The sequence below is a fragment of the Lysinibacillus sp. RC79 genome, from assembly GCF_041262405.1.
Lineage (GTDB): Bacteria > Bacillota > Bacilli > Bacillales_A > Planococcaceae > Lysinibacillus.
Map to the genome: position 1 here is coordinate 1 of NZ_JBGCCD010000013.1, position 115,343 is coordinate 115,343.

Here is a 115,343-nt window from a genome sequence, read left to right on the forward strand (position 1 = left end):
TCCTGTAAGCCTGTTAGCATTCATACGCCTATAACGTATCATGGATTTTCATATTAGCTAGTCTTACTCACCCACATCTAACCTCACAATTTGGTAACATACACATTTCTATGTATCGCAGTTATAGACCCGTACATTCAGAAGTTTGTCAGCTTAACCTTTTCTTTTAGGTTCATTCGCATTCTCACCATATTCATTCAACTCAAGCATCATGATTTACACCACCCCCGCGGGTAGGCTTTCGTCAGCCGAACTGTTACGGTAAATTCTCACGCCTTTTCGCCAAGCTTATAACACTTTCATTCTTACTAAATCAAGTGCTATTCGATTAAGAGAGAACCCTTCTAGGCGTTACCCTATCATTTGATTCTTCGATATAACCCTTCAATTCCGAAAGGAACTGCCTAGCCTTTACCGGATTAATGTAACCATCATCCATTTGAACTAGGAACATTTCGCACAACAAACCTGCTCCGTTAGCCAGCCATGTAGCGCAAAAACCAGCGATACACCACAGAGAATGAAAGATTATTTCGTTCTTTCATGGGAGTTTAAGAAGAACAGCGACGCTTATTAAACAATCGCGCCCGTTTGTTTAACAGTTAATTTACACTTGACACCTCTTTTTGTTAACTGGTAAACTAATATTGTTAACTAGTTAAAAATAAACAAAAAGTTAGGTGATACATTATGAATCATTTAGACAAAAAGAAGAAAGCGTTGAATGCTTTGCAACAATTTATCAAAGAAAGAGAAGCCGTTCAAAAGAGTAAAAGCTTCAGTAAAAAAAATGAAGAAAACTCCATTGTTATGGATTGGACTCTCACTCAATTACACATTGTTTCAGCCATCAAGGCGCAGGGATCTGCGAATAATACATCCCTTTCGGAAACGTTAAACGTCTCCAAGCCAGCCATTACAAAGGCAATCAAAAAAATGCTAGAGAAGAACGTTATTGTCGAGACCAGACAGGAGACCAATCAAAAAGAAGTTCACTATCTCCTTACTGATTTCGGGAAGCAACTTGCCTCTATCCACGATCAATTGCATGAGAAGGTAAGGAATCGATATTTGCGCCTATTGGATAGTTTCAATACAGACGAGTTAGAAACCATTATAACTTTTTTAGAAATGATTACTGACAAACTAAAAGGTGATGACGTTCCATTTGGAGAATAAATATGCAAAAGAGTGTAGCTCAAAAAAATCTTTTGTCTTATTTGCCCTGAGTATTAGCACGTTTTTTGCTTCTTTAAGCCAGAACATCTATACGCCGATCATTCCCCTTATTCGGGATTCGTTTGAAGTATCCATCAGCTGGGTGAATTTTACGGTCAGTAGCTTTATCTTTATTATTGCGGTGATACAGATTGTTCTGGGAACAGTGGTTGATCATCAAAATAAAAAAAGATTATTGCTCATTAGCCTTCTTTTGATGGGCGTATCAGCAGTCATTTGTACTTACACCAACAGTTTTACGTTGTTTACGCTTTTCAGAATGATTCAGGCAATCGGGGCCGGGATAATCCCTTTAGTTGCAATTAGTATGATTGCACAGTTATTTGAAGGTGAAGCAAGAGGAAGTGCCATGGGAACATATCAAATCCTGCTTACCCTTGCTCCCGCCGTTTCACCTGTGGTTGGAGGTTTTATTGGAGAGTTTTTTGGTTATGAGGGAATTTTCCTTTTTCTTTTGATTATGGCGGTTTCCTTGCTGATGTTCATTGTTTATCTGCTGCCAAGTGAAAAACAGGATGAAACTGACGAAAAACAGTCCAAGGGATTTATCCATGCCTATAAGGCAGTCTTTTCCCATTATATTGGAACAAGTATTATGATCGTCAGTTTTTTAGTGTTTTTCATCTATTTTGCTATTCTCGTCTATCTGCCTGTCTTGCTCCATGATCATTATCATGTATCTTTACAGTTCATTGGATTACTATATTTACCTTTGACAGTCAGCATGATTGTCGGAAGTATGTTATTTAAAAGGTTGCAGAAAAAAATATCCCTAAATACTTTGTTTATCTCACTGTTAATTTTTATGCCATTGCAGGTCATACTATTTGGTGTACTTCACGCTCAATCACTTGTGGGGTTAAGTATTATCTTATTTGGTTATGGAATTATGGTTGGGTTTTCTGCTCCCCTATTCTCGACGCTTATTAGCAATGAGTACAGCGAGCACCGAGGAACAGCTTTAGGAGTTTTTAACTTCGTCCGTTATTCAGGCATGGCGCTTGGTGGAATGTCCTCCGCATTGTATCATGTACTGCCTGGTTCTGCTTTATTTGTGCTGTTTGGTGTTTTACTGCTCTTGGTTTCCATACTACCTTATAAAAGATTTCAAAGCAGGAATGCTTCATAAACAAACAAAAAGACAACGGATTTTAATATCTGTTGTCTTCCTAGTTTTTACTTCACTATCTGGTCCGATTGTTGAACACAAGTTAAACAACACTGTTGAACTAACCTCCCTCTATAAACATTGATGTATCAACTGTTTCCACCACTTCGTGATGAAGAAAAAATATTTTATCACTTGATTTATAAACAGTATTTTTAATTTATAGTTATAATTTACAACCTGAGTGTACGCTTCGCTAAAACTAATGGAAATCATTAGCTTTTTAATCCACTATGTGATGCACAATGGATCTCTGCAATACTTATGACGACGTACCCTCCCATGTCGCTTAGCGTCATTTGCGCTTACATTCCTTCGTTCGGTCTATTCATAAGGCAGAGGCCTGCTATGCTGCACCGGAGACTCATAGTCTGAGTTTAGTTATTTTGCTGGCTTCTCCGTGTCATCCTTCTTTTATAGTTCGATGAAAGAATTAATTACGCTGCCTCTGCGAGACAATAGAGGTCATTCATCATATGTTGTTCGTTAAAAAAGACTTTCTTTTTGCATATGCCATGTAATACCTTCAGTAGTTTACCACGGAGTATCACCATTGATTGCTTTCCCCTTAAGGGATTTTGTTGTCTTGTTGTGTAATATTCATGAAGCTTTTTAAACGCTTCGTTATGACGAATAAGCGGGACTATAACCTTGAATAGAGTGTTTCTAAGCTTCTTTCGTCCTCGTTTAGAGATATATTTTTGTCCCTTATGTTGACCAGACGAACTTTCACGTAATGTTAATCCCGCTAGTTTTATGAGTTGGCGTGGATTTTCATAAAGTGAGAAGCTTCCTACATCTGATAGTAAATCAACGATTGTCACGTCTCCTAAACCAGGAATTGAAGCCAGTATTTCATATTCAATTGTTATTTGTGCCATTGCTGCTAATTGTTCATTTAAAGTTTCAATTTCGGTTTCTAATAACCGATACTGACGTAAGAGCGTGGCGATTTCATGTTGGGCCAGCTGTGTTCCTTCTGTCAGTCCGATAGAGTTTTGCGCGGCTTCTATGAGAAGCTTGGCTTTCGGTAACTGTGGAGCTCTCATTCCCTTTACCTGTCGGTAAAGAAAGACCAGCTCTTCAGCTGTTTTCTCTTTAATATCTTTTGGTAATGGTGTCATTTCTAGTGTTACAAGTGCCATCTTCCCGAAATTAGAAAAAACTTGAGAACTCTGGAAAGTAGCGGTCAAGCCAACGGATGATTCGGTTTTTGATACTAGCCAAATCCTCCGTCAATTTTGAACGAAGAGTAGAACCAATGCGAAGCTCAGCTTCAATGTCTTTCAGTATACGTGGATAACTGAAACGTCCATCCTTTAATAAGCGAGCGATGACTAGTGGGATTCCGTATTGATCTAAGAAATAGGCTAAGTTCATCCAGTAGTGGCCTGTAGGCTCAATCCCTATTATTACTTCAGTTTTCTTAGCTTCCTTCATCGTTTGAAGAATCTTTTCATACAAGTTTTCGAAGCCCTTCTTTCGATTGATGTACGGCAAAAGCTTTTTCTATTACTCGCCCGCGTTCATCGACAAAGCATGCGTAATGAATATGCTTGGCAATATCCATACCAATAACGAGTGTATTTTCAGTTACTTGATTAATTTTATTATTCCATTTAGAATGCATAAAGGAGTCCTCCTTGTTTGATGATGGGTCAATGGTCGTTGACACTCATGCATCATACTAGAGGGCTCCTTTTCTTTCAAGACATCGAACATCCTTCAAACAGGAATGCTGCACGGTTAGTTCAATAAGAATTAAACAACTTAAAAAGATTCTTTTTTCCCTACATTTGGAGTCTTTTTGAATACATAAAACCAATGCTATATTCATAACTTTTTTCATTGAAAACCTCAAAAAGGCTTAGGAATAACGCCTAAGCCTTTCAATCTTTTATGATTGTGTAACGATTAATTTAAAATCATCAAAAGATGATAAAGTAGTTATCAATTCTTATTCCAATCTATCGATGTAGCTTTAGAATAAGGAACAATAGAACCATCCCTATATTATTATATTAGAGAGACTGAAGAAAGAATTAACTACGTTTCTTTAGTATGATATTTCTCTCTTTTTGCTCTCCAAGTGATATACCCGATACATGAAAGAGCCACAATAATTGGAATCGCGATAAAAGAGCCGATAAAAGGATAAGCCGCTAGACATAGTATACAAGATATCGCAGCTAACACCTTACCCAAAACATTTGTAATCAACTTAACTCCTGCTGCTGTACCAACAACATAGGTGGCGATCGCTAAAGAGTTAGGAATAAACACTAGCTGGTCTAATTCAATGTGAAAAATAAAACTTAACAATAAACCTATTACTGCAATCGATCCCACTAATAAAACTGCACGACTAGGGGTTGAATATTTTTTATTGATGTTATCCAACCATGAGGGTGCCAGGCGTTCATGAGATAAGGAATAACCTAACCGACTCATACTCGCAACAAAAGGAAGAAATCATTTTACTCAAAAGTAGAATGCATGCCATTTTACAGCTGAGTTTTCCAGAATTAGAAAAAAGCTGATTACACCGAGTTCAGCACTATTTTTAAATATTGTACAACTATATCCTCACCCTGCACTTTTACAGGCCCATTCAAAAACGATTATTAAAAATCGTTTAAAGGTCAATACGCGAAAAAACCTATCGCTAATGCGTGCGGAGGCTAAAGCTATTACATTATTAGAAGCAGCTGAAAATAGTTACCCGGCGATTAAACCCACAGATTTTCGTTGTGATCAAGCACGAGATTACGCAGCTCGCATTGCGGATTTACTAGAGAAGAAAGATGCGCTTGTGAAACAGATGGTGGAATTGTCGAAAGGACGAAAAGAATATCTAGTATTTCGTTCGATTCCTGGGGTTGGCGATTCAACGGCGTGCCGATTAATTGGAGAAGTTGGTGACATCCGCCGTTTTCAAAATGCGAAACAACTGAACGCTTACGCAGGCATTGATATTATGCGGTACCAGTCTGGGAATACGCAATATCGAGACAGGATTAATAAACGAGGAAACAAACATCTACGTAAGATTTTATATTTTATGGTGTGCGCCATGCTTATGGCTAAAGGAAAACCGAATCATTTTGTGGACTATTACTACAAATTAAAAAAGCAACCTCAGAGGAAGCCTCATAAGGTTGCGATCATCGCCTGCATCAATAAGTTTCTGAAAGTGACATTTCAGTTACTGACGCGTGGCATTCTTTACGATTATGAGTCCGCACTACCAGCTCAGAAATCGTAATCACCTACATAGAACTATATCATAATGACCTTTCGAAAAAAATAAAATTCGTCAGGTCTCTTTGGCGTATCTAAAAATGAGTGTGAAGTTGTGAGGGATATCCCTCACAACTTCACACTCATAAAAATATAAATTATTCTTTAAATAAGGTTGACTAATCGTAAGAAATGAGGCTGGGACAAATGTGTTTCAGCCAACAAAAATACCGAACTATCCAATGAAACTCTCATGAAGTGTTTCGGAAAAGTTCGGTTTTTCTATTTAGCGTGTTTTGTTAATTTAGAGATTATTCGGCTTTATGAAGGAACCATTTAGTTATGTCCCAGCCCCATTCGTGATGCGTACCGAAAAGGTGTGCCTATTTTTTTATAATTCGGGCTTACGGATAAATCGTGACCATTTTTAACATTGAAAAAATTTTGGGTGAAAAACATACCACACGTATCTAGGCTAAGCTCTGTAAGTATTATGGGGGGCAGAAAAAATGCGGATTTACAACGCTAAGGTATTAAACTACGCTTCGGGAACTAAATCAACCTCATTCAAATTAAATACTTGTAGCATATTTTTCAATCTGTTTTTCTTTCTGTTTTTCTTTTTGACCTGATAATCCTGTTTTAGAAAACTTATCGAATTGTTCTTTATCCAAAACTTTTGTTAGTTGATTCATAAGCATGTCGGTGATCATATCCTTTATATCGCTAGAACCCTGTTCATTTTCTTGAGATTTTGGTATCTTTGTTTCTTTAATCATGACTTTTTCGCCATTTGCTTTTGTTACATAATGACGTATATAGCCGTTCTCTTTTCTGATTTCATATGTTGCTTTGGACTTTTTATCTTTATCTAAAAACAAATCATCTGATAAACGATTAGAGCCATCTTTTTTTTGGGTGCTAAGGTAATTAGTACTTCCCAATTGAATATTCATTATGCCCTCCTGAATTTGTAATATATTCACTTTTAATATCGGACATAGTTTACTTTCTTGAACAATAACGATTGGTTTTAATAAATCTAATTAGTGTCCAGTCATAAAAATGCAGAGGCACAACAACAAGTATCTGATAAAAAATCAATGAATGGACTTAGTATTGTATGAAGCTCAATTATATTTCTTAAAAAAACGAATTTTATTTCTTTTTTCACCCATAATATCCATGTTTAAAATGTTCAAATAAGAAAGGAAGTGCAAGTATGGGAATACTTAGTGTAAACCCTAAAGACGAACCATTACACTACGGTGAAGTATTTAGTATCTGGACACATCTTACAGTGAATTATGGCTCCATAGCTGGGTATCAAACATTTTACAACCATTCTGGTGATGAAGATTTAAGAAAAGTTATCGAAGATATCATCGACACTTGTAGAGAAGAAGCAAAACAGTTAGAAAAAATATTAAAAACTAACGGCGTTGCTCTGCCTCCTGCACCACCAGAGAGACCTGTTGCACGAATTGAGGATATTCCTCCTGGTGCAAAATTTAATGTCCAGAGATTAGTGCTGCTCTAACAGGTGACCTTGCAGCTGGATTAGTTACATGTAGCCAAGTCATGGGTATGTCAACTAGAGAAGATATTGGATTAATATATGGTCAATTCCATACAGCAAAAGCTCAACTTGGCGCTAAACTATTACGTCGTAAGCCCGAAATATAAAAAAGCGCACCTTTTCGGTACACACGATGAATTGCCATCTATCCTAATTTTTTTCGGATAGATGGCTATTTTGCACATGTGGCTTGGATTTTTTTCGACCAAGGCATGTAATTATTTAAAATCTCTGGCTGCTGGTGAATCAGTAAATTTGGCAATTCTGTCATTAACGTCACTAGGTATTGATAGAAATCGATGCCGTTTGCTTTTGCCGTTTCAGCCAAACTTAAACAGATGGCATTCGCTTTAGCGCCTGCTTCACTAACAGAAAAGAGCCAGTTCTTACGACCAATCACATTTGGACGAATCGCATTTTCAGCTGGATTATTATCGATTTCAATTCGACCATCGAATAGAAAAGCCTTTAATCCGTGTACACGATTTAATGTGTATTCCGCAGCTTTGGTACAATATCGAACTTAATCCTTACAATTTTGCTTAATTAATATGTGTCTAACTTTTGAGCACACTTCACACTGAGTGGTCTTTTAGCTAATAAATTAACGATTTGGATTTCGGTCAATAAATTCCTCAATATCACTTAGCTTAAAAACTAAGTTCGGCTTTTTTAACATTGAACTATTAAACATGTACTACATAATTTAAAATGATATTATTCATCTCGTTCTTCAAGCCAATTATAAAACTGGGGTGCTTTTCTATTTTCTTCAACAAATAGTATATTTATTTGAGCCAGCATATTCTTTAAATTAGTAATAAGAAAATCAGCCCTGGATGCAGAGACTTCTTCGGATTCTATTTCTTGTTCAATTTCCTTGGCGGATGTTAATAAATTCAATCCTTTATCCCGTTTCTCGGTATCATTCATACCTATTATTTTAAATGTATCTTCCATAATCGCATTAAGGTACTTGTAAATTTCATTCAGTTGATTTGCACTCGCTGCACTAATCACCTCGCCCTTAGACCAATAGATTTCAAAGTGAGTAATACTACGTCCACTCTTAATTTCTTTATAATCGACTTCTAATTCCGTATAGTTATTGATTTCATTAATAGCCACATCTGCCTTTCTGTCGTTCTGCTCGAGCTTTCCGTCGCCTTCTTTCCCATCCGTTGGTCTGCTCGGGCTTTCCGTCGCTTCGCCTTTTCTTTCCGTCGTTCTACCCTGCCTTTCCGTCGCCTTCTTTCCCATCCGTCGTTCTGCTCGGGCCTTCCGTCGCTTCGCCTTTTCTTTCCATCGTTCTAGACGGACTTTCCGTCGCTTTCTTTCTACCCAATTCGAATTAATCAATCAAAAAAGGAATGCACGCAATTTGTGCATTCCCCCACTATGTTAGAAAAATAAACTTAAAATAAAGTAAATAGCTGCAGCCATGACTGCTGAAATTGGCATGGTGATTACCCATGTTGTCACGATTTTTCGTGCCATGCCCCATTTAACACCTTTAACACGGTGTGCTGTTCCTACTCCCATGATAGATGAAGAAATAACATGTGTTGTAGATACTGGTAAGTGAATTAATGTCGCACCGAAGATGATGGATGCAGAAGCAAGGTCTGCTGCTACCCCGTTTACTGGACGGATTTTCATAATCTTGCCGCCGACTGTTTTGATGATTTTATAACCACCTACAGAAGTACCAAGACCCATCGCACATGCTGCTGCAAAACGTACCCATAGAGGAATATCGTCTGTATGATGCAAGCCTCCTGCAATTAAAGCGAGCGTAATAATCCCCATCGCTTTTTGCGCATCGTTTGTACCGTGTGTAAATGATTGTAAAGCGGCTGTACCAATTTGCATTGTCCGGAAGCCTTTATTCGTTCGATATAAATTTGTATCCTTAAATAAAACTTTCATTAAAGTCATCATTAAGAAACCGCCTGCAAACGCAAGTATTGGTGAGAAAATAAGTGCCTGAAGAATTTTTATAAAGCCGCTATAGTTCAATACATTAAAGCCTGCCGCTGCAATTGCAGCACCTGCAACAGAACCAATCAATGTATGCGATGAACTAGACGGAATTCCAAAGTACCATGTTACTAAATTCCAAGTAATCGCTGATAATAATGCCGCTAAAATAACGACAGAACCTGTAATATCTCCATCAAAAGCATTTAAGCTGAACGGGTCTACAATATCCTTTGTTAATGCTTTTGCTACCCCAACGAATGTAATAGCTCCAACGAAGTTCATAAGGGCAGCCATATATACTGCTGTACGTGGCTTCAATGCTCTGGTTGATACAGAAGTTGCTATTGCGTTGGCTGTATCATGGAAGCCGTTAATAAAATCAAACACAAGTGCGAACATAACGACTAATATTGTTATCAGTAATATCGTATCCATTTCTTACACTCCATCTTACGCGTTACGCATAATTATTGTTTCAATTGTGTTTGCTACAGTTTGGCAGCAGTCTGCAATATCTTCAAATTGTTCATATATACTCTTGAAGACGATGATGCGCATCGGATCTTTTTCTTGAATAAATAATTGCTTCATAGAAGAACGGAAAATTTCATCACATTCACGCTCGTAGTCCTTTATTTGAATAGCATGTTTACGCATTTCAACAAGCTTTTTACTATTTAATAACTCCATTGCTTGAACCATTTCGTCTGTACTTTTCGCGATATATGTTAAGAATTGGCGCATCGGATCTGTAACTTCTGTTAAATTATACATATCAAAATGAGCAATACAGCCTTCCATACCATCAATGACATCATCTAATTTATTGGCAAGTGATAAAATATCTTCACGCTCAATAGGTGTCATAAATGATTTATTTAGCATAACGATAAGCTCGTGAATTAATTTATCTCCACTTGTTTCATATTGCTTCATTGTGTCTGCGATTTCTTTTAGTGCATCTATATCTTGAATACGTGCATTATGTGCATAGTAAATACCTTCTTTGACATTTTTAGAAATGTTTAATAATGCTTTGAAAAATGGATCTTGCTTGTTTGAGTTGAACATCATGTTCCTCCTGTTGAATGAATATTGTCGATTTCTGCAATCATCATAACAAAACTTTCACATAATTCTACAGATTTTTAAACATAAAATAGTTGAATTTACAAAAATGTAATATAAAATTCGCCACAATTATTTTTAGGTACTTTTCCAAGTTGAAAACGTTGGAAACTCAGTAACAAAAATTATCGATTTTTCTTCAAATATTACCGTTTTTTCTTTCATTTTTATAAAAATACTTGAAAAAACTTTTTTTCCTTCTATTTTTTCATCGTTTTCAATGTTAAGGAATTGTAAACGATATTTACATTCCTCCATTGTCATTTATTACAATTCGCAGTACTGTAATAAGAAAAGTGTAACTTACACAATATGCGTAAAGAAGGTTGTGAGTATCATACATATGGAGATCGATTTACTATCACTTGTAATACTTTTAGTACTTGGCTTTATCGCATCCTTTATCAATTATGCCTCGGCATAATTGCGTCCGGAATCGGCTTTGTGCTTGCACAAAGAACTCCTTTCCGATTCTGTGACATCCGCCGGAGGCTTTAACTTCTTTCAGCGGATGTTTGGACACCCGCTGGAAAGTGACTTAAAACCGCATTCATTTGCTGAAAGAAGTTAAATGCGATTGTCGGTGGCGGTGGATTAATTTCATTACCTGCGCTTATGGCAGTTGGTTTACCTCCAAGTACTGCAATTGCCACAAACAAACTCGCCAATACAATTAGCAACGGGACTAGCATGTTAACTTTTTTACGAGCTGGCAAGGTTGATGTTAAAAAGAATAAGAAAATAATGCCTTTTATATTTATTGGTTCATTCATTGGTGCATACACCGTGCATCTCGTTTCACCAGCTATTTTAAAGCCTCTAATGCTTGTTATGCTCGTCCTTGTTACCGCTTATACAATTTTCAAAAAAGATTGGGGACAACAACCTGAAGAACGGACATTAAGCACTGTGAAGAAAATAGCCTTTATTGGCGCTTTTGCTGCTGTTGGCTTTTACGATGGTTTCTTCGGACCTGGCACTGGTTCTTTTTTTATTTTTATTTTATTAATGATGGGAAATGATTTCTTGCAAGCTGCTGGCAATGCAAAAGCCTTTAATTTCACATCGAACTTAGCCGCACTTGCTATGTTTTTACTATTAGGAAAGGTAAATTTTTTATACGGTTTACCTATGGGCTTCGTCATGATTTTCGGTGCAATCATGGGTTCGAAATTTGCGCTGAAACGTGGGACAAAAATGATGCGTATTATTTTTATCATCATGACTTGTACATTAATTGTCAAAAATGCATGGGATTATTTCAGTATCCATTAAAGAAAAATACAACCGATTTCATTAACAAAATTTATCAGTCAATTGACAAAATTTATTAGCGTGCTATAATTCTTTTAGGCTTCACCGCGTTGAAGCGAAGAAGTAACTAGTAGGAGGATTAGCATGTTTCGAATAGAAGCAAAGAGTAACCCTCGATTTATCGAGGCAAGCTTTATTATACTTTTAATTATTGCCACGATGGCATTCAGTATTGGGTATTTAAAAGCAACACCCCATATACCTATTTTTCTTGTGATTTCACTTTTACTTGCCTATGGATTACTAAAAAAAGTTCCTTTTCGTGAGCTTGAAGCTGGGATGGTTGCAGGTGCAAGTGCTGGACTTGGAGCAATTTTTATTTTCTTCTTTATTGGTATTCTAATTTCAAGCTGGATTATGGGCGGCACAATTCCAACGCTCATCTATTACGGTTTTTTAACGGTTTCACCAAGCTTTTTCTTTGCAATCGTATTTTTGATTTGTAGTATCGTTGGTGTTTCTGTTGGTAGTTCTTTAACTACTGTAGCAACTGTGGGCGTTGCCTTTATGGGAATTGCCGGTGCAATGGACATCTCATTAGCAATAACAGCTGGTGCGATTGTTTCAGGAGCTTTCTTTGGTGATAAAATGTCTCCGCTATCGGATACAACAAATCTTGCATCTGGTACGGTTGGCGTAGATCTTTTCGAGCATATTAAAAATATGGGTTGGACAACAATTCCAGCTTTCGTGATCTCATTCGTCCTTTATGCAATATTATCGCCAACAGGAGGAAATACTTCTTTTGAAACAGTTGAGCAATTTAAAGAGGGATTACTGTCAACTGGACTTATTCATTGGTATACATTATTGCCAATAGTTGTTCTCGTTATTATGACTTTTTATAAAGCACCTGCACTTATCACACTCGCAGTCGTCTCAGTTATCGGTGTTGGACTTGCCTATATACAAGAACCGATTGCACTATCAAATGTCTTTAAAATCCTTTTTGAAGGCTATGTATCTACTACGGGTAATGAAGATGTGGATGCATTACTGAGTCGCGGTGGTATGAACAGTATGCTATTTACAATTGCCTTAGTCTTATTAGCCTTAACAATGGGCGGTCTATTATTTACGCTCGGCATTATTCAAAGTATTTTAGCGAAGGTAGAGAGCTTCTTTAAAAGTGCTGGCTCTGTTATTACAGGAGCTGCCATTACGGGGATTGGTGTTAACACATTAATTGGTGAGCAATATTTATCCATCCTACTAACTGGTGAAGCATTTAAAGCACAATTTGAGAAGGTCGGGCTGGCTCCTAAAAATTTATCCCGGGTTATGGAAGACGCAGGTACTGTAGTCAATCCTCTTGTCCCGTGGAGTGTTTGTGGTATTTTCATTGCTAGTGTACTAGATATACCAACAACAACTTACCTACCATTTACCTTCTTCTGTCTACTCGGACCAATTTTGACGGTCATCTTTGGTTGGAGCGGTAAAACATTAACGAAGCTTGAAAAATAAGATGGGTAGCTGATGAATTCGTCAGCTACCTTTTTTCTTTAGTGTCTTTCAGCTTTGTGAACTTTATTAAAATAACAAAAAGAGTATGCTTTGAAAAACTGTTCAAAACATACTCTAATTTTATTGTGTATTGCTTGATGCCCTTGTTTCTTAAGATGAAACGTCGTCTGTCTTAGTATTTTTTTCATTGTCCTTTGATGATAAAAACTCTTCTAATGCCTGTTTGTTCTTATCTAAGTCAATATCCAAGACGTCACCTACATCTACTCGTTTGTCTTCATAAGCATTTGCAACAGGAATTCGTAAAGTGTCAATACCTTTAGACTTTCCATTTACCATCCCTTTTGCAATTGTCAGGATTGTTTTATTATCAACATTTGTATCAATGTAGGAATCTGCAACACCCAGTATTTTTGGTAAATTCATTAAACTTGAAACACCGATTTGTTCTTTGACCTTTGTCAAAACTTCTTGCTGGCGTTCCACTCGCCCAAAATCACTTAAACGATCGTGGCGGAAACGTACATAACCTAATAACTCGTTACCATGTAAAACTTGTTCACCAGGATGTAATGTCATACCAATTCCATGAGACATTTCATAAGGAATATCAACCTCAATCCCATCCGGTGCTAAAAGATCTATAATTTTAGGGAAACCTTTAAAATCCACAAGAGCGTAGTAATTAACATCAATATCAAAATTTTGCTTAATTGTTTTCCTTACAAGTTCAGGACCTCCAAAAGCAAAAGCAGCATTTATTTTATTCATTCCGTGATCTGGGATGTCTACATACGTATCCCTCATAATAGAAATCAGTTTGACATCATTTGTCGTTTGATCATAGTGTGCAATCATTAAACTATCCGATCTACCATCCTCGTCTCTAGCGTCACTTCCCATTAATAGCACATTAATCTGACCAAATTGCACATCCGCACCTTCAAATGGGTCATACGCCTTTTCGTTATCTTTTATATGACTATCGTCTGCCATAGCCAATCCGCTATTGTATTGATAAACCCCATAAATAATCCCTGCTACGACTACTAATGCGAATGCTAAGAACAAATTTCTTAGCCATTTACGATTCTTTTTACTTCTTCTCATAAATCAATCCACCTATCATTTAACTCTAAGTTATTTTTTTTAGTAATGCCTTTGTAGTAAGTTGTACGGCTATTGCATCGTCTAAATAACCAATAGGAAATAAATAATCCGGTATAACATCTACTGGAATAATAAAATATAATAATGTACTTCCAATTAAGGTTAGTTCAAAAAGTGTTCCTTTCCCCGATGTGAATTTCTCATATAGCTCTTTTAATTGGCTTATAAATGGACCTATGCTTCCTACACTCTTAATTTTTTCATCAAAATCCTTAAGAATCGTATTTTTACCTTCTTCTGTTTGCGCATATAATCCATAGCTTTCTAGTTTCTGTTCAACATTTGATACCGTAAATTGATCATCGTAAACATTTGAAGATTTAAGAAGAGCTTGTATTGCGTCAACAGACGTATGAATGTCTGAATCTGAATCTGATTCTTCTTGTTTCTGTTCAATCGGGTATCCTGCTGCTTCAAAAAGATTGATTAAAGGAACTTCAAGGCAGTCAGCAAATTTTTCTAAATGTTGTGGTGTCGCTTTTCTCTTATCATTTATTATCCGTGAGATCGTAGCTGTATCGATTTCAGTGAGTTCACTAAACTTCCGCATAGATAATGAACGTTCTTTCAATAACTCTCTCAGCAATAAACCAAGTGTATTACTGTTTCTCTGTTCAGCCATTTTCGATTCTCCCTTCTTACAGTGACTAACATGACTTAAAGCAGTTGTTTAAAATGAAATTATCATTCTCAAGAAGTGTATAATTACGTTGACATTTTGTCAACACTTAAAGACATTTACGCGGCTTGACATAATTGCGTCCACTGAAAGAAGTTAAAAGAAAGCAGCACAAGCAATTATTAACAACATTACTCCACTAATAATTGTTCCAAATTGCCCTACAGTAAATGTGCCTATCCGAACATCCGCTACTTTACTTCCTAAATTGACACCTAACCAAACCGTAATAAAACTCCCAATTGCAGCAAGTATCGAGATGACAAGCGGCGAAAGACCGAGTAAACCTGCACCTACTCCATTCGTAAGTGCATTCGCCGCTAAGGCAATGCCGAGAAGTACAGCTTCTCCCCATCCAATTTCCCCAGACTTATTGAATTGAGCACCCTCGGGATTTCTTAAAATATCTTGAACATTATTATTGGACTGTATTTCATTGTTACTATCCACTATTGAAGTTTCTTGTTTCCGCGGTTTAGCCAAAAGAATAATCCGAATTCCGATTATAAATAATAATAACGCTCCGATGACCACAGGAAGCATACCTGGAAGAATTTTTGACAGCCATACACCAAATGTAATGCCTGCCATACTCATAAGAAAACAAATGACCGAGATTAAAATATTTTTATCAAATCTAACATTTATCTTTCGAATCCCGTATGAAAGTCCGACACCCAAATTATCGATACTGGATGAAAAAGTAAAAGCCAAAATGATTAACCAATTCACTCAACCACACCCCTTATTTTTTTATATCATATTATTCGTGTTGACAAATGGTGCCTATTTATCCAAAAATGTTGACAAAAAAACAACAATATTTCGGTAACACAATAAAGTGTGCGAATTAATAAAATTAATAAAACAAAAGCAATATTGGCTTATCAACATAACGTGAGGTTGATTTACATTCCGGCAGGGCTTTCAATGAGCCGATTGAGTCAATGGATATTGGTCAGAAGCGGTATCGCATTATTACAGCGTTTATCTCTCTTATATTCCAATTCGGAATCAAAATTGATAATTTTACGCATTTCTGTTCAATAAAACTCTCTGTTATGCTAAAAATAAAGGAGCTGAGGGACAATGACAACAATATGGAATGCCAGTTTATATGATAAAAAGCATGACTTTGTTTCAAAATTTGGAGGGAGCTTAGTGGATTTACTTGCACCACAAAAAAAAGGAAAGTATTTTAGATGTCGGCTGTGGTACAGGTGATTTAGTTCATGAAATTGCTGCTCTTGGTGCCCATGTTCAAGGGATAGATGCATCCCATGACATGATTATCGGTGCACAGCAAAAATACCCAGACATTACGTTTCACACAATGGATGCTACCGTACTTCATATGTCAAATCAATTCGATGCAGTCTTTTCAAATGCTGCATTACATTGGATGAAACAGCAGGATAAAGTCATTCAAAATATTTACAGCGCACTTAAACAAGGTGGTCGATTCGTCGCTGAAATGGGGGGACACGGTAATATTGCTTCTATTGTTTGGGCACTTCAAAAAAGTATGGAGGAATTAAAACTTTCTTATATAAAGGAATATTTCCCATGGTATTTTCCAACTTTAGAAGAATATCAGTCGAAGTTGGAAGGCGCTGGATTTACAGTTGAAATGATTACACTATATGAGCGCCCAACACCGCTTCAAGGCGAGGATGGGCTAAGGAATTGGCTAGTGATGTTCAGTAATAATATACTTCAGCATTTATCAGAAACTGAAAAAGAACAGATTTATGACAAATGTGAAGAATTATTAAAGCCAAAGCTTTATCAGGATCATCAATGGGTTGCTGATTATTGCAGATTACGCTTTGTTGCTGTAAAAAGGTAACAGTCATTTTACACATGAAATCGCAGAAAGTATTGACGAATATTTCAGGACGTAAAAACGCTTGGAAAATATCCAAGCGTTTTTTCTTTATATTTATTTGTTTGAAATTCCTGACTGCATTTCGTAATTTCTAACGAGCATTCCGTTTGTTTAAGAACGTATATTTTCATTTGGTAATATACGTTCTTCCATATCATTTTGAAAATTTAGTGGTTTTACATAGTAATCTTAGCAAACTTCTAGTTTTCAAACTACATTAATGAAAAACTGACCTTTTTTAGCCTTAATTTCAAAAGAATACTTTATATTATTTTTTAGTCCATCCAATTTTATGCTTTTTCCTGGTGATATCTCAATTTCATCAACCACAACATGACCATCTACATCTTTGATTCTTAGGATTACATTACCATTACTATTTGCATCATTAACGACTTCCTTGTCCCAAAAAATACTATCGAACTTTAAATAATCTTCGTCATTAAAATATAATGTATTCCATTCTTCCTTATCATCCGTTAAATTTACAGTAGCAGTACTCATCGGAAAAAAGATTTGATGTACAGCTCCCACTTCTTGAACAACTAGAGAGCCTATAATTGTAATAATAAAAGTAATCATTATGGAAATTAAGACTTGAATACGACGTTTTTTATTTATTCTTTTAAATGGCGCTTTTGCTATCATTACTTCTTCTGGCAGAATATTATTTGTTGGCTGCTCCATCACTTCTAAATACAATCGACACTCTTCACAATGATGTAAATGTTCCTCGACAACTTTAGTAGTATCTTCACTACAAATTCCATCAATATATGAAGGTAATAAATCTTTTATAATATTACAGTTCATCATGATCACCTCGCACCCTTTCTACCAATTTTAATTTAGCTCGATAATATGTTACCCTTGCCCAGTTCTCGCTTTTATCGAATATCTCTCCAATTTCCTTGAAACTAAGATTGACGGAAGTTCTAAGTAAAAATATTTCACGATACGGTTCTTTTAATAGATGAATTTCCCTATGTAATGAAATAAATGTATTACGTTTTGCAAGTTCCACGTCTGGTAATTCCGAATTAGATGGAACATCCAACCCCATTTCCATCATTTGTTCTACACTACTATGGCTATAACGTTTTTCCTTTTTTAAATGGTTATAGTATGTATGCTTTGCAATTTGACATAACCAAACAGACATCTTACATTCACCGTTGTATCGCTCAATTGACTTTACAGCTTGATAAAAAGTTTCTTGCGTTAGTTCCTCAGCTAAATCGACATTAGTTGTTAAACAAATAAGAAACCGTTTTACTTCATCTGCATAAGATTTGTAAATTTCACTTAAATTCTCCACTTTCCTCCCTCCTCTCTCTAGAATCTTTACGGTGACACTTATATATAGATATTTAATAAGATTCGTTACAAAAATTTTATTTTTTCCAATAAAATTTTAAATTTAAAATAAAAAACCCTTCACAACATGATTTTACTCAAATTGGAAAGGTCCATAAAATTTTTATAAGGTAACATTCTACCTATCATGAACGAGGTATTAAAATCACCAAAACACCAATCAAACAAATACCAGCTCCAACCCAATCCAAGACGTCTGGTTTTTCTCCGTCGATTCCCCAGCCCCACAAAATGGAAAGGACAATAAAGACACCCCCATAGGCTGCGTAAACTCTTCCAAAGGTTGGGAAGGACTGAAAAGTAGCGACAACTCCATATAAAGCCAACACAATCCCGCCTATAACTCCCCAATAAAATGGTTTACCTTCCCTTAACCAAAGCCAAATTAAATAGCCGCCCCCTATTTCACCAATTCCTGCGAGGATAAATAATAGTGTTGCACCAATCATTTTTTTCACTCTTTCTGTATATGTTTAAAAGAAAATTTTAGTATTATCTGCTCTATTATACATAAAAGCACGTTACCATGAATGAAATCAAAAAATTTCGCCTTTCTCCTGTACAACCATTTATAAGCGGTTGTTTATTTTAACAGGAGAAAGGCGAAATATTGAAAGTAGATATTGCTATTATGTTTGAATATACTACCCTTACTTTTCTTGCTTCTGCCTCTCTTTAAGACAATCCCCAGTATGTAATCGTATCCGTAACGCCTATAAAAATCAGAATAACACCCGCTACAATTTGAATCACTCGTCCCATTTTCATGCTTGTACGCATAATGAACCTTTTTGCGTCAAATAAATGAATAAGCCCTAGCATCACTAGTAGTGGCACAGAGGTTGCTATACCAAAAATGGCCGGTAAAGCTACCCCATACGAAGAAGTTGCGACTGTTGGCATTAACCACACGAAAAATAGCACAAACATCGTAGGGCAAAAGGCTATGGAAAAACTAGCACCCATCAGAAAGGAGCCCAATTTCCCCTCTTTTAAAACAGACGGAATATACTTAGGTATTCGATTTAGAAATTTCAATTTTAAAATTCCAATTAGCACGAGTCCTGTTATGAGCATGATTGGACCAATCGCTTTACGAAAAATAGGAAAATACTTAGTCATCTCAGTTTCAAAGGACTGACCGAATAACCAGGCGAAAAAACCTATTAAACTAAATACGACGACTTTCCCAAGTTTAAAAAAAACAATTTCTTGCCAATTGTTTTTCATTTGCAATGTTCGATTTCCATAAAAAGTAATAGCACTCATATTCCCCGTTAATTGACAAGGAGCTAAAGCGCCTATTAATCCAAGAAGAATCGCAACAATGAATGGGGAATGTTCATAGGAGTTTAAAAATACTGTAATAGGTCCACTAATGATTTGGCTTATTTTCGACATTAAACTATACATCTATAAACACCTTCTATTTTTTATAGTAAGTCACAGATTTAGTACCAACTACTACGTCTTTGTATATCAGATGGCAAACTGCTAAGAACGCCTCGATATCAGCTGTGCAATATTTCGTTAAAAAAATAGCTATTCATTATAATCATTCACAAGAATATAAAAGAAAAATCCTGTATCAAAAAATTAACACAGGATTTTAATCAAACTTCATTTTAATCACAATTAAGTGTTAATCCACCTTAATTTGACTCATCATTCCATTATCCTCATGCTCTAGAATATGACAATGGAACATGTAAACGCCTTTATGCTTAAATTTTACAGCTATTTTTACTGTCTCATCTGGTTTTACGGAGATACTGTCCTTCCATCCTAGTTCATTTTCAGGTGGCTTTTTCCCATCACGAGAGAGTATTGTAAATTGTGCTCCATGAATATGGAATGGATGAATCATGCCACCCATCATATCTGGTTTATTATAAATTTCCCATACCTCAGTAACCCCTTGTTTTTGGGTAAAATCAATTCTTTCCGGATCAAATTTCTTCCCGTTTATCGTTACCATGTCCATCATTCCAAAGAGTTCCACTTTTTTTGTGACAGGTAGATCCATTTCTTTATCTTCTAATGACAGATCATTCAATTGTTTAGGGACCCTACTCGTCTCTCCACTTTGATCAGTAACTACAAATGGTAAAAGGACAGTTCCATCCTCATTTATTAAAGCTAGGTCATTAACATCCTTCATTTTTGAAAAGTCAACTACGATTTCTGCTCTTTCGGAAGGCGTTAGTGTAATCTCTTTTAAAGAAACGGGTTCATTCAAGAAACCACCATCCGTTGCGATTTGAAAAAAGGAATCCCCTGTATTTAATTTAAAGGTATAATTTCTAGCATTAGATCCATTTAATAAACGAAGACGCACTTTCTCTTTGTTTACAGTCAATTTAGAATTGAGCGTTCCATTAATTAATAATGTATCTCCAATCGTTCCGTCTGTGTTCATTGCAGAGCTATAATTCAATTGCTTCTTATCATCAAATGTTCTATCTTGGAAAATCAAAGGGAAATCGTTCTTTCCATAATCATTTGGCAATCCAAGACTTTTTGATTGATCATCTTCAATATAAACTAAGCCTGCAAGCCCGTTATATACCTGTTCAGCCGTTTTTCCATGTGGATGGGGATGGAACCATAGCGTTGCTGCTTCCTGATTTACTTTAAATTCGAGAATTTTTTCTTCTCCAGGTTTCAGAATGCTTTGTGGCCCACCATCTTTTTCCCCTGACACTTCTAGTCCATGCCAATGAAAAGTTGTATTCTCATCAAGTTCATTGATAGTTCTAATCTTTACAGTTTCACCTTTTTCAAGACGAATCATCGGGCCGAGAAACGATCCGTTATACCCATACGTATTTGTTTGAACACCATCGAAAATTTCTGTTTTTCCTTTTTGAGCCTTAACTGTGTATACATTTTCATCTTTATTATTCCTTTTAAGTTCAGCCGGGATTTTCACTTCATTTTCCCCTGTTGAATTGTTTAAACTTACCACATTGCTATGACTCTCATGGCCCTTCATCTTGTCATGATCCATGTCTTTCATATCTTTTGAAGAGTGATCCATCCCCTCCATCTTCATAGAGGAATGATCCATGTCCTTCATATCGTTACTTTTTCCTTGGCTACAAGCCCCAAGTATACCCAAACTTGCAATAATACCTACTACTAATGCTATTTTCCTCATGTCAACCATTCCTTTCACCTAAAGTATATAGAACAGTTGTGTAGGAATTATGTAGAAAACGGCATTTGTATACAAAATGTTGTTCCTATATTTTTCTCACTTTTGACGGAAATTGTACCGTTATGTGCTTCTACTAGTTTTTTGGTAATTGTCATACCAATACCGTTACCAGTATATCGATTTTCCACTCGGTAATTTCGTTCAAAGATTTTTTTACTTGTTTCTTCATCCATACCAACGCCATTATCATGTACAAGAATTATATAATCGCCACTTTTTTTAAATAATTTGATGAATATAATGCCATCTTTTTGAACATGGTACATTGCATTTTTTATAATATTGTGTAGAATTTGATTCAATCTCAAGGCATCTACTTTTGCATAGATTGTTTTGTCTAAATCCAATTCTACCTGTATTTCTTTTTCAAGTAATTCACTTGCCAACGTAATAACAGACTTTTCGATTACATTAGCAATCGGTTGCTCTTTCATCATGACCTTAAATGTAGGATTATTAATATCATTTAATGTATCTAATTCTCCAACAAGAAGAATTAGCCTATCAATTTCCTCGACACATGCTTTCAAACGATCTGGAGTAGCTGTCCAAATCCCATCTTCAAATGCACTTAAATAGCTTTTTATTGAGGCTAATGGATTACGAATTTCATGTGCAAGATCCTGTGTCATTTCTTTCCGACGGAGTTCATAAGCGTTTAATGTTTCATCTAGTTTCATCAGTGATTTACCTAATTGACCAATTTGATCATTAATCGTATAGCTGATATTTAAATGACGGTCTCCACGCACTAGTCTTAACGCAAAGTGATTCAGTTCTTGGATAGGTTTCGTTAATGTTTTTGCAATTAATAAACTAGAAATTAGTATAAAAATAAGCAAAATGCCTAATGACCACATTGCCGTTTCCCTTAATGCCATATCAAAATGGTGAATTAATTCCTTAGAATCTGGAATTTGGAGCATCATCAAATGTTCATGACCTTTATAAAGTAATATCCCTGTGATGAATAAGAGTATGCTTGTAGAAAAGATAGCTATAATTAAGGCAATTTTTATATGAAATTTCATTGATTTATAACCTTTTCATTTATTTTGTATCCCAAACCAAAGACAGTTTGGATGTACTCTTCCTTCATTTTTTTACGAATATTTTTAATATGTTGATCCACAATACGAGGATTTATGTTCAAATCAAAACTATATATTTTTTGAATAATATCATCCCTGCTAAAAACCTTTTTAGGATTTTCAGCCAGTAATAGTAAAATGCTAAATTCATGTGGCGTGAGCTGAATGCTTTGATGATTTACAAATACTTTTCTCTCATCTTTATGGAATTCCAACTGTCCTAAAATAATAATTTGTTTTTTATGTGAACTGGGTAACAACCTTTCTGCTCTTATTAATATTTCTTTCGGATGAAATGGTTTAACTACATAGTCATCTGCGCCCATTTCAAATCCAATTACCTTATCATCAATAGAGATTTTTGCTGTAAGCATAATCACAGGAATATCGTAATTTGATTTTACATATTGGCAAATGTCTTCTCCAGCCATATCCGGCAACATTAAATCTAAAATAATCATATCAAGAGGTACTTGATCGATCACTTGGATTGCGGATTCTCCTGTATGTGCAATATATGTATGATCTCCGTTATTTTCAAAATAAGATGCCAATACCTCTGTAATCTTTTCTTCATCATCGACGATTAACACTATCATTTTCCAATTACACCAACTTTGCATAAGAAATTCAAGAATATTATAAACAATATAGACAGTAAAAGTGTTTCATTCATACAATTACCCAATCTAATAGGCCTTTAACGACCTAACATTAATTTCATTTAACGTTTTTCAGTCCACTATTTACCTACCAACTGCATCTTTGTAAATTAGATGACAAACTGCTAAAAACGCCTCAATATCCGCTGTTACATATTTCGTTAAAAAATAAGTATTCGAAACAATATGGGCACATTCCTTTAACGAATAGCTATGAAGTAATTGCTGGTGAGATTCAGCCTCAATTACACTCTTTGGTAAAAAAGCAATTCCTAATCCTTGCTTAACAAAGTTTTTAATAACCTCTGTTTGATTAATATTCATACTTTTATAGCTTGGAAATTGCTGTATTACCTGTTGTATGTCCTGCCAGTAAGGTGCATATTCATGTGTTAATATAGTTTCCTGCTGTAAAAGAGTCCGTGCATCTATCGCCTTTTTTGATATCGGAGCAATCAATTGTAGTGGTTCCTGTGCGAGAAGAACTGTGTGAAGATCACGCGTTGATGTCAATTTTGATAAACCGATATCTACTACGCCAGCATATACCGCTTCCCCGATTTCATTGGACTTTAACAGTTCGATCGTTATTTGAATGGAAGGTTTTTGCTGCTGAAATGTTTGAATGAATACTGGCAATGTAGAATTGGCAATTTGTGGTGCGACACCAATCGTTAACTGGGACGTATAACCATCCAAGAAGGATACAGTATTTTGTAATCCTTCATCAATCGTTGCCATCATTTTTTCTGCGTGTTGAAGGAAGTGAGCACCAATATGATTTAATTTCACATGCTTCCCCTGTCTATCAAAAAGTGTTGTTTGTAGTTCTTTTTCTAGGTGTTGAATATGCTTAGAAACTGTTGATTGTGTAATAAAACGTTGTTCTGCCGTCTCACGAGAATTCTCTGTTTTCGCAGCAATAATAAAAGTTCGTAACCATTCTGTTTCCATAAATAGGCCTCTCTAGTTTTTCATGGATCATCACCAAAACGTGGGTTGATTTCCGTTCCGACTGGGCACTTTCCTGGGGGCGTCCGATGAGCCGCTTCACTCGCGTTGCTCGCTCCAGGGTCTCATCTGTGACACTAATCCCCAAGGAGTCGCCCAGTCTCCACTCCAATCAACTTATTTACATAGTATACGTTTTAACAAAAGTCATCCACAACTTTTGATGATGAACCTTTTTCATGGAAATTATTCATATAAAAAAGTAGTTGAAGATCTCCATCTTCAACTACTTTTTGTCTAGTCTCATATTTGCAAACAATTAGTGAATTGCTTGCTTAACTTTATCTAACACTTCATCGGATGTTGCTAATTGTAACGCTTCTGTTGCTAATGCTTGCATATCCGCTACAGATAAATTTTTAATTAAGGAACGTGTTTTTAAAATGGATGTTGCACTCATTGAAAATTCATCTAGACCTAAACCAAGTAATAGTGGTACAGCATATTCGTCTCCTGCCATTTCACCACACATACCGGCCCATTTCTTTTCTTTGTGTGCTGCATCAATGACTATTTTAACCAAACGCAAGATAGCCGGATTATAAGGTTGATATAAATAAGATACTTTTTCGTTCATACGATCCGCTGCCATCGTATATTGAATTAAATCATTTGTACCAATCGAGAAGAAGTCCACTTCTTTCGCAAAAATATCTGCCATCACTGCCGTCGAAGGAATTTCAACCATAATGCCGATTTCAATCTGTTCGCTAACAGCTACGCCTTGTGCAAGTAGGTTTTCCTTTTCTTCCAAAAGAATCGCTTTCGCGTCACGGAATTCTTGCAATGTCGCAATCATAGGGAACATAATTTTTAAGTTACCGTAATTGGATGCACGTAGTAATGCACGCAATTGTGTACGGAAAATGTCTTGATACTCTAAACATAGACGAATCGCTCGATGTCCGAGGAACGGATTCATTTCTTCTTGGAGCGGTAAATAGGGTAAATTTTTATCTCCACCAATATCAAGTGTTCGGATAACAACTGCTTTGCCTTTCATTCCTTCTAATACCATTTTATATGCCGTAAATTGTTCTTCCTCAGATGGTAAGTTGTCTCGTCCCATATATAAAAATTCTGTACGATATAAACCGATTCCTTCACCACCGTGACGAAGTACACCTTCTAAATCATTTGGTGACCCAATGTTTGCAGCTAGTTCAACTTGAACTCCATCTTTGGAAATCGTTTTTTCATGTAGTAATGTTGCCCATTCTACTTGTTGAGCAGTAAAGTTTTCCGCTTTTTTTCTATAGGTTGCAACAACGGCTTCTGTTGGGTTCACAAGTACATCGCCTGTTAATCCATCCACGATTAATAAATCACCATCTTGAATAGACTTAGTAGCTGTACCTGTCCCTACAACGGCTGGAATTTCAAGTGAACGTGCCATAATGGCAGAGTGTGATGTACGACCACCAATATCCGTTGTAAAGCCAAGTACAAAGTTGCGGTCCAATTGTGCTGTCTCAGAAGGTGTTAAATCAGATGCTACAACAATCACTTGTTCACTAATATTGCTTGGATTTGGAATATGTACACCGAGTAAATGTGCTAAAATGCGGTTTGATACATCTTTAATATCTGCAGCACGCTCACTCATATATTCGTCGTCCATACCTTCAAATAATGATACAAACATCGTTGAAACTTCACTCAATGCATATTCTGCATTCACCGCTTCATCAGCAATTTTTTGTTTGATAGGTCCAATTAATTCTGGATCTTTTACGACAAGTAAATGTGCACCGAAAATTGCTGCCTCTTCCGCGCCTAACTTTTCATGCGTTAGCTGTTGAATTGCGGCTAACTCTTCTTCTGTTTTTTCGAGCGCTGCCGCTAAACGTTGTTGCTCTGCATCAATATCCTGAATAGTCATTTTCGTAAACGTTAAATCCGGTTGAATTAAACGATATGCTTTCGCAATGGCAATGCCGTCTGATGCGGCAATACCTTTGAGTTGTATCATTGTGCTAGCCCCGTTTCTGAAATTAAATTCGTTAATGCAGTAAACGCTTGTTCTTCATCCTCCCCCTCTACTTGTAGTGTAAATGTTGAACCTTGTTTTAGGGCTAATCCCATAACACCTAAAATAGATTTTAAATTTGCCGTTCTTTGTTCCGTCTGCAATTCTATAGAAGAAGCAAATGGTGTTGCTGCTGCTACAAGCTGGCTAGCTGGACGTGCGTGAATTCCTTGTGGGTCTACTACTGTAAATTGTTTTGTTTTCATTGTTCATTCTCCTCTTTTTGTAAATCTGTTAAAATGATAACATTTGGATGTTTTGTTAATACACTTGCTGGTACATCTTCTGTATATTCAGATGCAAGCACACGTTCTAATACATTACGTTTTGCTTCTCCAACAGCGATTAACAATATGCACTTAGCGCGCATGATGGATTGAATCCCCATCGTAAATGCTTGGGTTGGAACGTCATCAATTGAATCAAAGAAACGTGCATTTGCTTGACGTGTTGATTCTTCAAGCGTTACAAGATGTGTCAACGAATCAAATGATGTGCCTGGTTCATTGAAACCGATATGACCGTTTTGTCCGATCCCAAGCAATTGAAAATCTAATGGATGCTGCTGTAATAATGATTCATAGCTTACCGTTTCCTCTGTAGGATGATCGGCTAAACCATTCGGTAGATAGGATTCTTTAAATGGTTTGTTGTGAAATAAATGTTTGTACATATAATATGCGTAACTTTGTTCATGTTTAGCACTTAGTCCAACGTATTCATCTAGATTAAAGCTAATACAATTAGCGAAATCGATATTAGTCTCACAAATTTTAGTATATAACGCTTCCATTGTACCACCTGTAGCTAGACCGAACGTTGTAGCACCCTCATTTTTAGCATTCACGATAATGTCTACTGCACGAGCGTATAAATCTTCTTTTGAAGCAAAGCGTTCCAGTCTCAATTTCTATTCCCCCTTATTTATTTTTTAAACCTAATAACTAGCATACGACTTCTTAGGCTTCGTAGATTACCTTGCCAGCCTTAATTGTTTGTTGCAACATTAAATGTTCATCCAGAATTACAACATCCGCATCGAATCCTTGTTCGATTTGTCCTTTGTTTGCCAATTTTAGTTGTTTTGCTGCATTGTAGCTCGACATTTTAACTAGTTCTTCTAACGTGCAGTTCGTGATGAGTTGCATATTCCGTACAGCTTGGTCCATCTTCAATACACTACCAGCAAGAGCTCCATTTGATAAATGAGCTCCACTTTCGGAGACGTGAACCATTTGACCACCTAAGTCATAATCCCCATATGGCATTCCTTTTGCTCGCATTGCATCGGTAATTAAAATAATACCGTCTGCTCCTTTTAAACGATATGCCATATCCACAGCATCCTTGTGCATATGAATAAAATCAACAATGATTTCTGCCTTAATTTCCTCTAATAATAATACGCCACCGACAACACCTGGATCTCGATGATGGAATGGGCGCATTTGGTTGTATAAATGTGTGCCTTGTGTTGCACCATGCTGAACCGCTTCTTTCATTTGTTCAAATGTTGCATCAGAATGACCAATTGATACAACCACACCGCTTTCTGCAATTGCTTGAACTACCTCAAATCCATTTGGTTCTTCTGGCGCCATTGTAATTTCTTTAATTTTATTGGCGCTCATGTTTTGCCACTTTGTAAAAACAGCGAAATCAGGTGGTACAACATGTTCAAGCGGCTGTGCACCTACACGCTTTTTTGATATAAAAGGACCTTCTACATGAATACCTAGAAGTTCTGCCTCATCTGGATTTGAAGTAAACTGCGCAATATTTTCAATGGCACGTTCAATATTTTGATAGCTTTGTGTCATCGTCGTTGCTAAAAAGCCTATTGTGCCTTCTTTGGCAAGTGATTTCGCCATCGTATGAAGACCTTCATTCGATGCATCCATCGTGTCCATTTGAGCAGAGCCATGAATATGCATATCGATATAACCAGGGACTAAAAATTTCCCTGTACCATCTAATAGTTGCACATGATCTGCGTTAATTCTTTGCGCAATCAGTGCAATTTTCCCATCCTTTATGAAAACGTCGACACATTCCTTTCGTCCATTTGCATTGACGACTGTGATGTTACGGATTAATAAATTCATTAAAAACATCTCCTAGGATTGATAGAAGATACTGTCCTAAAACTAAAAATAGTATATTTGAAGCGATAATATCCGCATAGCTTCCTGTGGGATAAAGATGTGACTCAGGCTGTCCCACAGAAAGTATAGCGGATTTACTATTAATGCATCTTCATTTTGTTAGATGGACCTTTTTAGACAGCATCCCTTGTTTGTTACTTCTTCATCGAAATAATGTTATGAGAACCTGCTCGTTGGAAACCAGTTTTTTCAAGTGTAATTTCTTGTCCCATTAAACTTGTGAAAACAACTGGTGTGACGATAGACGGTACTTTGTCTTTGATACGCTCAAAATCAACTTTTAATAAAGTATCACCACGTTGAATTAATTGACCCTCTGTAACCATCGCTTCAAAACCTTCACCATTTAGAGTGACCGTATCTAAACCGACATGAATTAATATTTCTACACCTGTATTAGATTTTAAGCCGATCGCATGCTTCGTTGGGAAAACCATTACTACTTGACCATCAAATGGCGCATGAACTGTACTATCCTTTGGATGAATACCAAAACCTGGCCCCATTATGCCTGACGAGAATGCTTCATCTGGCACGTCAGATAACGGTATTAAATCTCCTGTAATTGGCATTTCAAAATCATTAGAAGGGATTGTTCCTTCTGCTGTTGTTTCTTCTTCAACAGGCACTTCTTTTTGTAAATCTACATTTGTAGGAGCTGGATTCCCCTTTTTCAGGCGATCTTTCATGGCTTCTGCCAAAAACTCTACAGATGTACCGATAATCACTTGTACATTTGTCTTACTAATACGCATGACACCACGTGCGCCCGTTTGTTTTAATGTTTTTTCATCCACTTGATCCGTATCACCAACAGTCATACGAAGACGTGTTGTACAGTAATCAACTTGCTTAATATTTTCTTGTCCACCTAATGCTTCGATTGTATGGAAAGCACGTACATCTAAATCATCAGAAACAGCTGAAGTAACATCTGCCCCTTCTTCATCTTCGTCTTCACGACCAGGTGTTTTTAAATCTAACTTCTTGATTAAGAAATAGAAAACTACAAAGTAAATTGCCCCGAAACCTAATCCTAATGGAAGTAATAGCCATGGACTATCTGCTAAACCAAAGTTTAAAAGATAGTCAATTAAACCTGCAGAAAAAGCAAAACCGTCCCGGAATCCAATCATATAGGCAACGGCGAGCGAAATACCTGTTAAGACTGCATGGATCCCATAAAGTACTGGCGATAAAAACATAAATGTAAATTCAATAGGCTCTGTTACACCTGTTAAAAATGCTGTCAACGCGATGGATACGAACATTCCACCGACTACTGCACGATTTTTCTTTTTCGCTGCAAAGTACATCGCAAGACACGCTGCTGGTAATCCAAACATCATGATTGGGAAGAAACCTGCTTGAAAATGTCCTGCTGATGGGTCTCCTGCTAAAAATCGATGAATATCTCCTTTGACAAGTTCGCCTGCAGCATTTGTAAATTCACCAAAGTCAAACCATATGATCGTATTAATAACATGATGTAGACCGACTGGAATTAATAGACGATTTAAGAAGCCATATAACCCAACACCAAGTGATCCAGCACCGATTAACCAGTTCCCTACTGAATCAATACCACCTTGAATTGGTCCCCATATAACAGCTAAAATACCTGCTAAAATTGCCATAGTGATGGACGTTATAATTGGCACAAAACGCCGTCCTCCGAAGAATGACAGCCATTCTGGGAATTTTACATTATAGAATTTGTTATAAAGTAAGCCTGCTGTAATACCTGCAATAATACCACCGAATACACCCATATTCAGGTCTTCATTTACAGATCCTAATACTGCGACTAACACCAGATGTGCAATGGCGCCCGCTAATGCTGCACCACCACTATTATCATGTGCTAGACCCATCGCGATACCGATCGCAAATATAATAGGTAAATTACCCAAAATCGCATCACCAGATGCTGCCATAATACTTGCAATATGCTTAATAACGTCATTTGACACTGCACCAAGCATGTCATCAGAGCCTAAGCGTAACAATATTGCGGCTGCTGGTAATGTAGCGATTGGAAACATTAACGACTTACCGATTTTTTGTAAGAAAGCTAACATTATTATCCCCCTTTGGTATAGTTGTCTAGACCACTTAATAGAAAAAAAAAGCGTTTTCATTAAGTTGTTGCTATCAATTATATTACCACTCGTACAAAAAATAAACATTATTTTTGAAATGAAGGTCCTTAATATTATAAATTCAGTGAAGCCATCGCAGATCTTATTTACAAGGATGTATATAGTCTACGCATTGTAACAAACTGCAGCCCAATTGGAAGCTTCTCTTTAACCAATTGGGCTGCAGTTCATAATTCTTTTAGTTATGCTGTGACGTCACGTTTCATAAAGGACATATAGCTGATCACAAGGAAAATTACAGCGTAAATCGCAAGAATTGTGAGTGAGAATGGCATTGTCATACCATCTACTATAAATTGACCACTTTCATACTGTGTTAAATCCGAATGTGTAATCCAAATATATTTAACGATTTCAAATCTGCTTAAGAACATCACAATCATTCCACCTGTAAAAGATAAGAACATCGTTAAGCCAATCGCTAAAGAGCTTGAACGGAAAACTGAGCCCACTAAAAAAGCAAACAATATTGACATGACAAAGTTTCCGCCAGAAAGTAAATAGTGGTATGCTAGATCATTCCATACTGCTTTTTCAACAACCTGACCGTTGACCATTTCTAGTTCAACACCAGTTGTACCACCAAATAGTATCAGTCCAACAAGAGCACTTACTACTACATTGACAACAAACAATAAGAGTCCAAAAATGAAAGTTGTCAGTAATTTTGAAGTTAATATTTTTGCTCGCGAAACCGGACGCGTTAATAGCATTTTAATCGTACCAGTAGAGAATTCACTAGATACAATACTTGCTGCAGTAATAACCGTAAATAATGTAATTAAAGTCAGCATGCCACCCGAAAATGACATAAAGCTTGCTACGCTTAGATCTTCTTGAGACGGCACATCTTTTGCTAATCGATACTCAGAAATAGCAATTTGCTCCTCGAAGCGTTTTTTATCCTCTGCCGATAATCCGTCTTCTTTCATCATCTCTTTATTATTATTAATAGCCTTCTGTTCACTTTCTTGCCACGTTATATCCTCTGTCGTTTTTGTTTCATAGTATTTCATCATAATACCAGGACCAATAATAAAGAGGATTAATAGCGCGACCATTACCCAAGTTCCTTTTTTATGCCATAATTTCATCCATTCATTTTGAATTAGCTTCAGCAATTTGGCCACCTCCTGTCATTTCTAGGAATTGATCCTCTAACGTTTTTTGATGCGGTTGAACGGCAAATATTTGAATTCCTTCATTAACAAATTGCGAAATGAGTTTCGGTATATCCTCTTTCTTTATTTCCACTACATAACCGTTATTTTCCGCTACAAGGTTGTAATCGAGCTTTTGTATAAGTGCTGCAGCCTGATCATTTGGTGTAGCTTCAATATAATAAAACGAAGAAGTTTCAACGTTGATATCACGAATATCGATGAGTTTGCCATTTTGTATGACAGCTACTCGATCACACATTAACTCAATTTCGGATAATAAGTGACTGGAGACAAAAACAGATACTCCATCTTCCACCGCAATTTTACGCAAATACATACGAAACTCGCGGATACCTGCTGGATCTAGACCATTTGTTGGTTCATCTAAAATTAAAAACTTTGGTCGATGAAGTAGTGCCTGTGCGAGTCCTAAACGCTGACGCATCCCTAACGAATACGTCGATACCTTTTCATGAATGCGTTTCTCAAGACCAACTTGTTTAATGACCTCTTCAATACGCTCTTTTGTAACGTTTTTATGCATACGCGCAAAGTGCAGTAAGTTTTTATAGCCCGTCATAAATTTATACATTTCCGGATTTTCTACAATTACGCCGACCTTACTAATCGCTTCCTCATAATTGTCCTGTAAGGAAAGACCATCAATAATGACATTCCCCTCAGTTGGATGCATAAGCCCTGTCATCATACGAATTGTCGTCGTTTTCCCTGCGCCATTCGGTCCTAAAAATCCAGTAATTTGACCTGGATATAAATCGATATTTAATTGCTGAATCAATTGCTTACCACCAATGGTTTTTGATATATTTTGCAATTGAACAATTGGTTTTGTTGTCATAAATTTCATCCTTTCTTATAGTACGCCTTCATCCATTGCACAGCACCCTTATTCGAAACATCTCGAATCGTCTCTACTTCCTCATGTGCAATTATTGAACCATCTTGCAGTAAAATGATTTGATCTAAAATAGGCTCTACCTCATATAACTCATGTGTAGATAACAGTATTGTTTGGTGTTCAATATCTGTAAATTGAATTAACCCTTTAATAAGCTGTTCACGAACAATTGGATCAAGACCAGAAAAAGGCTCATCCATTAAATAAAAGGGTACTTCTCGCCCAAGAGTTGCGGCCATTTTCATTCGACCACGGTTCCCCTTTGATAATTGCCGTAGCTTCACATTTTTATCAACCTGTAAAAACTCTGCAACTATACAAGCCTTATCATACGAAAAATCTTCGAATTGAGAGGCATAGTGCTGAAAAAGCTGCTCACCTGTGTAAAAATCAAAAAATAAATCGATATCTGGTAAATAGGCAATTTTATCAGCACTTCTGCGTGTAACAGGCGTTCCATTTAGCAATACCTCACCACTTGATGGACGTAATAGGCCTGCCAACACTTTTAATAGTGTAGACTTGCCACTACCATTTTCTCCAACAAGCCCTATGATTTGTCCAACAGGAAAGGAAAAAGACACATCTTGTAGAATAGGCTTTTTCATATAACGAAAAGAAACGTTTGATAGCTGTAGCATTTATTTCACCTCACGATTTATTTTGTAAAACAACGAGCATCTCTTCCTTTGAAAATCCAAGTGCTTCAATGGAAGTTAAAAAATGATCTGCCAGTTGATTTTTCATATCTTCCCGTAAAAGAGCAATTCGCCCTTCATCGGTAGTAATAAATGTACCTTGACCTCGTTTGGTTTCCGTTATATTCATTGCTTCTAACTCCTTATACACCCGCTGCACAGTATTTACATTGACACCTGTTTCCACTGCATATTCTCGAACCGAAGGAAGTCGATCCCCAAGAACTAGCTTCCCTTTCAAAATGTCTCCACATATCCGATCTACGAGCTGACTATATATGGGCTTATCACGTGAAAAGTCGATTGTCATCGTAAAACCACCTTTTCAAGCCACTTTGTCGCTATGAAAAATAGGAAGGCGACCAAAATGATAGTAGCTAGCTCTTCAACAACATACATTGTACCCAAGCTGAGCTTCATTATTGGTGTCTTTGGGAAAAATCGTTCCAGATCCGTTAAACGAATCCCTATATGATGGAAAATATTATCATATAATTTACTATCTGTAAATTTAAACCATTCATTCATACTAATGAAAAAGGCCACCATCGTGATCACAATGGAAAAACTTCCAATAAAGTGTTTCATTTGGAGATTCAATGCTAAAAATAGTAGCAGTATCACAAACATCATCAATTGAAGAATAACAATAATGGCTACAAAAAATAAAAGTAGTAAAAGTAATTGTGCGAAGTTGCCTATAATTTCATCTTTGACTTTGTAAATAGCTATACTCACAAAGATAAAATTAAAGATCGCGTATCCAATTATGGAAAATACGATTTTCACACCTACAAGCTGTGCAATGGAGCTAGTTGAATGCAGCCATATCTCTTTGTTCTTTAAGTCATGACGCATACTAGCTAGGAATTGTAATATCGAAAAAAATCCACCTAAGACTAGTACTAGTATCGAGAAGGCAAATGACGCCTGATTTTCCAACGCAAATTCACCACTAAACCGCCTTATTAAATATGGAACTACCATTGACAGCATGATCCCTATAAAAACCCCTACAAATAGCCATGTCCTATAGAGCACCCATTCCTTTTTTAAAAGTACTGCAAATTTTTTCAACATAAACACCTCGTGTCATAGTGTACTAGTTGAATATTACACTATGACTTTTTGATTTGCAAGCATTAAAAGCTAAAAAAAGGAAGAACCTTTAAAATATAGGCTTCTTCCTTCAGGTTGTAATGAAATTAATGATAATAAAGTATGCATTTTAGGCAATATTGGGGGTGATTCCTTAGGCCGTCAAGTCTTCACTCCAATCAACTTATTCACATGACAGACGTTTTAATTTTATCGGAACACTTTTACGTTTTATCGATTAACGTTTGCGTTTTATCACCCAACTTTTTAGATTTATCGACTAACTTTTACGTTTTATCACCCAACTTCTGAATTTTATCGACATTCGCCTTCCAAAGAGCAAAAAAAGATTCACACAGAAAAGCTGTCTGTTAATTCGTAGGCATAATGAGGGGGTTGATTTCTGTTCCGACTGGGCGATTAAAAAGGCAGTAACGACAAGAATTTGTTCCTTGTAGTTACTGCCTAATTCTTTATATTATTATCATTGATTTTGACAGAAAATTATCTAACAAAGTGAAGTAAGACTAACCCATTTTCCCTACCACTTTAACTTTCAATCTTGTCGCATTTTCTGGGTGGTAAGCAAGGGGTGTTTCTTCTACTTCCACTAATTCAATCGTCTCAGAAAGGGCTCCAGCTAATACAGCTTGTTTCACTGCTTTTTTTTGAGCATCTTTCAGCGAAATTTCACGTGGCTCTTTAGAATAAATATAAATCTGTTCATATTGACCGCTAATTTGAGCAATAGAGGCACCAATCGCATTTGCAACAGTCCCATTTTCAAACTTAACAATGTTGGAGACCCCTCGAAGAGTATCTGGAACAATAATAGTGCCTCCACCTACTAATACAAGTTGAACATCTTCTGATGAAGTTTTCATTTTATCAATGGCTTGCTCAATTAACGATGAAATTTCCGCTTGAACTTCTTTCGCAAACGCTTCGTCAATATGCGCTACTAAACGACGATCACCAACATCAGCTAACCCAAGACGAACAGCAATGTCTGTCGTCGTAAGAGTATTCCCACCAAAAACAAGTGCTTCTTCAGCGATTTTATACCCAACGCTATCAGGACCAACCGTAATTTCCCCGTTATTTACTCGGACAATACTGCCTCCACCTAGCCCAACAGAAATAATATCTGGCATTCTAAAGTTTGTGCGAATATCCCCTACTTCTACTGCTACAGAAGATTCCCTTGGAAATCCATCCTGCAAAACCCCAATATCAGAGGTCGTTCCGCCAACATCTAAAACCATCGTATCTTTGATTTTTGCTAAATAAGAAGCGCCACGAATACTGTTCGTAGGTCCACATGCTATCGTTAGAATTGGGAATTGTTTAGCATAATCAATTGACATTAATGTTCCATCATTTTGACATAAATAGACTTTGGCATTAAAAATACCTTCTCCTTCTAACGCATGAACAAAACCTGTCGTTGTCGTTTCAATTACTTTGCATAAGGCCGCATTTAAAATGGTTGCATTTTCACGTTCAATTAAACCTACCGAGCCAATCAACGACGAGCAGGAAATTGGGAATTCATCTCCATAAATATCTTGTATCAGATTGCGTACTCTAAATTCTTGATCATTCTTAATGGAAGAAAAGACGCCAACGATCGCTATAGATTCTACTTTGTCACGCCAGTCCTCTAGAAGCGTTTGAATTTCACCTTCATCAAGCTCACCTAAAAGTTGACCATCGTATTCATAACCACCATGGACTAAGGCATAATTCCCCGATAGTTTTTCAATCATATCTTTTGGCCAAGCAGTATATGGAAGTACAGAGGCAGTTGCAGGGTATCCTAGACGGATTACACCAACTTTAGCTAATTTTTTACGCTCTACAATGGCATTTGTACATTGCGTTGTGCCTAACATTGCATGCGTAATTTTCGTCTTATCAATATTCGATTCTCGTAATAAGTTTCGTAAAGCTGTTTCAATACCTGTTTTAATATCTAAACTCGTTGGCGATTTAACACTATGAACGAGATTACTATTTTCATCTAAAATAATGGCATCCGTATTCGTCCCACCAACATCAATTCCAATCTTATACATGTTCAGCTACCACCTTTTTAAACAATTCCTCAATTGGAGCATAATCGTAATCATAACCAAAATATTTTGGACCTGCTGTTTCAATTCCTTTATCAGTTCGCCATTTTTCATGAGCTGGCAATCCAATTACTCGGACACGCTTACCGTATTTTAAGCTTTCCGTTGTCACTGGTAATAAAGTTTCATAATCTACTAAACAAATTAAATCAGGGGTCATTGCTACAACTTGATTATTTTTTTCTGCAATAAGGTTTTCATTTTGAAAATGGACCTTCATAGTTTCGTTTTTATTGACTTCCATACCTTCCAGATTCATTTTTCCAAGGTTAAATCCACCCTTCGTTTCTCGAATAACATCGACAATTTTACCTTGAAATAATTCATAGCCAGATACTAGCTTTAGCAATTCTTGCAATTTATCTTTCACATTTCTACTTTTTGAAGCAATAATTTCACCGATTTTTTCTGAAAGCGTAATGATATGATGGACTCCGCTCTGTTTAATCTGAGCGCCAGTCGTTGGGTACAAACTAACTAAAGAGCTCGCGCCCATTTCAACCGTTGCTGAGCGTGCAATGCGTTCTGTCCATTTATTATCAATCGTTTCGAAAATTCCGATATTCCCTTTTTCATCTGTAATAGCCATCGGAGTTGCAGAAATACCATCCAAATTAAATGTCACCATTTGCAATTCTGGAAATGCACGCCCCATTCCATCACAGTCAATGAGAGGGATATCCAATTGTGCCGCTACCACAATCGGGATCATCGAATTCACACCGCCCGCTTCCATTGGATATGTCCCTGTAATCTTGTCTTTTCCAATATACTTCGCTAGCTTTTGAAATACTTTAACAAACTCATCTCCTCGCGGAAATTTCTCAACTAAAACAGAAGGTGCCCCCATCATAGCTGCTGGAATGAAAAAGTCTTCATCTTCAATTTCATCAACTGAATACAATTTTACTGGTCCATTTTTTTCGATGGCGGAAAGAGCCATCATTTTCCCGATATAAGGGTCTCCCCCTCCGCCTGTTCCTAAAAAGGCAGCTCCAATCGCAATATGTTCAATAGCTTCCTTATCTATATATCTCATCTATTCTCCTCCAATACGACCGTTTTTTGTACGGATATACGATAACCGAAATAATAAATAACAAATGAAATAACAATACCAATTAATGGCTGATTAGGTAATTGAGGCAAGCTAGGGAATAACGATAAAACAACCGGAATACTAGCAATCACTGCACCAACTAGCCACGAGAAAACACCTAAACGATTTACACCGTCAACTTCCTTCCAGCTTGTTTTATCCCTTTTGTTTATCACCCAATAAGAGGCAATCATAACTCCTGCAACTGGAGGTATCATCGTTGATAAAATTGCCATAATCGGTGTAAAGTAATTTAAAATACCTACCACAGCGAGTAATGTTCCTACCGCTCCAGCTATGCCAATTGCCATTTTTTCTTTTTCCTTCGAAATGTTAAAAACATTTATCAATGCAATTCCCCCTGAAATTGCATTCACCAAATTCGTTTTCCATGTGGCTAAAATCAAAGCGATACCACCGATAAATGGAGTGACTATATTCAGAAAGACAGCAGTAATATCACTTGTTTGATAGGCGATTGTTAAAACAGCCCCTACGCTAATCATCAATATTCCAGCTGGGATGATTCCAAATATTGCTGCTTTAAAAACATCTGAGCGTTTTTTGGAAAATTGAGAATAATCACCTGCGATTACTGCCCCAAGTGCAAATGAACCGATCGTTATAGCTAGTCCATCCATAAAACTCATATTAGTTTTAGGTTTGTAGTCCAGGATAAGCTGTAGATTTTCCCCAGATAATGCTTGAACTAACCCTATTAGACAAATGACAATTAAGAAAGGAACTGCAATATAGCTTAGTACACGCAGCACTTTCATACCGTAAACAGCTGAAATGACCATCACTAAACCACTAAGTAAAGAAGCTAATGGAATGGGTACATTCATATCATGCTCTGCTAACAAATTAGCTAGTGCAACTCCGCAAACATTGGCTTGAATGCCAAACCAGCCTAAGCAAGCAATGGCCAAAATAATCGACAGTATCGTCCGTGATCCTTTTTTACCAAACACTTGTCCTGCAATATGAACAGTTGGCTTTCCTAAATCACTGCTTTGCATTCCTTGCAAAATCATGATAATTACTACAATTAAATATCCAACAGTAGAAACAATTAGTGTCTTAGGTAAACTCATACTAGTGATCAGTGCATTTCCCACTAACAAACTAGGTATGCTAATCATTGCTCCAGCCCAGATAATCCCAAGACTATACCAAGACTGATATTTCCCAGCATTCCCCATAGTACTCCCTCCTTATTCCAAGGTTATTAATTATTGTTTTTTATTATAAGAGAAGGTATAGAGATGAGTCTTTTTCAAAAATGAAAAAAAAGTCTGAATTTTTATCTTTTTTGACAAAAATTCAGACTTTTCTAACCATTAATTAGGCGATAGATCATGCAGGCCATATACACATCGTAAAATTCCGAATAAACCGTTACATCGTTGCCAATTAGTTCACTAATTTTTTTAATACGATACTTCACTGTATTTTTGTGAATGTATAAGTTTTTCGCACACTCATCAAAACTACCATTTGCATCTAAAAGAAATGCAACTAATGTATTTAGAGACTCTTTATCATTTAAAATGGGATCAATAACTGAAAGGTATTCTTCAATCATTTCTTCCCCCTGTTTACTTAAATCAATGGCTCGCTTCATCGATCGAAGTTCAGCGGCAGTAAACAATTTGCGCATTGGATAGATGGAATGAACTTTCTCTCCTACTTGATTCACCAATTGATACATTTGACGTACAGCTTTAGTATTTTTCATTTTCGGAGAGTACACGACTTCTGATATTTGCGAGTAGTAATTAGTCGTTTCAATAAACTCGGTAGCAATCTCAAATTCATGTAATTTATGTAAGCCATTGCCTAAAAGAACAATCATGCAATGGTCAATACATTGAATCACTCTTGTTTGATAATACTTTGAAAGTTGCTCTTCCAGTTCATCCCTAATTTTCTTCTCTTCTGATACATCGTTAATATAAATTAACCACATCATTTGAATAGCAGAAACATCGATATTTAGCATGTTAGCTAGTCTTCGCATTTTGTCGCTTTCATCATTAATAATCGCTTTTACTAATGCATACTCACTAACTTCATCATGCTTATCTCCCCAAAGATTAATGGCCACTTGGACAACTTCACTTATTTTTTCAATGGTCTTTGCTGGTAATGGTGTGTTCTCTTTAATAACAAACAGAAAAAGCTGTTCTCCATTTTTTTGTTGAATACTTTTATATTCAACGACACACGATATATCGCTTCTTTGAAATTCTAGTTTTCCCTTTTCCTTATTCAGATGACCGTGTGAAAATTCCTGTATGACTTGCCAAACATCTAAGGAAGAATTTCTAGGCCACATCACTTGGTTGACAATATCAAAACTACTATTAGTCAGTACAATATTAGCCTTCAGGCGATCAGATAGCATTTTCAGTGTGATTTCAACACTTTGTAAATGCTCTGGTAGCAAGGAAACCTTTTCTAAAGTTTCCTTCACAAACTGATCATTGACAGCCTGATTACTAACTATCGCTTCCATCACTTCATAAATGACTTCATTATAACGTAGAGAGTAATCATTTTTAGGCATACAAATAATGATAAAACCTTGAGAGTCTGCTAATTGCAGTACTTCCTCGGGAATTTCTGGCATAACAATTCCCACATAATATAAAATAAGACCCAATTCGCCAAGATCATGTAAGTGTTGAATGGTTGCACATTGTTGTTCTACACTATCTCTAATTGAATAAAAAGAGCTAATGACTAGCTCTTCCGCATACCACTCTTCCTGAACGGATTGGATAATCGTAGATAAAAAATCTACATTCGAAACTTCTAACACAGATAAAGATGAGACCGTACGATTAAGATTAATTTTACCCGTTAAAACTTCTGCCCCTCTAAATGATGGCAATTGTAGTAAATCTTTTACCGTTACCCCATTTTTCTTCACCACTACTTCTTTTTATATTTTTTATGTACTATCAGGTGTGCTTCCCATAGAGTTAACAAGCCTTGTTAAAAATACGGCATCGTATCCTTATGAAGAAGAATACCACATTCCCTGTTTTAGAAGAAGAGATAGGTAATATATCCGGTGTCATCGGCTATAACTTCAAACACGATTCTCAAATAATTACTAACAACTTACTTTGAATCACATCTTACCGTTTTTTCTTTATCATTTGCTTCATATAAACTTCTACAATAAATTATTCTTTAGCGAAAAATTTGGGGTCAATTTGATCAATAACTGAAGTAACAGTATAAAAAAATTCTATTTTCCTTTTGTCATCATATGTTAATTCTGTTTGACTATTTTTAATAAAAACTACCCAATCATTTTCTATCTCACTTCTGTTCTTTCCGTATATTTCCTCTATTTTTTTAGCCAAGTCCTCTTCGTTATATAGTTGTTCAAACTTTTCTAATCCATAAGTATCAATTAAATAAGTAATAAAAGAAGCTGAATGAATATAGCTCATCTATCGAAGGGTGTACTCTTTTTGATTTTTAAGGGCTGGGCGAAAATAGGAATCGGCTTGATTCAGATCTATCAACTTGCTAATTGGTATGAATTTGTTTGAATCGATAAAATACTTCATAAGCTTATGGGTATATGACTCATTTTTCCCATACTTATCTCCCATATAAGTAGCAAAACCCTCTTGCGTAAAATAGCCCCTGCTTTTATCAAAATTGTTGCCATAACCAAGTAAGGAATGTGTCAGTTCATGGACAAGTGGATATTGGTTTTCCTTAATGTCATATAGTTGAAGTTCAGATTTCAAACCCCATGATGTTTCATTTCCTTCATTGAGAAAAACATTTATTCTCTCGGAAGGAACATATGTAGTGTGAATTGAATTCTGAATTTCATCATAGGCATTAAGGAGTTCACCTTTTATTGATTCTACTTTTTCTTGTGGAACCTTTATTTTATTAATAATCTCAAAGGTAATTTTCCCATCCGCTGTAACAACAATATTTTCATCATTGTTTCCTTTAGGAACAACTGTATCCTGAGTACAGGCTGCTAATAAAAATATAAATATAAATATAAATATAAATATAAGAAAGAAGCTTCTAAACTTAACCATATTACCTCCTAAAAAAAATAATATTTTCCATTTAATACGAATTCCAAATCGAAAAGTTTCATTTTTAAAATATTCAAAAAATAATAATGAAAAAAATTTATTATAAATAAAAGCAGAGGTTTTTTGTATACCAATTCCCCTGCTTTTCTCTATAACCAATCATTTAACTCGGTACGTAACTACTCTAAAAATCTTACATTTTCCATTATGAGATTCACAACAACTCATATTCCTATTTCCCACATTTTCTCCGTTACTTTTTCGACTCTGCCATCAATATTCGTTCCATCAAACTTCGGGAGCTTTAGCTCACTGACGATTTTTCCGTCGAGCATAAACATTACACGCTCGGTCCGTGCCGCAACCTTTGCATCGTGAGTGACGAGCATAATCGCAGTACCGCCAACGTTGATTTCGGAAAAAATGTCCATGATCTCTTGCGCTGATTTTGAGTTAAGTGCACCCGTAGGCTCATCACCGAAGATGATTTTCGGGCTGTTCAAAAGCGCTCTACATATCCCCGCTCTCTGAAGCTGACCTCCCGAAACTTGTGTAATGTCGCGCGTTTCAAGCTCCGAAATGCCTACCCTCTTCATAAGTGCTCTTGCCTTCTCCGAAATTTTTGCAACGTTTTTTCTGTTATCGCGCATTGATGGTAGAATAACATTATCAAGAATATTCAGATTTTTAAGCATCGTTGGCTGCTGAAATACAAAGCCCATTTTAGTTCTACGTATATCTGATAATTCAACCTCTCCAACTGACGATAAATCACTACCATCAAAAATAACTCTTCCGCCATCAACGCTGTCCATGCCACTTAGTGCAAACATTAGCGTTGATTTTCCCGAGCCTGAGGGTCCCATTATCGCAACAAACTCACCCTCGTTTATGTCAACAGACGCTCCGTCGAGAACATTGCGCTTTTCATCGCCCTCGCCGAAAGATTTTACAATATGTTCACCGATTATAATTTTCTTCATAAGCTACTCCTTTATATTTTCGGATATTTTTATTTTCCCCGCGCCCGATGTGCCAATTATTGTTGTGATCAGTACCGAGCATACCATCATTAACGGACAAAGCACGTACGCAGAAAGTGGATTGACCGAAAAACTAAACGACGACGCCCCAAACGAGGTAATAACTGCGCCTGCAAGTACCTCTCCAAGAGTATTTGCCAGAAGAGTGCCAAGAACAATTCCGATAATTGATACGAATGCCGCTCGCGAAGCAAACTGTATCGTAATATCCGATTTTGTAAAACCTAATGCTTTCATGACGGCAATAGAATATCTGTCCTTTGCGACAAGCATTTTCATAAACAACAGCGTTACTAGGACCGTTATTACGAGTGCGATGGCAATTGCAGCAATGGATGCCTTGCCGACCGATTTTATTGTAGAGCCAAATGTTTGAGTCACAAATTCATCAATATTAGAAATCTTAGCGAAAGTAAATCTGTCCGCATACTCAGAGACTTTTCCATTAACAAGAGATTTATCGGAAAGCTTTGCGCAGATAACACTCCACATTATATTTTCCGAAGTGTCGGTAAAAACAGCCTTTGCCGTTTTTCCGCCGTTAGTAATGTCGGAATAAATGCCACTTACCGTGAGCTTTTTGTCCTTCCCCTTCATCACGACCGTAATGACATCGCCGACCTTTTTGCTCATTTCATCAGCGTTCAAAGATGAAAGTGCAATTTCGTTTTCTACTGCGGGTGCTCTGCCCTCGGTATATTCAATAGGGAATATCGAGTGGTCGCCGAGTTCAATTTTTATATTTTCCTCCGAACCGTCTTCCTTTTTGGTTTTGAATGTCTTTGTTGTAAGGATGGTATATTTTGCAATGGAGCTATCGCTCTTCATAGATGTTAAAACTTCGGCAGATTTTTTAGAAATATGATCGGTCTGCTGAATGTCAATACGAATATCGTAGTTTCCGATACCCATATATTTAATGAAGCTTGTTGAGGAAATCGTGTTGTAAAGGTTTTGTGGAACAATTATGATAAATGCTGAAATTACGAGTACTGCAAGCATTGTGGCGTAAAGTCTTTTCCTTGCGAAAACGTCTTTGATACCAAGAAAAATGTTCGTGTTAAACAGCTTATTTCTATTCAGGTAAAAACGCTTTGCGCCTGCGTTTTTTTCCTGTGAAGTGCCAAAGCGTATTGCTTCTGCAGCAGATATTTTCCGAAAGCGTCTCAGCACTCCGCTTACATAGGCTATAATTGCGAGGAATACAAGTAGAATGCCGATGATCCCTAAAGACGTGGCAAAAGAAGAATTTTCACTTTCCCCCATATTAAGCTGGATGTTTTCAAGAAGCATGTTTTTGAACATCAATGAAAGTGCATAACCGAGAATACTACCCCCTGCCGCAATTGCTGCGTACTTCGCAAGATAAATTTTTTTAATGTCTGAAAGACGCAGTCCTATCGCCTTCATAACACCAATTTCACGGTAATCGTCTTCAATCTTCGCAAGGAGTGTAAAGCGTATGCACATAAATGCGATTATAACGACAAGAACGCTTATAAGAAGTATAACTGCTATCATCATCCCGTCGGAAAGTGCGTTAAGTGTTTTGAAAAGTGGATATGTTATCGTTGGTCCGTTCGCTTCAAGACCTGCGGAAGCATAAGCAGTTTCAAATTCACCGAGCGCCGATAAATCCTTTAGTCTAAACTCAATCAAATACTCCATACTTCCATGGCTTTTTATTTCCGCATAATCATTTTTACTAACAATAAATCTTTTTGAGGAAGACAGCATAGAATTCATCTGTGAATCGCGAAGGAAGCCCGCAACAGTAAATTCCTTTCCGCCTATTATTGCTTTATCACCAACCTTTGTGGTGTTGTCCTTCATATAGTTAATTGGAACATAAAGCTCGCCATCGGATACGTTTATAATGTTTCCGTCAAGATCAAGAAGATAATCAAATTTTTCACTCTGTATGCTGAAACCATTGTCTTGCACATTATTCGCAAGCGAACTATCACCTAAAATAATTTGTCCGTTATCCATGTTGAGAAACTCAAGCACTTGAAATTCATCGACATTGCTGTTTTGCTCCGCGAAATTCGCAAGCCGTACAGGTTCAATATCCCCCGAGTGCATTTGCATAAAATGCGGAGTTTTCGCCTGATTCATGAGTGAATCGATCGCACCAGAAAGATTGACGATAAGTATCGCCGAGAGAGAAACGAGCATAGCCGCGGCGGCAACAAATATCGTTGTTGTCAGCGTTATCAGTTTGCTTTTAGAAATATCATTCCGGATTATTCTGTAATACATACGTCACCTCTGTTTTCAAGCTTTTTAACTGATTTCAAGTTGAACAAAATAAATGAAGTAACACATAATAAAATTCCAGCGATTATGATGAGTAAGCCCGTTCCTCTACCTTGACCTGTACCGGTAATTTTCCCTACGCTATCAGCAAGCAATCCGCCATCAACTAGCAGAGGAGTGAATACATAATCTGCAAGTATACCCGAAAGCGCATAGGCGACAACAAATCCAAGCTGTGAAATTACCCCTATAAGTGACCATGCTCTGCCCTGAACGGAATTATCAATGTTGGTACGAACAAGATAATCCAAGGTTGAGTTTGCAAATGGCATCATTGCAAAAAAGAAAAAACCTGATAAGCAGATAAGAACTATATTTTCGCGAAGTCCGAATACCGCCATAAATATTCCTTCAAAAAACAGCGAAAACGAAAGAATTTTCACATACCCTTTTTTAATTGGAAGAAATCCGATGATCACGCTGGATACGAGCATCCCTGTAGCGACAATACTTTCCACCGTTCCTATTACGGAGCTGTTCGTAAAAGTAAGCAACATCGGTATGGAAAGTGTTTCAATAATTCCAAGATAAAATGTCAGCACTGATGTCACGATGACAAGAACGAGCACACCTCGGTTTTCAGAAACTGCACTCCAACCATCTTTTAATTCATGGAAAAATGATTTTGTCTGTTCGTATTTCTTTGAAACAAGACCTCTACGTACAGCAAGGGCTGATATAACGGTTACAAAAAATGTACAGATGTCAATGACAAGCAAAAGCTTTATATCCGAAACGGTAAGCAAAAATCCCGCAATGATGGGAGAAATCAAAAATTTTGCAGAACCCGCCACCTGGACAAAACCGCTTGCCTTCGTGTACTGTTCCTCGGTAAGCAAATCCGTAACCGTAGCCTTGTATGCGGGATCAAGTAGCGATGAAAACACCGAGCTTATTGTAACTCCCAGACAAATTTGCCATAGCTGTGCTTCTCCGCTCAGCATACAAATTAGAATAAATACAAGTCCTATCGCAGAAAGACTGTCACCTAACACCATTAAAAGCCTTCGATCATAACGATCCGCAAGCACTCCTGCCACGGGACTTAAAAGAAGCGATGGCATAAACGCAAGTAAGGTTACAAGTGCCATTGCCGATGCCTTTCCCGTCTGCTGGAAAACATAAATCCCAAGCCCGAACGATGTAAGCCCACTTCCTATGGCCGAAATCAGCTGTCCCGACCATAGCAGAAGAAATCTCCTGAATACCCCCCCTGGATTAACCACCGTCGTTTCCATGTCCTCCACCTCCATTTCCACCGTCAAACATCTTCATCATGTACATAAGACTTCCGCTTTCGACACCTAGCAGTCTTTCTACGTTGAAAATAAAAGCTGGTATACGTGCGGCACGCTCATCATCTGTCAGATCTACCATATCATCATCAAAAACAGTATTCGTATAGGCCACAATCATTTCCATACATTCATACGGATATGGCGTACTGAATAATTCTTGCTCAATACCTTCACGAATTATTTCCGTCAGTATAGGAGGAAGGCCATTAATGATAACTTTTTGTATTTTCTGATGCATAAGCGCATTCTGAGGCTTATGTATATGATCAATTATTTCCTTGCTGTTTCCGCCACTTACGTTTAGTGCCATCACAACACGAACAATACGCTCGTGAACGGGGATGCTCTTATCTGTAGCGATTCCATTGGCTGCACCTAAAATTTGAGTATTATATCGATCAATTAACGCGTCCATAATATCCTCCTTCGACTTGAAGTGATAATACAGCGTTCCCCGTGCAATTCCGACCTTTTCTAAAATTTCGTTAGTACTTGTGCCATCAAAGCCCTTCTGACCGAAAAGCTCATCCGCCGCATCAAGTATTTCGTTTCTGCGCTCTATCGCTTCTTTTCTCATTTTTACTCTCCTTCATTAGACCGACTGTCTGTCGATAAAAATTATAGCATTTTACAATAAATTGTCAATACAAAGTTCCGATTTTGTAAAAAAATATCAATTTATTTTCCTAATCATCTAGAGCTAAACGATAAACGAATAATGAGGTCTCCTCAATTTGAAGAATTCATCCATACAAAAATATCCTTTTACGCATAATAAGTGATAGAATTATCTGTAAGAAGTTTATGTATTAAGAGAGGAAAATAATGATGTCTGAAGTAAAAAAAATCGATTATACAATTGGAAAAAAAATACGTGAAAGTTTACAGGCGGATTGCCAAAGTTGTTTTGGTCTATGCTGCACGGCTTTAAATATTGCCGCTTCTAGCGATTTTGCCATTAATAAAGCAGCTGGAACACCTTGCCCTAATCTACAATCAGATTTTAGCTGTCAAATTCATAGTAAACTTAGAGTTCAAGGGTTTAAAGGATGTACAGTTTTTGATTGTTTAGGAGCTGGACAAAAGGTGTCACAAACAACCTTCCATGGACAAGATTGGCGACAATCCCCTAAAATTTCTGAGAAAATGTTTCGCGTCTTTCCGATGATGGAACAACTTTATGAAATGATTGCCTACGTTGCTGAGGCATTATCGTATAAAGTCGATTCATCCCTATTTAACAAACTACATATGCAATTAGAACAGCTACAGCTTGCAACAGAGCTAGAAGCTGATGCATTACTCGCAATAGATACTCCTTATTTCCGACTGCCAGTGAATGATTTACTGTTAGAAACAAGTGAGCAAATTCGCCAAAGCCTTATCGAAAAGATTAATGGAAAAAACTCTCGAAAGTATGACTATAGGGGAGTCGATTGGATGGGAAAGAATTTAAAGGGCAAGGATTTAAGAGCAACTGATCTTAGAGGATCCTATTTAATTGCTGCCAATCTACAAAACGCAGATTTAAGAGGTGTTGATTTTATTGGTGCGGATTTACGTGACGCAAATTTACGCGGCGCAGACCTTTCTAGCAGCATGTTTTTAACCCAAATGCAAATTAATTCCGCACAAGGCAATCTTCAAACAATATTACCCTCCCACTTGAAACGTCCGTCTCATTGGGAGGAATAATTTGAAATAAGGGTAGATGGAAGTAATTCATCTGCCCTTCAGACGGTAGACAAAACACTATGTTGTTTGGATAAAGCTGTATGGTAATTTAATCGGCAAACACCGCTTGTAGTTAAAACACATAAAATCTATAACCCAAATACCATTTTGAATAGTCAAAATGGTTACCTCTCTATCGATTATGTCAAAAAAATTTGTTCATTTTATGCTAAGCCCTTTAACTAAAGCAAGTTAAAGTATGATTCTTCACAAATTCTTGATATTCGAATAAGTGGTTGATACCCTTTTCTATTAATTCCCTCAAATTGTTCAAGTATTAATTAACTACAGTTCTAAAAATTTCCTAATTATGTTATACTTCGATATAAGATAATCCACATTTTAGGAGGAATCTATATATATACATTTTTATAGGAATTGCTTTTTTGTTAACTTCAAACTTTTTTAATAACAGAACTAATCGATAACCAAATATTTTTTCTTTACTGCACTATTACTTACAGATATTCACTCAATATAGTGATGTAATTTAATATTCCACTTTGATATATCTGCCCGTTAGATGAAGAATTATCAGTTCCATAACTCTTAAGTGATGCCACCCTATAAAATAAAAGAAACCAGATAATGGATACCTCTTACTTTTTTATTAACCTAAAGCACCCAGTTAGTGGAATAAACCATCGTCAAAATCCTCATAACAACTTACCTGTAAGGCAATACCTAAATCACCAAATAACTTAATAGATTCTGGTTCAAATACAAGATTGCATTGTTTTTCATACCAAACTCCAATAACTAAATCGATATTTTCTGCACCACATTTACGAAAAAAGACTATATTTTTTGATAAGGTTACTGCAAGCCAATGTAGACCAAAATCTTCAGTATCTTTGAAATCCTTTGGAGGACATAGTTCACCATTGCCGTAATCTGAAGGTTTACCTTTGTTTCTTCCTATTTTAGATATATCTCCAACTTCGATTTTATTCTCTAATTTAATCCCAATTAGTTGTTCAACTACTTTTGGAGAAAATTCCTCACCATAAAAATGACATCGAATATCCATATCCTTTATCATCATCAAACCCACTTTTCATATATTCTAATACAACTCAGTTCTTCATTCAGGAACAGAAAATCCTTCTTCAACTAAGCCCGCTTTCTTCTAATGATGCACATCGTTTCATTTAGTTTTTCAATGTTTAAACTCCAAACTGTTTAAAATGATGGTCAAGGTGCTTGTATACTCCTTTACCTCATTGCTCAGAAGTGAGTTTCCCAAAAAAAGGATGAGGATGAGTTGTACACTTCTCTGGTCCGTTATTTTGGAATGTGATAATTTTTTGTTTAAGCTTTTCTTTTTCTGTCTCAAATTCTCTATCATCTGCAATCAAAATAGTTGGAATAGTAGACATATTATGGGGCAATGTCTTGTCATTGTAAATCATTTGTTTTGCAAACCTCCCTACTATTATTCCTAACCAACTCCTTGGTGGAAAAGAATTTCCCATTGCGATGTCTTGGAAAGATGAACAATGCGCTAGCATTTGGGCAACATCCATTTTTCCCCATTGTGGTTGTGAATTTGGACTCAATTTGTCAATACGCTTTAAAACTTCTGCTGTATGCATATGATTAAAAATACTTTTCATTAGTGCATATCTCCTTTAAAGATGTATGGTATTATAAACGGCCGACACCGCTATTTGTAATAAAGTTTAATTAAGACTACAGAAGTATTCAAAGCAGCTGTAGTACTTGTGAGAGTTGATTCAATCATAACCACAGCTTTGACTGTTCAAAGTAGATGCAATGGATTTAAAAGCGTTTCTGTAAGTGAGTGAGCAACATAACAAAAGGACTTACGTGTATGAGTTGTAATACGCACAAGTCCCCTAGATTGTTGGAGCTAAAAATTCATTATGAAAATTGTACCCAATGATTATACAATCCCTGTTCAGTAAAGCTACATTTATAGATTATTAATTACGAATACACTCAGAACCCAACCAAGAATTGAAATGATAATAATACTCCAAGCATGTTTCTTACGCTGTATTACACCTACAATTCCCATAATCACCCCTAGTAATGGTGAAAATAGAATACCGATAATATACGCAAAGATATTGTAGGTTTGATAACCGTAGATTTCGTTACTTTCATTACCGTATTTGTCACTATCCATTTTCATCCCCCCATCTTGCCTTTTTCTTTACTAAACGAAAAACCTTTCAAATCAACTATGCCTCGGCATAATTGTGTCCGGAATCGGCTTTAGGCCAACTTGATGTTGGTCACTTAGTCATGGGCTGTTGTTGCTTGGCTTTCGCACAGATAAAACCCTATTGTTGCTGTCGCTTCGCTTTCATATAGGTAAATTGCCACAGGACATGGTGTTCTTAGACTAAGTTCCTCTATTTTAGAGGATGTTTGGACATCCGCTGAAAGAAGTTAAAACAATTGTAGCACGGATCCAACTTTGAGTTAGCTACCATGCAATTTTATTAAGCCTATTCGAATAATAACTTAAATAAATTATTCCTTCTTCCATTTATAGGGGATATTAGCCCAATCGTATAATATATTAAAAAGGAAAAATAAAAATGAAATTCCAATAATTTGTCCCCATTGAATGTCATCACGAAATAACCATTGAATTATAATAAATAGTATGAAAAAAATTAGCGAATGTTGTATATTTTTCTTTATAATTTTCACCATATTCATCCTCCCCATACAATAATACTCCATTTCTACTTATTGAAGAACCCCCCTACCGCTAGTTTCAATAAGCACTTATTTTATTCAGAGAAGGTAACAATACAATTAATTATATAAAGTCGTAAAGGTGTATTGTAGAAAATGAACCTATTATTTTCCTTTTGTAATGATGCAGTAGTAATTATAGTAACGTCCATTTCGTTAGTAGCACCGTATATGAAGTCATGAGTTTACATAAAAAAAAACAAATCAACTTTTTATATTGATACACTTTAATTTAAATTTATTTTTATCTTCAAGCAAAAAGGCAGATGAAAGTATATTCATCCGCCCTCTACTTATTTTTGTTTCTTTTTATAAATGATCGTAGCTACAACAAGTAAAAGCAAAATTGCTTGTCCAATCATTGTTTCTACGGTTGGATAGAAACCAATGAAGCTGACAACTGGCAAGCCATCTACAATTGTTGTTGAAACTGAATCTCTTAGCTGCAAAGTATGCAGACTGACACCAATAATTTTAAACGCCAATACATAAATTAACACCGTTGCCACTGCGAAAAATTTATGAATTGGAATTTTTCCACTTGCTTTAAATAACACAAATGCAAAAATAGCTAATATTAAAAGTGCTACTACGATACCTAGCACAAATTGAGATGTTTCCATTTTAGGTGCAATTCCTGCATAGAAGACAAGTGTTTCTGCCCCTTCACGGAAGACGGATAGGAAGCTAATGGCTGCCATCGCAAACACTGAGCCACTCGAGATAGCATTACCCATTCGTTTAGAGATATAGCGATTCCAGCTTGTCACACTCGATTTACTATGGAGCCAAATACCAACTCCAATCATCATTGCAGCAGCTAGTAAACCAATATAACCTTCCATCAGCTCTCGACTTGTATCAATTGTCGCAGATTGGAAAAGTGTCGACATTAAAACAGCTGCTACCGCTGATAGTAAGATCCCTACAAATGCACCAACATATATCCATTTGCGCATTGTTTTTTGTCCAGATTTCTCTAAGAACGATACTAATGCCATAATAATGAGTAGTGCCTCTAAGCCCTCTCGCAGTAAAATTAATGCTGCATCCCACAGAGTATAATCTGAGTCACCTTGAATCAGCTCAATTTCAGTGCGGAAAGTATCAAGCTTACTTTTAATTGCTTTGGCATCGACGTTAGACTTTAATAAGTCACTCACGAGGATCGGCATATCACTTTCGATTTTTGTATAAAGGCTGCCGTTACGTGTTGAAATATCAATTTCTACACTTGGCCATATTTTAATGAAATCACGAATTTTATCAGATGCAGCCTTGAAGTCACCTGCATCGATAAAATCATTCGCCTCATCAATATAAGCAATCAATGTTGCTAAAGAATACTCTCCTTCAACAACTTTCGCCGTATCATTACCTGCTACAAAATCCTCAATTGTTTGTTTTAATTCTGCATATTGTGATTGCATTAAGGCTATATCAGGTTTTTCGGAAGCAAGTGAAATCCGTATAAAGGCCATCTGTGTTTCAATTTGGCCGTACATCGCAATGCTTTGCTCACGTACAGGACGTTCAATTTTCTTCCATTTTGCATTAAAATCCTTATACGCTGTGTCGATTGTAGTTAAATCACCGCTTGCTAAAGCATCTTCAAATGCTTTCATGATTGGTTTAAATTTCGTGCCAAATTCTGCTCGCTGCGCCGCTTCATCTACAGGATTCTCAAGCTTTTCTAAAGCACGTAAGGCATTTGACAAGTCAGACAGTGCCTTTAATCGTTCATCCTTGGAAGTAGCTTTAACTGCTTGCGTAAGAATTTTATCCACTTTTTCTTTTGCTTCCTTTTGCTCAGACGTGACCGATGCCCAGTCTGTGGCAAACTGTTCAAGGGCACGCTCTGCCTCAGCTTCCTTGTCCTGCTTCGTATTCATCAGCGCGTCACTTATAGAAATGTACAATTGACTATATGATTGCGCCGCCTGCACTGGTACAGCAAGTGCCAATAACAAGCAAAGTACTAAACTACAGCGCGTTAAAAAGTGCTTCACCTATATAACTCCCCTTTGATACTCCAGGGAAGCAAGCAAACACTGCGCTGCCTCGATGGGTAATATATTCATTCATTTTATCCATACGCCCTAAGCTATTTTGAACTGTTGTAAATTGGGCTGGGTCTTTTTGATAAGAAATAAACAAGAGTCCCGCATCGTGCGCACCTGTATTCGTCATAACACCTGATGCATAAGAGTAAGAGCGACGTAAAATACGTGCGCCTGATTTACGTGCCAAATGCACATGTGAAGTATCTGGCATAACATACTCACCGTTGCTATCCTTCGCCTCTACATCGAAATCATCGAACTCTTTCTTTTTACCAAAAGGTGCACCACTATCGCGATAACGACCAAAAGTTGCCTCCTGATCTTTTAAAGATGTGCGATCCCATGTTTCAAGATGCATTTGAATTTTACGGGCAACCAAATAAGAGCCGCCTTTTAGCCAGCCTTTATCGACCCATACTACTTTATTTAAATCTTTTTCATCTGTACTCGATGGATTTACCGTACCATCTTTGAATGCAAATAAATTTCTAGGTGAGCCTCCGCCATCAGGGAAAGAGTTGAAGCCTGCCTGTGACCATTTAATTTCTACCTTACCAGACGCTGCACGAACTAAATTACGCACTGCGTGGAATGCCACTTGTGGATCATCCGCACATGCTTGAATACAAAGATCTCCACCAGTAAATTCTTTTTGTAGCTGATCTTTTGGGAAATGAGGTAAGTCTTTTAATTCCTCAGGCTTCAAATGCTGAATACCAAGCTTATCAAACAAAGATGGGCCAACACCTATTGTGATCGATAAATTTGAAGCGTCTAAACCCTCCGCTTCGCCTGTATCTCCTGTTGGCACTCTAGTATTTGTTGTTAAATCTACCATTAATTCACCATTCATTAAACGTACAACAAGAGGTGTCCATTGTTTGAACAACTCTTGTAGTTCTTTCTTTGATGTAAATAAAACATCCAAAGAAGCAAAATAAATATTTGTTTGAACAGGTGTAATAATGCCAGATTGATGTTTTCCATAGAAATCAACTTTGTTAACTGCTGTCGTGCTGTCTGCAACAGGCTCAAACACATCATAGCCCATTACTTTCATAACACCACCTAAGCCAGAAGCACCGATAGCTACACCAGCTACTCCGATACCTGATAGCTTTAACATGTCACGTCTAGATATTTTTTTATTCATCCATTTTTCATCATTTGACACTGTCATTTATTATCACTCCAAAATAATACCCATTTGACTTAATGGTTCACCAAGTTGATTTACTGCTGCCGCAAGCGCTTTTGTGTTTTCTTCAGTTAATTCTTCATAAGAAACATACCCGCCATCAGCTGTTGCATGCTGTGCCAATAAATCATCTACTGCTTTGAATTTTTCATCTAATGTTGCTACTAAGTCTTTGTCTTTCGCTTCTAATTTCGGACGTAGGATTTCAAAGATCTTTTCTGCGCCTTCGATGTTTGCTTTAAAGTCATAAAGGTCTGTGTGAGAATAGATTTCTTCTTCACCAGTGATTTTAGATGTCGATACTTCATTTAATAAATCAACAGCACCTGTAATCATTAAATCTGGTGTTACTTCTACAGTTTGAACTAAAGCGTGTAATTCTTTTGCGTCTGCTAGTAATTGATCTGCAATCGCCTCGTAGCCTGCAGTTTTATTTTCTACCCAAAGCGCATGTTCAAGCTTATGATAGCCCGTCCATTCTTCTTCGCCCTTACCTTCTTCTTGGATATCAGCTAAACGACCATCAATACGTGGGTCAAGGTCACCGAAGCTCTCAGCGATCGGCTCTGAACGCTCGAAATACATACGTGCTGGTGCATATGCTGCTTTTGCTTTTTCAATGTCACCAGCTTTAAATGCGTTCACAAATTTTTCTGTTTCTATTAAGAATTGATCCATTTGCTCTAAGGCAAATTTTTGATAGGCTGATAGTTCAGCAGATAGATCAACTTTTGTAGTTTTTTCTGCTTGCTCTGTTGCAGGCTTATCTTCTTTTTTAGTTTCATCTGTATTGCCACAGCCAGTCATAAGAATGCCCCCTGCAACTAATACTGACAATAATGATGTTTTTTTCATGCTAAGTACCTACTTCCGAAATAGTTTATACTGAGAATGATAATGATTATCATAGTCGATTGCAAGAAGTATTTTTAATTAAAGAAAAAAACGACATTTTCTAGTTGATATATTTGAACAACTAGTAAAATGTCGTTTTTTCTACAATATAATGATTCTAAACTATGAAATTTTCGCTTGTTTTATATATTCATATTTTCCATATAAGAAATAATAAAGCACAATTGACACCAAAATAACGAATACCATCGCGAAGAAAATGGCACTGTACCCCGAAGTCGGAACGAAGAATCCTAAGAAATAAGGACCGACACCTAAACCTAAATCATATAATATAAAATATGTCGATGTCGCAAGCCCTAAACGCTCATTTGGTGTAACCTTAATAGCTATTGCTTGCGCTACTGAATTGAAATTGCCATAACCAATTCCTATGCACGCAGCAGCTAGTAAAAATGCAACACCACTTGTTGCCGAACTAAAAGCATACATACCGACTGCAAAAATGACTAGACATGGATAGATAATAATGTTCGCACCTCTAGTATCTAGCAATTTTCCTGTAAATGGGCGTGTCGCTAAAATAACAATGGCATAAATAATAAAGAAATAACTTCCTGCTGTAACCAAATCAAGCTCTTTCGCGTAAAACGTCATAAATGACATAACCCCTGAGTAGGCAAAGCCAATAACGAGCGCCACAAAAGCAATTGGCACAGCGCGCATTTCGATAAAATTACTTAGCTTAAAGCCTGTTTTCTCTGCCATTTCTTTAGACTTCTTCGGTGCATCTGGAACGGTTACAATAAAATACATTAAAAAGCAAACAATAGCTAATACAGAATCAACAGCAAAAATCATTCGAAAATCTTCAAACAGCTGTGTTAAAAGAATACCTACAAAAGGTCCGATAGCAGTGGCTAAAATAGCACTTAAGCTGTAATAGCCAATACCTTCTCCTCGTCGCTCAGGCGGTAAAATTTGTGCAATAATTGTTCCTGTCGCCGTACTAGCCGTCCCAAGTGCAATTCCTTGTACTAAACGATTGATCATTAAAAGCGGCAAATTCGTCGCGATAAAATAAGACATCGTTGATAGCATAAACAATAATAATCCATAAAATAATGTTTTTTTGCTGCCCCAACCCCCAATGATACGCCCCGTCCCGAGACGACCAAATAAAGTACCAATAATAAAAATACTCGATACAAGCCCTGCCGTACTAGTTGAAGCCCCAAAGTGCTCAACCGCATAGCCTGCAATTGTAACCATCAATAAAAAAAATATTAATGTAATGGTAAAGTTAATAAGTGAGACGATTAAAAAGTCCTTCGTCCAAAGTTTTTGTCTAGATGCTTCCACTTTTTTTCTCTCCTACCGATTGATGTTTGCACAAATGTTCGCTAAAACTTGTGTCGCAATTTCAATATCCTGCTTTGATACACCTGCGAGTGCCTGTTCAAAAAATGGTTTTAACTGTGCTTGAATTTCTTGCACAATCTCTTCACCATTAGCCGTTAATTGCACAAGCTTCTCACGCTTATCCCTACCCGCTACCGTTTCCACGTAGCCAAGCTCCACAAGCTTTTGCACAAGCCTTGTCACACTCGGCTTTTCAATAAACATAAAATTCGCAATGTCAACAAATGTATGTGACCCTTTATCCTTCAATAACCGAAGAAGAGCCCATTGAGAGCTATACAACTGATATTCCTCCAACTGCACATTCACTTGATTGATAAACGGTCTGTACATTAAGCGGTACTGATTAAAAAATTCTTGTTCAATCGTCAAAGTTACCACTCCTTTTAAATTAGTTAGCCTAGCTAACTATATACTTAAAAATTCTATTTGTCTAGTAGGGAATTAGAGAGAAGACTGTCATTTGGGGAATGTTCTATCCGTCGGTGTGGTAGTTCTCTCTGTCGGGGCCATAGTTCTTTCCGTCGCTTCGAGACTTTCTTCCGTCGTTGAGGCCTTCCTTTCCGTCGATGCAGGAGTTCTTTCCGGCGCTCTGTGACTTCTTTCCGTCGGTGAGACCTTCCTTTCCATCGGTGCTGATTCTATCCGTCACCTTGAGGGTTCTTTCCGTCGCTCTAAGACTTCTAGCCTTCTACAATATTTCTAGCAAAAATTCAGACCGCTTGAATTTTTGCTCTTTAATTTACAATCCAATACTTCCTGTTACTTTTTGTACCCTCAGCTTTCAACGGTAACTTTTGTAGTAATTTATAAGCTGTATTCGGCGAATCTATTGCAAAAAACTCACAAAAGCTTTTATTTGTTAACGTTTCGCCTACTAGCAATCGATAATCTTCAAGCGTCCTAAAAATTGCCTCTTGATCAACTGCTCCGCAACGCTGACAATACCATTTTGGGAAACGATAGTTCATTGTCTGTCCATTTAAACAACTTTCGCATAGCACACCTTTTACTAAATCTCGGACAGGCAGTGCTATTTCTCTTTTGATTGGCCTATGCATGGATAATAATTTAGAAGCAAATTGAAATAGCTTTTCTTCATCCACCACCGCCCTTTTATGCTGTTGAAGCCATTCTCGAACATGATAACGTAAACCTGAAACATGAAAAATTGGTTGTCCCCTTAAACCCTTCGATAAAATAGCATTTTTCGTCGCCAATACGACAGCATAATTGACAGGAATCTCAAGCCGTGACTGATGTAACATTCCCATCATCCATTCCATATGTCGCCTCCCTTGATGAAATGGATTAGTCATTCCCTCGATATCCCCTTCAGCTGTAGTTCGTGTAAATTGATTAAAGGATTCATCGAAATCAAGAAAGCCTGTTACATTTTTAATTTCGAGTATCAATATAAATTGAGGACAAAGTAAAACGGTGTCTATTTGATGAGTAGTGCCAAAGTGATTAAGTATTTGTAAATCATGAAGAAAATAATGCGGATGAGGTAAAATAATTTCAAGCCATTCGGCATCTACTCTTTGCTCACCAGCAAAGCCTGCGTGTATACGCCTCAACCTCTCAAAATAATTCATGTATTCAGTATGTGTGCTAGGTAATCTCCGTATCAAAGCATCTAAAATTTTGTGTTACTCCGATTCTTGACGATCTAATAAAATCATTGTTTCTTCCACCCCCTTAATATTGTATAAAAAAAGAACCTCAAAAAAAGAGGTTCCAAAAAACTTGAAATACATATAGTGCAAATTAAATATTTCACCAACTTTTTTAGATAGAAAGAACGGAAAAATTCCTACGATTCAGCTCTTGCTAGTATTTTTTTGCTCGCTATCCGTCGGTGCCGGAGTTCTTTCCGTCGGTGGGGCCTCGTTTTCCGTTGCCGCTAATTCTATCCGTCTACCTTGGGATTGCTTTCCGTCGATGTCGGAGTTCTTTCCGTCACTCTGAGACTTTCATCCTTCGACGGAGCCTTGCTTTCCGTCGCCGCTAATTTTATCCGTCGCCCTGGGATCGCTTTCCGTCGGTGCCGGAGTTCTTTCCGTCGCTCTAAGACTTCTTTCCGTCGGTCGGGCCTCACTTTCCGCCGCCGCTAATTTTATCCGTCGCCCTGGGATCGCTTTCCGTCGATGTCGGTGTTCTTTCCGTCGCTCTAAGACTTCTTTCCGTCGGTGGGGCCTCGCTTTCCGTCGCCGCTAATTCTATCCGTCGCCCTGGGATCGCTTTCCGTCGGTGCCGGAGTTCTTTCCGTCGCTCTAAGACTTCTTTCCGTCGGTCGGGCCTCGCTTTCCGTTGCCGCTAATTCTATCCATCACCTTGGAATTGCTTTCCGTCGATGTCGGAGTTCTTTCCGTCGGCCGGGCCTTGCTTTCCGTCGCTGCTAATTTTATCCGTCACCTTGCGAGCGCTATCCGTCGATGTCGGTGTTCTTTCCGTCGCTCTAAGACTTCTATCCGTCGATGAGGCCTGGCTTTCCGTAAAGCCTTTCAACACAGAAAAAACAACTGAACAGCCAAAGCCATTCAGTCGTTTTTTCGTAGTAAATATAAAAAATAGGGTGCGCCGATACATGCTACGACTATACCTGCTGGCACTGTCGCACTTGAAATAGCTACGCGGCCAATTGTATCCGCTAGCATTAGTAAGCTAGCACCGATAAACAGTGTGAGCGGTAAAAAGAACTGGAAGCGCGGCCCGACAAGCTGCTTTGCAATATGTGGAGCCATTAGACCGATAAAGGCAATGCCTCCTGTGACCGATACAGCTGCCGCAGCTAATGCTACAGAGACAACTAATAATTGCAAACGCTCTCGGCCGATATTCAAGCCTAAACCAACCGCCGTTTGTTCTGTCATCGCAAGCACATTTAACACATTTGCCTTATAAAAAATAAATGGAATGCCTAGCACAAGCCAAGGCAATAAAGCCCAGAAAAATGGCCAATCTGTTCCCCAAATATTGCCCGCAAGCCATTGTGCGATAAATTGCACATCACTTCGCTCAGCAGAAGAAATTAAGACCATCATTACACCAGATAAGGCGGATGCTACACCTACTCCGACTAAAATGAGTTGGACCGGCTGCACACCTTCATTGCGCTTGTACGAGAAAAAGTAAATGCACAATGCCGTTAATAAAGCGCTACAAAATCCTACAAGTGGTAACACATACGCAAAATTAGGCAGATCTCCCTTGACAAAGAGATAAAAAAGCGTAATTCCCACACCTGCACCTGCATTAATCCCAATAATACCAGGGTCCGCTAAATCATTGCGTGTCACCCCCTGCAAAACGGCACCAGCTAATGCTAAAGCCATCCCTGCAGCTGCTAACACAAACAATCTTGGCAAACGTACAGAGAACAATACGAATGATTCTTTGAAGCTACCGTCTCCTATTAAAATCGGGATTATGCGATCAATTGAAACCGAAGCTGCTCCCATTGAAATACCCATAACAAAAATAACTATTGTTAATAAGATCCACGCCATTAACCATCTACGTTGTTTTTTTCGTCCGACATTAAACAATCTGACGACCTCCCTTCCGAACAAGAAGTAAGAAGAACGGAAGGCCGATAATTGAAATAATTGCAACTACCGGTGTTTCATATGGAGCATTAATCATTCTACCTGCAAAATCCGCTATCACCATAAACCATCCACCAATGATGGCACTCATCGGTAAAACAAATCGATAGTCTGTCCCTACAATTGCACGGACAATATGCGGCACCATTAACCCAACAAATGCTAAATTACCTACTAGCGCAACTGCGGAGCCTGCAAGAATTACAACGACAAACATCATAATTCCTTTAATGACTGCTGTATTTTGCCCTAACCCAACAGCTACTTCTTCATTTAAACTTAAAATGGTTAGCTGACGACTAAATGCAAACGCAACAATTAAACCGACCACAATAACAGGAGCAATCATTAAAGCTTGCCATGTAGTGCCAATTAAACCACCACTCGTCCACATCGAAACATCTTTTGAAATTTGAAATAATATTCCCGTACCATCTGCTATTGCTTGTAATAAAGCAGATACAGCTGCCCCAGCTAAGACTAACTTTAATGGAGAAAAGCCATTTTTTGTTGAAGCGCCAATACCATAGACAACAATCATCCCTACGCCTGCACCTACGAAACATGCAAAAATAAGCGTATAATACGAGGTATTTGGGATAAATGCCATCGTCAATGCAAGTGCTGCATTCGCACCTGCTGTGAGACCAAGAAGCCCAGGATCCGCTAATGGATTTCTTGTCACTCCTTGCATAATAGCCCCAGCAACTGCGAGTGCACTACCTACAAAAATAGCGGCAATAATACGAGGAAATCGAATTTCTCGTAAAATAGCATAATGCTTGCCACCGTCTTGTCCGACAATCGCTTGATAGACATCTTGAATGCTCGTATTTGCTGCGCCGATACAAAGGGAAACCGTAACTGTCACTGCTAATAAGATCAGTGTTAGCAACACCTGAAGCCAAAATGGGAAATGTCGAAACTTTGTCATTTGTCTTCGCTACTCTCTACTGAAATTATTGTAAAAATTTCTTTTCAAAGAAATCTAGTTGATATTCTAAAGTGATTGGGTCATTAAAGTAAAATTCGTTGGCATTCACTTCAAATAAATGACCATTTTTCTCAGCCTCTAAATCTTTAAACCATGCAGCATTTTTAATGGAACTATCTTGACCTTTAAACATACTAAAAATCACATAGTCACCCGCATAATCCCCTAATACCTCTTGAGAAATTGCTAAATAACCTGGTTTTAAAGCACCTTCCTTCACTTTTCCAGGCATTTTTAAGCCCATTTCTTGATATAAAATTTCTGTCCCACGACCCCAGTTATCTCCATAAACATACAATTGTTTATTGAACATTTCTGCGACAGTAACCGTTGCATCTTCGCCGATTTTTTCTTTAATTTTCGTCCCTGCTTCTACAGCACGTGTTTTAAAGTCTTTTACCCATTCAGTTGCTTCTTTTTCTTTGTTAACCGCTTTACCGATTTCAATAAATTGCTGTAAGTAATCAACTTTACCATAAGTAAATAATACAGTTGGTGCGATTTCTGCTAATTTATCTGCATTTTCAATACCATTTAAACCAATAATCAAATCTGGATCAAGCTCGATAATTTTTTCGATATCCGTATTCTCAACAACCACTGCATCTTTAATATCATCTTGGAAGTTTGGATTATCTGCAGCCCATGAATCAACACCGACAACATTAACGCCAAGCTTTAGTAAATCCCCAACAAAAGAAGATAACACAACTACACGTTTAGGGTTAGCTGGTACTTCAATAGGACCTGATTCTGATTGATACGTAATCGTTTCTGTAGATGCTTTATCTTTAGAGCCCTCATCCGCCTTCTCTTCTTTATTGCCGCACGCTGCAAGCACTAGTACGACTATCATAAACATAGGTAATAACCACTTTTTCATGAATATATCTCCTTTTACACTGTTTGTAGTAAGTTATATGTAATGCACATTGGCTTATCTGTACGTGGATCCTTACCAATGACTGCATCAATATTAAACACTTTTTCTAATACTTCAGGTACCATGACTTCCTCTGCAGTACCAAACTTCACAAGCTCTCCTTTTGATAGCGCAACAATAAAATCTGAAAAACGTGCTGCCTGATTTAAATCATGTAGCACCATGACAATTGTGCGTCCTTCTTCTTCGTTAAGCTTGTGAAGTAATTCTAAAACTTCTAATTGATGCGCCATATCTAAATAAGTTGTTGGCTCATCTAAAAAAATAATATCGGTCTCTTGCGCTAATGCCATTGCAATCCACACTCGTTGACGCTGTCCACCTGATAAGGCATCAACTGTGTTCTGACGAAAGTCATCCGTTTTAGTTACCTTTAAGGCCCAGTCAATCATTTCTTTATCCTTTTGCGATAAATTACCGAAGCCCTTTTGATATGGAAATCGACCGTAGGATACAAGCTCTTCCACTGTTAAACCATGTGCACTTTCCGGGCTTTGTGGCAAGATGGCGAGTTCTTTCGCTAATTCTTTTGTGTTCATCTCGGAAATATTTTGACCATCTAATATGACTTGTCCACTTTTATGCTTCAAAATCCTCGTAATAGCCTTTAAAAGTGTTGATTTACCACAGCCATTGGAACCAATAATGGTCGTTATTTTACCGTCTGGAATTTGTAGCGATAAATCATGCACAATCGTTTTGTCCTCATAGCCGATACGAATCGATTCAACTTGTAAACGCACAACATAACCTCTCTTTCCTTTTACTTCTTTCCATGCTATGATAACGATTAACCGATAATGATAATCATTATCACTAATGTTAGTCTAGTTTTCCTATAAAGTTTTGTCAAATACTTTTTTATTATTTATTAAGGATGTGGTGTTATAAATGCAACATTTATACGATGTAACTATTATTGGTGGTGGCCCTGCAGGTCTATATAGTGCCTTTTATAGTGGTTTACGAGGATTGAAAACGAAATTAATTGAGAGTCAACAACAGCTTGGTGGTAAAGTTTTACTTTATCCTGAAAAGCTAATTTGGGATATTGGTGGTCACCCTCCTGTATTAGGCGAACAATTTGTAAAACAGTTAATTACGCAGGCAAAAACTTTTGATCCAACCGTTTTAACAGACACAAAAGTAGATTTCATCGAGCGCCAAGATGATATTTTTGTTCTACATACTGCGCAAGGAGATAAACATTATTCTAAAACCGTTCTTTTAGCAGTTGGTGGTGGTATTATTAACCCTCAAAAGCTTTCACTAGAAGGTGCAGAAAAATATGAAATGACTAATTTACACTATACTGTGCAGTCCTATCGACACTTTGTGGACAAGGAAATTATTATTTCAGGAGGAGGAAACGCAGCTATTGACTGGGCAGTCGAACTTAGTCCTATCGCTAAAAATGTAACGGTTGTTTATCGTAAAGATAAGTTATCTGCCCATGAAGCAACAATACAAGAGGCTTTAGATGCTGGAGTAAAGATTGAATGCGATACAACTATTTCAAAATTGACTGCTAATGCTGACAAAACAGCGATTCAATTAGTGACGTGTGAAAACTCAAAAACAAAGCAAAGCTATACACGTCAAATCGATGAAGTAATTGTTAGTCATGGCTATAACCGTGAAGCATCATTAGAATTAGATCAAGCGATCACCATTTCTAAAAAAGATGATTACTATTTCGAAGGGAGAGCAACGGGAGAAACTGAGCAGCCTGGTATTTTTGCAGCGGGTGATATTTTAGCGTTTGAAGGAAAAATTCATCTCCTTCTAGGTACTTTCCAAGATGCAGCCAATGCAGTGAACTCTATCAAAACGTATTTAGAGCCTACTGCCTACCGCCATGGGGTCGTGTCATCACATAATGAAGTGTTTAAAGAGAAAAACCGTTCTATTATTGAAAAGCACCTTATACAAAATAAGTAATAAATGTAATGATTCACACAAAAACCCCTCTTAAGAATTTACACTTAAGAGGGGTATAAATTCAGCTCAAACACTAACAACGCCTACGTTCCATCGAAATAAACTACTTAAAGAAACTTAAAAATGCTCCCATTTGCCTTAACATACCAACTCCATTTGTTATTGTTCCCGCATGGCCCATAATTGTATTTAAATGCTGTGGTAATCTTCCAAATCTAGAAGTTTGGGGTTGTTGATTTGGGTAAAAGAAAGGTTGCTCCCTTCTACCTTGAATAGGAGGGCCAAAACCTTGTCTATGTCTTGGTGGAAATGGTCTCATTCTAGAATTAGGTGGATAAAATGGCATCAATTCACCCCCTATCAAATATCTTTTTACTAGTATACGTCTGTATTTTTTTATTGTTTAGACTATCGGAGAAGTTGCTAAAAAAATATATAGATATGTATTGTAAAAATGTTGAAGACCAATTATTTATTATTCTCCCCCTTCTTTCTGTAAAGGTTCGTCATGACAACTCAGGAACCATACTATTTTTAATTTCATATTATACAAAAATACGAATAAAGAAGGGATTCCGATTCAAAATTCAAAATATCTAGATTTTCTGTCCAAATTTGGTGTGGGCGGTGCGCATCCTGGCGGTATTAATCTAACAAAGGAAATATTTAAAACTGAAAACATTAACAGAAATTCCCGTATTTTGGATGTAGGGTGTGGTACAGGCCAAACCGCTGCCTATTTAGCTAAGGAATATGAAGCAAAAGTAACAGGTATTGATATCAATTCTGAAATGGTTGCAAAGGCTAAAAGAAGAATGAAAAAAAATCGCTTACCCGTAAAAATAATTGAATGCTCTATCGAACAAGTACCGTTACCTGATCATACATTTGATTTTATTATTTCTGAATCTGTGCTTTCTTTTGTTAATAAACCTAATGCCCTAAAAGAAATTTTTCGTTTATTAAAGAAAGGCGGTCGGTTTATTGCCATTGAATTTACTATTCACCAACCACTTGAAGAAAACATTGAAAAAGAAATCAAACAGTTTTATGGATTTGATTCATGTTCAATGAAAAAGGATTGGGTAGCTTTGTTTAACCAGGCTGGTTTTAAAAATACTCGTATACAAAAAAACAAATCAATCTTCTCAATTCCTGAACTTCATCACTCGAAGGATATTGCACCTGAACTTTATGAGGTAATGAATAAACATTTTGAAATGAACTTAAAGTATGAAGGGGTTTTAGACTATAGGATTTATTCATGTAATAAGTAGTTTGAGTATACTTCTAAACTGCTATGTAAAATGAAAAAGAGTAGCAGACTCGTTTAAGGACAAATCTCCTACTCCAACTTAATTCTTTTGTGTCTCTCTTCCCCTTTTTCTTATTTTGCAATTCCGCGCTTTTCTAGTCATCTATTAGAACATTTTGTACACTCAGGGAATTAGACGATGAAGATACCAAAACGTCTAATTCCCATTTAAAATGGTGCAAGATTTTAAAGAACTTTCTTAGTCATGCATTTGCATGTATTTATCTTCATTAATCGTAACAGCATGAATGCCCTCAATAAAGGTATTGATTAAGATTGCAAAGCTTTTATTGATATCAAGGGGCATTCCGAATCCCCCCATCTGTTCAATCGAAGTGAATCCATGTAGAATGCTTCGTAATCCCCGGACTATATGAATCGCAATTTCTTCTTGCAATTTATAGCCATCTAGCACTTGAAGTACAAGTTGCACGATAGATTCTTGGGCTTGCTTTAGTTCTTGATCATTAGCATCCGGAAAGCGAGTGCTAGCATCATACAACCCAGGATGCTCTCTAACAAATTGAATATATGCTTTACTAATTGCACGAATGGCATCATCACCTGAACGACCCACTGCAGCTTGAAGCATATATTCATTTAGTTTTTTTACTCCCTGAATGGCTAACTTCTGCTTCAATTCATTTAAACCATCAAGATGGTTATACAAGGAAGGTGGCCGTATTTCCAATTTTTCGGCTAATACTCCAATTGAAAGTTGGTCCAATCCTTGTTCATCAACTAGCTCCGTTGCCTTTTGTAAAATAATCGATAAATCTATTTTCATTCGACGGGACATTTTTCTCACTTCCTATTTTGATTGTCTAAAATTTTTTTCTGCTTCTGCTATTGCAATGTCCAAAAACTCCTGTGGATTCTTCAATATCTTTCCATGCCCCACAGCAAGTAAGCTTGGATTTAAATCCCTTAATTTTTTTGCGCTTTTTAGAGCTGTGCTTTTATCCCATGTTGCAAGAGCAGGAAATGGAAACAACGGATTCATCATCCCCGATACTACTAGCTTTCCTCTAGTTATAAGGGCATCACCAGCGATTAAACTTCTATTGCGCGTGTCAAAAAGAGTAATGGAGCCAGGTGTATGACCTGGAGTTGCAATCACTTCTAATGAACCAACACGATCACCTTCTTCAAGTAATAAGTCCGGTTTAGTTTTAATATTTTTTGGAAGACTTCCCCGAATTGGTGTGTTTATTTCATTTGGTAGCAAGGTACTATTCCCTTCCAATAATAGAGCGTCTCTGGAAGAAATACACACCTGACTATTTGGTAATAATTCTTTTAACGTGTCTAGCGCTCCTATATGATCACCATGTGCGTGGGTGATGATGATTCTTGTAATCGGTTTTCCTATATTTTCAGCCGCATTCATGATACTTTTTGCACTATATGGTAGTGCTGCATCAATAAGTGTAAGCTCGCTTTCTTCTTCTACAAAATAACAATTAACAGGAAAAATTCTCGGCATAAATGATAATTGAAACACTGTACCAATATTCGTGATTTTCATTCTAAATCAAATCCCCTCTATAAACTAATCTTATTTCAATTTTAACTAATCGAATTAGTTTTTGCAATATTTAAATTAAAAATATTTAAAATTTGACTAAAATTCTCGTGCCTCGCAAGGAAAATTTTCTGCTTTTCTACGCTAACTTGCGGATTATGAAAATGGTTGCCGTATATCATTGATATTCCGAAAACAAAACCAACAGCCAAAGCATAGCTATTTTTTGTTTCCTGGGTTCTTGATACACCATTAAATGACACCTGTCATAAAGAACCTTTGACTGGTGTGAATATGTTTTTTCCTTTCGTTTTCTTATCATTATGGTAAGAAAACAAAGAAAGAGTGATTTTATGATGAAGGTTCAACAAAGATTACCCTTAATCGATATGTTACGAGGCTTTGCTGTATTAGGGACACTTGGCACAAATATTTGGATCTTTGCTTATCTTGGAGATATTTCGTATATCACGACGAGTAATTATTCAGGTTGGTGGTCATTGAACGATTTTTTACGAATGGTAGTCCTATTCTTAGTAAACGGTAAACTCCTTGGTTTATTAACAATCATGTTTGGTGTCGGTCTGGAATTAAAATATCAGCAAGCCTTGCGAAAAGGACATGCTTGGCCAGGAATGTATATTTGGACAATAGTCTTTTTATTTATGGAGGGGCTTATCCACTTCACCTTAGTCATGGAATACGATATTTTAATGAGCTATGCTGTTACTGCTGTAATTGTTGCCTTTATTGTTAAATTTGGTGATAAAGCGATTAAACGTGCTTTATACGTTTTTGGTAGTTTCCACGCAGTAATGATTTTGCTAATTTTAATCAGTGCATTGCTGGGTGCCAACGCTTCATTTGCTGGCTACGATCCTGTTGTTAGTCTTTATGAGAATGGTACTTGGTTTGAGCAAATACAGTATCGTTTAACAAATTTTCTTTATTATAGAACGGAAGCTATTTTTATTATCCCAATGAATATCTTTTTATTTTTACTTGGTGTTAAACTGATGAGGAATGGTGTATTTTTACAAGATGACAAAGGACGTCAGGCACGTCAAAAGCTATTCAAAATCGGTATTTTTATTGGCGTACCTTTAAACCTTCTAATCTTTATTCCTGGTGGAGCATTTGATTTACCTGTTCGTTATTTATTTGCACCAATCTTATCCATTGGTTATATTGGTATATTAGGGAAAATGATAGAATATAAGAAGCTTGATTGGTTATGGAAGAGATTTGGCGAGATTGGGAAAATGTCTTTAAGTTGCTATGTGCTTCAAAACTTTATCGCATCTATTATTTTCTATGGCTGGGGCTTAGGTTTAGGTGGGAAGTTGAATAGTATTGAAGTGATCGGCATTTGGTTATCCCTCTCTCTTCTCCAACTTTTCATTGCACATATTTGTATTAAGCATTTTCATGTTGGACCAATGGAATGGATTCGGAAACATGCCATTCAAAGTGTCACGCAGAAATAATCGACAAGGGTTGGTGTGAACTATAAAGATTTATCCAAGAGATCAGGCAATACATTATCTAATTATTGATGTAGTTTCGTTAATTTTTTTATTCACCAAGGTATTAGGATCGCATTCTCAATTACCATTATTGGCTAAAATAATAATCCTTATCTTATTTTTAGTAGTTTTCTATATTGCTTTATGGAATCAAGATTGGCGTTTACTTTTGGCTTCCTTAATAGGCTTTACTCTTATTATCATACTGAGTATTTACGAAGGTTCCGCTATGTTATTTTTTGGATTTATATTTGCTGATTTAATTGGGAGAGCTAAAACGAAGTGGCATATTGCTTTAGGAATGTTTGCCATTGCCCTTATGTTTCTTATAGTTATTTGGTTTGAATCAGGAGCATCTTTCAAATTACAATCCCAAATAATAATACCTATTATGATCATTCAGCTACTGTTTCCAATGCTAATTTACTACGTAGAAAAATATAAAAAATTACAATTGGAATTAACAGAGGTAAATACCCAGCTTGTTCAGCAAGAAGAAAGACAACGTATTGCTAGAGACCTCCACGATACGATTGGTCATACATTGACAATGATTAAAATAAAAACCGAACTAACAACAAAATTAGTCGACAAAGATACAACGCGTGTTAAAGATGAACTAAATGATATTTTAGCAACAACACGAACAGCACTAAAGCAAGTAAGAGAATTAGTCTCCGATATGAATTTTATTTCGTTAGAAAGTGAGCTAATACATTGTAAGCAGCATTTACAAACAGCGGATATCTCAACAAAAATAAAAAATAACTGTCCAAAGCTTCTACTAGCTAGTGTGGAAGAAACGATGCTATCCTTATGTCTTCGTGAAGCAACTACAAATATTATTAAACATAGCCAAGCAAAAAAATGCCAAATAGATATCAACAATATAGATGGAGTTTTAACATTAAACATTATTGATGATGGTGTCGGCCTACATAACCAAGGGCACGGGAATGGACTATCATCGATAAATGAAAGAATGAATGCCCTTCAAGGAAGTTCTTCCATTAACAATTTATCGACAGGCGGAACGATTGTGACGTTAACAATGCCTATCCAACACTACAGAAAGGATCTAACTTCATGATACGAGTATTACTAGCCGAGGATCAACAAATGTTACGTGGCGCCTTGACTTCCTTGTTGTCATTTGAGCCTGATATAAAAGTAATTGCAGAAGTTTCAGATGGTCAAAAAGCGTGGGAATTTATTCAACAAGAGCTACCCGATGTTTGTGTATTGGACATCGAAATGCCGAATCTTTCTGGACTTGAGCTTGCTGAAAAAATTAGACAGGCAAATTTACCGTGCAAGGTGATGATTGTCACTACCTTCGCACGCCCTGGTTATTTACAGAAGGCGATGGATTGTGAGGTACATGGTTATTTATTAAAAGATGAACCAATCGACTATTTAATTGAAACAATTAGAAAAGTGATGAATGGTGAAAAAGTCGTCAGCAGAGATTTAGCCGCTACGTTGTTTATGAAAGAAGAAAATCCACTAAATGAACGTGAAATTGCTGTTCTGCAGCTTGTAAAAGAAGGACTCACAACAAATGAGATTAGTAAAAAGTTATTTTTAACGAAAGGCACTATTCGAAACTATTTATCAACCTCTATTCAAAAACTACATGTCGAATCTAGACAACAAGCTGCACAAGTCGCCAGTGATAAAGGGTGGCTTTAGAAATAGAAAAGCGATACTGCATTCCTTATTTATAAAGGATACAGTATCGCTTAAAATTTAATTAACTTCTTTTTTTGCTAATTTATTTTTAGACAATAAATTTATGATTATTTCAACGAGTACGACAGCAATTAATGAAAGTCCAAATAGTGGCATCAGTATACCTAAAATTATCATGAAAATGATAAAAGGAATGGATACCTTTTGAGAAATTTTAGGTGGTGCAGATAGCATACCTTGTTTCTTTCGTAGTAGCCATGTTCTAACTCCCCAAACAATAACTACTAAAAATGCTAGACATACTAGTAAATTTATTAATTTATTTGGCCAGCCAAACAAATGACCTTCATGCAAAGGAATTCCCCAAGTGAACCATTTGGCAAGAATGCCATAGTCCTCATATCCAACCTTGTCTATAAATTTTCCGCTATATTGATCAAAATACATTGTCGTTTCATCATACGGACTAACATCAAGACCTGTGACACCTGTGTTACTTGATTTTGCAATCGTATAGACACCATCTTCACTAGTAGGATAAATAATAGCGTATGGTTTTGATATATTCATTGCATCAATTTCATTTTGCAGCTTTTCCACACTCAATTGGTTAGGGTTAGCAACATAGCCCATATTAGCTCCCATACCATGATGTGCTGCATGTCCTGAATCTGATGATGGAGGGGTTTCTTGACGCGTAGCCCAAGGAATCTCACTGACATCAGATGTAGGTGGCTGCTGCTGTAATAATGGCGTACCGAAAGATGGATGATCTTGTGAAGCTTGGTAAATATATTTCCCCATCAGCGCAGACCATGGCAAGCCTGTGAAAATAATAACAAGCATTGGAATCGTTATAATTGTTCCAAGTAGTGCGTGAAATTTTCTACTCTTTTGACGTTTGTTTGTTTGCTTTGTTTTCTTTAGTAGTTTTGCTTTAAACGTCATGTAAATGCCTGAAAGCAGTAAAAAAATAGCCCAACAAGCCGCTAATTCTACTAAATAATTGACAACCGTTCCCCCAATAAATAAGGAACTATGGGCATTTCTCATAATATTTGCAAATGTGTAACCAGCATCTTGACCACCAATAATTTGGTTATGATCATCTAAAAACACATATTTCTCTTTGCCATCTGCATTCTTCATCGTTAAACGAGTATTGTATGGCTCATCTAACTCTATAATTTTATTGGTTTTAAAGCCAGCATATGATTCTTCTGCAAGTTTAACAGCATCATCAATAGATTGTACCTCGGTTTTTCCACTTTCACCAAAAAAGTATTTATCATATAACTGATTTTCAACATTGGTATAAAATAAAAAACCTATACCACTTAATGTTAGCGAAATAAGAAGTGGAGTAATAAATAATGCGGCATAAAAATGCGTTCGCCAAAAGCTCTGATAAAACGTGTTCTTCATGTATAATTCTCCAATCTATATAATAATCAATTTCGCCTTGGCGTAATTGCGTCCGGATTTTGAATTGTGCCTGCACAATTCATTCCTTTCAAAATACGTGACATCCGCCGGAGGCATTATCTTCATTCAGTAGGTGTTTACTGAATGAAGATAAGCGCAAAATTATTATATAGTTAAAAAGTGAAATAAGTATGAAGTCCTAGAGGTTTTTTTATGACAAATATATGTATTCCTATTGATATAATTAGGTTTTAGAAAACAAAAGTGTTTATTTCCATTAAAAAGGCAACTTAATGCCCCGTAAAATGGTGAACATTAAGTTGCCTCTAAATTTTAGTCTTCCCTTTATCCAATTAGTTCTTTCATTACATTCGTATAAGCTGTTAAAATATCATTTTTATGAACAGCATCCTGCCCTACATACTGTTCAACTAGTTCTCTTAATGTTTGAGAAGTACTTGTATACTGCTTCTCCATGATTTCAAATTTTAACAGGCTTTCATAATACTCGATTACTTGTGGATTCATGTGTAACACTCCTTCAATTTTAGCATAAAAAAACATCTTTCCTTATTCAGAAAGATGTCTACTATGACAAATACACGACATAATACGGTGATTGCCATGGCGAATAAAGCTGTCTATTAGAAATAGAAGCTACCTTTTTAGCAATCATCGTACTATGAGCATGCAGGAGAATTTCTCTAGTCACACTCAACACCCCCTATCCTCGTAGGTTTTTTGGTTGTACTAGATACAGGCAGGTCTCCTGGCTTATGTTCATCACACCTTTCACCTTCCCATTACAATGCGTAACAGTGGTCTTTTGAAACGTGCTCCCATTTACAGTTGCGGGACAGCGTCGGATTTGCACCGATCTTCCCTTTTAAACAAATCGAAATTCCGATTTGTACCTCTATCTTATTATTCCGTTTTTATTATTATACCATAGTATCTGATATTATTGAGTGCTTCTATTATTTATACGTCAATAGGCTCAAGTATCATCTGTTGCTAAAACAAATTTGCAAACATTGGAATATTATGTTATTTTATAGTTAGTTATCCAACTAACTAATAATAAGGAGGGTAAATGAATGGCAAAACCTACAGGTATCGAAAAGTCAGATTTATTAACTGCTGCTAAGCAAAGTTTAGTAGACAAAGGGATTGAAAAATTTACATTAAAGGCTGTTGCTGAGCAAGCTGGTGTAACACAAGGAACTATTTATTACCATTTCAAATCAAAAGAGCAAATCATTCTCGAAATTGTCCAAGACATCTGTGAAAATTCTTGGAATGAGATTTTGACGACTGATCAACTAATGATTCAATCTGCACTTCTCTCCGCAAAACGCCGATATGAAAACGACGCCTTTTATCATAAATTATTTTTCACTTTAATCGTCTTTGGCTTTACTAGCCCAACTATTAAACAGCAAATTGGACAAATTTTAGCGGCTGAAAATGAACATTTATGTAACGTTTTGGATAAATTATGGGATACATCACCAATTGATGGCGTGTCGATGGAAACTTGGAGCATTTTTTTCAACGCCCTTATTGATGGCTTAGCCTTACAAGCGATGATGCGCGACGATTTCGATGTAGATGTATTCTATCAGCAATTTGAAAAAATCCTTCAGACACTGCATCGTCTAGGAAAATAATTTGAGGAGGAACACTATGCGATTCTTTTTATGCTGGGGCTTTTGGATTTGGCTTGTAGCAAGTGCTGTATTCCGATTAATGGGGCATTACTTTTTTACCCTTGAAGAACCTTTCCTCATGATTGCTGTATACATTTTGGCTATTCCGCTTATTTGGGTAGTGACAATACCTATTTATTCTATGAAAAAGTTAAAGCACACAGAGCGATTACTAGCTGCAATCTGTATCGCGTTACCTGGAATGCTCATCGATGCAATCGTATTATTAGTTTTCGACAATGTTTTTCCGAATTTATCGCCTGATTTAGATCGATATTTCGCCTCATGGCTATTATGGGCTTACTCCATAATACTCATTACTGGTTTTACAAAGGCCTCATTCGTGAGAAAAAATACTTTTCATTCGTCAAATTAAAGGATTTGGCATTATTATCCTAGAAGTAAGTATTGAGTAGAATTAAAGGAGGAGAAAAAATGGTTATAGGCTTACATCACGTTCAAATAACAATTCCAAAAGGTGAAGAAGAAAAAGGGAAACATTTTTACTGTCAAGTATTAGGACTAAAAGAAATTGAAAAGCCTGATTCACTGAAAGGACGAGGTGGATTTTGGTTACAGGTCGGCAATAGAGAGGTACATGTAGGGACAGAGGATGGCTTTGATAGATTAACGACAAAGGCTCATATTGCCTATCAAGTTGAAAATATAGAACATTGGAAGAAGGTATTAGCCGAACATCATATAGAAATTTTCGACTTAGTTCCTATTCCTCATTTTGAACGCTTTGAATTTAGAGATCCATTCGGTAATAGAGTCGAGATGATTCAGGAAATTTAAAAGGCCTCTACATATCTAGAAAACAGTTGAATAGAAGTTAATTTCTATTCAACTGGCATGCTGTAATTTTGTGAAATAAAGTATGAATCTTCAGCAAATCAACTCATCCACATGACAGATGTTTTAACAAAATGTCATCCAACTTTTTAATTTTATCGGAACACTTTTACGTTTTATCGCCCAACTTTTTAGTTTTATCGATTAACTTTCGCGTTTTATCACCCAACTTCTGAATTTTATCGACATCCGCCTTCCAAAGCTTAGAAAGTCTTGTACTGCCTACCTATAACCTTTCGTTTCTACAAACACTTCACCCAACTGAAACATTTGTAATAAAACTGTAAATTAAGGCGATGAAGCCTTTTATATCAGGTGTTTACAGCGAATTCCCATCCACCGTGGTAACATTTACCTCAAAGAAGCCCTACTTTTTCATGCTACGATTAATTCCAATGGCAAGCCAAATCAGGATTAATCCTAACAAATAGCCTTCAGGAGGAAATTACAACATGAATAAACGATTTTTAACAACAACATTAGCATTGACGATAGGTTTTAGCACAGTAGGGATGGTACAACCAACTGTTCAACCTTTAGAAGTAGAGGCTGCAACAACAAATGCCCTGAATAACGCACAAGCAGTTAATACGAAAGCGGATCAACTAATTCAAACTGGAAAAAGCTTAATTGGTAAAGCGACATATAGTAATTCAGAATACAAGGCTACATATCCTTATAAGTTTTCTTGTGCTACATTTATTATGTACATTTTCGAGAAAAATGGTGTGGATATTGGGACTTATAATGAAGATTATATGATACAACAAGGAACATCTGTTAACAGAAATCAATTACAAAAAGGTGATTTACTATTCTTTAAGAGTAAAAAAACTGGGACAGATCCTGATCATGTAGGCATGTATATTGGAAACAATAAAATGATTCACATGGCTGATTCAAAGCAAAATATTGTTATTTCTGATTTAAATAGCAAACCATATTATACAGATAATTATGTAGGGGCCCGTAGAGTATTACCTACATTACTTTCAGCTAATCCTGCAACGAAAGGCGATAAAATTGTTGAAAACGCCTTTAATTATAAAAATAAAGTAACTATGAGCTCTACAAATAATGAAGCAAGTCTTCGCTTTACAGCGCCAGGATATGTAGACTTCATCTATCGTAAGAGTGGCATTAAACTTGGTACAACCAATTTAAAGGAACAAATGAATGTTGGTACAACGGTTTCACGTACCAATTTAAAAAAGGGTGATTTGGTGTTCTTCAATAGTGTTAAAGGCTCTAAAACTCCTTCACTGGTAGCTATCTATGCAGGAGATCAACGTATTATCATTCCAAGCTCTAATGGTATTACTACAAGAGTACTAATGGTTGACTATTATAAAGAGCATTATATTACAGCAAAACGTGTTTTTTAAGTTAGTTTACTAGAATCATTTCAAATTCTTCAAATTTGAGATACTCAACAGAATTAATATTTTGAAAAAAGAAGCTTTCCTTAAGGAAGCTTCTTTTTCTATTATTTATTTTTTAACTGATTCGCAAATTCTATCATAGATTTGCTAGACATTGGACCTTTAATAAGTACAATGGTTTCACTATCGAGCTTATGCTTTAGTACATCTAAAACGCCTGTAACATCATTAAACATATGAACATCTGCCTTGGTGCTATCCTTCAACGCTTGATTCGCAATATTTTCTGCTCTTTTGCCAATAGTAATAAGCGTATCAATATTTCTTTTCGCGACCATTGTGCCAATCTCTCGATGATATTTTTCTTCGAAATTCCCTAATCTCTTAATGTCACCTAAAATAAGAATTACTTTTTTCCCTTTTCCTATCGTATCTAAAACCTTCAGTGCTGCTTCAACAGAAGTCGGGTTATTTGTCCAAGTATCATCTACTATAGTACATTCACCGATGCCTGTTGAAAATTCTAAGTGTCTTGCCATCGCTTTGAACGTTTTTAATTGCGAAATTGCGACAGCAATGGAAAGTCCCATTTCCTTCACTGCAGCTATAGCCGCTAATGCATTATATACTTGGTGTTCTCCGTATCCTGGAACAAATAAATTGTATTTGTCATTTGATACTTTTAGTACAAATTTCATGCCGCCTTTTGTGAATTGTATATTCGTAGCTTGATAATCTGCCTTTTCGTTGACGCCAAAGGTAATAATTTTTCCTTTAAATTTATTTAGGGGGATTTTTTTAATGTTTTCATCATCACCATTAATGATTAACGTGCCATCTTTTCTTATTCCTTCTACAATTTCAGCCTTTGCTTTGATATAGCCATCAAGATTATTGCATCCATCTAAATGATGGACACCAATATTCGTAATAATACCAATCGTAGGTTGATAGATCATACATTGGTGTTTAATATTCCCTATATTCCCCAGTCCTAATTCAAAGATAGCTGCTTTTGTTTTCTGATCGATGCCAGTCAAGTACGGTAAGGATTGTCGAGGTTCATTTTTACTGCTGACAGATGCTTGAACATTCCATTCCTTACTAGCTATGTGTTTAATCATCTCTTTTGTTGTCGTTTTACCACATGTTCCAGTCAAAGCAACGACTGGTATTTGAAATAGATCTCTGTAATATCCCATGAATTTCCAATAGGCGTGCAAAATACTCTTGACGCGTATAACGGCCGTATTCTTAAGCGCATTTTTCAATTCCTCTGATGATTTATCAGAAATGACTAGAGATGGTCCCTTTCGATCTATTTCTTGCCAGTTAATTTGATCACTTTTACTAACAAACATAAGTGTATGATTTTGAGTCAGTTCATGTCGGTTATAATAAATTGCATGTTTAACAGACCAGTGTTCAGAACCGCTTAATAATTCTCCTTGTAATAATTTTCTTATATCGCTCACACTTATATGTTGCAAGTTAACTACGCCCCCTTTCTATAAAGTATATTTCTGAATAAATGAGTATCATAGTTTATGCATTTCTAACAATTGACTATAGAAATGCTCATTCTAGTAAATGATGAAAAATAACATTTATTTAGGTGAAATCTATTCGGAAGTAGATGATTTTTTTATTTTTAAATCATCTGCCAACTTAGAAACTTCTTTACTATACATATCTCCTTTAATGAAAAGAACCGTATTTTCATCTACAATATCTTCTAACAATTTATAGACGCGTGTACTATTTTTAAAAATATACACAGGTGAACTCATTCCTGCCTCAATGGCATGAAGCGCCATAATACTTGCATGTTCCCCTATCGTAATAAGTACATCGACCCCAATTTCACTAATTAATTCTCCCGCTTGTTCGTGAATTATATATCCCCAAGACCCTAAATCTGTTATCGTCCCAATAATGGCAATCGTTTTCTTGCCTTCTCCGAGCGCTTTCAAAACCTTTAATCCTGCCTCCAAAGAAGTAGTCGTAATATTCCATGTATCATCTAGTAATATGGAATTATTAATACCCTTAAACACCTGAAGCTGCTTATTCAATTTTCGGAATGATGGCAGTTGTTCAGCTGCTAAAGAAATCGGCAAACCCATTTCACAAATAGCTGCAATCGCAGTAAGCGCATTATATACTTGATGCTCGCCAAAACCTGGTACATAGAATTCATAGAGTTTCTTTTTGTGACGAACGTTGAACAGCATACCGTTTTTGTGGTAGCGAATATTACTTGCTTGAAAATCACAGGATTCATGCTTACCTACTTTAATAATGCGTCCTTGAAACTTCGATAAATCTATTTTACTCGAGTTGATATCATCAGCATTAAGGATTAAGGAGCCTGTGGGACTAATAATGTCCAGCATTTCACCCTTTGCTTGGATATACCCCTCTAAAGTTTTACAATAATTTAAATGATGTGCCCCTATATTTGTAATAATCCCAATAGTCGGCTTGAAATATTCCCCCGCAAGTTTGATGTCCCCCGGTGAACCAACAGCAGTTTCAAAAACGGCTGCGTCGGTATGATCATCAATATTCAGTAAATATTGTAAAGAAGCAGTTCTAGAATTACTACTAAGTGGCGTTGATGCTACATTTTTTTCTGCAGAAAGTATATGTTTGATCATTTCCTTCGTCGTCGATTTACCAGAAGTACCAGTAATGGCTACTACAGGGATATTAAATTGATTGCGATAAAAATTTACAAACTTCCAATAGGCCTCATCTGAATCTTCTACTTTAATAATAATTATTTGCTCAGGTAATTCATTTTGACTGTATAGTCTATCGGTTACAAGCACTATAGGATAAAGTGACTTATAATCTTTCCAGTTGACAATACGCTTATTTGTAAAAAGGGCGGTATTTGGTTTTTTCACTTGCTTCAGTCGATAAGCACCATGTTGAATCAACACTTCCTCCGACCCTTGCACTAATTGGCCTGCAGTTATCGCTTTTAAATCCTGCACCGTAAGAGGCTTCATATCAATTTCCCCTCCTTTCCTCTCTAGTATATGTAACTTCTTTAAAGTTGCTTGGATGTATGCAAGATACATAACTAGAGGAAAACTATTTCTTCGCATATATATATAGTTGATTAAGTATCTAACGAACAATAGAAGGAGTGATATACCTGAAAACGATTATATTTATTGGCACAAACAAATCCGGGTCAAGTCGTGAAGCAACAAAAGCAGCAGAAAAACTAGGTTATTTTACCGTCCTTTTTACTAACAACGAAAAGCAGTTACAGCAGAGAAAAGCCTACCCAGATATTCATAAAATGATTCTTATTGATACTTCGAATATAGAAGACATGAAAGATGAAATTTATAATTTAACTAAAACCGGGTTAGAAATAAAATCTATTGTTAGTTTTGTCGATCCTTTTGTCCATATTGCCTCAATTTTATGTGATGAATTTTGTGACAACTATACATCTTCAACAGCTATCGAAATGATGGAGGATAAAGAAAAAACTAGAAATTTTTTAAAGAACCAGCCTTATTCTCCTAAATTTTTTCTTCTCAAGCCAAATGAGTCCGTCTCTAACAACTTAGAATTTCCACTTATTGTGAAATCTCCAAAATCAACAGGCTCTAAAGATGTTTTGTTAGCTAACGACTCAGACCAACTGAAGAAACACCTGAGCCATCTACGAAGTAAAAATCCTCGTGAAACAATAATGATTGAAGAATATATCGAAGGTCCGCAATATTTAGTAGAAGCACTTGTCTATAAACGGCAAGCTCATGTCATCGGTATTATTGAACAAGAAATTACTCAAGGTAAACGTTTTATCATTACTGGTTATGGTGTTCTCGTTAAAGCTCCTAAAGAAATTCAAACCGGACTTGAGGAAGTTCTCCAATCTATTGTTAAAGCGTTTAACATCGAAAATGGTGCTCTGCATTTAGAGCTTCGTTTAACAAAGAATGGCTGGAAGCTAATAGAGATTAATCCACGAATCTCAGGGGGAGCAATGAATACTATGCTTCACGCCGCTTTTGGATTTAATTTAGTGGAAGAAACACTTAAATTATTTTTAGGTGAACGCCCCGATATCAATCCAAAGCACAGAAAGTTTGTCTATACAAAATACGTCATTGTTGAAAGTAAAGGTATTTTAGAAAAAGTTCTTGGAAGAAACAGAGCAACTAATTCTTCAGGAGTTGTGGATGTATATGTGAAGCCGAAAAGAGGGACATTGTTGATTCCTCCATTATCGATGGGACATCGTTATGCATATGTAATTGCGGAAGGTGCGACATTAGCTGAAGCTAAAAATAAAGCCATTAACGCCGCAAAAGAAATAAAGTTCGTTCTAAAAGTATCTTAGATTTAAAACGCCTTCTGAAAAAATGTTCTCATTATTTAGCTATAAAAAAATATCCCGAATAATTGTTTCCTTCGAAAGGTCAATTACTCGGGATATTTTATTTATTCTTGAAATTTTTGATCTAAAAATTTAACCGTGTCAAACATATTTGTTTTACTAGCACCCTTTACTAAAATGGTATCGTGGGGTTTTATTACTTTCTCTAAGAGAGCATGCAAATCATCCTTGTTGAGGAAATGATAAATTTTAGAAGGATCCATCCCTATAGCCTTCGCTGCTGCTCCCATTTCCTCCGTTCTAAAACCATAAGTGATGAATAAATCTATGTCCTGCTCGTAAATGTATTCGCCCACTTTACGGTATTCCTCTTCTCTCAAATCCCCTAATTCTCGCATTTGACCAATAATAGCAACTTTACGTTTCTTCGCTATATTTGTAAGAACATCAATAGCAGCACGTACGCCCTGAGGATGAGAGTGAACGGTATCGTCAATGAGTGTAATGTCATCGCGACAGTTATAAATTGTTAATCGTCTAGGTGGTTTTTTGAAATTTAGCCCTGCTTTAATATCTGCTGGACTAAATCCTAAATAATCTGCAACCGCAACAGCATTTAGCGCATTATAAACATGATGTTCTCCTAAAATTGGGACATACATTGCAATTTCCTGCCCATGCAGCTTTATTTTAAAGGTCATACCGATGTCCTTATATTGAATATCATAAGCTTGATAGTCCGCTGTGCTATGAATTCCAACAGTTAAGATTTTTCCTTTAAACTGCTGTGTCTCTAAATACTTAGAATTATCATCGTCCTTATTTAATATTAATAAACCGTTTTGGTCCATTCCATGTATTAATTCCGACTTTGCCTTGGCCACTCCTTTAATATCTCCATCAAAGTTACCCACATGAGCTAAACCGATATTAGTAATAATACTAATATTCGGTTGGATAATGCTACAGTGATTTGTTATGATACCTGGATAAGCCATTCCGTACTCAAGCACAACAGCCTCGTGCGAAGCATTAATTTCTTCTTTATGTTTTTTCGTATGCTCTGTTGTATTCCAATAATCTTTTGACTCAAAGATATTCCATTTTTCCGATAAAATGGAGGCTAGGAATGCTTTTGATGTCGTTTTTCCAGCACTGCCGGTAATCGCGATAATCGGTAAAGCCTTTTCTTCTGGTAAAGCTTTTTCTACTGCTAATGCTTCTTCTACTAAAGCCCTTTCTTCGGATGAATCCTTATTTTTCCTATGTTGCCTAATTTCCCTTTTAATTTGCTTCTGGTTCTTAGCAAGGTACATTGCATACCTTATAGTATTGATGACCACATCTAATTCTAAATAAAAAGCAGGAGGGCAACCTGGTCGCCAGTTTACTTCATACATCCAAATTTTTCTTTGCTCATCTAAGCCTACATCAATGCCAATTTCATCAATAACTTCTCCAAATTGTTCCATCTGAATTTCATCTAAATGGCGAGCCAGTGACAAGGAAAAATGCTCTAACATACGCCGAATATCATAAGCCTCTTCTTTAAATTCCTGCTCTAGAAAAGGATCTAAATAATTTGTAAAACCACCATTGTTAATATTAGGTATAATCGAGCCATTTGGTGCAATTCGCGGATAAACCGTCGTTATAACCCATTTACCCTCACCGTTTTTTTGAACATGAAGACGAAAATCATAAATTTGACCTGATTTTGTTTTTGATTGAATATAGGGCTGCACAATAAATGTGCCTGTAGAAAGTTGCCCCCTAATTAATTCATCTAGCTGTGACTGTGAACAAACAGTAGTTTCCCTATCCTTCTTTACCTCAAAGTTAGTTCTTCCTACTTTCGAAATAAAATAAATCCCTTTTCCCTTCCGGCCATCTATCGGTTTAAATACGACTTTTTTATAAAAAGCCATAAATTTATGGAGTAAATCAACATTTTCCACAACCTCAGATGGAATTAAATACTTATCAAATTCCTTTGCTTCTTTAAGTCGCTTCATAACATTCCATTTATTCCCTATAGAATGAGTTGTAAAAGGTATTTCCTTTTTCAATTTCTCAATAATGTCCTTTGATACCGATAATTTTTCTGGACTTCCTGCATTGTATATAACATCTGGAAAGGGCATCATTTTTTCATGCCAATCACCATTTTCATATACCTTTCCTCTAATAGAACGCTTATCAAAGTCAACGCTTTTTGGTGTAAAGTAAAAAAATTGAGCCCCTTCTGCTTGTGCAACGGCCGCAAATGCATATGACTTAAGAACAGTTCTAGGATCTAGACGATGATGTAACATTCCAATAATTGTCATTCATTAATCTCTTCCCTTCATAGGATTCTCTCTCTAATAAATTCAATGACTACAACGTGTACCTAGACAGATGCTCTAATTTTTATGTTATTTTAATAGTATCAATTATGCCTCGGCATAATTGTTGCTGTCGCTTCGCTTTCGCACAGATAAACATTGTGTCCGGAATCGGCTTTGTGCTTAGGCCTGCACGAGGGCCGACATGATGTCGGTTATTTCGGTAATGCCACAGGACGTGGCCGTTTTTACCGATGCAGGTCAGTTAGCCGTTATCGCATGGATGCGATGATTTTAGGCTAACATCCTTTATTAACTCCTTTCCGATTTCCGTGACATCCGCCGGAGGCTTTTGGCCAACAAATGTTTTTTGCGCGAAAGCGAAGCGTCAGCGGCAGATGTTTTTTGCGCGAAAGCGTAGTGCAAACGCAGCGTCAGCAACGTGTTTTGACTGTGCGAAAGCGAAGCGACAACAAAAGGGTTTTATCTGCGCGAAAGCGAAGCGGCAGCGGCAACAGCACGATGTTGGTCACTCAGGCATTTTCACAGGATGTGAAGTTCTTAGCCTGAGTTCCTCTATTTCAGCGGATGTCTTTTGTACCGAAAGCGTAGCGACAGGTACAGATGTTTGAACACCCGCTGAAAGAAGTTAAAATTTCACCATTTGGGCTCAATGATAAATTTCCCTTTTAACATGTCAGGCTTTAATAACTGAATCGCAGATATACCACTTAATTCAATGGATTTTTCTGAGGATGTTCGCTCTAAGCGGACAACCTCTGCTATCAAATTCGTATCATGCCCTTCATAATCATAGGCTCGCAAAAGCGAAACAGTTCCTCGACAACTTTCTCTATCAATTGCCTCTATGCGAAAAAACTCTGTTTCAAATTGTTTTACCGTATCCATTAACCTTAAATGAGTACCGTTGTGTGTTATTAAAAAAAAGGGAATCGTATCACTTCCCACTATTTTCACAAGCAGCTGACCAAAATATTTAGAATGAAATTCCTTTATCATATCCTGGAGTGCTTTTATGTCGTAGAGCGCTTCACATAGAAAATGGTTTCTTTTGTTTTCATTATTCATTTCCCCAGCCCCCTCCCTAGTCTTAATGAACTATCCTTAAACATTGATACAATTACAAAAATATTCAACACCTTATCGCTATAATATGTAGCGCTTAGGAATATGACGACTTTTTTCGGAAAGGAAACAAGGATTCTACAAAAAAGAAAACGTCCTTTTTGTTTTATTAAAAGTCAAGATATAAGCTGAAACTATTTTAAATAGTGAATTCTTATTTAATGTCACACATTTTATGTATAGAAATTAAAAGGATAGAAGAGCTTAAATAAATTCGCTCTATCTATCCTCTTTTTTATCACAGTTGACCCTATTTACTACAACAATTAAATCAATCTAATGTTGCAGTAATTTAAAAGGAGCTTATATCAATTATTAATTGTACATTAAAGCCTATTTCTTAAACTTCTAAGTAATAAAAGTTATAGGTTGTTTTCTAAAAGATTGTTGCTATTCAACTAAAGGAGTTTAGTTGAAGAAGAGGTTTTTTTGCGAATGTGTTGAATAAGTTAATTGAACGAAAGGGGGGTGCTTTACTTCAAGTCTGGGGGTGGCACTTTTTTCTTAAACTAACGCAGGATAGTTCAATAATATTTATAGGGGGCATTTTATGATTAAGTCTTTAAAAGGGCAATTTTTCTTATCTATATTTGTTGCTATTGGCTTTGTTTATGTTAATTTTTCTAGTATTGAGTTTATTGCTGACAAGAGGGATCCAACCGTTCGGGTAATATTTTTCTTCATTATAATTTTATCGGTGTTTAATGCGGGATTATTGACGGAAAAATACATTCAAACAAGAAAGAAGAAATAACTTTTATCCAACTCCCATGAAAGAACTTAATCATCTTTCATTTTCTGTGGTGAAGAGCTGATTTTTGCGCTTCATGGATGGCTAACGGGGTGCTTTAGTTTTAAAAAACAGAGTTGATTCTACACGTAGAAACCAAACTCTGTTTTAAATTGCAATCTAATTGAGCAACAATATAGAATACAGCCTAAACTTAAAGTAATAACCTAGATAACCAAAAAGGATTAACCTCATTGATTTAATAATTTTTCTTTAATCCTGAAATTAAATGTTCTTGAACCTCTTCTAAAGTTATATCTCCATTTAATGTGTGACATTAAAGACAAACTCTTGATATTATTGTTTTATAATACATTCACTTATCTTTAATTTTACAGAGCAGGACGTTTTCCTTTTTGTATATTATGCTGTCGCATTATGATGGTCTCCCTGATTTAGTAGAATAACACCACCAATAATCAGTGTAATTCCGATCGCTGAGTAAAGATTAAAAATATCTCCCCATACAACGATACCCACAATGACTGTTAATGCTGTACCTATGCCAGACCAAATGGCATATGCAAGGCTTAATGGTAACGTTTTTAAGCAAAGGGACAATGAATAAAACGAAATGCCATATCCTACTGCGACAGCTATAGATGGACCAAGAATTGTAAATGCTTCTGAAAACTTAAGCATCGTTGTTGCAATTACCTCACTGACAATGGATAACGCTAAAAATAGATAACCCTTCATTACAAATTCCTCCTTAATGTCCGCTACCAGCAAGGTTAAGAATAACCACACCGACAATAATTAATAGAATACCCATAAGTTTTTTTAGATTGAACAATTCCTTATAAAAGACTATACCGATTATCGCCGTTAGCGCCGTTCCTATCCCTGCCCATATCGCATACGCAGTGCCAATTGCTAAAGATTGTAATGTTAGAGAAAAGAAATAAAAAGCCGTTCCATATCCAACCACTACACCAATTGAAGGGAATAATCGTTTAAAGCCATTTGTAAGTTTCAGCATCGAGCTTGCAAAAACTTCTGAGATAATTGAAATGAATAAAAAACCAAAAGCACTCATGTATGTTAGTCCTTCCTTGTCATGTGCATTAATTGTTCAAAGACACCGTCTGCTGCCTTAGCGGAAATCGGTGCGATATTTAATAGTTTTGAATAATACAATCCATCAATCGTTAACCGAATCAAATGAACAACGGATTCCTCCAAACCATCTTGAAACAACTCTACTAGTAAACATTCATAAACTGTTGAGATGGATGAATGGTCGTTTTGCATAATTTGAATCGCAATATTTAAAGCTGCCCCACTCGCAAGATCTTTTTGAGAAGCTAAAATAAATGCTCTCGTTAATCTCCCTGTTCCTTGCTCAAGGCTTGCTAAATGCTCAAAGGATTGTACAACCTCGTTCAAAATCGTTTCAGCGATTGCTGATTGAAGGGCATCTTTCGTATTATAATGATACAGTAATCCACCCTTACTAATGTTCGCCCTACTAGCAATTTTATCTAAAGTTAAAGTACTTAAATCATTGTCCTTTAAATATTGAATCGCTGTTTGGATAATATGTGAACGTTTTAAATCTGCTTTTGATGACATATAATCGCCCCCTAAAAAAGCATAAAAAACCGTCTGGACGGTCTTTTTTATTTTATAGCTCTTATTGCACATCGTCAATTATAATGCTAAAAAATTTTGAGACCCGACCATCATTCACTTTTCGAGTCTCTAGTATTCTTCATCCTCTATATGCTCTATAATATTTCCAGGTTGAGAGCCCACCCATACCTTACATATCGCTTTAACTTAGAAAAACGTACGGCTCTCACATGAAAGCCCTAATACTAATGATGGAAAGATTGAAGCCCATCCCGCGGAAAGCACCAACTCGGAGTGAAAATCAACCTTTGCTTATAGTATTCTTTTGTCGCCAAGCTAAAACCCTCTCAAATTAAGAGAGGGCTCCTACATTTTATTTCGGTAATGTAAACGTTTCTTTTTTGCCTTTTGAAGTATCCTCTGCTCCTTTATTTCGGATAGGACCTAATTCTATGTCAAAGGCTTTGTCTTTCCAGATTTTTTCATATTGTTCTTGATCTAATACGAATACTTGTAATAGCTCGCCAGTTTCGCCAGCTTTAATAACTTCATTATAATTGTAATTTAATAGCATACCTTCGCTTAATGAATATTGCTTGCCATCATTAACTGTCAATTTCGAAGACATAGACGATAAGCCAATTTCACTTGACGCTTTATTTTCTAGCTTAAATTTCACTGTTAATAAAGTGACACCATTCGTGAAATTAGAGAAACGAGGAGCTTCCACTTCATTAGGTGTAAATTTTGTAAATTGATACCCTTCTAGAATAGCATTTACATTCCCTATTTTCTTACTTTCATTGATGTCGCTTTTTTCCTTCAACATCGTCTTTTCGCCCATATTGTCCATTGTTACTTTATCTTGATAAAATGACGAATTACTTGCTACTTTTTTCGAACCATCCGTATTTAAAGCAAGATTAAATCTTCCATCTGAACCAAAAGTAGAGCCATAATTTTCTTTTTCAGTAAACGGTTTTGATACCTTTACTATTACTGTGCCAAGTTCATTGATTTTTGCTAAATCTGTTTCACCGAATGGATAAGCGATATACCCCGTTATCTCTTCACCCGCTTTTAACAAATAATCTGTTTTATAGCTTAATTTTGTTGGTAATTGATCTTCTTCAGGAATTAAATACTTATCATTCGTATAATCTTTAGTTGCACCCGTGAATGTAGCGTCTAAAGTAGGCATGTAATACACATCTTTATCCATGTCATTCTTCACTGTATATTTAGCTAAAATGACGCCACCGTTAGTTTGTTCACCAAATGGAATATTAAAGTCCGTGTGAAAATCTTTTAATTCTACTACCGAATATGCATCAAGCGAAATTGAAACATTCTCCATTTTATGTACTTGTGGTTCATTGTTTTCAAAAAGAACTTTAGTTTTCCCTTGAGTTTCTTTTTCCATATAAGAAATTAAAGAAGCAAAGTCAGCTGATCCTTTAGTTGATTCTTGATCTTTTTTAGATTCTTCCTTTTGGACCTTATCTTTATCTTGTCCTTTTTCCTCCTGTGTTTTCTTTGGTTCATCGTCTTTTTTTGTTTCGTCCGCGCTTTTTCCACAGCCACTAAGAATAATTGAAGTTGATAAAATTAGCGAAGACATTAAAAATAAACTTTTTTTCATTTTTTCCTCCAAAATTTGTCTTTTTACATTGAGCTGATACCCATTTTAATCCACATTTAGGTCCAAAAACAACTTGTACTGGAAGAAATTATACTATCGATGTAATGACCATCCATATATTGTTTATTGAATAATTCAATTCTATTTTTCATTTTCAATTATTTTCCACATTCGTTCTTTTTTGAGTTATTTTTTTTGAATAATAATTATTAATGTACTAAAAAAACTGTATCGCTCTTAGTTTTCAGAAAATAAGTAAAATATACCCAAGAACATAGTCGCATGTGAAATCATGTTTTTTTAACTTTGCTGTCGCTTCGTTGTACATAATTCTCTTTTTAATATCTATGATAATAACTAACAAAAAAAGCTAGATAAAAGATAAGCATCTCTTTTCTAGCTTCTTGTACCATATGATTTTCGTCTTACAGCACTCCTGCCTTTATTAAATATTCACGTGCCACGTCTTCTATGTTTTGGCCTTCTACATTTACTCGATAATTCATTTCGCGCATCTCATCATCTGTTATTTGATTTGCCAGCTTATTTAAGGCTGTTTCAATCTTAGGATATTTCTTTAACGTCTCTTCCCTTAGTAAAGGAGCTCCTTGATAAGGTGGAAATAGTTGCTGGTCATCTGCTAAAACTCGTAGATTATATTGACGTATTTCACTATCCGTTGAATAAGCATCTAATACATCTATATTTCCTGATTCGATCGCCTGATATCTAAGCTTTGGCTCCATTGTTGTTATGTTAGAAAGTGTAATACCATAACGCTTTTGAATGCCTAAATAACCATCTTCTCGATCATTAAATTCCAAGGTGAAACCGGCTTTTATCGTTTCTTGAATAGGCTTAATGTCAGAAATTGTTTGCAAATGATAGGTTTCAGCCATTTCCTTTGATACTGCCAATGCATACGTATTGTTATATTTCATTGGACTAAGCATCACCATACCAAATTTATTTATCATGCCTTCTTTCGCCTGATGATAAACATCTTCCTGATTATTATTGATGGCTTCCTCTTTTAAAAACTCTGAAATTGCCGTACCAGTAAATTCTGGATAAATATCGATGCTACCAGATTTAAGTGCATTAAATACAAAGGAAGTTTTACCAAGCCCAGGTTTTAATTGCACCTTTAAGTCTGTTTCATTCTCAATAAGCAATTTATACATATTAATTAGAATCTCTGGCTCAGAGCCAAGCTTACCTGCAATCACAATTTCTTCTTTCTCTTTGAAGTTTAACAGCGGGAAGATCATCATTAATAATGCCACTACACTAATTATACTCAATGCTGTCATTGTTTTTTTAAAGGAAAGTGATTCTAGCTTTTTTAGTAAGAAGTCGAACACTAATGCTAAAATCGCCGCAGGAACAGCCCCTAAAATAATAAGTGCTGTATTATTTCGGTCAATACCAAGCAAAATGATATCCCCTAATCCCCCAGCTCCGATTAATGCTGCTAAAGTTGCTGTTCCGACGATTAATACCATAGCTGTTCTAATCCCCGCCATTATAACAGGCATAGCAAGAGGCAATTCTACTTTCACTAATCGCTTTCGCGTATTCATCCCCATAGCCATCGCTGCCTCTTTTAAAGAAGGATCTACTTCGTTTATCCCAGTAAATGTATTACGTAAAATCGGAAGAAGTGCATACACAACTAAGGCAATAATTGCAGGTACTTTTCCAATGCCAAACAATGGAATCAATAGCCCTAATAACGCTAATGAAGGAATCGTTTGTAAAACTGCACTAATACCAATAATACTTTCTGCTATTTTCTTTTTATTCGTTAAATAGATTCCTAGAGGAATAGCAATCACCACTGCAAAAAATAGTGCAATGAAGGAAATTTGAATGTGCTCTAATAAAGATGCCAATAGTTGGCCTTTTCGTTCGCTAAACACTCCCAAAAAATTAGCCATTTATATTACCTCTTTCTAAGGAATCTTGCGCTAAATACTGAAGCATGGATGCTCTTGTGACAACGCCAATTATTTCCCCGTTATCTTCCACACCTAAACATTCATCATGAGCTAATTTTTGAAGAATGGTATGCAAAGAATCTTTGGAAGAAATGGTGTTCTCCCGATTTCTTTGATTATCTTCATCAGCTATTGGTTCGATTACAGCTTGGATATTGAATGTATTCATCCCATACTCTGTTACCCCAATAAATTCTCGAACAAAATCATTAACAGGATTTTCTATGATTTCACGAGGAGTACCAATCTGTACAATCTCTCCATCCTTCATTACACATATGCGATCACCAAGTTTTAAGGCCTCTTGCATATCGTGCGAAACAAAGACAATTGTTTTTTGTATCGTTTGCTGAAGCTCAAGAAGATCATCTTGTAATTTTGTGCGGCTAATCGGATCTAAAGCACTAAAAGGCTCATCCATTAAAATGATTTCGGGATCAGCTGCTAATGCACGAACAACACCTACCCTTTGTTGCTCACCACCAGAAAGCTCTTTAGGCTTACGCTGACTATATTTATCTGGTTCAAGTCCAACCATATCCAATAACTCGCGAACTCGTTGCTGGATTTGCGGTTTACTCCATTTCTTCAATTCAGGTACAACAGCTATATTTTCTTCAATCGTCATATGGGGAAAAAGTGCAATTTGTTGAAGGACATAGCCAATACTCCACCGCAATTCATGAATGTTGTAATCACTAATTCTTTTACCGTTAATTCGAATGGTACCTTCTGTTAAATGAATTAATCGATTAATCATCTTTAATAATGTTGTTTTTCCACAACCACTAGGTCCAATAAGAACAAAAAATTCTCCCTTATTGATCTCTAAATTAATAGCTTTTACAGCAACTTGGTCATTTACATATTTTTTTGTGACATTTTCAAATGCTATCATCGTATAAGCTCCTTTTAATAATGCTCCTCAATAATCACACACTCTATTGCGTAAAATCACTATATTAAATGTAAATACATATTGTTGATAAACTATAAAATGAGAGGGTTGATTTCCGTTCCGACTGGGCGCTTTCCTGGGGGCATCCGATGAGCCGTATCGATTTACTCCAATCAACTACTCCACTTAGAATGGAACGGAAATCACCTTCAACATTTACAAAGATTACCTTGACCGTTTTGACAACAATATATACATAGACTTAAAGTTTTAATATAGAAATAAATTACTATTTTAATCCTCTTCATTTCATATACGTTAAGCAAAGTAGGTCTAGAACTAACACTATTTAAAGATTCATCATGTACCTATATATATTTCACTATCCTAAGTCATTTCAAACTTTTTTTTGTTTTATATCAAGACGTTGGTCCTCTTGACGCCCTACTCTATTTGTCTCATAATTTCCATAGAAAATCGTATACTGTTTTTGAGTACGAATAAATAATTTTCAATAAAGATTTCCTTTCGAAATTAATAGCTTCAGAGATGCTAATAATACCATTTTTGTTTTTAAGTAACTATTGCATCTAATCACCTTTCATTTCTAATTATGCTGGAAATTGAGGAACTAAATGAGGGGTTTTTTCGTTCTATAAATAATGTACTCTATAAAAATAGTCCTGACTGTATTTCTATTTATGACTCTGTATAATTAGAAATATATAAACCTCGTTATTGAAAAGAAAGGAGGGAGATGTTGTAATCTACCAACATCAATGACAATGAAATACTTTATTAATTTTTTAAAAGGACTTATGATTACTGTTATTGTTATCTGTATTTCGTTTTTTATGGTGACGCAGCTTTTCAATACTAATGAAACTAAAGAGTCTGTCGTTGTCGATAATCGCCCTAGTGTAGAAGAGTTTATTGGCGCTATTGCTGAAATTGCTCGGAAACAAGGTGCTGAAAATGACTTGTATGCATCGATTATCATTGCACAAGCCGTTTTAGAAAGTGAGCATGGACAAAGTGGCCTTGGATCTGCTCCAAATAACAATTTATTTGGTATGAAAGGTAGTTACCAAAATAACTCCGTTACATTTGAAACATCTGAGGATGATGGTTCAGGTAATATGACTAGAGTGATGGCTGAATTTCGCAAATATCCTTCCTATGAGGCTTCCATACAAGATTATGTAAAATTAATGCGTAATGGAGTTTCTTGGAACAAAAATTTCTATGCAGGAGTTTTTAAAAGAAATACAAAGGCCTTTACAGATGCTACGAAGTTTTTAACAGGCTCCTATGCAACAGATTCACAATACGATGAAAAGCTTAATGCAGTGATAGCAAAGTATGATTTACAACAGTATGACAGTCCTGTCAAAGATAAAAAAACAATTACCGTAGCTGATGGTGACTCTCTTATGCATATTGCAGAGGCTCATAATGTTAAAGTTACGTCCATTAAACAATGGAATCAGCTTCGATCTGATAGAATTGAAGCCGGTCAACAATTAAATATTTATAAATATTAATGTAAAAAATCTCCATGTGCAATTTTTGACATGGAGATTTATTTTTATTTCCCTATTCATCTCAAAAATAAAAAAAGAGAAGCCAAGTTCAAGCTTCTCTAACTTTTTATACTTATCATCATAACGTGTGGTTGATTTCCGTTCCGACTGGGCGCTTTGTTGCTGTCGCTTCGCTTTCGCACAGAGCAGAGCTTCCTGGGGGCGTCCGATCTCCACTCCAATCAACTTATATCAATTTCGCCTTGGGGTAATTCTAGCGTCTCTTTGCTTTCGCTACAGAACAAGCTGCCCACAGCGGTAATAGATGTTGCTAGATCTTTTCTATATTGCTGATGCTGTTCGTCCAGACTGTTAATATTAACCTCATTCCCGCCAAGCGAAGAGTGGACATAGAGTTTATCCCCTATATATAAAGCAATATGTCCTGGGAAGTATAATAAGTCTCCCTTTTGTATGTGCTCTAAAGATATTTCCTTGATAGGAAAACCTTCAACGATTTTGGCATCGCGATAAATATATACCCCGTTTAGCATATATGCCATTGAACATAGACCTGAGCAATCGATACCTAGTGGCGATTTTCCTCCCCAGCGATAGGGTGTTGCTAAATAGCTAAGCGCCGTTTGGACAACATTTTCTCGTAATTGTTGCTCAGGTAAGCTGTTTTCTGGAATTTTTTCTTGTAGCCATTGCCTACGTACATAGCCGATCTCACCCGCCACTAATTGCACTGCTGCCCATTCAGGTTCTATCTCGTCAATAGTAATCGAACAGATGATTGAGCCTTTAACGAGCGTCATCATTTTCGTGCTCTGAATTCGAGGCTGCTGTAAAACATCGGCGAAGCTTTGGTTAATAAAATGGTTTGCTTGTTGTAGCCAAGTATCAGTTTTTGCTTCATCCACTAGTAGGTTATCTTTCTGACAAAAACCTTCATAGCGACAATCGGTTTGTATGCGTACCCAGCTCTCATCTATGTCTTCCATGATTTGAACCGTCATTCCGTATAGTACCTCATCCACTAATTCTGAGGCTGCATCTGGCTTTGCATGTAAATTTGCAATCATTGCCGTCACAATGGCATTCATTCTATCGTCTCCTTCCGCTTCACCAAATAATCATAAACAACTTTGGATATTCGACCAATTAGCTGTCTTGCATGATCATTGTTAGTAACCTCAGTGACGAAAACGCCAATAAGATAATCACCAGAGCTGCTGTACACAATCCCAACATCATGATCTACCGTATCAAGACCACCTGTTTTATGAGCAAGTTTCACATCATCTACTAAATAACGCTTTAGTGATTCGTGTACACGTTGACGACTTAAAATCTCTAGCGTTAGTTCACTAAATACTGATGATAACAAGTCCCTGCGATAAATTCTTGAGAATAGCAGTGCCATATCACTTGCCGTCGTAGTATTATCTAAGCCTTTTGCAAGCCTCTCAAAATCCATCATCTTTCGTTGAATGGTTGTTTGCAGTAATCCAATTTGACGAAAATATTGATTGAGTGCCTCCATTCCTAGAAAATCGATTAGTACATTCGTTGCTGTATTATCACTCGTAATAGTCATCCATACTAAAAGCTCATAAATGGTACTTTGCTCTAGGCGCTGCTCACTAATAACACTAAAATCTACCCATTCTTCTGGTGCTATCTTAATCTCTTGCTCTAATGATAGGTTGTTGCTTTCTACATAATTCAGAACAGCAAGCAGTATAGGCACCTTAATTAAGCTAGCACTAGAAAATGTGTCATCTAGCTTTTCACTAATGAAAAATTGCTCAGTATTACAATCTTTCACAAACATATGCACTTTATAAGGTGCATTTTGAAGAATCTCTGTTATCGTTTGCTTCATATTTCACCTACTCTATAACTTTTATCATCTGATTCTCCGTGTCCATTGTGATCGTTCGACCAAGTGGCAGTGACATCATTGGTAAGATGTGACCGCAAGCTATGTCCTTTATGATAGGTTTATGGAGTGGACCTAAAATTTCTTGGAAAATTGTTTGTAGTGATAGGCTATGCTCTGGATGTTTTGGATTTTCAGGACCACAATTTGTCCAAGCCCCCAATAATATACCTGCCACCTCATCTAGTTTGCCTGCCAATTTTAGCTGCGTAAGCATCCGATCAACACGTTGCTCACTTTCGTCTATATCTTCTAAAAATAAGATTTTGCCCTTTGTATCAATTTCATAAGGTGTCCCAAGAGATGCCGTCACTAGTGTTAAGTTCCCACCAATAAGCTGCCCTGTCGCTTTTCCAGCTACAAACGTCATCATTGTACGCCCAGATGGATTTTCAAGACAGTAGTCCGTACGTTCTGTTGCTGTCACACTTTCAATAAAGGACTTCCATGTATATTCATCCATCTCTGGCCGAATAAATTCTGTAGAGGGCATTGGTGTATGATACGTGACAAAGCCACATTTTTGGTTAAAAGCGATATGTAGTGCTGTCACATCGCTATAGCCAGCAAATACTTTTGGGTTGGCTTTTATCGTATCGAAATCTAGAAGCGGTAAAATTTTCGTCGCTCCGTAACCTCCACGTATACAGAAAATGCCATCAATATTAGGGTCCCTAAACATTTGATTAACTTCAGCGGCTCTTAGTTCATCAGAGCCTGCTAAGTAGCCATGCCTTGCTCTACATGTTTCCCCAGCGACAACTTTAAAACCTAGCTTTTCAATACTTTGAACGGCAGGGAGAATTTTTTCAGGCGGTGTTGCACCCGAAGCGCTTATAAGACCGATTGTGTCACCTTTTTTCAATGCCTTTGGACGAATCATTTGCTTACCTCCATTTTTAGTGAAGTTCGGTATCTTTCCAATTCCTCTTCATTAGCCAAGACAAAATGACCTTCCTCTATTTCGAAAAATGACGGTGGCTGAATGTCATAGTTGTGCTGTGACGGATCATAGATTTCTACGACTTTGTCACGCTCCTTATAAGGATTTGGCTCAGGTACTGCCGATAATAATGCCCTTGTATAAGGATGAAGGGGATTAGCAAACAGCTTATCTGTCTCAGCTAGCTCAACAATTTTACCTTTATAAATAACAGCCGTTCGGTCCGTAATAAATCGGACTACAGATAAGTCATGAGCAATGAATAAATAGGTTAAATCATTTTGCTGCTGTAGGTTTGCTAGTAAATTTAATACTTGTGCACGAATGGATACGTCTAATGCTGAAATTGGTTCGTCCGCAATAATAAACTCTGGCTCCATTACTAGGGCACGTGCAATGCCGATACGCTGACGTTGCCCTCCTGAAAATTCATGCGGGAAGCGACTAGAAAACTCCGGTAATAATCCTACATTTAATAATGCATTGCGTACCTTCTGTTGACGATCAGCCTCATTTTTGAAGTTTTTTGTATTAATAAGTCCCTCTGAAATAATATAGTCTACTTTTGCACGTTCATTTAGAGATGCCATAGGATCTTGAAAAATCATTTGGATTTTCTGTGTAATTTCTCGATCCCACTCTTTCGATATTTTGCCATTTAGTTTCTTACCGTGATACAGTATTTGTCCTTCAGTGACTTCATTGATACGCATAATAGCTCGGCCGATTGTTGTTTTCCCAGAGCCTGATTCACCTACTAAACCAAATGTTTCACCTTTAAAAATATCGAAACTGACATCATCAATCGCTATAAATTTATTTTTGCCTTTACCAAAAACAACCTTTAAATTTTTCACCTCAACTACTACTTCTTTATGACTCATGGGCGTATCGTCTCCCTTCTTCGAAAAAGGCTTGTAGCGCTTCAGGAGGCTCTACTTTCGGAGCAAGTGGATCTAATAGCCATGTACGAGCATAATGTGTGTCACTCACCTGAAAAAATGGAGGACGCTCGACAAAATCGATCTTTAACGCATATTGATTGCGAGGTGCAAAAGCATCTCCTTTAATCTCTTGAAAAAGATTTGGTGGAGTACCTTTGATAGAATAAAGCTGCTCCCCTTTTGAGCCTAGTTGCGGTAATGAAGAAATGAGCGCCCACGTATAGGGATGCTTGCCATTAAAGAAAATTTCATGCGTCTTCCCTATTTCGATGACATCACCTGCATACATAACTGCAATACGGTCAGCAACCTTCGCGACAACGCCCAAATCATGCGTTATATAAACGGTTGTTAGTCCATATTTTTGTTGAAGATTTTTTAAAAGCTGCAAAATTTGTGCTTGGATTGTTACGTCTAATGCAGTTGTTGGCTCATCGCAAATTAAAATTTTGGGTTTACATGCTAGCGCAATAGCGATCACAATTCGTTGACGCATACCACCGGAAAATTCGTGAGGATATTGCTTATAGCGCTTTTCTACATCGTGAATGCCAACATCTTTTAACAATTTTAATGTTTCTTCGTATGCGACTTTTCCCTTTAAGTCTTGATGTAAATGAACACATTCCTCGATTTGCTTACCGATTGTTTTAAGTGGATTTAATGATGTCATTGGATCCTGTGTAACCATTGCAACTTCTTTTCCACGAATGCTTAGCCACTCCCACTCGGTTCTAAACTGCGCTAAATCCTGATCATTGTAGATGATCTGCCCCTGATCAATGAAGCCATTTTTGTCTAGCAAGCCCATGATTGATTTCATTAGTACAGATTTTCCTGAACCTGACTCGCCAACGATTGCAAGACTTTCACCTTTGTATAAATCAAGGGAGATATTACGAATAGCCGTTAGCACTCTGCCACGAAGTGTAAATTTAATGACAAGGTTATGAATGGTTAAAACAGGTGATTTAGTTTGTGTCACTTCCATCATCCCCCTTTATACGTGATTTTTCGGATCTGCTGCATCTGCAAATGAATTTCCTATAATATAAAATGCAATCGTAATGACGCTTAATACAATACTTGGGAAAATGAGCTGATATCTTAAATCTGGAGACATCATTAGTACTCGCCCTTCATTAATTAAATTTCCTAAAGACGGCTCACTAATCGGTAGTCCTAATCCGATGTATGTCAAAAATACTTCTGAGCCTATTGCAAATGGTATGGCTAGACTCATTCGTAACATAATGACCGAAATAAGATAGGGTAATAGGTTTTTTAAAATAATTCGATAATCAGGTGTTCCTAAACATTTTGAGGCTAAGTTATACTCACGATCACGCAAAATAACAATTTGATTGCGTATAAATCTCGCCATTTCTACCCAGCCAGTAATACACATGGCAATAATAATGGTTGAAATGCTTGGCCGCAAAATATAGGACATTAAAATAAGTACAATCGTTGTCGGTATATTATCAACGACGTTGTAAAGCTGTGTAATAGGCACCTCTAATTTACGCGAAAAGCCCCAAAGTGTACCGACAGTAATACCAACGATTGCCTCTACTAAAGCAACCATACAGCCAATAAATAACGAGGTCCTGGTCCCTGCCCAAATACGTGCCCATAAATCCTGCCCAATGGAATTTGTCCCAAACCAAAATTCAGTGTTTGGTGCAATATTACGTGCTTGGAGACCTGTCTGCTCATCTAAATATATTTCAGTCGGTGATTTTTGCGCTGGTAAATACGGCTGTAAAATGGTAAAAGCTACGATAATTAGCACGCCAACTAATAAAAAGACAGCGATGCGATTTTTCAAAAAGGATTTCCACGTTGAACGCCAATAGGAATAATTAGAATAGGCTGTTTCTTCAGCTTGACGTTCATCTACTTCCGCAAACTCGAACAATGTTTCACGTGATTTGTTTGAGATATTGTTTATTTCTTCTGAATACATTCCCATTAACGTACACTCTCCCCTTTCCCCAATTTAATCCGCGGATCAACAAGGGCCATTGCAATATCACCTAAAATGAGTCCGATAATTCCAAGCGAAGAGAAAACAAGCACTAAGCCTTGTACAATCGTATTATCTTGTCGCTGTATGGCATCTACAAGTAAGCCCCCCATCCCAGGAATGGAATATAAGGATTCAATGTAGATGGAACCTGTAATGGTAAAAAGAATAGTTGCGGGTAAATATTGTGCCATTGGAATAAAAGCGTTTCTTAGTACATGTTTAAACATTAATGTACGCTCTTTCACTCCTTTTGCTCTTGCTAGTTTGATATAATCTTTGTTTAGTTCATCCACCATATAACGCCGCATCCACATGGCATAGGAGGCAGTCGGTGCTAACGCCATTGAAGTCAGTGGTAAAATCCAAGTAATAGGATTATACTCATCAAAAAGCATTGGTAAATGAAAAATTTCTGTAATATACATTTGAATGACTAAATAATAGACGGCTGCTGGTACTGCAACGATAATGACAATATAGCCAGTCCCTAAGCGGTCCAACCAGCGCCCCTTCATCTGGGCCATCAATATTCCGAGCGGAACTCCAATTAGAAGAGATAGCACAACCGCACCTAAACCAAATAGCAAGGAATACATGATCTTATCTGCAATAATCGTGACGACTGGTACATCTGTCCGATATGTAACGGATTTACCTAAATCACCATGAAACAGCTTAGCGTAAAAATTTCCCAACTGTACAAGTAACGGGTCACGTAAACCTAAATTCGTTAAATATACTTCTTGTTGTGCAGGTGACATTTTATTCGCTGCTGCCCCTAAATAACCTTCTTCTGGCATTAAACGTAGTAATGAAAAAACAATCGTAATAATAATAAATAGTGTTAAAACTGATTGTAATAAACGTTTACCTATATACCCCAGCATCATTTCATCCTCCTTCTTCAGAAAGACTGAAGGAGATGCCGACTTTTTTATTTCGGTATCTCCTCGAATCAATTTCGCCTTGGCGTAATTGCGTCCGGATTTTGAATTGTGCATGCACAATTCAAAATCCGTGACATCCGCCGGAGGCTTTATCTTCATTCAGTTGGTTGAATAGGAATCACATCCGCATTCACCACGCCACCTTCAGAGGTTGGAGTCTTCTGAATGAAGATAAATACTCATCGCTTTTGACTTTTTCTTGAATGTAGCAATGATCTTAATATTTATTTCCAGCGTTAACTTCCTTAATGCCCGATTATTTCAACTATCAAAAATTGGGCATTGATTGAAGTTTCAAATTTATTTTGCTGCTTTAGCTAATGCATCCGCACGTTCTTGCTCCCACTTCGCTAAAGCTTCTTTAAACTCCTCATTACTCATTGGTTTTTCTAAAATTCGCTGACCTTTAAATTTCTCGGCAGTTACTCCAAATGGAGAGTATTGAGCCTCAAATGGATTTAATTTAGAAGCAACATAGCCACTTCCACCTACTGAATAAGGGATGACAAATGCCTCATCAATTAAGAAGGCTTCCGCTTTGGCAAATAGTTCATAACGTTTTGCTGTATCTATCGTCGCTTTTGCTTCGTCCACTAAGTTTTGATATTTTGATTTTCCGTTTGCTTCTGTATAACCTTCAGCTAGCTCCGGTTTATTATACGTACCGTCTGCAGTGAATGGATCCGTATACGTTGATGGATCTGCATAGTCTGGACCCCAGTTTGCTTCGAGTAATGCAAATTTACCCGGTTTACGAACCTCTGATAAAAATCCTGTTGATGGCCCAGCCTCTATGATAATGTCTACATAATCAGTACCTAATAATTTTTCAATCTGCTGTTCAACCACTTGTGAACGATTTGCCCAATCCGGCATACCGGAGTTATAAGGCATTAACACTTTTACTGGGAAAGTTACTTTTCCTTCTAGCGCTTTTTTCGCTTTTTCCTTATATTCCAATGCCTTCTCCTTGTTGAAGGAGTCATTTTTTGAAATATCAGCTAACGGTGCTAACTGTGTATAGTCAAGCCCCTCCACATTGACAAAGTTTTTAGGAGTAATCGTGTTGCTAAGCAAATCTTTTGGATTATAAGGTTCTAAAGTTAGCATTGCAGATTCACGGTCGAGCGCATGGAATAAAGATTTTCGGAAATCTTTATTATTGACCGCTTTTTTCCAATTTTCAGGCTCGTATTCCGCATCAAATTGTGGGTTAAAGTTTAATGCAAAGAAATACGTATAGAAGTTATTTTGTGTTTGACGAATTTGCGATTTTTTCTTTTCGTCTTTAAACCATTCATCAATAATAGAAGTAGGGATACTCGCAGAATCAATTTCTCCTCGTAAAAATAATTCTGGTGCCACTGTAGCCGCTTCTTTATTGTATTTATAGCGAATACGATCAATCAGTACATTGTTTTTATCCCAATACTTATCATTTTTCACAAGTACTCGCTCATTTTGCGGTTCAAATTTATCTAAAATAAAGGATCCGTTATAAAGGAAATTTTCACGCGCTGTACCAAAACTATCACCTTTTTCTTCTATAAACTTACCATTAACCGGGAAGAAACAGACATAGTTCAACATAGAAAGGAAATAAGGTGTAGGCGTTTCTAAAGTGTATTCTACTGTATGTTTATCTATTGCCTTTATGCCAACCTTCGTAAAATCTGTCATATCACCGTTATAGAAGGCTTCCCCATTTTTTACGACCGTAGCAATCCAAGCTGTTGATGATTCATTTTTTGCATCAAGCACATAATGTAAGCCATCTACAAAATCTTGAGCAACAACATCTGCATACTCTTTACCGTCATGTGTCATCCACTTTGTATCGTCACGAAGCTTGAACGTCCAAACGGTAGCATCGTCATTTGATGACCATTCTTTGGCTATGCTTGGTTGTACAACACCATACTTATCATACTCAATTAATCCATCAATCAAGTTCGCTGCTACAGCAAACTCATTGGTTTCAGAGGTCTTTAAGTAATTTAACGTTTTTATTTCCCCCGAATAAACCACACGATACTCTGATTTTTTTTCATTTGAAGAATCGTCACTACAGGCTGCACAAAGCATTACAACAAGACACACGAGAAGCAACCAATACCTTTTCATCATAAGCATCCCCCTAGTAATCTTTTTTATCTACAAAAAGTGACAGTAAAAATCCCACTTCAAGATGTTAGAAAAGCAAAAAATAAAAGTGGGAGATCAACTATCCATAAAGCCCGATAGGTTCTATTTACAGTCAGTAGGGTTGACGCCCCCTCACTGATTGAAGCTGCACTTTATTATGAAAATCCAATTCCAACTGCATCCGTCATCCTAATTCGATCATTTTCAAATATTGGACCACCATCAATAGGATCTTTCAAACATAGACTAGGTCCGTCTAAATCTACCATCGTAATATTTTTCTGTGATGCGGCAAAATGTGCAGCGGCACTTACGCTAATTTTTGTCTCTAGCATACAGCCAATCATGCATGGTATGTCGTTTGCCTCTGCAATGTGGCAAATTTTTTGTGCTTGATAAATACCTCCTGTTTTCATGAGCTTAATATTAATCAAATCCGCAGCTCGCCTTTCAATAATTGTATAGGCATCTTTTGCAGAGAAAACACTTTCATCCGCCAAAATATTTGTCAATGTATTAGCCGTCACGAATTGCATTCCTACTAGATCATGGCAATGAACAGGCTGCTCAACCAATTCAACATTTGCACCTGCATCTTCAAGTGCACCAATAATTTGTACAGCTTGCTTCGGTGTCCAGCCCTGATTCGCGTCAACTCGTAATGTTACGGCGTGTCCAACTGCATCACGAATGGCAACAACTCGCTCTACATCACCTGCTGGGTCTTTCCCCACCTTGATTTTTAAAATTTGAAAACCTCGTTGTACAGCGGCTATACTATCCTTCACCATTTCTTCAGAATCATTTACACTTATCGTAATATCTGTTATTAATTCTTTCCGATAGCCCCCTAATAATTTATAGAGAGGTGTTTGATAGTGTTTCGCAAATAAATCATAAATCGCCATATCTACCGCAGCTTTTGCACTGGTGTTTTGATAAATACTGCTATCAATTCGATCCATGATTTCTGTCAATTCTTCAATATCCATCCCGATAATGGCAGGCTTTATATACTCTTCTATAGCGTGCGAAATAGACCCTAGTGTTTCACCAGTAATGGCTGCAGTCGGCGCCGCTTCACCGATGCCTATTTGCCCATTATCAGCATGGACATAGACGGCAATATTGTGAATGCTATGCACTGTTCTCAGTGCTGTTTTAAACGATGTTATAAGCGGTGCCTCCACCTTTCCCACGACAATATTTTTAATTTTCATCCATTCACCTACCTTTAAGTTATTTATGTTAAGAACTGTAAAATCCGAAGCACCTCATAAAAATCATCTGTTACGAATTCCACTGTATTATGTGGTTTAAACGTAGCATTCGGATAGAAAGAATTTCGATACGCTCGTGTATGATCACGATAAATGATTTCCACTTCAAAGCGCTCAGGTAATGTCACTTGTAAATCTTCCCGAGGTACCTTCATCGAGTCCTCAACAAGTCGTTTCGTTTCCATAATCGTCAGCTGTGGACTCACGCTAATGGTCGCATTCCCTATCCCTTCTTTCGTGGCAAATGTGATGATGTTATTATTGATAGATTGAATTTCCTCTGTTAATCCCACATCTCCACTGACAAACGAAACTGGAACACCATGTAAAGCAGCCGCGTACGTATTAATTAAAAATTCGCTCGCGTACTCCCCATTAATTTTCACATCCGCAAAAACACAAAGCGTATGCGCTAAAGGATTACGTTCACTTCCTCCTTTACTGTGATAGCCAATAAAAATTGCACGATCAAAGCTCTTATCAAGTCCTGCAACCATACACATCGGGTCATACGTCCAGCCACGAATGATCTTGCAGTTTATTGGTAGATTAGAAATATCAAGATTACGTGCTGAATCATGAGCATCCTTTAATAAAATTTCGGTCGCTCCACCAAGAATAGCCCCCTCTATAGCGGCCTCTACTTCCTTTGTCATTTGCTTTTGGAAAAACTGATAATCTGGCGCGTTTAGCTCCGTCTCACTCCAAGCTGTTGTGCCAGTAATCCCTTCAATATCTGCACTAATATAGACCTTCATAGAAATCGAAACTCCTTTACTTTATTGTCTTGGATCATTGCTTCCACAGCCCCATAACTAGCTTCTTGCGCACCTACACGTCTTGCCCATGAAACATTATTAAAATCGTAATGCCACCATTCCTCTGAATAATTCGTAAAGCCAACCATTGTCATACAGTTATACAGAAGACGTCGATGAACACAGGCTTCCCAATCTTCCTCTGGATGTTGTTCAAAATAGCGTGTTGCAGACTTTTCACTGATTTCATCAAATGCTGTACCTAAATTTAAAGCATTGCCATCTAAATCTCCTAGTGTCACATCAATCGCTCCCCCTGTTAAATGAGGGGCAAAATGAGCATGATCAATACTCGGAAACGCAACATACTTTCGCGTTTCTCTTTCAACCTCTTGCTCAGTCAAATGGGGGGAAATTTGTGCGATTTGCTTTGAAAAACTCGTAAACAAATATTGCTGCACTTGGAACGGACGATAGCCATCATATAAAATAAGGCTATAATTTTTAGATAATAATAATAGCGCTTGTGTTAATCGTTCATACACACTCTGACGTAAATAAATTGCTTGTAAACTGTTTGGTATTTTTTGATGATAGTAAATTGGGTTAACAAAAATCCTCGAATGTTGTTCTCCGATTTGAATGAATGGCTCGCCATTTTCACGAACTGTTGGCGTTGCGTCCCTCATTGAAATTTTATTTACCTCAATAGGATGAAAAACAGCGTCATGTATAGTACACACCTCCAATTTCAGGTTTCGATAAAATTTTCGGATAATTCAGTTTTTAATGAATGTATCATACCTTAAATTTATTGACCAGATAAAAAAAGAAATATTACAGAGTAATAGCTATTTTCTTCTTTTCAAACAACATACGCCAAATAATTGATACAAGAAGTCGAAAGACAATGTTTCTTCACCTATTTAGGAATTTTATTCACGGATGGGGTAGAAGATTACCGAAATATAATAAAAAATGACGAATAAGCATCTTTAAGGATTTCCTTAGTTAGAGCTCTTCGTCATAATGTATGGTTGATTTCCGTTCCGACTGGGCGCTTTCCTGGGGGCGTCGGGCAACAGATGCTTTTTGTGCGAAAGCGTAGTGCAAACGCAGCGGCAACGACAGATGCTTTTTGTGCGAAAGCGAAGCGGCAGCAACAGATGTTTTTTGTGCGAAAGCGAAGCGGCAGCAACAGATGTTTTTTGTGCGAAAGCGAAGCGGCAGCAACACAATGTTTGGTCACGAAGGAGTCGCCCAGCCTCTACTCCAATCAACTTATATATACTTATATATAGTTCATCATAAATTTAAGAGATGAATCCCTTTATTCCCTAACTTGGTCAATAGTTTAATTGATTATATCGCTGTGAAAGTTCCTAAGCATATAGATATAATTCGCTTATTAGCTTCTGGGATTGGACGATTGCAGAAAATAATAGATCGCTCTAGCTCCGCTTCAAAATTACTGATGGTATGGTTAATAGAAGACTTTGCAAGGTTTAACTTTAATCCTGTTTCAGTGAAATTTATCTGAGGCCTTTTTGTATGCATACTATTATTGTCTTATAACAAATTCTTTATAGCCTTCATTTACTAGTTTAATCATTTTATCAGTAAATATTTCTGCCATCTTCTTACCTTTGTCTTTTGTAGCAAGAGTGGAATCTCCGAATACACCACTTTTACTCAAATCACCAAGTGAAATTGTAGATGCTCCGTAGAGATTTGGTGTTTCAGGATATTCCTCAACAGTTTTGTTCATATCAACTAGTGCTTCATTAACATGGAGCATTAATGAGGTCTCAAACTCGCACGCATGAATCATACCATTCCAAGTTGGAGACTCACATACTTCTTTAATTACTTCACTCAATCGAGGATAGAAGAGGTAAATGACTGGCATATCAAGCTCTTCATCCAACTCTCTAACTGCATACTTCATAGATGAGTTGTTAGAATCATGTCCATTTATTAAAACAAGCATCTTTCCTCCATAACGTGATACGCTATGAGCAACATCTTTGATAACCGCTTCTACTAAATCTTGTTGTAGCGATATAGTTCCAGGAATATCTCTCCAAACCCAGGAATAGCCAAAAGGAAGTGTTGGTGCTACAAGAGCACCAGTTGCTTTGGCTACTTCCTTCGAAAAATATTCGGAGAGGTAAATATCTACACCTAATGGTAAATGGTGACCGTGTTGTTCAGTTGCACCTAAAGGTAATATTACAACTGGAAATTCAGCTAAACCCTTTTTAACTTCGTCTCGTGTCATATTAATCATTAGTTTCGGTTGATTTTCCATCAATTTCATTCGCTTTCTTTATTGAACTAATAAATAATTTAGCATTACTTTTAATAACAGGGATATCTTTTTGAGTTGCTCCTCTAGGAACTAGTTCACTGCCAATCCCAAAGTGATGTATACCTAATTTTTTGTAGAATTTAATATTTTCCGGCGTAACTCCACCAACAGCCATAATATTTACCTTTGGAAACGGACCTCTAATAGCTTTTAAATAATTCTCATTGAGACCGTTTATAGGGAATAGCTTAAGGTAGTCAATGTTCAGTTCTAAAGCTTCCGCAATTTCTCCAGGAGTATATACTCCTGGATATACTGTTAAATCTGTTTCTAAAGCTTTCTTCACTAGTTCTTTATTCCAACCAGGCGTAATAATATACTGAACTCCAGCATTTTTTACTGAATACAACTGTTCTTCATTTAGAACAGTACCTGCCCCTAAATAAATTTGTTGTGGTGTAAAATGAGAGGCTAAAGTTTCAATACATCCTATACCCAACGTTTCATTACTTAATGAGACTTCTAAATTCTTTATCCCTTCATCAAGTAAGGCCTGAACTATTGGAACAATATCATTTGGCGAAACATCTCTTATTATTGCCATTAAATTATCAAGTTTCATTTAATCACTCCTAAAATTTCGCTAACCAATCAGCTGGATTTGTATAGAAAATTTGATTAATAGCATGTTGGGAAATTCGTTCGTTCAACATTCTAGGAATGAATTTTTGTTTAATATATCTAAAACCAGGACCACCACCATAAGCGTGTAAATAGCTTTGTCTCCCCATATCTCCTGATATGAGTAACTTATGACCATATCCATGTGCTAGAACATTTTTAATTAAATCTATTCTAATATTATCTGGATAATATTTGACTTTCCCGGGTCCATCGAATTGGATATAGGAGCCACGTTCTAAAATATTTAAGTGATAATAAGGATCAGCATTTCTATCGCTATGTCCTACAGCAACCAAATGCAAGTCTACCCCTTCATCCTCTAAAATATCTAACATTTCTACTCCCAGTGTTCCGGATTCAGTATGTAACCATACAGGAGCACCAGTTATTTTTTGGGCTCTTCCGACAGCTCGTGTTATTTTTTCTTCCAGTGGATGTATAACGTTATACCATGATCCAGCCTTTAATATTCCAGCTTTTGCATCGGATCCATCCATTCCAACTTGTATATCTTGAACTAATCTATCTACAATTTGATCGATACTTTCTGTTTCAACCCAATCATCAAAATAGATATGTTTATTGAAACCCGTGACCCCTAATACATTAACGCCGCTTTCCTCAGCCATTTTTTTAAGTATATTACCATCTCTTCCATAGTCGAGGGTAGAAGCATCTACCAAAGTTTCACCCCCGATTTTTTTAAATGTTTTTAATTCTTCCAGAGAAGCTTCGTAATTTGTTAGTTCGAAGTCACGATCTTTTTGTTGTGGAGGAGGACAACACCATAAATGTTCATGGGTATAAGTAAACCCTAGTGCTTCTTTGCTAGTATCTCCTAAAACAGTTCTAATTTTGTCAGTCATATTTATCACTCCTTTGGATCTTATATTGCTATACCAAACAGGGTGCCGATTAATCTAATAAGTAAAGTGACGACGATAGCATCCGTAGAAGCAAACCACAATCCGCTTATGCCATAACCGCTCAAATCAATAATTGGATAAGCTAAGGCCACTATCATTTGAAATGTAAATCCTAGTACCACGCCAGCAATTATGGCACCACGACGTCCCCCCATTGCATTCCCGAATACACCTGCAGCTCCTCCCATAAAGAATAAACCAATCACGGAAGGTAAGACCACAACAGGTAGCATAGTAGAAATGAGTGTTGCCCCCAATCCACCTACTAAGGCAAATAAAAATCCGATAGTCGTTGCTGTTGGTGCAAAAGAATAGAAAATAGGGATATCTAGTGCTGGTTTTGCACCTGGAACAAGTTTTTCGCTAATTCCTTTGAAAGCAGGTACTAGCTCACCTAGGAACATTCTAACTCCTTGTAATAATACAAGAATACCGACAACAAATGTAAACGCTTGCATAATTGCGAAAAGAGCAATATTTTGACCACCCGAAAGCTCATTCATAAGTTTAGTGTCGACAAAGAATGAAGTGACCAAATAAATAACAGACATAACAATTCCCATTAAAATTGACATTTCCTTTAAGAAATCTAACTGCTTTGGAACATTCATGTTCTCAGCCGAATGTTCTTTATTCCCCAATTTCCCACCAATCCAACCACTTATCCAAACAAGTGAACTCCCCCAAAATCCAAATCCTACACTATCGTTATTAGTTACTTTTCTTACGAAAGGTTGCGCTAATGCAGGAAATAGCACACTGGAAATCCCTTGAATTAATGAACCTAGTAGAATAGCTTTCCATCCGTGAATACCCATTTGATCAAAAACGATTGCCATTGTCGCAGCAAAAGAGAACATCATATGGCCAGTTAAAAAGATATATTTCCATTTTGTTATTCTGGCTAGTATAACGTTGACGATAAAACCAAAAACTAGAATTAAAGAAGTTTCTGTTCCAAGAACATTTTGCACTGCAGCAGCTATAGCATTATCTTCTGCTATAACGCCAGTTAATTTGAAAGCGCTTTCAAACATTTGGCTAAATGGCACTAAGCTACTTACAATGATGCTTGCCCCTTGTTGTAGCATGATGAAGCCAAAAATAGTTTTTAAAGTTCCTTTAATAATATCAGATCCAGATTTTTTGAGGGCTATAAGTCCAATAGCTGCGATTATTCCTAAAATAAAGGCAGGGGTTGATAAAACTCCAGTAATAAAACTTAGCATTTTTTAACCTCCTCGTGTATGGATTTGCATAATATATGGCAGTACTTTTTCTTCAATTTCATTTTTATCCAGTAAGTTAATGATGGATACTACAGGTATATCATTATTTTCAAGTTCTTGTGCTATTTCGCTTGATGCTACTATCAAATCGGCGTTTTTTCCTTTTGCAGAACTTAAATCGGTAGCTTCTCCCTCAATTGTAAAACCATTTTTATTTCCTAAATCTTGAATTTCCATTAGTAACATTAAACTTGTTCCAAACCCCATCCCACAAACAGTCAAAATAAACATATTAGCTAACTCCTTTCAATATATTATAGATTTCCATTGTGTCAGTTGACTCTTTTAACCTAGTTACTTTATCTTCATTCATCAAGACGGCGCTTAAATCTCTTAACATATCTAAGTGAAATTGTTTGTCTATACCCCCAATCGGAATAATAAGTTTAACGTTATCATTTTGTGGATGTCCAAAAGATAGAGGAGTTTTGACTCTCACAAAAGCTATACATTGTTCGTTCACTCCGAATTCTGGTCTTGCGTGTGGAATAGCTATGTTAGGTGCTAACACAATATAGGAACCGAACTTTTTATAACCATTAATCATTTCTTCTACATAACTTTGTTCAACACTGTTAGATTGAAGCAGTAAATTTCCAGCGAATTGAATGGCTTCTTCGGGAGATGTAAGCTCCACATCTAATGCAATTTGTTCAAATTTTATTGGTAACATTGTATCTCTCCTTATGGTTTATGGAATGATGTGTTTTTTTCTTCGGCCTTCTAGTTCAACAAAATACTCATATCTATCTCCACGTACAACCATATCTACTACTTCTACAGGGACTTTGTTCTTTATGAATGAAGTTCTTCTAACATGTAAGACGGCAGCGCCTTCCGGAACCCTTAATTTAGTTGCTTCATATGAGGTAGCAGACCTAGCTGTTATAACCTCCTCAGCACTTTCTAAAAAAATGTTGTATATTTCCTCTAAATCCTTATATAAAGAATCAGAAGTTAGACCTTTTTTTTCCAAACCAGGGACATACTTATTTTTTAAATAATTAATCATTATAACAACCGGCTCATTTTCGACTGCTCGTACCCTTGCAATAGATACAACTTTTTCGTCTGGTGCCAGTTTTAAAGAGTCACGCAATTTTTTTGAAGGTTCTACTACCTGAATAGTTGTTTCCAAAGTTAAAGATTTTTTCTGCTTAATCCTCATTTCTTCAGTCCAGCTAAAAATAGTTCCGATATCTTGTGTCATTTTGTTATTGTTAACAAAAGTTCCTCTTCCTTGTTGCTTAACAACAACACCACTTCTTTGTAATTCATCTATAGCATTTCGGACTGTCATTCTGCTAACACCATAAAGTTTTTCTAGCTCTTTTTCAGTTGGAAGGACTTCCCCAATTGTCATATTTTTCTCTATATATTCTGTAAGTACTTCTTTCAACTGAATATACAGAGGAACGGAAGATTGTTTGTTTAATTTTTTCAATTTGTTACCTCTTTCATTTTTCTTGATTACATCATATAACATTATAATCTATAAGTAAAATATTAATTAAAGGTCATTATCTTTAAATCAAGAGAGAGTGATTAATTATTGAAAATATTTATAAGCATTTCGTTGTTTCAGAATTACTATACTGCAGGGTTTCATCTGTGACGCTAATAATCCCTAAGGAGTCGCCCAGTCTCCACTCCAAATGTCTTCCACAACTTTCGGTGATGAGTCTTAGTTAATTGAATCAAATTATATTGGTAATAAAAAAACCTCCATTTTGATATTGATCAAAATGAAGGTAAACTCTTCTAGTTATTTCTACTAAACAAGCCAACTAAATAGTATTTTTATTAATATTTCACGCACTAAAGATGAGGTTTCATTTACGGAAGAACGAATATGACATTGAATAATTTTATTATCAAAGCTAAACCAGAACCACCTTGCTGGATATTTAGTTTCTTGAACTCCATAATATACTTCAATTTTTCTATTTTCATATGGAATTTTCAATAATCTAAATCTCCATTTTTGACGAGTTCCAATATTTCTTCCTAAAGTTTTAGGTAGATCTTGTTCTAAAGTAAGAGGTGCTATTGAAATCCAACACCCATCAGTAAGGTTTTCTTTTTGTCGATATAGTAATTGAACTTCATTCGTTTCTTTACCAATCCCAACCGAGTCTAGCTTATAATCTAATAATGTCTCTGAGAAAGTATTTTTCAAATTAATTATCTCAGGTTTAAACCATTTTACCCTCGTTACTTCATCTTCTCCCCATTTTCCTTGATCATATCTTGCTGTATAACTTACAGTAGCAAATGATTTTTGTGACAGATCAAGGTTTATTACCATTAAATTTGCAAGATATTCTATTAACTCATCATCCGTGGCATCACCTTCAAAAACCGATATCTCCACAGTTGTAAATCCTACAGAATAGCTTAATGCCTTATTATTTTTATAATCAATACCAATAAAGCCTACTCTATTCTGAATGATAAAAGGCTTACCTTGTTTAATTAAATTCGTATCTGCATAAATAAAAGGGAATGCCCAATCATAAAAAAATTGTTTTACTCGAATAATGCTATTATGAAGTTTCGCATTAAAGTAAATAGAACTGCGATTAACTTTTGTTTCCTGACGTAATGAAAAATTATAGATAGTTTGCATTTGTATATCATTTGGTAGTAATGGGCTAAAATTGATTTGTTCTACAATGTTATCTAATGACATCCCATCATCCATAGAGTTAAAATTGATAGGCTTCAACTTTATGTCCATTTCTACCAACAGTAGTCTGTGCCTGAGATAGTGAATTTAAAATGGCTTCCTCTGTTGCTTCTGCAGCAGCTGCAAATAATTGATTAATGATAGGGTGATCTTCCCGTAGTTGTGTACGTGTTTCGACGAGCTGATCTGATTGGTGAGCGATATGATGGGCTGTTGTAAAGCCAATAACTATATCTCCGCTGCCATGTGAAAAATGACTGCCTGTACGTCCCAGTCCGATACCACAGCGTTTAATAACACGTGTTAGCTGACGATTACTAAGCGGTGCGTCTGTGGCAAGTACGATGATAATGGAGCCATCTGTCGGCGATAATGCCGATTCATTTTGAACATTTGAAGTAGTATATTGACGAGCTAGATACTCTGAGCTTTGTCCGAAATTACTAAGTATCATACAACCTATCGTATAGTTTGTTGACGCGTGTGTCACGATTCGGGAAGATGAGCCAATCCCACCTTTATAGCCAAAACACATCATTCCTTTTCCGGCACCAACTGCCCCTTCCTCCGCTATTTCATTTGATGCCTTGCGAATCGCTTCCACAGCATGCTCGGGTGTGATAGGACATTCTCGAATAGAATTTAAATAGCTATCGTTACATTCCCCGACTACGATATTAATAGTTCCTGTTGAATGACCTATTTCACTATTCGTATCTAGCATAAATTGTAGCGTTCCTTGTGTTACAGCCGGGACGCCAAATGTATTCGTGAGCATAATTGGTGATTCAATAACCCCTAGCTCATTCACCTGAACGAGCCCAGTCGTTTTCCCAAAACCATTTAGCACATAGCTTGCAGCAGTAACCTTTTGCTGAAATAAATTACCATCATGCGGTAAAATCGCTGTTACCCCTGTACAGGCATAAGCGCCTTCTTGATTCATTTTCTCATCGAGCGTTACATGACCTACACGCACGCCAGCTACATCGGTAATACAATTTTTCTCACCTGTTGATAATGTTCCAACTACAATCCCCATTTCTCGTACTTTTCTTGGCATATTACCCCCCCCTTATGAATGGCCATATTTACAGTAGCCTGTGCATGTAGAATTGTTGTATCAAAAACAGGTACGCTAAGATCTTCCTGTTTAATAAGTAAACCAATCTCTGTACAGCCTAATATAATTCCTTGTGCTCCCGATTGCACAAGGTTCTCAATCACCTGTAAATAATAGTCCTTCGATGTTTGTTCAATTCGGCCCAAGCATAATTCTTCATAGATGATACGATTGACCTCAGTACGCTCGTCAGCAAATGGAACAAGTACTTCAATGCCAAATCCCTCTACTCTAGCTCTATAGAAATCTTGCTCCATCGTGTACTTTGTCCCAAGAAGGGCAACTTTTTGTAAACTAGCTTTTTCTATTTGATTTGCAGTCGCATCTGCTATATGTAAAATCGGTATTGTGATCTTTGCCGCAATGATATCAATAACCTTGTGCATTGTATTTGTACAAATGATAATAAAATCTGCCCCTGCACTCTCTAGGGATTGCGCTGCTTCTCCCAGCACTTGCCCAGCCTTCTCCCACTCTCCCTCAGCTTGATAATGCTCAATTTCTTGAAAATCTACACTATACAGAATGCATTTTGCTGAATGCAAGCCTCCTAATTGTTGCTTAACCTCTTCATTCATAAGACGATAATACTGTGCAGAAGACTCCCAGCTCATTCCGCCAATCATGCCAATGGTTTTCACACAAATTCCCCCTTTAATTTTACTATTATACTAATAATTCTAACTTAAATAAGGGGATTTTCAAAAAAGTATTAAACTTCTTTTTCCATTTCTTCAGCTTTTCTTTTCAAGAATTGCAAATATCTAATTTAATAAAATGGAAATGAGAGAACTAACACAATTTATACTAATAAAAAATAAACTAGCGTCCATAAAATCAATGCATATGGAATACACAAAGCCTATTAAACCACTAAAGATCAATACAACAATTGATGGAAACTCAGGGAATAAAAAACTGACTACTCCCACAGCTAAAGCAGTGGGGTTCTTATATACTTAAGAGAAGCGTTACAAAGCTCTCCACAGATGGTGTTGCCATGTCCTGTGTACAACATCTTTGATTTATCTTCTGTTCCATAAGACTTTCTTATTTACACAACCGATGTTGTGTTGGCAATAAGTTTTAACGAAGGCAGGTAGCTCTACCTACGGAGGAATACCCCTCACTTGATTTGTTTGATACCTATGCTAAGAGGGAATGTTTTCTTTACTTGTTTCAAGTCTTCTATATGTTGATTGTGTAACTCTAAAAAGGTAGTAAACGTTTTATTGCATAAGTCTTGATTAGTTTGTTGTAAATTTGCATCACTATTCATCAGTAAAAATGCGCTATATAAATCTCGTTGTACGAGATGACTTCCAATTTGACTCCAACGTTGATGGAGTTTTTTCTTTTCATAACTATCCGTCACATGGTTATACTGACTGGCTCTAAAGGTGATCGTATTTACTTTCTGTATCGTTTGCTTTGTGTAACCTAATTTTTGATGGATGATTTCCACTAGCATGGCAGGGGCATGATTCCCAATGCTTTTTCCAAAACGCTTTTTGGATTGGATTTTGCCCTGTATATTTGTTTTGGTTTCTTTTGTACGTTTTGCCAATCCTTTGAAATGCATGGTTTCGATGTACACCTCATCGCCAAGAGACAAGATTTTATTTGCTAACGCACCATGTTTTTCTTTGATGTAGGAAGCTTTCTTTCTATATAATTCTTTTACTTGTATTTTTGTTTTTTGATAGTTTTTACTATATGTCCAACGGAGTTTGACGTCATGTTTTATCGTACCATCCTTTTTGAAATTGTTAGGATTGGTACTTCTACGACTTCTATCCAACTTGCGTAATAAACGTCTTTTTTGTTTCTCCAATAAAGGTACTTCTGGAGCAAGTTGTTGGATGAAAACTGTTTCTTCTGAAACAATCGCAATGGTAGAAGGACCAATGTCGATACCTACTCGTTTTTGTTTTTGATAGGAATGCCGAAAGGCTCCTGTTGATGGAATTCTCTTTGCAGGAGGAATCCCATCCATCACAAGTTGTACGTAAAAAGTATGTTTTCCACGAATCACTTTTTTGACTAGACGACAATATTTAATGGCATGAAGAGCAAGGGATTCTTTTACAAACAAATCTTGTTTGCGAATACGAACAGGAAGGGTTAATCCATTCCAAAAGACAATAGTCTCTTTAAATCGAATTCCTGCTTTATTAGATTTCCCTTCTACAGAATGAAACATTCCGTAACGTTTAAAGTGTGCTTTGCTCCCTTTAAATAGAACATCTTGAACCGCTTTCCAGACAGTAGAGGCGATTTTCTGAGAAGTATTGCTATCTATATGTTTTTTATAGTTATGTTGATGCTTTTTAATATACGCATGCAATTGATATTCACTTAACCCAAAAGATTGGCGAATGATATCTAATTCTTTTGCAGTCTGCTTCAACTCTTTTGAATCATTAGATTTTTTCGCTTTTTGGTAGCAACGTAATTGTTTTCGATAGTGTTTTGATTCTTGCATTAAAGTATATTGTTTTACTGCATAAGACAAAGTTGTATTATAGAGTACGGGCAATTTCAAAACGTTTTAATAGAATATCCTTTTGCCATGTATCTATAAGTAACTTGAGTTCTATAACAAAATAATCTTTCTTCCCTTTCGTCATTACCCGTCACTCCTTTCTTTTTTTGATTATTCACAATATACAACATAAACATATGTTCTATAAAGAAAAAAGCACTTCATTCCTGCCATCTCTGAAGAATTGGGCTTCCTGAAGCTCACTTCTGTGATAATTTCTGCAAATATGATAATCAACATAACCATCACTAAAAAGTGCCAATACAAAAGAAAGTAAAATACCACACCTAACCTCCTTTTCATAACACCATGCATTTTTCTTTCGTATCATTATATTATTTTTACCTGGTAAAATTCCGACACAAAACCCATCACCCATATTTATAATCAATTGCTAACGTATAAATAGGCATCAGATATCCACATCCTAAACAGTACCTTGGACTAGCTGTATCAAATATTGCAACACATTAAAATTAATATAATTCATTATTTTCAAAAAGTTGATATATAACAAAAAAAAAGTGTAGACTAAATCGTATTGAGATTGGAGGTATGTAAAATGGAATGGATATCGAATATTGTAAATGATGCTAATAGTATTTTATGGACATATTTCATTATCACATTGTTAATAGTTGCAGGATTGTATTTTTCCTTTGGCACAAAGTTTGTGCAAATTCGACTTTTTCCTGAGATGTTTCGTTTAATAGTGGAAAAAAGAGAGGGAGATTCAGGTGTTTCCCCGTTCCAAGCCTTTACGATTAGCGCAGCCTCACGAGTAGGTACCGGAAATATTACAGGCGTTGCATTAGCAATCGGAGTAGGTGGACCTGGAGCGATATTTTGGATGTGGATTATCGCCATATTGGGAATGTCGACTGCTTTTATTGAAAGTACGCTTGCACAGGTGTACAAGGTAAAGGATGGCGATGCGTTTCGTGGTGGACCAGCTTATTATATGGAAAAAGCGTTAGGTCAACGAAAATTAGGGATTATTTTTAGTATTCTTTTAACGTTAAGCTTTGGCTTTATTTTTAATGCTGTACAATCGAATACGATTGCAACTTCTGTAGGTGAGGCATTTCATATCGAGCCTTATATCATTGGTATTATGTTAGTTGTGTTAACAGCCATGATTATTTTTGGTGGCATAC

General features: G+C 36.6%; 107 protein-coding genes, 3 pseudogenes and 1 riboswitch (1 of these 111 running past the window's edge). Of the genes and pseudogenes, 21 read left to right on the top strand and 89 right to left on the bottom strand.

Annotated elements, in window-relative coordinates; translation table 11 throughout:
• The first annotated feature begins 690 nt into the window (after positions 1-690).
• Positions 691-1,179 (top strand): MarR family transcriptional regulator, encoded by a 489-nt coding sequence (locus tag ABH968_RS13750; RefSeq protein WP_370044740.1) that lies wholly within the window; start codon positions 691-693, stop codon positions 1,177-1,179.
• A complete protein-coding gene (locus tag ABH968_RS13755) occupies positions 1,169-2,368 on the top strand; it encodes an MFS transporter (RefSeq protein ID WP_370044742.1) in 1,200 nt (399 codons plus the stop codon). Before ABH968_RS13750 ends, ABH968_RS13755 begins: the two co-directional genes overlap by 11 nt.
• Before the next feature lie 476 nt (positions 2,369-2,844).
• On the opposite strand, the pseudogene ABH968_RS13760 reads toward ABH968_RS13755, so the two are convergent.
• A pseudogene (locus tag ABH968_RS13760) lies at positions 2,845-4,037 on the bottom strand (IS110 family transposase).
• Positions 4,038-4,453: 416 nt separating this feature from the next.
• Entirely contained in the window at positions 4,454-4,858 is a 405-nt protein-coding gene (locus tag ABH968_RS13765; RefSeq protein WP_370044744.1) for an APC family permease, read from the bottom strand.
• 217 nt (positions 4,859-5,075) lie between these two features.
• On the opposite strand from ABH968_RS13765, the gene ABH968_RS13770 reads away from it, so the two are divergent.
• A complete protein-coding gene (locus ABH968_RS13770; protein ID WP_370044746.1) occupies positions 5,076-5,672 on the top strand; it encodes a transposase in 597 nt (198 codons plus the stop codon).
• Between the two features lie 547 nt (positions 5,673-6,219).
• Here the strand turns inward: ABH968_RS13770 and ABH968_RS13775 are convergent.
• On the bottom strand, positions 6,220-6,603 hold the full coding sequence (locus ABH968_RS13775) for a hypothetical protein (RefSeq protein ID WP_370044748.1): 384 nt from the start codon (positions 6,601-6,603) through the stop codon (positions 6,220-6,222).
• A 266-nt stretch (positions 6,604-6,869) separates the two neighbouring features.
• On the opposite strand from ABH968_RS13775, the pseudogene ABH968_RS13780 reads away from it, so the two are divergent.
• Positions 6,870-7,333 (top strand): annotated as a pseudogene (locus ABH968_RS13780) (DUF3231 family protein).
• A 65-nt stretch (positions 7,334-7,398) separates the two neighbouring features.
• Here ABH968_RS13780 and ABH968_RS27850 read toward each other — a convergent pair.
• The 4 genes and pseudogenes from ABH968_RS27850 to ABH968_RS13805 form a co-directional block, all read right to left on the bottom strand.
• Positions 7,399-7,734 (bottom strand): annotated as a pseudogene (locus ABH968_RS27850) (IS66 family transposase); the annotation flags it as partial.
• 209 nt (positions 7,735-7,943) lie between these two features.
• The gene (locus ABH968_RS13795; RefSeq protein WP_370044750.1) at positions 7,944-8,486 is read right to left on the bottom strand and encodes a hypothetical protein; all 543 of its coding nucleotides are present in this window, start codon (positions 8,484-8,486) and stop codon (positions 7,944-7,946) included.
• A 141-nt stretch (positions 8,487-8,627) separates the two neighbouring features.
• The gene (locus ABH968_RS13800; RefSeq protein WP_370044752.1) at positions 8,628-9,644 is read right to left on the bottom strand and encodes an inorganic phosphate transporter; all 1,017 of its coding nucleotides are present in this window, start codon (positions 9,642-9,644) and stop codon (positions 8,628-8,630) included.
• 15 nt (positions 9,645-9,659) lie between these two features.
• Entirely contained in the window at positions 9,660-10,280 is a 621-nt protein-coding gene (locus tag ABH968_RS13805; RefSeq protein WP_370044754.1) for a DUF47 domain-containing protein, read from the bottom strand.
• Positions 10,281-10,952: 672 nt separating this feature from the next.
• Here ABH968_RS13805 and ABH968_RS13810 point away from each other — a divergent pair.
• Positions 10,953-11,612 carry a sulfite exporter TauE/SafE family protein gene (locus ABH968_RS13810; protein ID WP_370044756.1) on the top strand — a complete coding sequence of 220 codons (660 nt, stop codon included), beginning with the start codon at positions 10,953-10,955 and terminating at the stop codon, positions 11,610-11,612.
• Positions 11,613-11,735: 123 nt separating this feature from the next.
• Positions 11,736-13,118: a Na+/H+ antiporter NhaC gene (gene nhaC / locus ABH968_RS13815; protein ID WP_370044758.1), complete on the top strand. Its 1,383-nt coding sequence runs from the start codon at positions 11,736-11,738 to the stop codon at positions 13,116-13,118.
• Positions 13,119-13,268: 150 nt separating this feature from the next.
• Here nhaC and ABH968_RS13820 read toward each other — a convergent pair whose 3' ends face one another.
• The 3 genes from ABH968_RS13820 to ytaF all read right to left on the bottom strand — a co-directional run bounded on the left by ABH968_RS13820 (position 13,269) and on the right by ytaF (position 15,699).
• On the bottom strand, positions 13,269-14,228 hold the full coding sequence (locus ABH968_RS13820; RefSeq protein WP_370044760.1) for an LCP family protein: 960 nt from the start codon (positions 14,226-14,228) through the stop codon (positions 13,269-13,271).
• Between the two features lie 25 nt (positions 14,229-14,253).
• Positions 14,254-14,910, bottom strand: a complete 657-nt coding sequence (locus tag ABH968_RS13825) for a DUF1232 domain-containing protein (protein WP_370044762.1) — start codon at positions 14,908-14,910, stop codon at positions 14,254-14,256.
• 153 nt (positions 14,911-15,063) lie between these two features.
• Positions 15,064-15,699, bottom strand: coding sequence for a sporulation membrane protein YtaF (gene ytaF / locus ABH968_RS13830; protein WP_370044764.1), 636 nt, complete (start codon positions 15,697-15,699; stop codon positions 15,064-15,066).
• 439 nt (positions 15,700-16,138) lie between these two features.
• On the opposite strand from ytaF, the gene ABH968_RS13835 reads away from it, so the two are divergent.
• Positions 16,139-16,816 (top strand): class I SAM-dependent methyltransferase, encoded by a 678-nt coding sequence (locus ABH968_RS13835; RefSeq protein ID WP_370044766.1) that lies wholly within the window; start codon positions 16,139-16,141, stop codon positions 16,814-16,816.
• A 246-nt stretch (positions 16,817-17,062) separates the two neighbouring features.
• On the opposite strand, the gene ABH968_RS13840 is transcribed toward ABH968_RS13835, so the two are convergent.
• From ABH968_RS13840 to ABH968_RS13975, 28 genes are all read right to left on the bottom strand, one after another.
• The gene (locus ABH968_RS13840) at positions 17,063-17,671 is read right to left on the bottom strand and encodes a zf-HC2 domain-containing protein (protein WP_370044767.1); all 609 of its coding nucleotides are present in this window, start codon (positions 17,669-17,671) and stop codon (positions 17,063-17,065) included.
• Positions 17,658-18,173, bottom strand: coding sequence for an RNA polymerase sigma factor (locus ABH968_RS13845; RefSeq protein ID WP_370044769.1), 516 nt, complete (start codon positions 18,171-18,173; stop codon positions 17,658-17,660). Before ABH968_RS13845 ends, ABH968_RS13840 begins: the two co-directional genes overlap by 14 nt.
• Before the next feature lie 184 nt (positions 18,174-18,357).
• Entirely contained in the window at positions 18,358-18,681 is a 324-nt protein-coding gene (locus ABH968_RS13850; RefSeq protein WP_370044770.1) for a YnfA family protein, read from the bottom strand.
• A gap of 226 nt (positions 18,682-18,907) precedes the next feature.
• Positions 18,908-19,645, bottom strand: a complete 738-nt coding sequence (locus ABH968_RS13855) for an urease accessory protein UreH domain-containing protein (RefSeq protein ID WP_370044772.1) — start codon at positions 19,643-19,645, stop codon at positions 18,908-18,910.
• Positions 19,646-19,874: 229 nt separating this feature from the next.
• Entirely contained in the window at positions 19,875-21,392 is a 1,518-nt protein-coding gene (locus ABH968_RS13860; RefSeq protein WP_370044773.1) for a multicopper oxidase family protein, read from the bottom strand.
• A gap of 47 nt (positions 21,393-21,439) precedes the next feature.
• Positions 21,440-22,483: a sensor histidine kinase gene (locus ABH968_RS13865; protein WP_370044775.1), complete on the bottom strand. Its 1,044-nt coding sequence runs from the start codon at positions 22,481-22,483 to the stop codon at positions 21,440-21,442.
• The gene (locus ABH968_RS13870; protein ID WP_370044777.1) at positions 22,480-23,136 is read right to left on the bottom strand and encodes a response regulator transcription factor; all 657 of its coding nucleotides are present in this window, start codon (positions 23,134-23,136) and stop codon (positions 22,480-22,482) included. The genes ABH968_RS13865 and ABH968_RS13870 overlap by 4 nt, the downstream gene beginning before the upstream one ends.
• A 153-nt stretch (positions 23,137-23,289) precedes the next feature.
• Positions 23,290-24,159 carry a LysR family transcriptional regulator gene (locus ABH968_RS13875; protein ID WP_370044779.1) on the bottom strand — a complete coding sequence of 290 codons (870 nt, stop codon included), beginning with the start codon at positions 24,157-24,159 and terminating at the stop codon, positions 23,290-23,292.
• A 316-nt stretch (positions 24,160-24,475) separates the two neighbouring features.
• Positions 24,476-26,188: a phosphoenolpyruvate--protein phosphotransferase gene (gene ptsP / locus ABH968_RS13880; RefSeq protein WP_370044781.1), complete on the bottom strand. Its 1,713-nt coding sequence runs from the start codon at positions 26,186-26,188 to the stop codon at positions 24,476-24,478.
• Positions 26,185-26,451 carry an HPr family phosphocarrier protein gene (locus tag ABH968_RS13885; protein ID WP_370044783.1) on the bottom strand — a complete coding sequence of 89 codons (267 nt, stop codon included), beginning with the start codon at positions 26,449-26,451 and terminating at the stop codon, positions 26,185-26,187. The genes ptsP and ABH968_RS13885 overlap by 4 nt, the downstream gene beginning before the upstream one ends.
• Positions 26,448-27,152: a glucosamine-6-phosphate deaminase gene (locus ABH968_RS13890; RefSeq protein WP_370044785.1), complete on the bottom strand. Its 705-nt coding sequence runs from the start codon at positions 27,150-27,152 to the stop codon at positions 26,448-26,450. Before ABH968_RS13890 ends, ABH968_RS13885 begins: the two co-directional genes overlap by 4 nt.
• A 52-nt stretch (positions 27,153-27,204) precedes the next feature.
• Positions 27,205-28,350 (bottom strand): N-acetylglucosamine-6-phosphate deacetylase, encoded by a 1,146-nt coding sequence (gene nagA / locus ABH968_RS13895; RefSeq protein ID WP_370044787.1) that lies wholly within the window; start codon positions 28,348-28,350, stop codon positions 27,205-27,207.
• 194 nt (positions 28,351-28,544) lie between these two features.
• A complete protein-coding gene (gene nagE, locus ABH968_RS13900; RefSeq protein WP_370044789.1) occupies positions 28,545-30,491 on the bottom strand; it encodes an N-acetylglucosamine-specific PTS transporter subunit IIBC in 1,947 nt (648 codons plus the stop codon).
• A gap of 263 nt (positions 30,492-30,754) precedes the next feature.
• A complete protein-coding gene (locus ABH968_RS13905) occupies positions 30,755-31,693 on the bottom strand; it encodes an ABC transporter permease (protein ID WP_370044791.1) in 939 nt (312 codons plus the stop codon).
• Positions 31,671-32,594: an ABC transporter ATP-binding protein gene (locus ABH968_RS13910; RefSeq protein WP_370044792.1), complete on the bottom strand. Its 924-nt coding sequence runs from the start codon at positions 32,592-32,594 to the stop codon at positions 31,671-31,673. Before ABH968_RS13910 ends, ABH968_RS13905 begins: the two co-directional genes overlap by 23 nt.
• A gap of 5 nt (positions 32,595-32,599) precedes the next feature.
• Positions 32,600-33,295 (bottom strand): ABC transporter ATP-binding protein, encoded by a 696-nt coding sequence (locus ABH968_RS13915; protein ID WP_370044794.1) that lies wholly within the window; start codon positions 33,293-33,295, stop codon positions 32,600-32,602.
• 10 nt (positions 33,296-33,305) lie between these two features.
• A complete protein-coding gene (locus tag ABH968_RS13920) occupies positions 33,306-33,662 on the bottom strand; it encodes a GntR family transcriptional regulator (RefSeq protein ID WP_370044796.1) in 357 nt (118 codons plus the stop codon).
• A complete protein-coding gene (locus ABH968_RS13925) occupies positions 33,659-34,432 on the bottom strand; it encodes a hypothetical protein (RefSeq protein ID WP_370044798.1) in 774 nt (257 codons plus the stop codon). Before ABH968_RS13925 ends, ABH968_RS13920 begins: the two co-directional genes overlap by 4 nt.
• Positions 34,433-34,977: 545 nt before the next feature.
• A complete protein-coding gene (locus ABH968_RS13930; protein ID WP_370044799.1) occupies positions 34,978-36,528 on the bottom strand; it encodes a hydantoinase/oxoprolinase N-terminal domain-containing protein in 1,551 nt (516 codons plus the stop codon).
• On the bottom strand, positions 36,521-37,624 hold the full coding sequence (locus ABH968_RS13935; protein WP_370044801.1) for an S-methyl thiohydantoin desulfurase family protein: 1,104 nt from the start codon (positions 37,622-37,624) through the stop codon (positions 36,521-36,523). The genes ABH968_RS13930 and ABH968_RS13935 overlap by 8 nt, the downstream gene beginning before the upstream one ends.
• On the bottom strand, positions 37,621-38,889 hold the full coding sequence (locus ABH968_RS13940; protein ID WP_370044803.1) for a cytosine permease: 1,269 nt from the start codon (positions 38,887-38,889) through the stop codon (positions 37,621-37,623). The genes ABH968_RS13935 and ABH968_RS13940 overlap by 4 nt, the downstream gene beginning before the upstream one ends.
• Before the next feature lie 131 nt (positions 38,890-39,020).
• Positions 39,021-40,622 (bottom strand): PucR family transcriptional regulator, encoded by a 1,602-nt coding sequence (locus tag ABH968_RS13945; protein ID WP_370044804.1) that lies wholly within the window; start codon positions 40,620-40,622, stop codon positions 39,021-39,023.
• Between the two features lie 259 nt (positions 40,623-40,881).
• Positions 40,882-41,154 carry a hypothetical protein gene (locus ABH968_RS13950; RefSeq protein WP_370044806.1) on the bottom strand — a complete coding sequence of 91 codons (273 nt, stop codon included), beginning with the start codon at positions 41,152-41,154 and terminating at the stop codon, positions 40,882-40,884.
• A complete protein-coding gene (locus tag ABH968_RS13955; protein WP_370044808.1) occupies positions 41,155-41,928 on the bottom strand; it encodes a hypothetical protein in 774 nt (257 codons plus the stop codon).
• A 65-nt stretch (positions 41,929-41,993) separates the two neighbouring features.
• Positions 41,994-42,752 carry an ABC transporter ATP-binding protein gene (locus ABH968_RS13960; RefSeq protein WP_370044810.1) on the bottom strand — a complete coding sequence of 253 codons (759 nt, stop codon included), beginning with the start codon at positions 42,750-42,752 and terminating at the stop codon, positions 41,994-41,996.
• Positions 42,753-42,755: 3 nt separating this feature from the next.
• Complete coding sequence (locus ABH968_RS13965; protein WP_370044811.1) at positions 42,756-45,074, bottom strand: ABC transporter permease; 2,319 nt, start codon at positions 45,072-45,074, stop codon at positions 42,756-42,758.
• Positions 45,059-46,369 (bottom strand): MFS transporter, encoded by a 1,311-nt coding sequence (locus tag ABH968_RS13970; protein ID WP_370044813.1) that lies wholly within the window; start codon positions 46,367-46,369, stop codon positions 45,059-45,061. Before ABH968_RS13970 ends, ABH968_RS13965 begins: the two co-directional genes overlap by 16 nt.
• Entirely contained in the window at positions 46,350-47,006 is a 657-nt protein-coding gene (locus tag ABH968_RS13975; RefSeq protein ID WP_370044815.1) for a TetR/AcrR family transcriptional regulator, read from the bottom strand. Before ABH968_RS13975 ends, ABH968_RS13970 begins: the two co-directional genes overlap by 20 nt.
• A gap of 251 nt (positions 47,007-47,257) precedes the next feature.
• On the opposite strand from ABH968_RS13975, the gene ABH968_RS13980 reads away from it, so the two are divergent.
• Entirely contained in the window at positions 47,258-48,124 is an 867-nt protein-coding gene (locus ABH968_RS13980; protein ID WP_370044973.1) for a pentapeptide repeat-containing protein, read from the top strand.
• Between the two features lie 667 nt (positions 48,125-48,791).
• On the opposite strand, the gene ABH968_RS13985 is transcribed toward ABH968_RS13980, so the two are convergent.
• The 13 genes from ABH968_RS13985 to ABH968_RS14045 all read right to left on the bottom strand — a co-directional run bounded on the left by ABH968_RS13985 (position 48,792) and on the right by ABH968_RS14045 (position 62,725).
• Positions 48,792-49,193 carry a hypothetical protein gene (locus ABH968_RS13985; protein WP_370044817.1) on the bottom strand — a complete coding sequence of 134 codons (402 nt, stop codon included), beginning with the start codon at positions 49,191-49,193 and terminating at the stop codon, positions 48,792-48,794.
• 190 nt (positions 49,194-49,383) lie between these two features.
• The gene (locus ABH968_RS13990; protein ID WP_370044818.1) at positions 49,384-49,779 is read right to left on the bottom strand and encodes a hypothetical protein; all 396 of its coding nucleotides are present in this window, start codon (positions 49,777-49,779) and stop codon (positions 49,384-49,386) included.
• Between the two features lie 320 nt (positions 49,780-50,099).
• Entirely contained in the window at positions 50,100-50,315 is a 216-nt protein-coding gene (locus ABH968_RS13995; protein ID WP_370044820.1) for a hypothetical protein, read from the bottom strand.
• Positions 50,316-51,189: 874 nt separating this feature from the next.
• The gene (locus ABH968_RS14000; protein WP_370044821.1) at positions 51,190-52,905 is read right to left on the bottom strand and encodes an FTR1 family iron permease; all 1,716 of its coding nucleotides are present in this window, start codon (positions 52,903-52,905) and stop codon (positions 51,190-51,192) included.
• Positions 52,880-54,139 (bottom strand): iron uptake transporter deferrochelatase/peroxidase subunit, encoded by a 1,260-nt coding sequence (gene efeB, locus ABH968_RS14005; RefSeq protein ID WP_370044823.1) that lies wholly within the window; start codon positions 54,137-54,139, stop codon positions 52,880-52,882. The genes ABH968_RS14000 and efeB overlap by 26 nt, the downstream gene beginning before the upstream one ends.
• A 6-nt stretch (positions 54,140-54,145) precedes the next feature.
• On the bottom strand, positions 54,146-55,012 hold the full coding sequence (efeO, locus tag ABH968_RS14010) for an iron uptake system protein EfeO (protein ID WP_370044825.1): 867 nt from the start codon (positions 55,010-55,012) through the stop codon (positions 54,146-54,148).
• Positions 55,013-55,174: 162 nt separating this feature from the next.
• The gene (locus ABH968_RS14015) at positions 55,175-56,374 is read right to left on the bottom strand and encodes an MFS transporter (protein ID WP_370044827.1); all 1,200 of its coding nucleotides are present in this window, start codon (positions 56,372-56,374) and stop codon (positions 55,175-55,177) included.
• A gap of 12 nt (positions 56,375-56,386) precedes the next feature.
• Positions 56,387-56,806, bottom strand: coding sequence for a MarR family winged helix-turn-helix transcriptional regulator (locus ABH968_RS14020; protein ID WP_370044828.1), 420 nt, complete (start codon positions 56,804-56,806; stop codon positions 56,387-56,389).
• Positions 56,807-57,171: 365 nt separating this feature from the next.
• Positions 57,172-58,014, bottom strand: a complete 843-nt coding sequence (locus tag ABH968_RS14025) for a nuclease-related domain-containing protein (protein WP_370044830.1) — start codon at positions 58,012-58,014, stop codon at positions 57,172-57,174.
• Between the two features lie 963 nt (positions 58,015-58,977).
• Positions 58,978-59,985 (bottom strand): FecCD family ABC transporter permease, encoded by a 1,008-nt coding sequence (locus ABH968_RS14030; RefSeq protein WP_370044832.1) that lies wholly within the window; start codon positions 59,983-59,985, stop codon positions 58,978-58,980.
• Positions 59,978-60,979: a FecCD family ABC transporter permease gene (locus ABH968_RS14035; RefSeq protein WP_370044833.1), complete on the bottom strand. Its 1,002-nt coding sequence runs from the start codon at positions 60,977-60,979 to the stop codon at positions 59,978-59,980. The genes ABH968_RS14030 and ABH968_RS14035 overlap by 8 nt, the downstream gene beginning before the upstream one ends.
• A 25-nt stretch (positions 60,980-61,004) precedes the next feature.
• Positions 61,005-61,922, bottom strand: coding sequence for an iron-hydroxamate ABC transporter substrate-binding protein (locus ABH968_RS14040; RefSeq protein WP_370044835.1), 918 nt, complete (start codon positions 61,920-61,922; stop codon positions 61,005-61,007).
• A gap of 14 nt (positions 61,923-61,936) precedes the next feature.
• Positions 61,937-62,725, bottom strand: coding sequence for an ABC transporter ATP-binding protein (locus ABH968_RS14045; RefSeq protein ID WP_370044836.1), 789 nt, complete (start codon positions 62,723-62,725; stop codon positions 61,937-61,939).
• Between the two features lie 148 nt (positions 62,726-62,873).
• Here ABH968_RS14045 and ABH968_RS14050 point away from each other — a divergent pair, with 148 nt between their 5' ends.
• A complete protein-coding gene (locus ABH968_RS14050; protein WP_370044838.1) occupies positions 62,874-63,923 on the top strand; it encodes an NAD(P)/FAD-dependent oxidoreductase in 1,050 nt (349 codons plus the stop codon).
• 103 nt (positions 63,924-64,026) lie between these two features.
• On the opposite strand, the gene ABH968_RS14055 is transcribed toward ABH968_RS14050, so the two are convergent.
• The gene (locus ABH968_RS14055; protein ID WP_370044840.1) at positions 64,027-64,269 is read right to left on the bottom strand and encodes a hypothetical protein; all 243 of its coding nucleotides are present in this window, start codon (positions 64,267-64,269) and stop codon (positions 64,027-64,029) included.
• Between the two features lie 274 nt (positions 64,270-64,543).
• Between ABH968_RS14055 and ABH968_RS14060 the strand changes: the two genes are divergently transcribed.
• A complete protein-coding gene (locus tag ABH968_RS14060) occupies positions 64,544-65,200 on the top strand; it encodes a class I SAM-dependent methyltransferase (protein ID WP_370044842.1) in 657 nt (218 codons plus the stop codon).
• Positions 65,201-65,437: 237 nt separating this feature from the next.
• Here ABH968_RS14060 and ABH968_RS14065 read toward each other — a convergent pair whose 3' ends face one another.
• Both ABH968_RS14065 and ABH968_RS14070 read right to left on the bottom strand, forming a co-directional pair.
• A complete protein-coding gene (locus ABH968_RS14065; RefSeq protein WP_370044844.1) occupies positions 65,438-66,037 on the bottom strand; it encodes a TetR/AcrR family transcriptional regulator in 600 nt (199 codons plus the stop codon).
• 12 nt (positions 66,038-66,049) lie between these two features.
• The gene (locus ABH968_RS14070) at positions 66,050-66,766 is read right to left on the bottom strand and encodes an MBL fold metallo-hydrolase (protein WP_370044846.1); all 717 of its coding nucleotides are present in this window, start codon (positions 66,764-66,766) and stop codon (positions 66,050-66,052) included.
• Between the two features lie 353 nt (positions 66,767-67,119).
• Here ABH968_RS14070 and ABH968_RS14075 point away from each other — a divergent pair, with 353 nt between their 5' ends.
• The 3 genes from ABH968_RS14075 (at position 67,120) to ABH968_RS14085 (ending at position 69,981) form a co-directional block, all read left to right on the top strand.
• Positions 67,120-68,250 carry a DUF418 domain-containing protein gene (locus ABH968_RS14075; RefSeq protein WP_370044975.1) on the top strand — a complete coding sequence of 377 codons (1,131 nt, stop codon included), beginning with the start codon at positions 67,120-67,122 and terminating at the stop codon, positions 68,248-68,250.
• 268 nt (positions 68,251-68,518) lie between these two features.
• Positions 68,519-69,379 (top strand): sensor histidine kinase, encoded by an 861-nt coding sequence (locus tag ABH968_RS14080; protein ID WP_370044848.1) that lies wholly within the window; start codon positions 68,519-68,521, stop codon positions 69,377-69,379.
• Positions 69,376-69,981, top strand: a complete 606-nt coding sequence (locus tag ABH968_RS14085; protein WP_370044849.1) for a response regulator transcription factor — start codon at positions 69,376-69,378, stop codon at positions 69,979-69,981. The genes ABH968_RS14080 and ABH968_RS14085 overlap by 4 nt, the downstream gene beginning before the upstream one ends.
• 57 nt (positions 69,982-70,038) lie before the next feature.
• Here ABH968_RS14085 and ABH968_RS14090 read toward each other — a convergent pair whose 3' ends face one another.
• The 3 genes from ABH968_RS14090 to ABH968_RS14100 form a co-directional block, all read right to left on the bottom strand.
• Positions 70,039-71,406: a PepSY-associated TM helix domain-containing protein gene (locus ABH968_RS14090; RefSeq protein ID WP_370044851.1), complete on the bottom strand. Its 1,368-nt coding sequence runs from the start codon at positions 71,404-71,406 to the stop codon at positions 70,039-70,041.
• Positions 71,407-71,751: 345 nt separating this feature from the next.
• Complete coding sequence (locus ABH968_RS14095; RefSeq protein WP_370044853.1) at positions 71,752-71,934, bottom strand: hypothetical protein; 183 nt, start codon at positions 71,932-71,934, stop codon at positions 71,752-71,754.
• A gap of 61 nt (positions 71,935-71,995) precedes the next feature.
• Positions 71,996-72,118: a hypothetical protein gene (locus ABH968_RS14100; protein WP_370044855.1), complete on the bottom strand. Its 123-nt coding sequence runs from the start codon at positions 72,116-72,118 to the stop codon at positions 71,996-71,998.
• A 30-nt stretch (positions 72,119-72,148) separates the two neighbouring features.
• A riboswitch (cobalamin riboswitch) is annotated at positions 72,149-72,339 on the bottom strand.
• Between the two features lie 164 nt (positions 72,340-72,503).
• Here ABH968_RS14100 and ABH968_RS14105 point away from each other — a divergent pair.
• The 4 genes from ABH968_RS14105 to ABH968_RS14120 all read left to right on the top strand — a co-directional run bounded on the left by ABH968_RS14105 (position 72,504) and on the right by ABH968_RS14120 (position 75,355).
• Positions 72,504-73,076: a TetR/AcrR family transcriptional regulator gene (locus ABH968_RS14105; RefSeq protein WP_370044856.1), complete on the top strand. Its 573-nt coding sequence runs from the start codon at positions 72,504-72,506 to the stop codon at positions 73,074-73,076.
• 16 nt (positions 73,077-73,092) lie between these two features.
• Positions 73,093-73,491, top strand: coding sequence for a DUF5367 domain-containing protein (locus tag ABH968_RS14110; protein WP_370044857.1), 399 nt, complete (start codon positions 73,093-73,095; stop codon positions 73,489-73,491).
• A 59-nt stretch (positions 73,492-73,550) separates the two neighbouring features.
• On the top strand, positions 73,551-73,913 hold the full coding sequence (locus tag ABH968_RS14115; RefSeq protein WP_370044859.1) for a VOC family protein: 363 nt from the start codon (positions 73,551-73,553) through the stop codon (positions 73,911-73,913).
• Between the two features lie 509 nt (positions 73,914-74,422).
• The gene (locus ABH968_RS14120) at positions 74,423-75,355 is read left to right on the top strand and encodes a C40 family peptidase (RefSeq protein ID WP_370044861.1); all 933 of its coding nucleotides are present in this window, start codon (positions 74,423-74,425) and stop codon (positions 75,353-75,355) included.
• 101 nt (positions 75,356-75,456) lie between these two features.
• Here the strand turns inward: ABH968_RS14120 and ABH968_RS14125 are convergent, their stop codons facing one another.
• Both ABH968_RS14125 and ABH968_RS14130 read right to left on the bottom strand, forming a co-directional pair.
• Positions 75,457-76,842, bottom strand: coding sequence for a UDP-N-acetylmuramoyl-tripeptide--D-alanyl-D-alanine ligase (locus tag ABH968_RS14125; protein ID WP_370044862.1), 1,386 nt, complete (start codon positions 76,840-76,842; stop codon positions 75,457-75,459).
• A 132-nt stretch (positions 76,843-76,974) separates the two neighbouring features.
• On the bottom strand, positions 76,975-78,369 hold the full coding sequence (locus tag ABH968_RS14130; protein ID WP_370044864.1) for a UDP-N-acetylmuramoyl-tripeptide--D-alanyl-D-alanine ligase: 1,395 nt from the start codon (positions 78,367-78,369) through the stop codon (positions 76,975-76,977).
• A gap of 149 nt (positions 78,370-78,518) precedes the next feature.
• On the opposite strand from ABH968_RS14130, the gene ABH968_RS14135 reads away from it, so the two are divergent.
• A complete protein-coding gene (locus tag ABH968_RS14135) occupies positions 78,519-79,724 on the top strand; it encodes an ATP-grasp domain-containing protein (RefSeq protein ID WP_370044977.1) in 1,206 nt (401 codons plus the stop codon).
• A 101-nt stretch (positions 79,725-79,825) separates the two neighbouring features.
• On the opposite strand, the gene ABH968_RS14140 is transcribed toward ABH968_RS14135, so the two are convergent.
• Together ABH968_RS14140 and ABH968_RS14145 are read right to left on the bottom strand one after the other, a co-directional pair.
• Entirely contained in the window at positions 79,826-82,051 is a 2,226-nt protein-coding gene (locus ABH968_RS14140) for a YheC/YheD family protein (RefSeq protein ID WP_370044865.1), read from the bottom strand.
• A 654-nt stretch (positions 82,052-82,705) separates the two neighbouring features.
• Positions 82,706-83,137, bottom strand: a complete 432-nt coding sequence (locus ABH968_RS14145) for a hypothetical protein (protein WP_370044867.1) — start codon at positions 83,135-83,137, stop codon at positions 82,706-82,708.
• Positions 83,138-83,744: 607 nt separating this feature from the next.
• Here ABH968_RS14145 and ABH968_RS14150 point away from each other — a divergent pair.
• Complete coding sequence (locus tag ABH968_RS14150) at positions 83,745-83,948, top strand: hypothetical protein (RefSeq protein WP_370044869.1); 204 nt, start codon at positions 83,745-83,747, stop codon at positions 83,946-83,948.
• Positions 83,949-84,347: 399 nt separating this feature from the next.
• Here ABH968_RS14150 and ABH968_RS14155 read toward each other — a convergent pair whose 3' ends face one another.
• The 6 genes from ABH968_RS14155 to ABH968_RS14180 form a co-directional block, all read right to left on the bottom strand.
• Positions 84,348-84,683, bottom strand: coding sequence for a DMT family transporter (locus tag ABH968_RS14155; protein ID WP_370044871.1), 336 nt, complete (start codon positions 84,681-84,683; stop codon positions 84,348-84,350).
• Between the two features lie 13 nt (positions 84,684-84,696).
• Positions 84,697-85,023, bottom strand: coding sequence for a DMT family transporter (locus ABH968_RS14160; protein WP_370044873.1), 327 nt, complete (start codon positions 85,021-85,023; stop codon positions 84,697-84,699).
• 5 nt (positions 85,024-85,028) lie between these two features.
• Positions 85,029-85,559 carry a TetR/AcrR family transcriptional regulator gene (locus tag ABH968_RS14165; RefSeq protein ID WP_370044875.1) on the bottom strand — a complete coding sequence of 177 codons (531 nt, stop codon included), beginning with the start codon at positions 85,557-85,559 and terminating at the stop codon, positions 85,029-85,031.
• A 373-nt stretch (positions 85,560-85,932) separates the two neighbouring features.
• Positions 85,933-87,201: a DUF5068 domain-containing protein gene (locus ABH968_RS14170; RefSeq protein WP_370044877.1), complete on the bottom strand. Its 1,269-nt coding sequence runs from the start codon at positions 87,199-87,201 to the stop codon at positions 85,933-85,935.
• A 425-nt stretch (positions 87,202-87,626) separates the two neighbouring features.
• Entirely contained in the window at positions 87,627-89,141 is a 1,515-nt protein-coding gene (gene opuFB / locus ABH968_RS14175) for an osmoprotectant update ABC transporter permease/substrate-binding subunit OpuFB (RefSeq protein ID WP_370044878.1), read from the bottom strand.
• A complete protein-coding gene (locus ABH968_RS14180) occupies positions 89,134-90,099 on the bottom strand; it encodes an ABC transporter ATP-binding protein (protein ID WP_370044880.1) in 966 nt (321 codons plus the stop codon). The genes opuFB and ABH968_RS14180 overlap by 8 nt, the downstream gene beginning before the upstream one ends.
• An 818-nt stretch (positions 90,100-90,917) precedes the next feature.
• On the opposite strand from ABH968_RS14180, the gene ABH968_RS14185 reads away from it, so the two are divergent.
• Positions 90,918-91,643, top strand: coding sequence for a glucosaminidase domain-containing protein (locus ABH968_RS14185; RefSeq protein ID WP_370044881.1), 726 nt, complete (start codon positions 90,918-90,920; stop codon positions 91,641-91,643).
• A gap of 221 nt (positions 91,644-91,864) precedes the next feature.
• On the opposite strand, the gene ABH968_RS14190 is transcribed toward ABH968_RS14185, so the two are convergent.
• The 22 genes from ABH968_RS14190 to ABH968_RS14295 form a co-directional block, all read right to left on the bottom strand.
• Positions 91,865-92,731, bottom strand: coding sequence for a C40 family peptidase (locus ABH968_RS14190; protein ID WP_370044883.1), 867 nt, complete (start codon positions 92,729-92,731; stop codon positions 91,865-91,867).
• Positions 92,728-93,513, bottom strand: coding sequence for a serine hydrolase (locus ABH968_RS14195; protein WP_370044884.1), 786 nt, complete (start codon positions 93,511-93,513; stop codon positions 92,728-92,730). The genes ABH968_RS14190 and ABH968_RS14195 overlap by 4 nt, the downstream gene beginning before the upstream one ends.
• A 7-nt stretch (positions 93,514-93,520) precedes the next feature.
• Positions 93,521-94,453, bottom strand: coding sequence for a S66 peptidase family protein (locus tag ABH968_RS14200; RefSeq protein WP_370044886.1), 933 nt, complete (start codon positions 94,451-94,453; stop codon positions 93,521-93,523).
• On the bottom strand, positions 94,450-95,397 hold the full coding sequence (locus ABH968_RS14205; protein ID WP_370044888.1) for an ATP-binding cassette domain-containing protein: 948 nt from the start codon (positions 95,395-95,397) through the stop codon (positions 94,450-94,452). The genes ABH968_RS14200 and ABH968_RS14205 overlap by 4 nt, the downstream gene beginning before the upstream one ends.
• A complete protein-coding gene (locus ABH968_RS14210; protein WP_370044890.1) occupies positions 95,387-96,451 on the bottom strand; it encodes an ABC transporter ATP-binding protein in 1,065 nt (354 codons plus the stop codon). Before ABH968_RS14210 ends, ABH968_RS14205 begins: the two co-directional genes overlap by 11 nt.
• Before the next feature lie 6 nt (positions 96,452-96,457).
• Positions 96,458-97,432, bottom strand: coding sequence for an ABC transporter permease (locus tag ABH968_RS14215; RefSeq protein ID WP_370044892.1), 975 nt, complete (start codon positions 97,430-97,432; stop codon positions 96,458-96,460).
• Positions 97,432-98,379 (bottom strand): ABC transporter permease, encoded by a 948-nt coding sequence (locus tag ABH968_RS14220; RefSeq protein WP_370044894.1) that lies wholly within the window; start codon positions 98,377-98,379, stop codon positions 97,432-97,434. The genes ABH968_RS14215 and ABH968_RS14220 overlap by 1 nt, the downstream gene beginning before the upstream one ends.
• Before the next feature lie 357 nt (positions 98,380-98,736).
• Entirely contained in the window at positions 98,737-100,560 is a 1,824-nt protein-coding gene (locus ABH968_RS14225) for a peptide ABC transporter substrate-binding protein (RefSeq protein WP_370044979.1), read from the bottom strand.
• A 176-nt stretch (positions 100,561-100,736) separates the two neighbouring features.
• A complete protein-coding gene (locus tag ABH968_RS14230) occupies positions 100,737-101,801 on the bottom strand; it encodes a dipeptide epimerase (RefSeq protein ID WP_370044896.1) in 1,065 nt (354 codons plus the stop codon).
• A gap of 23 nt (positions 101,802-101,824) precedes the next feature.
• The gene (locus ABH968_RS14235) at positions 101,825-102,619 is read right to left on the bottom strand and encodes a M55 family metallopeptidase (protein ID WP_370044898.1); all 795 of its coding nucleotides are present in this window, start codon (positions 102,617-102,619) and stop codon (positions 101,825-101,827) included.
• Positions 102,616-103,308, bottom strand: coding sequence for a M15 family metallopeptidase (locus ABH968_RS14240; protein WP_370044900.1), 693 nt, complete (start codon positions 103,306-103,308; stop codon positions 102,616-102,618). The genes ABH968_RS14235 and ABH968_RS14240 overlap by 4 nt, the downstream gene beginning before the upstream one ends.
• A gap of 872 nt (positions 103,309-104,180) precedes the next feature.
• Positions 104,181-104,930 carry a creatininase family protein gene (locus tag ABH968_RS14245; protein WP_370044981.1) on the bottom strand — a complete coding sequence of 250 codons (750 nt, stop codon included), beginning with the start codon at positions 104,928-104,930 and terminating at the stop codon, positions 104,181-104,183.
• Positions 104,902-105,552, bottom strand: a complete 651-nt coding sequence (locus tag ABH968_RS14250) for a bifunctional 4-hydroxy-2-oxoglutarate aldolase/2-dehydro-3-deoxy-phosphogluconate aldolase (RefSeq protein WP_370044902.1) — start codon at positions 105,550-105,552, stop codon at positions 104,902-104,904. Before ABH968_RS14250 ends, ABH968_RS14245 begins: the two co-directional genes overlap by 29 nt.
• 10 nt (positions 105,553-105,562) lie before the next feature.
• On the bottom strand, positions 105,563-106,480 hold the full coding sequence (locus ABH968_RS14255) for a phosphotriesterase family protein (RefSeq protein ID WP_370044903.1): 918 nt from the start codon (positions 106,478-106,480) through the stop codon (positions 105,563-105,565).
• 20 nt (positions 106,481-106,500) lie between these two features.
• Positions 106,501-107,769, bottom strand: coding sequence for a PTS ascorbate transporter subunit IIC (locus ABH968_RS14260; RefSeq protein WP_370044904.1), 1,269 nt, complete (start codon positions 107,767-107,769; stop codon positions 106,501-106,503).
• Positions 107,770-107,772: 3 nt separating this feature from the next.
• Positions 107,773-108,060, bottom strand: coding sequence for a PTS sugar transporter subunit IIB (locus tag ABH968_RS14265; RefSeq protein WP_370044906.1), 288 nt, complete (start codon positions 108,058-108,060; stop codon positions 107,773-107,775).
• 1 nt (position 108,061) lies between these two features.
• Positions 108,062-108,502 (bottom strand): PTS sugar transporter subunit IIA, encoded by a 441-nt coding sequence (locus ABH968_RS14270; protein ID WP_370044908.1) that lies wholly within the window; start codon positions 108,500-108,502, stop codon positions 108,062-108,064.
• An 18-nt stretch (positions 108,503-108,520) separates the two neighbouring features.
• Positions 108,521-109,273 carry a GntR family transcriptional regulator gene (locus ABH968_RS14275; protein ID WP_370044910.1) on the bottom strand — a complete coding sequence of 251 codons (753 nt, stop codon included), beginning with the start codon at positions 109,271-109,273 and terminating at the stop codon, positions 108,521-108,523.
• Positions 109,274-109,603: 330 nt separating this feature from the next.
• Positions 109,604-110,521 carry a hypothetical protein gene (locus ABH968_RS14280; protein ID WP_370044912.1) on the bottom strand — a complete coding sequence of 306 codons (918 nt, stop codon included), beginning with the start codon at positions 110,519-110,521 and terminating at the stop codon, positions 109,604-109,606.
• 16 nt (positions 110,522-110,537) lie between these two features.
• On the bottom strand, positions 110,538-111,581 hold the full coding sequence (locus tag ABH968_RS14285; RefSeq protein ID WP_370044914.1) for a DmpA family aminopeptidase: 1,044 nt from the start codon (positions 111,579-111,581) through the stop codon (positions 110,538-110,540).
• Complete coding sequence (locus ABH968_RS14290; protein ID WP_370044916.1) at positions 111,548-112,282, bottom strand: aspartate/glutamate racemase family protein; 735 nt, start codon at positions 112,280-112,282, stop codon at positions 111,548-111,550. Before ABH968_RS14290 ends, ABH968_RS14285 begins: the two co-directional genes overlap by 34 nt.
• Before the next feature lie 485 nt (positions 112,283-112,767).
• Positions 112,768-114,126, bottom strand: a complete 1,359-nt coding sequence (locus ABH968_RS14295) for a hypothetical protein (RefSeq protein WP_370044917.1) — start codon at positions 114,124-114,126, stop codon at positions 112,768-112,770.
• Positions 114,127-114,748: 622 nt separating this feature from the next.
• On the opposite strand from ABH968_RS14295, the gene ABH968_RS14300 reads away from it, so the two are divergent.
• Positions 114,749-115,343, top strand: partial view of an alanine/glycine:cation symporter family protein gene (locus ABH968_RS14300; protein WP_370044919.1) — the 5' end (the start) only. It continues 800 nt past the right edge of the window; only the first 595 of its 1,395 coding nucleotides appear in the window; the start codon lies at positions 114,749-114,751; its stop codon lies beyond the right edge, outside the window.

Bases quoted from the DNA above. Each gene is read 5' to 3' on its own strand.
- ABH968_RS14080 (WP_370044848.1), top strand. From the start codon at position 68,519: ATGTTATTTTTTGGATTTATATTTGCTGATTTAATTGGGAGAGCTAAA.
- ABH968_RS14255 (WP_370044903.1), bottom strand. From the start codon at position 106,480: ATGACTGACAAAATTAGAACTGTTTTAGGAGATACTAGCAAAGAAGCA.
- ABH968_RS13775 (WP_370044748.1), bottom strand. From the start codon at position 6,603: ATGAATATTCAATTGGGAAGTACTAATTACCTTAGCACCCAAAAAAAA.
- ABH968_RS14140 (WP_370044865.1), bottom strand. From the start codon at position 82,051: ATGACAATTATTGGAATGTTACATCATCGTCTAGATCCTAGAACTGTT.
- opuFB (WP_370044878.1), bottom strand. From the start codon at position 89,141: ATGGCTAATTTTTTGGGAGTGTTTAGCGAACGAAAAGGCCAACTATTG.
- ABH968_RS14035 (WP_370044833.1), bottom strand. From the start codon at position 60,979: ATGACAAAGTTTCGACATTTCCCATTTTGGCTTCAGGTGTTGCTAACA.
- ABH968_RS14190 (WP_370044883.1), bottom strand. From the start codon at position 92,731: ATGAATGCCATTGTGACGGCAATGATTGCAAATTTACATGCAAAGCCA.
- ABH968_RS13770 (WP_370044746.1), top strand. From the start codon at position 5,076: ATGCGTGCGGAGGCTAAAGCTATTACATTATTAGAAGCAGCTGAAAAT.
- ABH968_RS14295 (WP_370044917.1), bottom strand. From the start codon at position 114,126: ATGCAAGAATCAAAACACTATCGAAAACAATTACGTTGCTACCAAAAA.
- ptsP (WP_370044781.1), bottom strand. From the start codon at position 26,188: ATGATACAACTCAAAGGTATTGCCGCATCAGACGGCATTGCCATTGCG.
- ABH968_RS13930 (WP_370044799.1), bottom strand. From the start codon at position 36,528: ATGTATAAGATTGGAATTGATGTTGGTGGGACGAATACGGATGCCATT.
- ABH968_RS14065 (WP_370044844.1), bottom strand. From the start codon at position 66,037: ATGTCCCGTCGAATGAAAATAGATTTATCGATTATTTTACAAAAGGCA.
- ABH968_RS14260 (WP_370044904.1), bottom strand. From the start codon at position 107,769: ATGCTAAGTTTTATTACTGGAGTTTTATCAACCCCTGCCTTTATTTTA.
- ABH968_RS14105 (WP_370044856.1), top strand. From the start codon at position 72,504: ATGGCAAAACCTACAGGTATCGAAAAGTCAGATTTATTAACTGCTGCT.
- ABH968_RS14205 (WP_370044888.1), bottom strand. From the start codon at position 95,397: ATGAGTCATAAAGAAGTAGTAGTTGAGGTGAAAAATTTAAAGGTTGTT.
- ABH968_RS14285 (WP_370044914.1), bottom strand. From the start codon at position 111,581: ATGCCAAGAAAAGTACGAGAAATGGGGATTGTAGTTGGAACATTATCA.
- ABH968_RS13995 (WP_370044820.1), bottom strand. From the start codon at position 50,315: ATGGATAGTGACAAATACGGTAATGAAAGTAACGAAATCTACGGTTAT.
- ABH968_RS13950 (WP_370044806.1), bottom strand. From the start codon at position 41,154: ATGAGCTATATTCATTCAGCTTCTTTTATTACTTATTTAATTGATACT.
- ABH968_RS14090 (WP_370044851.1), bottom strand. From the start codon at position 71,406: ATGAAGAACACGTTTTATCAGAGCTTTTGGCGAACGCATTTTTATGCC.
- ABH968_RS13810 (WP_370044756.1), top strand. From the start codon at position 10,953: ATGGCAGTTGGTTTACCTCCAAGTACTGCAATTGCCACAAACAAACTC.
- ABH968_RS14245 (WP_370044981.1), bottom strand. From the start codon at position 104,930: ATGGAAAATCAACCGAAACTAATGATTAATATGACACGAGACGAAGTT.
- ABH968_RS13980 (WP_370044973.1), top strand. From the start codon at position 47,258: ATGTCTGAAGTAAAAAAAATCGATTATACAATTGGAAAAAAAATACGT.
- ABH968_RS13920 (WP_370044796.1), bottom strand. From the start codon at position 33,662: ATGACAATCGACTTTTCACGTGATAAGCCCATATATAGTCAGCTCGTA.
- ABH968_RS14145 (WP_370044867.1), bottom strand. From the start codon at position 83,137: ATGAATAATGAAAACAAAAGAAACCATTTTCTATGTGAAGCGCTCTAC.
- ABH968_RS13925 (WP_370044798.1), bottom strand. From the start codon at position 34,432: ATGTTGAAAAAATTTGCAGTACTTTTAAAAAAGGAATGGGTGCTCTAT.
- ABH968_RS13850 (WP_370044770.1), bottom strand. From the start codon at position 18,681: ATGATTGGTGCAACACTATTATTTATCCTCGCAGGAATTGGTGAAATA.
- ABH968_RS13825 (WP_370044762.1), bottom strand. From the start codon at position 14,910: ATGGCTGAACAGAGAAACAGTAATACACTTGGTTTATTGCTGAGAGAG.
- ABH968_RS14220 (WP_370044894.1), bottom strand. From the start codon at position 98,379: ATGATGCTGGGGTATATAGGTAAACGTTTATTACAATCAGTTTTAACA.
- ABH968_RS14180 (WP_370044880.1), bottom strand. From the start codon at position 90,099: ATGATAGCATTTGAAAATGTCACAAAAAAATATGTAAATGACCAAGTT.
- ABH968_RS13750 (WP_370044740.1), top strand. From the start codon at position 691: ATGAATCATTTAGACAAAAAGAAGAAAGCGTTGAATGCTTTGCAACAA.
- ABH968_RS13885 (WP_370044783.1), bottom strand. From the start codon at position 26,451: ATGAAAACAAAACAATTTACAGTAGTAGACCCACAAGGAATTCACGCA.
- ABH968_RS14185 (WP_370044881.1), top strand. From the start codon at position 90,918: ATGATTACTGTTATTGTTATCTGTATTTCGTTTTTTATGGTGACGCAG.
- ABH968_RS13855 (WP_370044772.1), bottom strand. From the start codon at position 19,645: ATGTATAGTTTAATGTCGAAAATAAGCCAAATCATTAGTGGACCTATT.
- ABH968_RS14150 (WP_370044869.1), top strand. From the start codon at position 83,745: ATGATTAAGTCTTTAAAAGGGCAATTTTTCTTATCTATATTTGTTGCT.
- ABH968_RS13985 (WP_370044817.1), bottom strand. From the start codon at position 49,193: ATGGATATTCGATGTCATTTTTATGGTGAGGAATTTTCTCCAAAAGTA.
- ABH968_RS14040 (WP_370044835.1), bottom strand. From the start codon at position 61,922: ATGAAAAAGTGGTTATTACCTATGTTTATGATAGTCGTACTAGTGCTT.
- ABH968_RS13860 (WP_370044773.1), bottom strand. From the start codon at position 21,392: ATGAGGAAAATAGCATTAGTAGTAGGTATTATTGCAAGTTTGGGTATA.
- ABH968_RS14265 (WP_370044906.1), bottom strand. From the start codon at position 108,060: ATGTTTATTTTGACTGTTTGTGGGATGGGGTTTGGAACAAGTTTAATG.
- ABH968_RS14070 (WP_370044846.1), bottom strand. From the start codon at position 66,766: ATGAAAATCACGAATATTGGTACAGTGTTTCAATTATCATTTATGCCG.
- ABH968_RS13910 (WP_370044792.1), bottom strand. From the start codon at position 32,594: ATGACAACAAAACCAATTGTTCAATTGCAAAATATATCAAAAACCATT.
- ABH968_RS13795 (WP_370044750.1), bottom strand. From the start codon at position 8,486: ATGGGAAAGAAGGCGACGGAAAGGCAGGGTAGAACGACGGAAAGAAAA.
- ABH968_RS13915 (WP_370044794.1), bottom strand. From the start codon at position 33,295: ATGCTACAGCTATCAAACGTTTCTTTTCGTTATATGAAAAAGCCTATT.
- ABH968_RS14210 (WP_370044890.1), bottom strand. From the start codon at position 96,451: ATGATGGAAGTGACACAAACTAAATCACCTGTTTTAACCATTCATAAC.
- ABH968_RS14240 (WP_370044900.1), bottom strand. From the start codon at position 103,308: ATGAGGGACGCAACGCCAACAGTTCGTGAAAATGGCGAGCCATTCATT.
- nhaC (WP_370044758.1), top strand. From the start codon at position 11,736: ATGTTTCGAATAGAAGCAAAGAGTAACCCTCGATTTATCGAGGCAAGC.
- ABH968_RS14095 (WP_370044853.1), bottom strand. From the start codon at position 71,934: ATGAATCCACAAGTAATCGAGTATTATGAAAGCCTGTTAAAATTTGAA.
- ABH968_RS14050 (WP_370044838.1), top strand. From the start codon at position 62,874: ATGCAACATTTATACGATGTAACTATTATTGGTGGTGGCCCTGCAGGT.
- ABH968_RS13965 (WP_370044811.1), bottom strand. From the start codon at position 45,074: ATGTATTACAGAATAATCCGGAATGATATTTCTAAAAGCAAACTGATA.
- ABH968_RS14115 (WP_370044859.1), top strand. From the start codon at position 73,551: ATGGTTATAGGCTTACATCACGTTCAAATAACAATTCCAAAAGGTGAA.
- ABH968_RS14120 (WP_370044861.1), top strand. From the start codon at position 74,423: ATGAATAAACGATTTTTAACAACAACATTAGCATTGACGATAGGTTTT.
- ABH968_RS14280 (WP_370044912.1), bottom strand. From the start codon at position 110,521: ATGTCATTAGATAACATTGTAGAACAAATCAATTTTAGCCCATTACTA.
- efeB (WP_370044823.1), bottom strand. From the start codon at position 54,139: ATGACAGTGTCAAATGATGAAAAATGGATGAATAAAAAAATATCTAGA.
- ABH968_RS13990 (WP_370044818.1), bottom strand. From the start codon at position 49,779: ATGAAAAGTATTTTTAATCATATGCATACAGCAGAAGTTTTAAAGCGT.
- nagE (WP_370044789.1), bottom strand. From the start codon at position 30,491: ATGTTAGCTTTCTTACAAAAAATCGGTAAGTCGTTAATGTTTCCAATC.
- ABH968_RS13820 (WP_370044760.1), bottom strand. From the start codon at position 14,228: ATGAGAAGAAGTAAAAAGAATCGTAAATGGCTAAGAAATTTGTTCTTA.
- ABH968_RS13970 (WP_370044813.1), bottom strand. From the start codon at position 46,369: ATGGAAACGACGGTGGTTAATCCAGGGGGGGTATTCAGGAGATTTCTT.
- ABH968_RS13840 (WP_370044767.1), bottom strand. From the start codon at position 17,671: ATGATGAACTGTAATATTATAAAAGATTTATTACCTTCATATATTGAT.
- ABH968_RS14230 (WP_370044896.1), bottom strand. From the start codon at position 101,801: ATGAAAATTAAAAATATTGTCGTGGGAAAGGTGGAGGCACCGCTTATA.
- ABH968_RS13865 (WP_370044775.1), bottom strand. From the start codon at position 22,483: ATGAAATTTCATATAAAAATTGCCTTAATTATAGCTATCTTTTCTACA.
- ABH968_RS13875 (WP_370044779.1), bottom strand. From the start codon at position 24,159: ATGGAAACAGAATGGTTACGAACTTTTATTATTGCTGCGAAAACAGAG.
- ABH968_RS14215 (WP_370044892.1), bottom strand. From the start codon at position 97,432: ATGGGAATGTATTCAGAAGAAATAAACAATATCTCAAACAAATCACGT.
- ABH968_RS14085 (WP_370044849.1), top strand. From the start codon at position 69,376: ATGATACGAGTATTACTAGCCGAGGATCAACAAATGTTACGTGGCGCC.
- ABH968_RS13800 (WP_370044752.1), bottom strand. From the start codon at position 9,644: ATGGATACGATATTACTGATAACAATATTAGTCGTTATGTTCGCACTT.
- ABH968_RS14165 (WP_370044875.1), bottom strand. From the start codon at position 85,559: ATGTCATCAAAAGCAGATTTAAAACGTTCACATATTATCCAAACAGCG.
- ABH968_RS14055 (WP_370044840.1), bottom strand. From the start codon at position 64,269: ATGCCATTTTATCCACCTAATTCTAGAATGAGACCATTTCCACCAAGA.
- ABH968_RS13805 (WP_370044754.1), bottom strand. From the start codon at position 10,280: ATGTTCAACTCAAACAAGCAAGATCCATTTTTCAAAGCATTATTAAAC.
- ABH968_RS14155 (WP_370044871.1), bottom strand. From the start codon at position 84,683: ATGAAGGGTTATCTATTTTTAGCGTTATCCATTGTCAGTGAGGTAATT.
- ABH968_RS14225 (WP_370044979.1), bottom strand. From the start codon at position 100,560: ATGAAAAGGTATTGGTTGCTTCTCGTGTGTCTTGTTGTAATGCTTTGT.
- ABH968_RS14160 (WP_370044873.1), bottom strand. From the start codon at position 85,023: ATGAGTGCTTTTGGTTTTTTATTCATTTCAATTATCTCAGAAGTTTTT.
- ABH968_RS13765 (WP_370044744.1), bottom strand. From the start codon at position 4,858: ATGAGTCGGTTAGGTTATTCCTTATCTCATGAACGCCTGGCACCCTCA.
- nagA (WP_370044787.1), bottom strand. From the start codon at position 28,350: ATGAATTTATTAATCCGTAACATCACAGTCGTCAATGCAAATGGACGA.
- ABH968_RS14170 (WP_370044877.1), bottom strand. From the start codon at position 87,201: ATGAAAAAAAGTTTATTTTTAATGTCTTCGCTAATTTTATCAACTTCA.
- ABH968_RS14195 (WP_370044884.1), bottom strand. From the start codon at position 93,513: ATGAAGCAAACGATAACAGAGATTCTTCAAAATGCACCTTATAAAGTG.
- ABH968_RS13935 (WP_370044801.1), bottom strand. From the start codon at position 37,624: ATGAGATATATAGATAAGGAAGCTATTGAACATATTGCGATTGGAGCT.
- efeO (WP_370044825.1), bottom strand. From the start codon at position 55,012: ATGAAAAAAACATCATTATTGTCAGTATTAGTTGCAGGGGGCATTCTT.
- ABH968_RS13940 (WP_370044803.1), bottom strand. From the start codon at position 38,889: ATGGGGAATGCTGGGAAATATCAGTCTTGGTATAGTCTTGGGATTATC.
- ABH968_RS14130 (WP_370044864.1), bottom strand. From the start codon at position 78,369: ATGAAGCCTCTTACGGTGCAGGATTTAAAAGCGATAACTGCAGGCCAA.
- ABH968_RS14250 (WP_370044902.1), bottom strand. From the start codon at position 105,552: ATGAAACTTGATAATTTAATGGCAATAATAAGAGATGTTTCGCCAAAT.
- ABH968_RS14235 (WP_370044898.1), bottom strand. From the start codon at position 102,619: ATGAAGGTCTATATTAGTGCAGATATTGAAGGGATTACTGGCACAACA.
- ABH968_RS13975 (WP_370044815.1), bottom strand. From the start codon at position 47,006: ATGAGAAAAGAAGCGATAGAGCGCAGAAACGAAATACTTGATGCGGCG.
- ABH968_RS14200 (WP_370044886.1), bottom strand. From the start codon at position 94,453: ATGATTCGTCCAAAGGCATTGAAAAAAGGTGACACAATCGGTCTTATA.
- ABH968_RS14110 (WP_370044857.1), top strand. From the start codon at position 73,093: ATGCGATTCTTTTTATGCTGGGGCTTTTGGATTTGGCTTGTAGCAAGT.
- ABH968_RS14075 (WP_370044975.1), top strand. From the start codon at position 67,120: ATGAAGGTTCAACAAAGATTACCCTTAATCGATATGTTACGAGGCTTT.
- ABH968_RS14270 (WP_370044908.1), bottom strand. From the start codon at position 108,502: ATGTTACCAATAAAATTTGAACAAATTGCATTAGATGTGGAGCTTACA.
- ABH968_RS13960 (WP_370044810.1), bottom strand. From the start codon at position 42,752: ATGAAGAAAATTATAATCGGTGAACATATTGTAAAATCTTTCGGCGAG.